The sequence below is a fragment of the Halomicrobium sp. HArcht1-1 genome (assembly GCF_058933285.1).
The window spans coordinates 603,214-710,096 of the sequence record NZ_JBZYDL010000001.1; the positions used below are offsets into that span (position 1 = coordinate 603,214).

General features: G+C 66.4%; 123 protein-coding genes (1 of these 123 running past the window's edge). 68 read left to right on the forward strand and 55 right to left on the reverse strand.

Features of this window, described 5'->3' with window-relative positions; all coding sequences use genetic code 11:
* Positions 1-149: 149 nt before the first annotated feature.
* Genes AC5FRZ_RS03230 through AC5FRZ_RS03240 form a run of 3 tightly spaced genes read right to left on the reverse strand, consistent with a single transcriptional unit; the run spans position 150 to position 1,463 of the window.
* Positions 150-440, reverse strand: coding sequence for a DUF424 domain-containing protein (locus AC5FRZ_RS03230; RefSeq protein ID WP_015762209.1), 291 nt, complete (start codon positions 438-440; stop codon positions 150-152).
* Positions 437-1,213: a tetratricopeptide repeat protein gene (locus AC5FRZ_RS03235; RefSeq protein ID WP_493563845.1), complete on the reverse strand. Its 777-nt coding sequence runs from the start codon at positions 1,211-1,213 to the stop codon at positions 437-439. Before AC5FRZ_RS03235 ends, AC5FRZ_RS03230 begins: the two co-directional genes overlap by 4 nt.
* Positions 1,214-1,250: 37 nt before the next feature.
* Positions 1,251-1,463: a hypothetical protein gene (locus AC5FRZ_RS03240; protein WP_170093397.1), complete on the reverse strand. Its 213-nt coding sequence runs from the start codon at positions 1,461-1,463 to the stop codon at positions 1,251-1,253.
* A gap of 70 nt (positions 1,464-1,533) precedes the next feature.
* Here AC5FRZ_RS03240 and thpR point away from each other — a divergent pair, with 70 nt between their 5' ends.
* A complete protein-coding gene (thpR, locus tag AC5FRZ_RS03245) occupies positions 1,534-2,094 on the forward strand; it encodes an RNA 2',3'-cyclic phosphodiesterase (RefSeq protein WP_170093398.1) in 561 nt (186 codons plus the stop codon).
* 8 nt (positions 2,095-2,102) lie between these two features.
* Here the strand turns inward: thpR and AC5FRZ_RS03250 are convergent, their stop codons facing one another.
* Positions 2,103-2,369, reverse strand: coding sequence for a DUF7999 family protein (locus tag AC5FRZ_RS03250; RefSeq protein ID WP_493563846.1), 267 nt, complete (start codon positions 2,367-2,369; stop codon positions 2,103-2,105).
* Between the two features lie 201 nt (positions 2,370-2,570).
* On the opposite strand from AC5FRZ_RS03250, the gene AC5FRZ_RS03255 reads away from it, so the two are divergent.
* Positions 2,571-3,374 (forward strand): ZIP family metal transporter, encoded by an 804-nt coding sequence (locus AC5FRZ_RS03255; RefSeq protein ID WP_170093400.1) that lies wholly within the window; start codon positions 2,571-2,573, stop codon positions 3,372-3,374.
* A 68-nt stretch (positions 3,375-3,442) separates the two neighbouring features.
* On the opposite strand, the gene AC5FRZ_RS03260 is transcribed toward AC5FRZ_RS03255, so the two are convergent.
* Entirely contained in the window at positions 3,443-3,952 is a 510-nt protein-coding gene (locus tag AC5FRZ_RS03260) for a hypothetical protein (protein ID WP_206039132.1), read from the reverse strand.
* Positions 3,953-4,105: 153 nt separating this feature from the next.
* On the opposite strand from AC5FRZ_RS03260, the gene AC5FRZ_RS03265 reads away from it, so the two are divergent.
* The 6 genes from AC5FRZ_RS03265 (at position 4,106) to ftsY (ending at position 7,123) form a co-directional block, all read left to right on the forward strand.
* Positions 4,106-4,258, forward strand: coding sequence for a 50S ribosomal protein L39e (locus AC5FRZ_RS03265; protein WP_015762202.1), 153 nt, complete (start codon positions 4,106-4,108; stop codon positions 4,256-4,258).
* Entirely contained in the window at positions 4,258-4,536 is a 279-nt protein-coding gene (locus AC5FRZ_RS03270) for a 50S ribosomal protein L31e (RefSeq protein ID WP_153552375.1), read from the forward strand. The genes AC5FRZ_RS03265 and AC5FRZ_RS03270 overlap by 1 nt, the downstream gene beginning before the upstream one ends.
* Before the next feature lie 3 nt (positions 4,537-4,539).
* A complete protein-coding gene (locus AC5FRZ_RS03275; protein ID WP_372479679.1) occupies positions 4,540-5,205 on the forward strand; it encodes a translation initiation factor IF-6 in 666 nt (221 codons plus the stop codon).
* A gap of 175 nt (positions 5,206-5,380) precedes the next feature.
* Complete coding sequence (gene rpl18a / locus AC5FRZ_RS03280) at positions 5,381-5,554, forward strand: 50S ribosomal protein L18Ae (protein WP_170093402.1); 174 nt, start codon at positions 5,381-5,383, stop codon at positions 5,552-5,554.
* Positions 5,551-6,012 carry a prefoldin subunit alpha gene (gene pfdA, locus AC5FRZ_RS03285; RefSeq protein WP_170093403.1) on the forward strand — a complete coding sequence of 154 codons (462 nt, stop codon included), beginning with the start codon at positions 5,551-5,553 and terminating at the stop codon, positions 6,010-6,012. Before rpl18a ends, pfdA begins: the two co-directional genes overlap by 4 nt.
* Before the next feature lie 7 nt (positions 6,013-6,019).
* On the forward strand, positions 6,020-7,123 hold the full coding sequence (gene ftsY / locus AC5FRZ_RS03290; RefSeq protein ID WP_493563847.1) for a signal recognition particle-docking protein FtsY: 1,104 nt from the start codon (positions 6,020-6,022) through the stop codon (positions 7,121-7,123).
* Between the two features lie 46 nt (positions 7,124-7,169).
* Here the strand turns inward: ftsY and AC5FRZ_RS03295 are convergent, their stop codons facing one another.
* The 7 genes from AC5FRZ_RS03295 to AC5FRZ_RS03325 all read right to left on the reverse strand — a co-directional run bounded on the left by AC5FRZ_RS03295 (position 7,170) and on the right by AC5FRZ_RS03325 (position 12,614).
* Complete coding sequence (locus tag AC5FRZ_RS03295) at positions 7,170-7,820, reverse strand: bifunctional 4-hydroxy-2-oxoglutarate aldolase/2-dehydro-3-deoxy-phosphogluconate aldolase (RefSeq protein ID WP_170093405.1); 651 nt, start codon at positions 7,818-7,820, stop codon at positions 7,170-7,172.
* A 52-nt stretch (positions 7,821-7,872) separates the two neighbouring features.
* Positions 7,873-8,310, reverse strand: coding sequence for a RidA family protein (locus AC5FRZ_RS03300; RefSeq protein ID WP_493563848.1), 438 nt, complete (start codon positions 8,308-8,310; stop codon positions 7,873-7,875).
* 141 nt (positions 8,311-8,451) lie between these two features.
* On the reverse strand, positions 8,452-10,506 hold the full coding sequence (locus AC5FRZ_RS03305) for a prolyl oligopeptidase family serine peptidase (RefSeq protein ID WP_493563849.1): 2,055 nt from the start codon (positions 10,504-10,506) through the stop codon (positions 8,452-8,454).
* A 96-nt stretch (positions 10,507-10,602) separates the two neighbouring features.
* A complete protein-coding gene (locus AC5FRZ_RS03310; RefSeq protein ID WP_493563850.1) occupies positions 10,603-10,974 on the reverse strand; it encodes a cupin domain-containing protein in 372 nt (123 codons plus the stop codon).
* A gap of 3 nt (positions 10,975-10,977) precedes the next feature.
* Complete coding sequence (locus AC5FRZ_RS03315) at positions 10,978-11,406, reverse strand: type II toxin-antitoxin system VapC family toxin (RefSeq protein WP_493563851.1); 429 nt, start codon at positions 11,404-11,406, stop codon at positions 10,978-10,980.
* A complete protein-coding gene (locus AC5FRZ_RS03320; protein ID WP_153552382.1) occupies positions 11,406-11,654 on the reverse strand; it encodes an AbrB/MazE/SpoVT family DNA-binding domain-containing protein in 249 nt (82 codons plus the stop codon). The genes AC5FRZ_RS03315 and AC5FRZ_RS03320 overlap by 1 nt, the downstream gene beginning before the upstream one ends.
* Before the next feature lie 81 nt (positions 11,655-11,735).
* Complete coding sequence (locus tag AC5FRZ_RS03325; protein ID WP_372479676.1) at positions 11,736-12,614, reverse strand: hypothetical protein; 879 nt, start codon at positions 12,612-12,614, stop codon at positions 11,736-11,738.
* Between the two features lie 100 nt (positions 12,615-12,714).
* Between AC5FRZ_RS03325 and AC5FRZ_RS03330 the strand changes: the two genes are divergently transcribed.
* The gene (locus tag AC5FRZ_RS03330; protein WP_493563852.1) at positions 12,715-14,121 is read left to right on the forward strand and encodes a signal recognition particle protein Srp54; all 1,407 of its coding nucleotides are present in this window, start codon (positions 12,715-12,717) and stop codon (positions 14,119-14,121) included.
* 458 nt (positions 14,122-14,579) lie between these two features.
* Positions 14,580-15,089, forward strand: a complete 510-nt coding sequence (locus AC5FRZ_RS03335; RefSeq protein ID WP_170093409.1) for a halocin C8-like domain-containing protein — start codon at positions 14,580-14,582, stop codon at positions 15,087-15,089.
* A gap of 665 nt (positions 15,090-15,754) precedes the next feature.
* On the opposite strand, the gene AC5FRZ_RS03340 is transcribed toward AC5FRZ_RS03335, so the two are convergent.
* The 5 genes from AC5FRZ_RS03340 to AC5FRZ_RS03360 all read right to left on the reverse strand — a co-directional run bounded on the left by AC5FRZ_RS03340 (position 15,755) and on the right by AC5FRZ_RS03360 (position 19,492).
* Positions 15,755-16,339, reverse strand: coding sequence for a methyltransferase family protein (locus AC5FRZ_RS03340; RefSeq protein ID WP_493563853.1), 585 nt, complete (start codon positions 16,337-16,339; stop codon positions 15,755-15,757).
* 330 nt (positions 16,340-16,669) lie between these two features.
* Complete coding sequence (locus AC5FRZ_RS03345) at positions 16,670-16,891, reverse strand: DUF8119 family protein (protein ID WP_153552387.1); 222 nt, start codon at positions 16,889-16,891, stop codon at positions 16,670-16,672.
* On the reverse strand, positions 16,891-17,361 hold the full coding sequence (locus AC5FRZ_RS03350; RefSeq protein ID WP_170093411.1) for a universal stress protein: 471 nt from the start codon (positions 17,359-17,361) through the stop codon (positions 16,891-16,893). Before AC5FRZ_RS03350 ends, AC5FRZ_RS03345 begins: the two co-directional genes overlap by 1 nt.
* The gene (locus AC5FRZ_RS03355; protein ID WP_170093412.1) at positions 17,361-19,049 is read right to left on the reverse strand and encodes a sodium:solute symporter family transporter; all 1,689 of its coding nucleotides are present in this window, start codon (positions 19,047-19,049) and stop codon (positions 17,361-17,363) included. Before AC5FRZ_RS03355 ends, AC5FRZ_RS03350 begins: the two co-directional genes overlap by 1 nt.
* On the reverse strand, positions 19,046-19,492 hold the full coding sequence (locus tag AC5FRZ_RS03360; RefSeq protein ID WP_170095335.1) for a DUF4212 domain-containing protein: 447 nt from the start codon (positions 19,490-19,492) through the stop codon (positions 19,046-19,048). The genes AC5FRZ_RS03355 and AC5FRZ_RS03360 overlap by 4 nt, the downstream gene beginning before the upstream one ends.
* A gap of 203 nt (positions 19,493-19,695) precedes the next feature.
* On the opposite strand from AC5FRZ_RS03360, the gene AC5FRZ_RS03365 reads away from it, so the two are divergent.
* The 3 genes from AC5FRZ_RS03365 to AC5FRZ_RS03375 are packed head-to-tail and all read left to right on the forward strand — an operon-like array spanning position 19,696 to position 21,940.
* Positions 19,696-20,274, forward strand: coding sequence for a magnesium transporter (locus AC5FRZ_RS03365; protein ID WP_170093413.1), 579 nt, complete (start codon positions 19,696-19,698; stop codon positions 20,272-20,274).
* A 1-nt stretch (position 20,275) separates the two neighbouring features.
* Complete coding sequence (locus AC5FRZ_RS03370; RefSeq protein ID WP_493563854.1) at positions 20,276-20,842, forward strand: magnesium transporter; 567 nt, start codon at positions 20,276-20,278, stop codon at positions 20,840-20,842.
* Positions 20,843-20,890: 48 nt separating this feature from the next.
* Entirely contained in the window at positions 20,891-21,940 is a 1,050-nt protein-coding gene (locus AC5FRZ_RS03375; RefSeq protein WP_493563855.1) for a nucleoside recognition protein, read from the forward strand.
* Here AC5FRZ_RS03375 and AC5FRZ_RS03380 read toward each other — a convergent pair.
* Positions 21,937-22,350: a hypothetical protein gene (locus AC5FRZ_RS03380; protein WP_493563856.1), complete on the reverse strand. Its 414-nt coding sequence runs from the start codon at positions 22,348-22,350 to the stop codon at positions 21,937-21,939. The genes AC5FRZ_RS03375 and AC5FRZ_RS03380 overlap by 4 nt on opposite strands.
* An 82-nt stretch (positions 22,351-22,432) precedes the next feature.
* Between AC5FRZ_RS03380 and AC5FRZ_RS03385 the strand changes: the two genes are divergently transcribed.
* Together AC5FRZ_RS03385 and AC5FRZ_RS03390 are read left to right on the forward strand one after the other, a co-directional pair.
* Entirely contained in the window at positions 22,433-23,338 is a 906-nt protein-coding gene (locus AC5FRZ_RS03385) for a lamin tail domain-containing protein (RefSeq protein ID WP_493563857.1), read from the forward strand.
* Positions 23,339-23,404: 66 nt separating this feature from the next.
* A complete protein-coding gene (locus AC5FRZ_RS03390; RefSeq protein ID WP_493563858.1) occupies positions 23,405-24,508 on the forward strand; it encodes a molybdopterin-dependent oxidoreductase in 1,104 nt (367 codons plus the stop codon).
* On the opposite strand, the gene AC5FRZ_RS03395 is transcribed toward AC5FRZ_RS03390, so the two are convergent.
* From AC5FRZ_RS03395 to AC5FRZ_RS03405, 3 genes are read right to left on the reverse strand one after another with little or no spacing between them, the layout of a single operon-like run.
* Positions 24,509-25,135 carry an HAD family hydrolase gene (locus AC5FRZ_RS03395; RefSeq protein ID WP_493563859.1) on the reverse strand — a complete coding sequence of 209 codons (627 nt, stop codon included), beginning with the start codon at positions 25,133-25,135 and terminating at the stop codon, positions 24,509-24,511.
* Positions 25,132-25,548 carry an RNA-binding domain-containing protein gene (locus AC5FRZ_RS03400; RefSeq protein ID WP_493563860.1) on the reverse strand — a complete coding sequence of 139 codons (417 nt, stop codon included), beginning with the start codon at positions 25,546-25,548 and terminating at the stop codon, positions 25,132-25,134. The genes AC5FRZ_RS03395 and AC5FRZ_RS03400 overlap by 4 nt, the downstream gene beginning before the upstream one ends.
* Positions 25,545-26,135, reverse strand: a complete 591-nt coding sequence (locus AC5FRZ_RS03405; protein ID WP_170093421.1) for an AAA family ATPase — start codon at positions 26,133-26,135, stop codon at positions 25,545-25,547. The genes AC5FRZ_RS03400 and AC5FRZ_RS03405 overlap by 4 nt, the downstream gene beginning before the upstream one ends.
* A gap of 87 nt (positions 26,136-26,222) precedes the next feature.
* Here AC5FRZ_RS03405 and AC5FRZ_RS03410 point away from each other — a divergent pair, with 87 nt between their 5' ends.
* Positions 26,223-26,600 (forward strand): YccF domain-containing protein, encoded by a 378-nt coding sequence (locus AC5FRZ_RS03410; RefSeq protein WP_493563861.1) that lies wholly within the window; start codon positions 26,223-26,225, stop codon positions 26,598-26,600.
* Here the strand turns inward: AC5FRZ_RS03410 and AC5FRZ_RS03415 are convergent, their stop codons facing one another.
* The 4 genes from AC5FRZ_RS03415 to AC5FRZ_RS03430 all read right to left on the reverse strand — a co-directional run bounded on the left by AC5FRZ_RS03415 (position 26,601) and on the right by AC5FRZ_RS03430 (position 30,666).
* A complete protein-coding gene (locus tag AC5FRZ_RS03415) occupies positions 26,601-27,443 on the reverse strand; it encodes a polyprenyl synthetase family protein (RefSeq protein WP_170093423.1) in 843 nt (280 codons plus the stop codon).
* A 231-nt stretch (positions 27,444-27,674) separates the two neighbouring features.
* Complete coding sequence (locus AC5FRZ_RS03420) at positions 27,675-28,625, reverse strand: electron transfer flavoprotein subunit alpha/FixB family protein (protein ID WP_170093424.1); 951 nt, start codon at positions 28,623-28,625, stop codon at positions 27,675-27,677.
* On the reverse strand, positions 28,622-29,413 hold the full coding sequence (locus AC5FRZ_RS03425; protein WP_372479661.1) for an electron transfer flavoprotein subunit beta/FixA family protein: 792 nt from the start codon (positions 29,411-29,413) through the stop codon (positions 28,622-28,624). Before AC5FRZ_RS03425 ends, AC5FRZ_RS03420 begins: the two co-directional genes overlap by 4 nt.
* Before the next feature lie 116 nt (positions 29,414-29,529).
* Positions 29,530-30,666 carry a helix-turn-helix transcriptional regulator gene (locus AC5FRZ_RS03430; protein WP_493563862.1) on the reverse strand — a complete coding sequence of 379 codons (1,137 nt, stop codon included), beginning with the start codon at positions 30,664-30,666 and terminating at the stop codon, positions 29,530-29,532.
* A gap of 156 nt (positions 30,667-30,822) precedes the next feature.
* Here AC5FRZ_RS03430 and AC5FRZ_RS03435 point away from each other — a divergent pair, with 156 nt between their 5' ends.
* Positions 30,823-32,058, forward strand: coding sequence for a DUF7096 domain-containing protein (locus tag AC5FRZ_RS03435; RefSeq protein ID WP_372479659.1), 1,236 nt, complete (start codon positions 30,823-30,825; stop codon positions 32,056-32,058).
* 31 nt (positions 32,059-32,089) lie between these two features.
* The gene (locus AC5FRZ_RS03440; protein WP_493563863.1) at positions 32,090-32,551 is read left to right on the forward strand and encodes a type IV pilin domain-containing protein; all 462 of its coding nucleotides are present in this window, start codon (positions 32,090-32,092) and stop codon (positions 32,549-32,551) included.
* A 93-nt stretch (positions 32,552-32,644) separates the two neighbouring features.
* Here AC5FRZ_RS03440 and AC5FRZ_RS03445 read toward each other — a convergent pair whose 3' ends face one another.
* A complete protein-coding gene (locus AC5FRZ_RS03445) occupies positions 32,645-33,265 on the reverse strand; it encodes a methyltransferase domain-containing protein (protein ID WP_493563864.1) in 621 nt (206 codons plus the stop codon).
* 177 nt (positions 33,266-33,442) lie between these two features.
* Here AC5FRZ_RS03445 and ahaH point away from each other — a divergent pair, with 177 nt between their 5' ends.
* The 13 genes from ahaH (at position 33,443) to AC5FRZ_RS03510 (ending at position 46,142) form a co-directional block, all read left to right on the forward strand.
* On the forward strand, positions 33,443-33,775 hold the full coding sequence (ahaH, locus tag AC5FRZ_RS03450; protein WP_170093430.1) for an ATP synthase archaeal subunit H: 333 nt from the start codon (positions 33,443-33,445) through the stop codon (positions 33,773-33,775).
* Complete coding sequence (locus AC5FRZ_RS03455; RefSeq protein ID WP_170093431.1) at positions 33,762-36,008, forward strand: V-type ATP synthase subunit I; 2,247 nt, start codon at positions 33,762-33,764, stop codon at positions 36,006-36,008. Before ahaH ends, AC5FRZ_RS03455 begins: the two co-directional genes overlap by 14 nt.
* Positions 36,009-36,491: 483 nt before the next feature.
* On the forward strand, positions 36,492-36,749 hold the full coding sequence (locus tag AC5FRZ_RS03460; RefSeq protein WP_015762244.1) for a hypothetical protein: 258 nt from the start codon (positions 36,492-36,494) through the stop codon (positions 36,747-36,749).
* A gap of 24 nt (positions 36,750-36,773) precedes the next feature.
* Complete coding sequence (locus AC5FRZ_RS03465; protein WP_153552409.1) at positions 36,774-37,358, forward strand: V-type ATP synthase subunit E; 585 nt, start codon at positions 36,774-36,776, stop codon at positions 37,356-37,358.
* The gene (locus AC5FRZ_RS03470) at positions 37,355-38,431 is read left to right on the forward strand and encodes a V-type ATP synthase subunit C (protein ID WP_170093432.1); all 1,077 of its coding nucleotides are present in this window, start codon (positions 37,355-37,357) and stop codon (positions 38,429-38,431) included. The genes AC5FRZ_RS03465 and AC5FRZ_RS03470 overlap by 4 nt, the downstream gene beginning before the upstream one ends.
* A complete protein-coding gene (locus tag AC5FRZ_RS03475) occupies positions 38,428-38,751 on the forward strand; it encodes a V-type ATP synthase subunit F (protein WP_153552411.1) in 324 nt (107 codons plus the stop codon). Before AC5FRZ_RS03470 ends, AC5FRZ_RS03475 begins: the two co-directional genes overlap by 4 nt.
* A 1-nt stretch (position 38,752) precedes the next feature.
* Positions 38,753-40,513: an ATP synthase subunit A gene (locus AC5FRZ_RS03480; protein ID WP_170093433.1), complete on the forward strand. Its 1,761-nt coding sequence runs from the start codon at positions 38,753-38,755 to the stop codon at positions 40,511-40,513.
* 2 nt (positions 40,514-40,515) lie between these two features.
* Positions 40,516-41,931 carry a V-type ATP synthase subunit B gene (locus AC5FRZ_RS03485; protein WP_153552413.1) on the forward strand — a complete coding sequence of 472 codons (1,416 nt, stop codon included), beginning with the start codon at positions 40,516-40,518 and terminating at the stop codon, positions 41,929-41,931.
* Positions 41,932-42,240: 309 nt separating this feature from the next.
* Positions 42,241-42,993, forward strand: coding sequence for a bacteriorhodopsin (locus tag AC5FRZ_RS03490; RefSeq protein ID WP_153552414.1), 753 nt, complete (start codon positions 42,241-42,243; stop codon positions 42,991-42,993).
* Between the two features lie 150 nt (positions 42,994-43,143).
* The gene (locus AC5FRZ_RS03495; RefSeq protein ID WP_493563865.1) at positions 43,144-43,878 is read left to right on the forward strand and encodes a lycopene cyclase domain-containing protein; all 735 of its coding nucleotides are present in this window, start codon (positions 43,144-43,146) and stop codon (positions 43,876-43,878) included.
* The gene (locus tag AC5FRZ_RS03500) at positions 43,863-44,912 is read left to right on the forward strand and encodes a Brp/Blh family beta-carotene 15,15'-dioxygenase (RefSeq protein WP_493563866.1); all 1,050 of its coding nucleotides are present in this window, start codon (positions 43,863-43,865) and stop codon (positions 44,910-44,912) included. Before AC5FRZ_RS03495 ends, AC5FRZ_RS03500 begins: the two co-directional genes overlap by 16 nt.
* A gap of 84 nt (positions 44,913-44,996) precedes the next feature.
* Entirely contained in the window at positions 44,997-45,692 is a 696-nt protein-coding gene (locus tag AC5FRZ_RS03505; RefSeq protein ID WP_170093438.1) for a V-type ATP synthase subunit D, read from the forward strand.
* Between the two features lie 60 nt (positions 45,693-45,752).
* Positions 45,753-46,142 (forward strand): DUF6276 family protein, encoded by a 390-nt coding sequence (locus AC5FRZ_RS03510; protein WP_208628290.1) that lies wholly within the window; start codon positions 45,753-45,755, stop codon positions 46,140-46,142.
* Positions 46,143-46,437: 295 nt separating this feature from the next.
* On the opposite strand, the gene prf1 is transcribed toward AC5FRZ_RS03510, so the two are convergent.
* Positions 46,438-47,691 carry a peptide chain release factor aRF-1 gene (prf1, locus tag AC5FRZ_RS03515; RefSeq protein WP_493563867.1) on the reverse strand — a complete coding sequence of 418 codons (1,254 nt, stop codon included), beginning with the start codon at positions 47,689-47,691 and terminating at the stop codon, positions 46,438-46,440.
* A 112-nt stretch (positions 47,692-47,803) separates the two neighbouring features.
* Between prf1 and AC5FRZ_RS03520 the strand changes: the two genes are divergently transcribed.
* Positions 47,804-48,613: a MinD/ParA family ATP-binding protein gene (locus AC5FRZ_RS03520; protein WP_493563868.1), complete on the forward strand. Its 810-nt coding sequence runs from the start codon at positions 47,804-47,806 to the stop codon at positions 48,611-48,613.
* 18 nt (positions 48,614-48,631) lie between these two features.
* Here the strand turns inward: AC5FRZ_RS03520 and argS are convergent, their stop codons facing one another.
* From argS to pyrH, 4 genes are all read right to left on the reverse strand, one after another.
* Positions 48,632-50,407, reverse strand: a complete 1,776-nt coding sequence (gene argS / locus AC5FRZ_RS03525) for an arginine--tRNA ligase (RefSeq protein WP_493563869.1) — start codon at positions 50,405-50,407, stop codon at positions 48,632-48,634.
* Positions 50,408-50,492: 85 nt separating this feature from the next.
* Positions 50,493-52,256, reverse strand: coding sequence for a site-2 protease family protein (locus AC5FRZ_RS03530; RefSeq protein WP_493563870.1), 1,764 nt, complete (start codon positions 52,254-52,256; stop codon positions 50,493-50,495).
* Between the two features lie 40 nt (positions 52,257-52,296).
* A complete protein-coding gene (gene lysS, locus AC5FRZ_RS03535; RefSeq protein ID WP_493563871.1) occupies positions 52,297-54,099 on the reverse strand; it encodes a lysine--tRNA ligase in 1,803 nt (600 codons plus the stop codon).
* A complete protein-coding gene (pyrH, locus tag AC5FRZ_RS03540) occupies positions 54,096-54,815 on the reverse strand; it encodes a UMP kinase (protein WP_493563872.1) in 720 nt (239 codons plus the stop codon). The genes lysS and pyrH overlap by 4 nt, the downstream gene beginning before the upstream one ends.
* A gap of 401 nt (positions 54,816-55,216) precedes the next feature.
* On the opposite strand from pyrH, the gene AC5FRZ_RS03545 reads away from it, so the two are divergent.
* On the forward strand, positions 55,217-55,462 hold the full coding sequence (locus AC5FRZ_RS03545) for a DUF7123 family protein (protein WP_153552425.1): 246 nt from the start codon (positions 55,217-55,219) through the stop codon (positions 55,460-55,462).
* A 115-nt stretch (positions 55,463-55,577) separates the two neighbouring features.
* Positions 55,578-56,723 carry a site-2 protease family protein gene (locus AC5FRZ_RS03550; RefSeq protein ID WP_493563873.1) on the forward strand — a complete coding sequence of 382 codons (1,146 nt, stop codon included), beginning with the start codon at positions 55,578-55,580 and terminating at the stop codon, positions 56,721-56,723.
* A 95-nt stretch (positions 56,724-56,818) separates the two neighbouring features.
* Here the strand turns inward: AC5FRZ_RS03550 and thiL are convergent, their stop codons facing one another.
* Positions 56,819-57,685: a thiamine-phosphate kinase gene (gene thiL / locus AC5FRZ_RS03555; RefSeq protein ID WP_493563874.1), complete on the reverse strand. Its 867-nt coding sequence runs from the start codon at positions 57,683-57,685 to the stop codon at positions 56,819-56,821.
* A 96-nt stretch (positions 57,686-57,781) separates the two neighbouring features.
* Between thiL and AC5FRZ_RS03560 the strand changes: the two genes are divergently transcribed.
* The 7 genes from AC5FRZ_RS03560 to AC5FRZ_RS03590 all read left to right on the forward strand — a co-directional run bounded on the left by AC5FRZ_RS03560 (position 57,782) and on the right by AC5FRZ_RS03590 (position 62,882).
* Complete coding sequence (locus tag AC5FRZ_RS03560; RefSeq protein WP_493563875.1) at positions 57,782-58,810, forward strand: lysylphosphatidylglycerol synthase transmembrane domain-containing protein; 1,029 nt, start codon at positions 57,782-57,784, stop codon at positions 58,808-58,810.
* A gap of 142 nt (positions 58,811-58,952) precedes the next feature.
* The gene (locus tag AC5FRZ_RS03565; RefSeq protein WP_153552429.1) at positions 58,953-59,414 is read left to right on the forward strand and encodes a 30S ribosomal protein S19e; all 462 of its coding nucleotides are present in this window, start codon (positions 58,953-58,955) and stop codon (positions 59,412-59,414) included.
* A gap of 306 nt (positions 59,415-59,720) precedes the next feature.
* Positions 59,721-60,071 carry a DNA-binding protein gene (locus AC5FRZ_RS03570; RefSeq protein WP_153552430.1) on the forward strand — a complete coding sequence of 117 codons (351 nt, stop codon included), beginning with the start codon at positions 59,721-59,723 and terminating at the stop codon, positions 60,069-60,071.
* Positions 60,072-60,662 (forward strand): DUF7411 family protein, encoded by a 591-nt coding sequence (locus AC5FRZ_RS03575; protein WP_493563876.1) that lies wholly within the window; start codon positions 60,072-60,074, stop codon positions 60,660-60,662.
* 45 nt (positions 60,663-60,707) lie between these two features.
* The gene (hisS, locus tag AC5FRZ_RS03580; RefSeq protein ID WP_170093446.1) at positions 60,708-62,018 is read left to right on the forward strand and encodes a histidine--tRNA ligase; all 1,311 of its coding nucleotides are present in this window, start codon (positions 60,708-60,710) and stop codon (positions 62,016-62,018) included.
* A 39-nt stretch (positions 62,019-62,057) separates the two neighbouring features.
* Positions 62,058-62,459, forward strand: coding sequence for an SHOCT domain-containing protein (locus tag AC5FRZ_RS03585; RefSeq protein ID WP_153552433.1), 402 nt, complete (start codon positions 62,058-62,060; stop codon positions 62,457-62,459).
* Between the two features lie 9 nt (positions 62,460-62,468).
* Entirely contained in the window at positions 62,469-62,882 is a 414-nt protein-coding gene (locus AC5FRZ_RS03590; RefSeq protein ID WP_493563877.1) for a hypothetical protein, read from the forward strand.
* 9 nt (positions 62,883-62,891) lie between these two features.
* Here the strand turns inward: AC5FRZ_RS03590 and AC5FRZ_RS03595 are convergent, their stop codons facing one another.
* Complete coding sequence (locus tag AC5FRZ_RS03595; RefSeq protein WP_170093448.1) at positions 62,892-63,401, reverse strand: GNAT family N-acetyltransferase; 510 nt, start codon at positions 63,399-63,401, stop codon at positions 62,892-62,894.
* Positions 63,402-63,496: 95 nt separating this feature from the next.
* On the opposite strand from AC5FRZ_RS03595, the gene truA reads away from it, so the two are divergent.
* The 3 genes from truA (at position 63,497) to pan2 (ending at position 67,472) form a co-directional block, all read left to right on the forward strand.
* Complete coding sequence (gene truA, locus AC5FRZ_RS03600) at positions 63,497-64,288, forward strand: tRNA pseudouridine(38-40) synthase TruA (RefSeq protein WP_493563878.1); 792 nt, start codon at positions 63,497-63,499, stop codon at positions 64,286-64,288.
* A gap of 75 nt (positions 64,289-64,363) precedes the next feature.
* Positions 64,364-66,154, forward strand: a complete 1,791-nt coding sequence (gene pepF, locus AC5FRZ_RS03605) for an oligoendopeptidase F (RefSeq protein WP_493563879.1) — start codon at positions 64,364-64,366, stop codon at positions 66,152-66,154.
* A gap of 97 nt (positions 66,155-66,251) precedes the next feature.
* Positions 66,252-67,472, forward strand: coding sequence for a proteasome-activating nucleotidase Pan2 (gene pan2 / locus AC5FRZ_RS03610; protein ID WP_208628304.1), 1,221 nt, complete (start codon positions 66,252-66,254; stop codon positions 67,470-67,472).
* Positions 67,473-67,557: 85 nt separating this feature from the next.
* Here the strand turns inward: pan2 and AC5FRZ_RS03615 are convergent, their stop codons facing one another.
* On the reverse strand, positions 67,558-67,995 hold the full coding sequence (locus tag AC5FRZ_RS03615) for a universal stress protein (protein WP_153552439.1): 438 nt from the start codon (positions 67,993-67,995) through the stop codon (positions 67,558-67,560).
* A 143-nt stretch (positions 67,996-68,138) separates the two neighbouring features.
* Here AC5FRZ_RS03615 and AC5FRZ_RS03620 point away from each other — a divergent pair, with 143 nt between their 5' ends.
* Both AC5FRZ_RS03620 and AC5FRZ_RS03625 read left to right on the forward strand, forming a co-directional pair.
* Positions 68,139-68,609, forward strand: a complete 471-nt coding sequence (locus tag AC5FRZ_RS03620; protein WP_153552440.1) for a pyruvoyl-dependent arginine decarboxylase — start codon at positions 68,139-68,141, stop codon at positions 68,607-68,609.
* A gap of 49 nt (positions 68,610-68,658) precedes the next feature.
* The gene (locus AC5FRZ_RS03625) at positions 68,659-69,009 is read left to right on the forward strand and encodes a DUF5811 family protein (RefSeq protein ID WP_015762277.1); all 351 of its coding nucleotides are present in this window, start codon (positions 68,659-68,661) and stop codon (positions 69,007-69,009) included.
* A gap of 8 nt (positions 69,010-69,017) precedes the next feature.
* Here the strand turns inward: AC5FRZ_RS03625 and AC5FRZ_RS03630 are convergent, their stop codons facing one another.
* From AC5FRZ_RS03630 to AC5FRZ_RS03640, 3 genes are all read right to left on the reverse strand, one after another.
* Positions 69,018-69,203 carry a DUF8015 family protein gene (locus tag AC5FRZ_RS03630; RefSeq protein ID WP_493563880.1) on the reverse strand — a complete coding sequence of 62 codons (186 nt, stop codon included), beginning with the start codon at positions 69,201-69,203 and terminating at the stop codon, positions 69,018-69,020.
* A 73-nt stretch (positions 69,204-69,276) separates the two neighbouring features.
* Positions 69,277-71,091: a translation initiation factor IF-2 gene (gene infB / locus AC5FRZ_RS03635; protein ID WP_493563881.1), complete on the reverse strand. Its 1,815-nt coding sequence runs from the start codon at positions 71,089-71,091 to the stop codon at positions 69,277-69,279.
* Positions 71,092-71,182: 91 nt separating this feature from the next.
* Positions 71,183-71,692, reverse strand: coding sequence for a plastocyanin/azurin family copper-binding protein (locus AC5FRZ_RS03640; protein WP_493563882.1), 510 nt, complete (start codon positions 71,690-71,692; stop codon positions 71,183-71,185).
* A 91-nt stretch (positions 71,693-71,783) separates the two neighbouring features.
* Here AC5FRZ_RS03640 and AC5FRZ_RS03645 point away from each other — a divergent pair, with 91 nt between their 5' ends.
* Together AC5FRZ_RS03645 and AC5FRZ_RS03650 are read left to right on the forward strand one after the other, a co-directional pair.
* The gene (locus AC5FRZ_RS03645; RefSeq protein ID WP_153552452.1) at positions 71,784-72,023 is read left to right on the forward strand and encodes a PRC-barrel domain-containing protein; all 240 of its coding nucleotides are present in this window, start codon (positions 71,784-71,786) and stop codon (positions 72,021-72,023) included.
* Positions 72,024-72,482, forward strand: a complete 459-nt coding sequence (locus AC5FRZ_RS03650; protein WP_015762282.1) for an NOB1 family endonuclease — start codon at positions 72,024-72,026, stop codon at positions 72,480-72,482.
* Here the strand turns inward: AC5FRZ_RS03650 and AC5FRZ_RS03655 are convergent.
* From AC5FRZ_RS03655 to AC5FRZ_RS03665, 3 genes are read right to left on the reverse strand one after another with little or no spacing between them, the layout of a single operon-like run.
* Positions 72,479-72,625 (reverse strand): CopG family transcriptional regulator, encoded by a 147-nt coding sequence (locus tag AC5FRZ_RS03655; protein WP_018257138.1) that lies wholly within the window; start codon positions 72,623-72,625, stop codon positions 72,479-72,481. The two genes, AC5FRZ_RS03650 and AC5FRZ_RS03655, sit on opposite strands and share 4 nt — an antisense overlap.
* Before the next feature lie 59 nt (positions 72,626-72,684).
* Positions 72,685-73,440 carry a CPBP family glutamic-type intramembrane protease gene (locus AC5FRZ_RS03660; protein WP_493563883.1) on the reverse strand — a complete coding sequence of 252 codons (756 nt, stop codon included), beginning with the start codon at positions 73,438-73,440 and terminating at the stop codon, positions 72,685-72,687.
* A 34-nt stretch (positions 73,441-73,474) separates the two neighbouring features.
* Positions 73,475-74,788 (reverse strand): phosphoglucose isomerase-related protein, encoded by a 1,314-nt coding sequence (locus tag AC5FRZ_RS03665; RefSeq protein ID WP_493563884.1) that lies wholly within the window; start codon positions 74,786-74,788, stop codon positions 73,475-73,477.
* 117 nt (positions 74,789-74,905) lie between these two features.
* On the opposite strand from AC5FRZ_RS03665, the gene AC5FRZ_RS03670 reads away from it, so the two are divergent.
* The 4 genes from AC5FRZ_RS03670 (at position 74,906) to AC5FRZ_RS03685 (ending at position 78,703) form a co-directional block, all read left to right on the forward strand.
* Positions 74,906-75,517 (forward strand): DUF8056 family protein, encoded by a 612-nt coding sequence (locus tag AC5FRZ_RS03670; RefSeq protein WP_493563885.1) that lies wholly within the window; start codon positions 74,906-74,908, stop codon positions 75,515-75,517.
* 48 nt (positions 75,518-75,565) lie between these two features.
* Positions 75,566-76,021: a DUF5812 family protein gene (locus tag AC5FRZ_RS03675; RefSeq protein WP_170093459.1), complete on the forward strand. Its 456-nt coding sequence runs from the start codon at positions 75,566-75,568 to the stop codon at positions 76,019-76,021.
* A 136-nt stretch (positions 76,022-76,157) separates the two neighbouring features.
* Positions 76,158-77,066: a protein translocase subunit SecF gene (gene secF / locus AC5FRZ_RS03680; RefSeq protein WP_493563886.1), complete on the forward strand. Its 909-nt coding sequence runs from the start codon at positions 76,158-76,160 to the stop codon at positions 77,064-77,066.
* A complete protein-coding gene (locus AC5FRZ_RS03685; RefSeq protein WP_493563887.1) occupies positions 77,063-78,703 on the forward strand; it encodes a preprotein translocase subunit SecD in 1,641 nt (546 codons plus the stop codon). Before secF ends, AC5FRZ_RS03685 begins: the two co-directional genes overlap by 4 nt.
* 66 nt (positions 78,704-78,769) lie before the next feature.
* On the opposite strand, the gene rnhB is transcribed toward AC5FRZ_RS03685, so the two are convergent.
* Entirely contained in the window at positions 78,770-79,402 is a 633-nt protein-coding gene (gene rnhB, locus AC5FRZ_RS03690) for a ribonuclease HII (protein ID WP_493563888.1), read from the reverse strand.
* Positions 79,403-79,502: 100 nt separating this feature from the next.
* Positions 79,503-80,114: a translation initiation factor IF-2 subunit beta gene (locus tag AC5FRZ_RS03695; RefSeq protein WP_493563889.1), complete on the reverse strand. Its 612-nt coding sequence runs from the start codon at positions 80,112-80,114 to the stop codon at positions 79,503-79,505.
* A 239-nt stretch (positions 80,115-80,353) separates the two neighbouring features.
* Here AC5FRZ_RS03695 and AC5FRZ_RS03700 point away from each other — a divergent pair, with 239 nt between their 5' ends.
* Complete coding sequence (locus tag AC5FRZ_RS03700) at positions 80,354-81,277, forward strand: DUF4397 domain-containing protein (protein WP_493563890.1); 924 nt, start codon at positions 80,354-80,356, stop codon at positions 81,275-81,277.
* A 193-nt stretch (positions 81,278-81,470) separates the two neighbouring features.
* Here AC5FRZ_RS03700 and AC5FRZ_RS03705 read toward each other — a convergent pair whose 3' ends face one another.
* The 3 genes from AC5FRZ_RS03705 to AC5FRZ_RS03715 all read right to left on the reverse strand — a co-directional run bounded on the left by AC5FRZ_RS03705 (position 81,471) and on the right by AC5FRZ_RS03715 (position 84,520).
* On the reverse strand, positions 81,471-81,665 hold the full coding sequence (locus tag AC5FRZ_RS03705) for a cold-shock protein (protein WP_015762293.1): 195 nt from the start codon (positions 81,663-81,665) through the stop codon (positions 81,471-81,473).
* Between the two features lie 204 nt (positions 81,666-81,869).
* A complete protein-coding gene (locus tag AC5FRZ_RS03710) occupies positions 81,870-82,940 on the reverse strand; it encodes an SDR family oxidoreductase (RefSeq protein WP_493563891.1) in 1,071 nt (356 codons plus the stop codon).
* Positions 82,940-84,520, reverse strand: coding sequence for a succinic semialdehyde dehydrogenase (locus AC5FRZ_RS03715; RefSeq protein ID WP_493563892.1), 1,581 nt, complete (start codon positions 84,518-84,520; stop codon positions 82,940-82,942). Before AC5FRZ_RS03715 ends, AC5FRZ_RS03710 begins: the two co-directional genes overlap by 1 nt.
* Positions 84,521-84,602: 82 nt before the next feature.
* Between AC5FRZ_RS03715 and AC5FRZ_RS03720 the strand changes: the two genes are divergently transcribed.
* Positions 84,603-85,613 (forward strand): deoxyhypusine synthase, encoded by a 1,011-nt coding sequence (locus tag AC5FRZ_RS03720; protein WP_493563893.1) that lies wholly within the window; start codon positions 84,603-84,605, stop codon positions 85,611-85,613.
* A gap of 212 nt (positions 85,614-85,825) precedes the next feature.
* Positions 85,826-86,464, forward strand: coding sequence for a uridine kinase (gene udk, locus AC5FRZ_RS03725; protein WP_493563894.1), 639 nt, complete (start codon positions 85,826-85,828; stop codon positions 86,462-86,464).
* Between the two features lie 3 nt (positions 86,465-86,467).
* Here udk and AC5FRZ_RS03730 read toward each other — a convergent pair whose 3' ends face one another.
* Complete coding sequence (locus tag AC5FRZ_RS03730; protein WP_493563895.1) at positions 86,468-88,000, reverse strand: hypothetical protein; 1,533 nt, start codon at positions 87,998-88,000, stop codon at positions 86,468-86,470.
* Between the two features lie 185 nt (positions 88,001-88,185).
* On the opposite strand from AC5FRZ_RS03730, the gene AC5FRZ_RS03735 reads away from it, so the two are divergent.
* On the forward strand, positions 88,186-88,683 hold the full coding sequence (locus AC5FRZ_RS03735) for a GNAT family N-acetyltransferase (protein WP_372479626.1): 498 nt from the start codon (positions 88,186-88,188) through the stop codon (positions 88,681-88,683).
* A 103-nt stretch (positions 88,684-88,786) separates the two neighbouring features.
* Complete coding sequence (locus tag AC5FRZ_RS03740; protein WP_493563896.1) at positions 88,787-89,974, forward strand: redox-regulated ATPase YchF; 1,188 nt, start codon at positions 88,787-88,789, stop codon at positions 89,972-89,974.
* Between the two features lie 28 nt (positions 89,975-90,002).
* Here the strand turns inward: AC5FRZ_RS03740 and AC5FRZ_RS03745 are convergent, their stop codons facing one another.
* The 3 genes from AC5FRZ_RS03745 to cysK form a co-directional block, all read right to left on the reverse strand.
* On the reverse strand, positions 90,003-90,251 hold the full coding sequence (locus AC5FRZ_RS03745; RefSeq protein WP_372479624.1) for a HalOD1 output domain-containing protein: 249 nt from the start codon (positions 90,249-90,251) through the stop codon (positions 90,003-90,005).
* Positions 90,252-90,357: 106 nt separating this feature from the next.
* Positions 90,358-91,074: a bacterio-opsin activator domain-containing protein gene (locus tag AC5FRZ_RS03750; RefSeq protein WP_170093473.1), complete on the reverse strand. Its 717-nt coding sequence runs from the start codon at positions 91,072-91,074 to the stop codon at positions 90,358-90,360.
* Between the two features lie 83 nt (positions 91,075-91,157).
* The gene (cysK, locus tag AC5FRZ_RS03755) at positions 91,158-92,090 is read right to left on the reverse strand and encodes a cysteine synthase A (RefSeq protein WP_153552473.1); all 933 of its coding nucleotides are present in this window, start codon (positions 92,088-92,090) and stop codon (positions 91,158-91,160) included.
* Between the two features lie 136 nt (positions 92,091-92,226).
* Here cysK and AC5FRZ_RS03760 point away from each other — a divergent pair, with 136 nt between their 5' ends.
* On the forward strand, positions 92,227-92,355 hold the full coding sequence (locus tag AC5FRZ_RS03760) for a DUF8556 family small protein (protein ID WP_018257158.1): 129 nt from the start codon (positions 92,227-92,229) through the stop codon (positions 92,353-92,355).
* 109 nt (positions 92,356-92,464) lie between these two features.
* Here the strand turns inward: AC5FRZ_RS03760 and AC5FRZ_RS03765 are convergent, their stop codons facing one another.
* Positions 92,465-93,169 (reverse strand): SOS response-associated peptidase, encoded by a 705-nt coding sequence (locus AC5FRZ_RS03765; RefSeq protein ID WP_170093474.1) that lies wholly within the window; start codon positions 93,167-93,169, stop codon positions 92,465-92,467.
* 136 nt (positions 93,170-93,305) lie between these two features.
* A complete protein-coding gene (locus AC5FRZ_RS03770) occupies positions 93,306-93,578 on the reverse strand; it encodes a hypothetical protein (RefSeq protein WP_493563897.1) in 273 nt (90 codons plus the stop codon).
* Between the two features lie 516 nt (positions 93,579-94,094).
* On the opposite strand from AC5FRZ_RS03770, the gene AC5FRZ_RS03775 reads away from it, so the two are divergent.
* On the forward strand, positions 94,095-94,499 hold the full coding sequence (locus AC5FRZ_RS03775) for a hypothetical protein (protein ID WP_493563898.1): 405 nt from the start codon (positions 94,095-94,097) through the stop codon (positions 94,497-94,499).
* 37 nt (positions 94,500-94,536) lie between these two features.
* Positions 94,537-95,763 (forward strand): ornithine cyclodeaminase, nickel-pincer nucleotide-dependent, encoded by a 1,227-nt coding sequence (locus AC5FRZ_RS03780; RefSeq protein ID WP_493563899.1) that lies wholly within the window; start codon positions 94,537-94,539, stop codon positions 95,761-95,763.
* Between the two features lie 144 nt (positions 95,764-95,907).
* On the opposite strand, the gene AC5FRZ_RS03785 is transcribed toward AC5FRZ_RS03780, so the two are convergent.
* Positions 95,908-96,180 (reverse strand): DUF7553 family protein, encoded by a 273-nt coding sequence (locus AC5FRZ_RS03785; RefSeq protein ID WP_170093479.1) that lies wholly within the window; start codon positions 96,178-96,180, stop codon positions 95,908-95,910.
* 94 nt (positions 96,181-96,274) lie between these two features.
* Here AC5FRZ_RS03785 and AC5FRZ_RS03790 point away from each other — a divergent pair, with 94 nt between their 5' ends.
* A complete protein-coding gene (locus tag AC5FRZ_RS03790; RefSeq protein WP_493563900.1) occupies positions 96,275-96,688 on the forward strand; it encodes a VOC family protein in 414 nt (137 codons plus the stop codon).
* On the opposite strand, the gene AC5FRZ_RS03795 is transcribed toward AC5FRZ_RS03790, so the two are convergent.
* Both AC5FRZ_RS03795 and ilvD read right to left on the reverse strand, forming a co-directional pair.
* Positions 96,685-97,347 (reverse strand): hypothetical protein, encoded by a 663-nt coding sequence (locus AC5FRZ_RS03795; protein ID WP_493563901.1) that lies wholly within the window; start codon positions 97,345-97,347, stop codon positions 96,685-96,687. The two genes, AC5FRZ_RS03790 and AC5FRZ_RS03795, sit on opposite strands and share 4 nt — an antisense overlap.
* 336 nt (positions 97,348-97,683) lie before the next feature.
* Positions 97,684-99,417 (reverse strand): dihydroxy-acid dehydratase, encoded by a 1,734-nt coding sequence (gene ilvD / locus AC5FRZ_RS03800; protein ID WP_372479620.1) that lies wholly within the window; start codon positions 99,415-99,417, stop codon positions 97,684-97,686.
* A 107-nt stretch (positions 99,418-99,524) separates the two neighbouring features.
* On the opposite strand from ilvD, the gene AC5FRZ_RS03805 reads away from it, so the two are divergent.
* The 4 genes from AC5FRZ_RS03805 to AC5FRZ_RS03820 all read left to right on the forward strand — a co-directional run bounded on the left by AC5FRZ_RS03805 (position 99,525) and on the right by AC5FRZ_RS03820 (position 103,050).
* The gene (locus AC5FRZ_RS03805) at positions 99,525-100,505 is read left to right on the forward strand and encodes a beta-ribofuranosylaminobenzene 5'-phosphate synthase family protein (RefSeq protein ID WP_170093483.1); all 981 of its coding nucleotides are present in this window, start codon (positions 99,525-99,527) and stop codon (positions 100,503-100,505) included.
* A 69-nt stretch (positions 100,506-100,574) separates the two neighbouring features.
* A complete protein-coding gene (locus AC5FRZ_RS03810; RefSeq protein WP_170093484.1) occupies positions 100,575-101,414 on the forward strand; it encodes an RAD55 family ATPase in 840 nt (279 codons plus the stop codon).
* Positions 101,415-101,503: 89 nt separating this feature from the next.
* Positions 101,504-102,502: a ribbon-helix-helix protein, CopG family gene (locus AC5FRZ_RS03815; protein ID WP_170093485.1), complete on the forward strand. Its 999-nt coding sequence runs from the start codon at positions 101,504-101,506 to the stop codon at positions 102,500-102,502.
* Positions 102,499-103,050 (forward strand): DUF8135 domain-containing protein, encoded by a 552-nt coding sequence (locus tag AC5FRZ_RS03820; protein WP_493563902.1) that lies wholly within the window; start codon positions 102,499-102,501, stop codon positions 103,048-103,050. Before AC5FRZ_RS03815 ends, AC5FRZ_RS03820 begins: the two co-directional genes overlap by 4 nt.
* A 64-nt stretch (positions 103,051-103,114) precedes the next feature.
* On the opposite strand, the gene AC5FRZ_RS03825 is transcribed toward AC5FRZ_RS03820, so the two are convergent.
* Positions 103,115-104,035 carry a thiamine-phosphate synthase family protein gene (locus AC5FRZ_RS03825; RefSeq protein WP_170093487.1) on the reverse strand — a complete coding sequence of 307 codons (921 nt, stop codon included), beginning with the start codon at positions 104,033-104,035 and terminating at the stop codon, positions 103,115-103,117.
* A gap of 101 nt (positions 104,036-104,136) precedes the next feature.
* On the opposite strand from AC5FRZ_RS03825, the gene tenA reads away from it, so the two are divergent.
* The 3 genes in view from tenA to AC5FRZ_RS03840 are tightly spaced (each overlapping or abutting the next) and all read left to right on the forward strand, a layout consistent with a single transcriptional unit that may run on beyond the window.
* Positions 104,137-104,802 carry a thiaminase II gene (gene tenA, locus AC5FRZ_RS03830; RefSeq protein WP_170093488.1) on the forward strand — a complete coding sequence of 222 codons (666 nt, stop codon included), beginning with the start codon at positions 104,137-104,139 and terminating at the stop codon, positions 104,800-104,802.
* Positions 104,799-105,539, forward strand: coding sequence for a TenA family protein (locus AC5FRZ_RS03835; RefSeq protein ID WP_493563903.1), 741 nt, complete (start codon positions 104,799-104,801; stop codon positions 105,537-105,539). Before tenA ends, AC5FRZ_RS03835 begins: the two co-directional genes overlap by 4 nt.
* Positions 105,533-106,883 carry the 5' portion of a sodium:solute symporter family transporter gene (locus AC5FRZ_RS03840; RefSeq protein WP_493563904.1) on the forward strand. Its footprint extends 182 nt past the window's final position, so only the first 1,351 of its 1,533 coding nucleotides appear in the window; the start codon lies at positions 105,533-105,535; the stop codon falls past the right edge of the window. The genes AC5FRZ_RS03835 and AC5FRZ_RS03840 overlap by 7 nt, the downstream gene beginning before the upstream one ends.

Genomic DNA, 106,883 nt, shown 5'->3' on the forward strand with positions numbered 1-106,883 from the left:
TTTCCTTCGGTTCGTCGGCTCGTTGCCAGGTCGCTCCCGCTGGTCGTCACTGTTTCGAGGCGTCCATGACTCCGGACGCGCATGACGCCCAGACGGACGGCCACCAGTACGAGCCGCCGTCGATCACCCACTCGACGATCTCTGTCCCGTCACATCCAGAGCAGTTGTGCGTGGCGCGTCCCGTCGATGTCCAGCACGTTCTCCTCGTCGATGAACCCGTGTTCGACCGCCAGCGTGACGGTCTCGGTGCCAACGAGGTTGGCGACGGTACACTGCGAGAGGCTGTCGAGGACGGTCTGCTCGTCGACTTCCTCGCCGTCGTAGAACCCCTCGTCGACGGTCAGCGAGATCTCGCCGTCGTCGAAGGTCTCGCCGATGATGTCGGGATCGCACACGGAGACCAGCGTCCCTTCGTCGGTCTCGCGTTCGTTGAGGATCATTCGAGCAGTTCTTGTTCGGCCTCTTCGCGCATCTCTTCGGCTTCTTCGACCAGTTTCTCGGCGCGCTCGAACTCTTCCATCTCCTCCAGTGCGCGGGCCTTCTCTTCGAGGATGTCGGGGTTGCGAAAGCCGAGGCGGGTGGCGTTGTCGAAGGCGTCGACGGCGTCCTCGGCCAGCCCACGCTCCAGCAGGAAGAAGCCGCGGTTGTACCAGGCTTCGGCGAAGCGCGGGTCGATCTCGACCGCTCGCTCGGCGTGTTCCAGCGCCTGTTCGGTCCGCCCGGACTCCCACAGCGCGTACGCGAGGTTCGTCTCGGCCGTGGCCGCGTGCTCGTTGCTCGCGCTCGGCGCGTCGTCCCCGGGGGCACCGCCAGCGTCGCTCTCTTCCTCGACGTTGAGGGCTTCCCGGTAGGCACCGATGGCGGCGTCCCACTCTTCCATCTCGGCGTGGGCCGCGCCCTTGTTGGTCCAGGCCTCCTGTTCGATCCGCTCGTCGTCGGCGAAGCGAGCGGCTCGTTCGAAGGTCTCGGCGGCCTGTTCGTGGCGGTTGATGTGGACGTACGAGACGCCCACGTCGAGCAGTTCCTCGGCGTCGACCGCGTCGGTCGGGACGTTCTGCTCGTCGAGGATGTCGGTGACGACTCGGGAGTCGACGGGATCGACCTTGTCCGTGTCGACGGCCAGTTCGGGCGGATCGATGTCGAACCCTTCGTAGGGCTCGTCGAACCCCTGCCCGGAGGAGAACTCGTGGTCGTCGCGCTCTCGATCAGTCATACACCGGGGTTGGCGGTCAGGATGGTTAAGGGCTACGTCACTCGCCGTCCGCGGCGGTCGCGTCGGACTCGACGGCGTCTGGCGGAACGTAGACGGCACTCACAGCGAGGTACAGGAGACCGCCGACGACGAGGAGCGCGGCGATGGGGATGTCTTCCGAACTGACAGCGCCGACCAGGAGTCCCACGGCGACCACGACGACCGCCGTACAGCGACGGACGGTCCGTTGCAGGGCGGCAGCGTCTTCCATATCGGTCCCTGTGCGCCGGGCGAAATAGTGGTTGTGGAAGACTCAAGTCGGCGACGCACGATCGTTCGGTATGAGCAAGCGACTGTTCGTCAGTGTCGGACTGGACGGGCTGTCCGAGGCGGTCGCCACAGTCCAGGAACCCTTCGTCGACGCCAGCGGCCTGAACCACGTCGACCCGGAGCAGGCCCACGTCACCCTGCAGTTCCTCGGCGAGACGGAGTCCCACCGTGTCGACGAACTCGTCGAGGAGCTACACGCCGCCGTCGCCGACAGCGGCGTCGATCCGTTCACCGCCAGCTTCGAGGGGCTCGGCGTCTTCCCGAGTCTGGACTACATCAACGTCGTGTGGCTGGGCGTCGAGGACGGCAGCGAGCAGCTGACCCGCCTCCACGACGCGATCGAGGACCGGACCACCGCGATGGGGTTCGAACCGTCCGACCACGAGTTCACGCCACACGTCACGCTCGCCCGCATGAACCACGCCGGTGACAAGGAACTGGTCCAGGATCTCGTTCGCGAGCGCAATCCGACTGTGGGGACGCGCCACGTCGAGGAGATCAGACTGACAGAGAGCGTCCACACCGACGCGGGGCCGCTGTACTCGACGGTCGCGTCGGTGCCGCTGTCGTGACCGGCCGATCAGGGACCCAGCCCGAGTGGTGCGCCCGGCTTGATCCGGGTTGCGATCCACTCTTCGCCCGCCGAGTCGGCCGGCGCGAGTGCGAGCCGGACCGTGGTGCCGACCGGCCGCGCCGCCAGCTTCTCGCGGACCAGCGCGTCGGCGTAGTCGACCACGTGGTGGGTGGTAGTCGTGCCGGTCTCCCGGACCGTCACCGAGCCGTCGTCGCCGACCGCACTCTCGATAACGAACGTCTTTTCACTATTTACTGACTTCACCGTGGACATGTTTCTGAATTCCACTAATTCCTGTATAAGCGTTCCCCAAAAGGTGGTTAGAACAGTTCGATGTGTTATACCGTTGCCCGCCAGTACAAGGACGATGTGACAATCGAAGGTGTACTAGGACTTCCCCGTCCCCCGATTTAGGGCTCCCAAAAACATCGGATTAGTGATAGTTTTTATCCCGTCGTATCTGCAAGGGTCGATATGGGCCTCGTCGAGAATCTCGTGTTGGTCTTCGTCGCTGGATTGCTCACGGCGCTGGCCACGGGACTCGGTGCGATCCCGTTTTTCGTCGTCGACGACTTCAGCGACCGCTGGAACGTCGCGCTGTGGGGCGTCGCGTCCGGGATCATGGTCTCGGCGTCGCTGTTCGGACTCGTCCGAGAAGGATTAGCCTACGGATCGTCGATCCTGCTGGTGCCCGGACTGCTGGCGGGGGTCGTGCTCGTGGTCGTCGGTCACCGCGTGGTCGACTCTTACGACCACCACCCCGAGGCGTTCGAAGAAGCCGACTTCAAGAAGCTCGTCCTCATCCTCGGGGTGTTGACGATCCACAGCTTCCCGGAGGGCGTCGCCGTCGGCGTGAGCTTCGCCGAACTGGGGCTTGCCGGCGCGGAGACCGTCACCGTCCTCGGCCTCGGACTCCCGGTGCTCGCGGTGTTCATGACCGTCGCTATCTCGATCCACAACGTCCCCGAGGGCGTCGCCATCTCGATCCCGCTGCGGACGCTGGGGGTCAGCGAGTGGAAGATGGTGTGGTGGGCCGTCTTCTCGTCGCTACCCCAGCCCATCGGTGCGGTCATCGCCTTCGCGTTCGTCCGACTGGCACGGGAGTTTCTGCCCTTCGGCTTCGGCTTCGCGGCCGGAGCGATGGTGTATCTCGTCGTCACGGAGTTCGTCCCAGAGGCCCTCGAATACGGGCGTGATCTCCCCGACGGCGGCCGGAGGGAACTCGTCACCGGAGCGGTTGCCGGCGTCCTCTTGATGGTGCCACTGGCGTTCGTCTGAGACGGACTGTTGTCGCTGTTTTGCCGGTCGACCCACGACAGCGGGGGACGCGATTTCGGAGCGGCCGCCTAGATGCGATTCTTGACGACTTCGAGGTCGACGAACGCGCTGAGGGGGTCCCCGTACTCGTCGACGCGGTTCTCCATCCGATAGTTCGAGTGGTCGACGACGAAGTAGTAGGGGCCGGCCACGTCGAGTGACTCCCGTGCGCCGTTCTGGGTCGACGCCTCGTAGGTCGACCCGTCGTCCGACTTCGGGACCGCGGCCTTGCTGAACTCCTCGTGGCCGCTCGGGGTCTCGGTGGGCTCCTCGTCTTTGACGTACGCGTCGTAGTGCTCGTACTGGTCTTCGCCCACGAACAGATACACGTCGAAGCGCCGGTCGTCCGACCGGACCGTATACGAGACGGCACCGCCGGTGTCGGACACGTCCGGTATCTTCTCGACCCAGCCGCTACCGGGCTCGACGCGGACGCTCTTTTGAACGCTCACGATCGCTTCTCCGCCCAGTCCCAGACAACCGGTGGCTCCGAGCGACACTGCGACGCCGGTAGAACGCAGAAAGCTCCGCCTTTTCATTACTGATACTATCACGATCACAACAGCATAATACTGTCTGGCCAGTTTCCATCTCTGATAACTCCCGGCACAGCGTCGTGGTCGTCGACGGTGTTGCCAAGGCTGGCCGAAAAGAACACACATTTAAGCTACGGCGCGGAAGGGACGCACATCATGAGCAACAAATCGAAAGCCCAGAAGAAGCGCCTGGCAAAGCTCGACCGCCAGAACAGCCGCATCCCCGCGTGGGTCATGCTCAAGACCGACCGCGATGTCCAGCGCAACCACAAGCGTCGCAACTGGCGGCGAGGCAACACTGACGAATAATGAGCGCTAACGACTTCGAGGAACGGGTCGTCACCGTTCCGCTCCGCGACGCAGACGCCGAAGCGAACCACAAGAAAGCAGACAAGGCGATGTCCATCGTCCGCGAACACCTCGCGAAGCACTTCGCCGTCGACGAGGACGCCGTCCGCCTGGACCCATCGATCAACGAAGCGATCTGGGAACGCGGTCGTTCGAACCCGCCGAGCAAGCTCCGCGTACGCGCCGCCCGATTCGACGAAGAGGGCGAGAGCGTCGTGGAAGCCGAGACTGCAGAGTAAATCTTGCTCCGCGCGGCCTTCTCGGGTTCGTCGTACGTCGGTGTCTTCGCACGGGCGACGGACGACTGTCTGCTGGTTCGCCCCGACATCGAGCAGTCGCTACAGGACGCACTCGGTGCCGAACTCGACGTGCCGGTCGTCCCGACCAACGTCGGCGGCTCCGGCACCGTCGGCGCACTCGCGACCGGCAACGAGAACGGACTCCTCGTCTCCAGTCGCGTTCGCGACCGCGAGGTCGATCGGATCACCGACGCCGTCGATCTCCCGGTCTACGAACTCCCCGGCCGGATCAACGCCGCCGGGAACGTCGTACTCTGTAACGACACCGGTGCGTACGTCCACGCGAAGCTCTCGGACGACGCCGTCTCGGTCGTCGAGGACGCACTCGACGTGCCGGTCGAGCGCGGGACGCTCGCAGATGTCGAGACCGTCGGGACCGCCGCCGTCGCGACGAACCGCGGCGTCCTCTGTCACCCCAAGTCGACAGACCCGGAGCTCGACGCTCTCGAAGCGCTCCTGGGCGTGCCCGCCGACATCGGGACGATCAACTACGGCGGACCGCTGGTGGGCTCTGGCCTGCTGGCAAACACCAACGGCTACGTCGTCGGCAACGACACGTCCGGTCCAGAGTTGGGTCGGATCGAAGACGCACTTGGCTACATCGACTAGTTTCCCGTCGTCGGCGATTCGTTCCGTGTTCTCTCGGTGGCGCTCTCGCCACACAGTTCTCGTACGTACTACCAGTATCGACGAACGCCGCACGCTGGGCGCGAATCGATCGGCGACGCCCGTTCGCTGTCGCGCAAGGAGAAGATACTTCCCTATCCCCGCCGCATCCAGAGTCATGAGTGAATTCACGGTCACCGGGACGTTCGAATCCCGCGACGGCCCACAAGACTTCGAGAAGACGGTCGAAGCACCGAACGAGAACGTCGCGCGAGACCGAGCGTTCGCCGCCTTCGGCTCGGAGCACGGCCTCAAGCGCACACAGGTCGAGATCAGCGAGGTGGCACAATGATGGGCGGTGGCGGCGGTGGCGGCGGCCAGATGCAGCAGATTCAACAGGAGATCGAGCAGATCGAACAGGAGCAGGAAGCCATCGAAGAGGAGATCGAGTCCCTGCGCAACGAGCAGACCGAGATCGACGAGGCCATCGAGGCCATCGAGACGCTCGACAGCGGCGACACGGTGCAGGTCCCGCTGGGTGGCGACGCCTACCTCCGTGCCGAGATCCAGGACATCGACGAGGTCATCGTCTCGCTCGGTGGCGGCTACGCCGCAGAGCGCGCGGAAGCCGGTGCCATCGACAGCCTCGAGACGAAGAAAGACACTATCGACGACCGCATCGAGGACCTCGAATCCGACATCGCCGAGCTCGAAACCGAGGCCGAGAAGATGCAACAGCAGGCCCAACAGATGCAACAACAGCAGATGCAGCAGATGATGCAACAGCAGGAAGAAGGCGACGACGAGTAAGGGGCCGATGTTCGACGGACTGAAAGACAAGCTCGGTAGCTTCACCTCCGATGTCGAGGAAGACGTCGACGACGAGGCACAGGAGGCCATCGAGGAAGACGCTGCCGAGGCAGACAGCGCGGCTCCCGAGAGCGATGCCGAACAGACGGACGCCGCTCTCTCGGCAGACGCGGACACAGCGGACGCTCAGGCAGCCGACGCGGACGATGCGTCGGACGACGACGGCCGCGGCCTGACCGAGAAAGCCAAGATCTTCGCGTCGGGCAAGTCGATCATCGACGAGGAAGACCTCCAGGGCCACCTCGACGATCTGGAGCTTGCTCTGCTCTCAAGCGACGTGGAGATGGGCGTCGCCGGAGAGATCCTCTCAGGCGTCGAGGCGAACCTCGTCGGCGAGACGCGTCGTCGTCTCTCCAGTACGGGGAATCTCGTCCGCGACGCGCTCCGCGAGTCGCTGTACGACGTGATCAGCGTCGGGCAGTTCGACTTCGAGCAGCGGATTCGCGAGGCCGACAAGCCGGTCGTCATCATCTTCACCGGCGTCAACGGCGTCGGAAAGACGACGACGATCGCCAAGCTCTCGGAGCGACTCGAACGGCAGGGGCTCTCGACCGTGCTCGCGAACGGCGACACCTACCGTGCGGGTGCGAACGAGCAACTTCAGAAGCACGCCGACAACCTCGGCCGGACGCTGATCTCCCACGAGCAGGGGTCCGATCCCGCAGCGGTGATCTACGACGCCGTCGAGTACGCCGAGGCGAACGACACCGACGTGGTGCTTGGCGACACCGCGGGGCGACTCCACACCTCGGACGACCTGATGGCCCAACTGGAGAAGATCGACCGCGTGATCGATCCGGACATGACCGTCTTCGTCGACGAGGCCGTCGCGGGACAGGACGCCGTCAACCGGGCCCGCGAGTTCGACGAGGCCGCCGAGATCGACGGCGCGGTGTTGACGAAAGCAGACGCCGATCCCCAGGGTGGGGCGGCGATCTCGATCGCACACGTCACCGGGAAACCGATCCTCTTCCTGGGCACCGGCCAGGAGTACGACGATCTCGAACGGTTCGATCCGGAGGAAGTCGTCGACCGACTGCTCGACGCCTGAGTACGCGCCTCCGTTTTTCGCGATCTCCGACGCGAACTGTCGCCGATCAGTTCCGGGCGTCCTCGACAGCCTGAACGAACTCCGCGGCCTGTTCGCGGACCCCGTCCATGTCGCCGGCCTCGATGGCATCGTAGTTCACCAGCGCAGAGCCGGCACCGACCGCGACCGCACCGGCGTCGAAGTAGTCGGCGACGTTGTCGGCCGAGACGCCGCCGGTCGGCATGATCGGCACGTCTCCGAGCGGGCCCTGGAGTGCGCCGATGTGGCTCGGGCCGACGGTCTTGGCGGGGAACATCTTCAGGATGTCCGCCCCGGCGGCCATCGCCGCGTCGGCTTCGGTGGGGGTCATGACGCCGGGGATGGCGACGACGCTCTCGCGATTACAGACCTCGATGACCTCCTCGTTGAGGTTCGGGGCCAGCACGAACTCCGCGCCGGCCTCGATGACGTTGCGCGCTGCGGCGGCGTCCATCACGGTGCCCGCACCGATGACCGCATCCGTCCCTTCGAGCGCGCGGTCGACCTTTGCGATCATCTCGCTGCAGCGCTTGGCGTCGGCGGTCAGTTCCAGCGCCGTCACGCCGCCCGCGTGGATCGCTTCGGCCACGTCGACGATGTCGTCTTCGGGGATGTCGCGCATGACTGCGGTGACGCCGCTGTCGACGATGCTGTCCACGACTGCCTGTTTGTTCGTCATGGGCGAGGCTGCGTGGGGCGGTGACTAAAAGGATGTACACTCGGGGCGGCCCTCACTCCGGGAGCACCGTCTCGACGTCCCACGACTCTTCGGGCACGAAGGCAGTCGCCTCGATCTCTACGTCGGCGTCGTCGTGGACGAGCGAGGCCACGCCGACCATCGTCGCCGCCGGGTACTCGGGGGCGTCGAAGTACTCACGTCGGAGGGCGTGGAGTTCCCCTCGGTTCTCGTCGGTGAGCTGTTCGTCTCGCACGTAGAAGCGGAGGCGCGTGACGTCTGCCATCGCTCCGTCCAGGTCCTCACAGACGACCTCCTCGATCACTTCGAACGCCCCGCGCGCCTGTTCGCCGACCGATCCGGTCGGGTGGACGAGACCGGACAGCTCCAGGGTCGTGCCGCCGGGCCGTTCCGTCGCGACGCCGATCGACATCGCGGGATCGGAGCCGTCTGCGAGTTCGCCCAGTTCCGGGCCGAGGTGGATCTTGCGCATACCGAAAAGCGTCGTCTGCAAGGTTCCTAACGGTTCCGTGGCCGTGTGATGGGTTCACGTGGTCGTCGTACCGACCCGCTCTTCGACGGGGGAATCACCGGATCGGTCTTCGGTAGACTCGCCGCCCACACCACGTCACGTTCACCGGTCTCTCTCGTGGTCCACGTGCAGCCGGTCGTACAGGAACCCCCACTTGTCGCACTGCTCGTCGACCACCTGCGAGACGGGCTTCCCGATACCGTGGCCCGTCGCGCCGTACGTTTTCAGGAGAGCGAGGCTCTCCCCGGCCCGGGCCTGCATCCTCGCGGCCATCTTCCGTGCGTGGAAGGGGTCGACCCGGGTGTCTCCCGTGGCCGTGGTGAACAGCGTCTCCGGGTACGCGCGTTCCTCGACGTTGTGGTACGGCGAGTACTCGCGCAGCCACTCGTAGTCGGTCGCCGACTCGGGGTCGCCGTACTCACCCGTCCACGACGCGCCCAGCAGCGATGTGTGAAAGCGGAGCATGTCGAGCAGCGGTACTTCACAGACGGCCGCGGCGAACAACTCCGGTCGCTGGGTGATCGTCGCTCCGACGGTGAGCCCGCCGTTCGAGCCCCCGTGGCAGGCCAACCGGTCGGGGTGGGTCCACCCGCGGTCGACGAGGTGTTCCGCCGCCGCGGCGAAGTCGTCGAACGTCCGCTGTTTCGTCTCGCGTCGGGCCGCGTGGTGCCACTCCTCGCCGAACTCGCCGCCGCCCCGCAGGTTCGCCACCGCCAGCACGCCACCATCTTCCAGGAAGGGAACCGCGTACTGCCGGAACTCCGGCGAGAGACTGATGTCGAAGCCGCCGTACCCGTACAGCACTGCCGGGTTCGATCCGTCGGGCGTGACGTCTTCGCGGTGGACGACGAACGCCGGCACCGACGTGCCGTCGGCCGACTCGAACCACTCCTGTTCGACTGCGAGCGGTGCTTGCACGTCGACGGCCGGTCGATCGATCACCTCGAAGCCGCCGTCGGCGTCGATCCGGCAGCTCGACTGCGGGTGATCGAACGACTGGTAGGTCGCGAAGACGGCGTCACGGTCGACCCGAGGTTCGAGGTGATCGATCGACCCCTTCCCCGGGAGGTCCACGCCTCGGAGGGTGTTTCCGTCGCGATCCATGACCACCAGCTCGGAGACGACGTCCCGTGTCCGGGAGACGAATAGCCGCGTGTCAGTCACTGCGATCGCGTCGACCGTCGCCGACTCGTCTTCGGGGACGATGGTCTCGAGTGCCTCGACACCGGCTTCCCCGGCACCGAGATCGAGCCGTGCGACCCGGTGGTTCGGTGCTTCGTGGGTGGTCCGGAGGTACAGGTCGTCACCGACCAGTTCGGGGTCGAACTGTGCGTCTACGTCCTCGATCAGTGGTTCGAGGGCCACCGTCTCTCCCGCCGCGTGGGCGTCACGCACCCTCTCGTGGTCGAGGGAGTAGAGGTCGCTCCGGTCCCAGGTCCCGAACCGGACGACGACGTGATCGCTCCCCGAATCGGTGACGACGCTCGGCCAGACCTGGTCGGGGAACTCGTCGTGCACGACGAGATCCGTCGCCGGATCGGTCCCGAGAGCGTGGTAGCGCAGTTCCTTGTCGAGCTGGCCGCCGTCGTCCGCGCCGCCGGTGACAGTGTAGTAGAACCCGTCGCCCTTCCAGGCGCCCGCTTCGAGGCTCGACCGTCCCATTCCTTCGAGGACCTCGACGTCTTCGCCGGTCGCGAGGTCGAACACGTGGACGTCGTAGTTCTCCTGGCCGCCCTCGTCGACGCCGTAGGCGACGAGATCGCCGTCCGGACCTGGGGTGTACCAGTTCAGCGACACCGAGCCGTCGTCGCTCCACCCGTCGGGATCGAGCAGCGTCCGGCGCTCGTCGTCCAAAGTCGATCGACAGGTGAGGACCGCGTGGTCCTGCTCGGGCCCGCGAACCCGCTGGAAGAGTCGCTCTCCGGCCGGGACGATCGGTTCGTACTCGACGGTGCTGGCGAGCGTCTCCATCCGCGGGCGGAGCGCCTCGCGGACGGGCATCTTCGCGAGATGTCCGTCGGCGTACTCGTTCTGAGCCGTGACCCACTCCGCGACTGCGTCGTCGTCACCGTCCTCGAGCCAGCGATACGGATCGTCGATCGTGTCGCCGTGCAACGTGTAGGGATCGCTGCTACGGGGCGTCTCCGGCGGGTGCATGGCTCGACTTCCCCGGCCATTAAAAAGTCGTTTGGGGTCACTGCAGCGACCGCCCGTTTTCGTCGAACGCTCCACGGAGGACGCCAGCCCCGACCCTCACTCTTCCGCCTCGTAGGGGATCGCCGGATCGGTCTTGGGCGCGCCCGTCCCCATCACGGTCACGTCGCCGTCGGCCTCGGCGGGGTTGTACGCCCGGTGGGGGCTCTCGGGCTCGGCCACGAACACCTCGCCTTCCGGGACGACGAACTCCTCGTCGGGCGTCTCGACGTGGAGCGTCCCCGAGAGCACGACGAAGGCCTCCTCGCGCTGGCGGTGTGCGTGGTAGACACGGGGTAGTTGCTCGCCGGGGGCCATGGTGTACCGGGCGAGGTGGAGCAGCGACGTGTCCGCCTGGTCGGAGACCGCTCGTCGGTCACAGGGGTAGTCCGGCGTCGCGTCGAGCTCGTCGGGGTCGATCTGGTGGTACATGAGTTAGCTGTGTGGATCGTGTGGTGTGTCGAGACGGGTGAGTTCGTCCACAGCGTCGAAGTCGTCGTCGAAGCTGTAGACGTATTCGATGCCGGTCCGTCGCATGTAGGCCACGAGTATCGCGTCCGTCAGCGAGAGTCCGTCGTACTGTCGGAACAGTGAGCGACCACCGTCGAAGTCGGTCCTGGTCGTCTCGTCGAGTTCGAAGTCTGTGCTCGCCTGGAGCGCGTCGAGCGTTTCGATCGCGGTCTCGTTGCCGACCCGCGTGTGCAGGTAGTTCAGCCTCTCTGTGAGGACGTGCTCCGGGATTCGTCCCGTCGGCAGGGTCCCGGCCTTGATGGCCGCCGTGATCGCGCGACCGTCCTCGTGGTGCCGGTCGTTCGCGATCCGGGCCGCGATGAGGACGTTCGAGTCGACGAGCGCAGTCGCCATCAGTAGTCTCCGGCGACTGCGTCGTGGTCGGCGGCGGCGTCTGTGGGTTCCTCGGCTTCGACGGGATCGAGATCCGAGAACGCCCCGCGACGGCGTTCGACGATCTCGACGCTCAATTCGCCGTCGTCCGTGACGCGCCAGCGGAGTCTGTCGCCAGCCTCCAGTCCGAGTTCGTCCCGGACGCTCGCCGGCACCGTCACGGAGTAACTGTCGTTGACCGTCGTCTCGTCCTCCGTGGTGTTGGACATGCCTATCGATTGACGATGTGCCCGAATAAATTTGCTGGGTAATTACCACAGTCGCCGGTGACACTCGGGTGACGGCACGACTCACTGGCCCGTCAGCCGTCGATACACGTTCGTCCGGACCCGATAGGCCAGAATAGTGGCGAGGAGTAGCGCGCAAACGGTCGACAGACCGGGATAGACGAGCCCGCCGGCCGCTCCGAAGGGGATTCCGACGGCACTGAGGACGAACAGTGCCGGTACTGTTGCCAGAGAGAGCCCGAACACGGACAGGACGAGCAGCGTGACGAACTCTGAGGCCCGGTCCCCGCCGTCGTACCGAGCGTTCAGGCCTGCACAGACTGCCGCGCCGGCCACTGCGAGACCGATCGTCGCCGGCCCAGCGTCAACGCTGACGTTCCGAGCAGGAGAGCGCAGCAGGTACTCCGTGTAGATCGCGAACCCGACGAGCCCGAGACAGAGTCCAACGAGAGCGCCCTGGACAGCACCGAGAAGTACGTTCCGGTACTGTTCGTACCACCCGGGATCGGTTCGATAGCCCAGCACGTCGGCGATCAAAAGGACGAACAGGGAGGTCAGGGACGGCAGCAGAAACCACGGCACGGTGTACAGTCCGTCACCGAGTACACTCTGGTAGAGCAGTGTCGGGACGATCGCGAGCGCCCAACCGGCGAAGAGGGCGCCGGTGAACCGTATCCGCCGCTGGTGGGCGTCGGTGGTCGTTATCCCACGGTCGGTCCGCAGCCACGAGTACCCGGCGACACCGCCGACGAGCAGTGCAGGGAACGTCGCTAACTGAAGGACGAACACCCACTGGGGCGGCAGGAAGGCCTCGGAGGTCGCCCTGTAGTAGTTCCTGACCGCACTCGCGGCACTGTCGACGACGAACGAGCAGCACAGTCCCCACTGGAGAGCCGCGACGAGGCTCTGCCTTCGCTCCGAGGGCGGCGATTCAGTCGGCATATTTCCGCCCCGAATTCGACTGATATAAGTGCTGTGGAACTGCCGAGGGCTCGTCCCAGCAGACAAAGGCTTTAACGACGGGGTCGCGTATCTCCGTCAAATGGTACTCGACGATCTGGGCAGTTCCCTGCGGGGGACGCTCGACGATCTCCGTGGCAAGTCCCGCATCTCCGAGGAGGACATCGAGGGCATCGTCAAGGAGATCCAGCGGTCGCTGCTGCAGGCGGACGTGGACGTGGGGCTGGTCCAGGAGCTATCGGACAACATCGAGTCGCGGGCACTGGACGAGGAACCGCCCGCCGGCACGACCCCGCGAGACTGGGTCTTGCGCATCGTCTACGAGGAACTGGTCGATCTGGTCGGCGAATCCACCGAGATCCCACTGGAGAACCAGACGATCATGCTCGCCGGCCTCTACGGGTCGGGGAAGACCACGACCGCGGCAAAGATGGCGTGGTGGTTCTCGAAGAAAGGGCTCCGGCCGGCGATCATCCAGACCGACACCGACCGGCCCGGCGCGTACGACCAGTCCAAGCAGATGGCCGAGCGCGCGGAGGTGGAGTTCTACGGCGACGAGGACGCCGACGATCCCGTGAAGATCGCCCGCGACGGGCTGGCAGCCACCGAAGACGCCGACGTGCGCATCGTCGACACGGCCGGTCGTGACGGGCTGAACGAGGAACTGATCGAGCAGATCGAACGTATCGGCGCGGCGGTCGAGCCCGACCGGAACCTGCTGGTGATCGACGCCGCGATGGGGCAGTCCGCGAAGGACCAGGCCCAGGAGTTCGAGGACGCCATCGGCATCGACGGCGTCACGATCACGAAACTCGACGGGACGGCGAAAGGTGGGGGCGCACTGGCCGCGGTCGACCAGACCGACTCCACCATCGCCTTCCTCGGGACCGGCGAGACCGTCAAGGACATCGAGCGCTTCGAGCCGTCGGGCTTTATCTCCCGACTGCTCGGCATGGGCGACCTGAAGCAGCTCACCGAGCGCGTCGAGCGCGCGATGGAGGAGACCGGCCAAGAGGAGGGCGAGTGGGAGCCCGAGGACATGATGGAGGGCTCCTTCACGCTGAAGGACATGCGCAAGCAGATGGAGGCGATGAACAACATGGGGCCGCTGGATCAGGTGATGGACATGATCCCCGGGCTGGGCGGCGGGCTCATGGACCAGCTGCCAGACGACGCCATGGACGTGACCCAGGAGCGCATGCGAGACTTCGAGGTCATCATGGACTCGATGACCGAAGCGGAACTGGAGAACCCCCGCGTCGTCGGCCAGTCTCGCACCGAGCGCATCGCCCGCGGGTCGGGCAAGCCCGAGGAGCGCATCCGGGAGTTGCTCCAGCAGCACAAGCAGATGGACCAGATGCTCAACCAGTTCCAGGGCATGGGCGAGGGCGACATGGAACGGATGATGCAGCAGATGCAACAGCAGGGCGGCGGCCCCGGCGGCGGCATGGGCGGGATGGGCGGCGGTGGCGGTCCCTTCGGCGACTGAGTGGCGCCTATTGTGCCCGTCCACTAACCGTGAGTTTAGAACTTCTTTGTGAAATGCCCGATGCCGGGTATAAAAGGCCATTTTACGGCGATTACTGGGCTTTCACTCTGGATCCAGTCTGGGGTTCTTTCATTACCAGGACGGTCCCCGACACTCACCGTCAAATCGATGACCACCATCTCATCGGACGTATGCTTTCGTGACTGACTTCTCGAACATCGTCAGTAATTCTGCCACGTTTGTGAGAAGGAGTCGACCAATTACTTCGATAAGCCAGATACGCAGAGAGTAGAGTGTCGCACCTCTCACAGGGTTCCCAATCTCCAGAATGAACTTCTATCGCAGAGAGGGGGAGACCAGTAATCCACGCATATTACCCTCCAAAAATTTTTAATGCTCTCTACTAATATTATAAACTGAGTATAGAAGAAGATAAAAAACCGTCCAGAAGAGAAGTCATGAGTCAACTCGGTGCTGGCGCCTTGAGCGCAGGATTGGTATCCAGTGCATCTGGCGCCGTAGCTGCCGATAGTAGTCCAATTGTGGAAGAAATAGAGGACAACCATAAACATGGACACATTCGTGCCGCTAAAAATAGATCAGAGTATGTGGAATTGCGCGAAAGATTAGAAAAAGATATTATCGACCTCGCCGGACAAAATAAGATTGAAATCAAAAATGAGGACGCGACAGTATATGAAGTTGTACAGCAACAGGGAGAAATTAGAGTCCAAGATCAAAATAAGTATGTGGGTGATATAAATTGTAGCCAATGCAAGGAAATTGCAGAGATTGCGAGAATGGTAGGATGCTCTGCTACCTCTGGAGCTATCTGTATGATCGTAACAGCAAAGACAATTGTCGGTCCGATTGCCTGCGCCCTGGCCGTTGGTGCAATTTGTTGGATCAATCTCAAATACGGCCCCACAACTCCGGAAGACATCTGTGAAATAGGGGACGCTTGCTAATCTGGGTCAACAGACGAGCACAAACAATTAAACTCATTCACCTGTGTCTTATAGTAGGATATCAAACAGGAAAATGGAATCGACACAATTCTCTCGTACTTTGTCTTGGATTGGGGCGTTAGCCGTTGGATCGCTTGCCGGAGTGGCTGTCTATATATTCCTCATACAGAAGATATCCTTTATTATCGCATATGTTATTGTTTATACTACTGTCGCAAAATTCTTGCTCAGATATCCAGAGCTTGTCTATGGATCGCCTACCTCGAAACGTACTGCAGTATGGTCCGGGCTCTTTATTGCTTTTCTCATCTTCGGGTCGTTGAGCAGTACAGTGGTACTTCTTCAGGAACAAATTGAACTACAGACCTCGATTGCAATCTTCGTGTTTGGTGCAATGGTAGCGGCGTTCGGGTTCGGAATAGAATATAATCGTTCCGCCCGATTAGATTCATAGGACGTATATCTAGTTTTCCGGTCCAGTTGTGCAGTTCGTACACCGTACTATGGAGAGTATTCTGCTCAAGAATCAGCGAAATGAAACTCCATGATATCGGATCTGGGAGAAAGCGGCCCGCTACATCGATTAACACCGAGAGCCTGTGACCGACGAGTACGGATGAGAATCACTAATCACGACCCCGAAACCAACATTCCCTCAATTTCGCTCACCAGACGCCCGGTAGCAGCCGGTACGGCGTCCGGTCGACGTAGTTCTCGTAGCCGTCCAGCTGTTTCTGGAGCGCCCGCTCCTCGACGGTGATCCGGTGGCCGAACCCGACCAGCGCGCCCCCCAGCGCCGCGAGGAGGCTCACCGCGTTGCCGGTGACGAGGCCGATCCCGAGGTAGGTCACGACCGCGCCGGTGTAGGAGGGGTGGCGCACCCACCGGTACGGACCCCACTCGACGACGGTGTGGTCGTCTTTGACGGCGACGCGGTGACTGAACTGCTCGCCAAGCGCCAGCATCGCCACGAGCCGCAGGCCAAAGCCCGCGAGCATGGTGGCGATCCCGAGCCAGAAGGCGAGGACGGGCGCGCCCAGCGAGCCGATGCCGGTGAAGGGGACGGCGACTGCGACGACGGTGCCGACGCTCGTCGCCGTCCAGAGCACGCCGAACGACCCTCGCTCGATGGGGATGTCGGTGTCGGCGTCCCAGAGCCACCGGGCGACGGCCTCCCGCAGTGCCAGCAGGCACGCCGTCCCGAAGAGAACGCGGAGGTACGGCGACTGCACGAACAACGGCCGCGTCATGGGGTGGTGTAGGTCTATTCGGGAAGAAAGCGATTCCGTTTTCGGGCGCAGTATTCAACAACGGGGGCAATATCGGGACAGGACACCGAAAGGGCGAGTGGCGCTTGATCCCTCCCAGACGAAGCAAGCACCTACTGGAGCGCAGCGAGTCTCGGAGCGGTCAAGCGGCGCGAGGGCTTTCAGTGTATTGAGCGAAGCGAGTAAAGCAACGTGTTCGGCGTGTCAACGAGCAAAACGATCGATTGCTCGAAAGGCGAGCGCAGCGAGTCTTGCGGTATCTGCAACCGGTCACTCACTGCTTCCGAATCCGATCCTTGCTTGCCGGCAGTATCAGTCCCCGCCCTCACTCCTGGCCGCCGCGAGCGACCAGAAGAAGCCGTAGTAGGCGAGGACGCCGGCCCCCATCGTGAGGTAGTAGGCCCACTGGGGGCCGGCAAGCAGGTCGAACAGCAGGGTCACGGCCGTGACCCAGATCACCGCGAAGGCCAGGTCGACCAGCATGCCAGAGCGGTGTTCCTGGACGTGTTCGCCGATCGTTTCGAGGACGCCCATCAGGCCTCGTCGCCCTCCCCGTGTGCGTCGACGACCAGCACCGGCAGGCGGGTCCGGCGCAGCACCTTCTCGGCGACGCTGCCCAGGACGACCCGCGAGAGCCCCGACCGGCCGTGCGATCCCATCACGACGAGGTCGATGTCGTTGTCCTCGACGAACTTCCGGATCGCCCGCGCGGGCTGGCCGGCCGTGACGTGTTCCTCGACGGTCAGGCCGTGCTCGGCCGCCCGGTCGACGACGTAGCCGGTGGCGTTCTCGGCCTCGTCGGTGACTTCCGTCATCTCGTCGAGGTCGCCCCGACGGATGCGGTCGATCTGTTCGGTGCCCAGCGAGTAGTTGGTCGCGTCGATGTCGACGACGTAGAGCGCGTGCAGCGTCGCGTCGTACTTCGTGGCGATGTCGATCGCGTGCTCGACCGCGCTCTCGGCCGTGTCGCTACCGTCTGTCGGGACGAGAATGTTGTCGTACATCAGTCATCACCTGGCGTTTCCGCACCGCTGACGACCTCTTCGGCCGTCTGCTGTTGTCCCATCGGTTCCGGGCTGTGACACTGGCGGACCATCCGTTTGGTCTCCAGTGGCGGTTCGTCGGTGACCAGCGAGACGGCGATCGTGACGACGAACACCACCGGCGCGGCGACCAGCGCCGAGCCGATCGCCGGGAGCCACTGTGCGAGGGCCGCCGAGAGCACGCCGTCGGAGCCGGCGGCACCCGCGAGGATGCCGTAGCTCGGGACGACCTCGTTGATCATCGGGACGAGCCAGATGACGAGCCCGGTCGACATCCCGGCCAGCGCGCCCTGTCGGTTCGTGTTCTCCCACCAGAGGCCGAGGAAGAACATCGGGAAGAGCACGGAGCCCGCCAGCGAGAACGCGTAGGTCACCAGCGCGGCGATCGGCGCGGCCGGGTCGAGCGCGGCCAGCGTCGTGATGACGCCCAGCGCGACGATGCTCAGGCGACCGACCAGCACCTGCTGGCGCTGGGTCGCGTCGGGGTTGATCAGGCCCTTGTAGATGTCGTGAGAGATGGCGGAGGAGCCGGCGATAAAGAGGCCGGCGGTCGTCGCGATCGCGGCGGCGATCCCGCCCGAGGCGACGAGGCCGACGAACCACTCGGGCAGTCCCGCGAGCTGGGTCGCCAGCACGACGATCACGTCGCCCGCGGCACTGGACATGCCGGGATCGCCGTAGACGGCACCGATCTCCTTGGCGTAGAGGTCGGTCCCGAAGGCGGCGAAGGCCGGCGCGCTCAGGTACAGCAGGCAGATGAAAAAGAGGCCCCAGACCGTCGACCAGCGGGCCGTCCGCTCGCTCTCGACCGTGTAGAACCGCACCAGCACGTGTGGCAAGCCACAGGTCCCGACCACGAGCGTGAACGCCGTCGCGATCCACGTGTAGTAGCTCTCGGTGGTGAACGGCTCGCTGAACTCGGCGCTGAGCGCGCCGATCAACCGACCGTACTCCAGCTGGGGCAACACCGTCGAGTACCCCTGGGTGTACCCGACCGCGTAGAGGCCGGCCAGGAACGCGACGATGAGGATGACGAACTGGACGGTCATGTTCTTGGTCGCGCCCAGCATGCCCGACAGCGTGAGGTAGCCCACCGTGATCGCCATCATCAACACGACCATCGACTGGTACCCCGAGAGGCCGGGGATGCCGATGTCGCCGAAGATGTACAGGCCGACCAGTCCCATCCCGCGGGCCTGTCCGATGGCGTAGACGAACCCGATCAAAAAGGTCGTCACGGCCGCCATCGCGCGTGCGCCGTCGGAGTTGAAGCGGTCACCGACGAAGTCCGGTGCGGTGTACTTCCCGAACCGGCGCATCTGGGCGGCCATGAAGATCAGGAGGATGAAGTAGCCCGTCGACCAGCCGACGACGAAGGCCAGTCCGTAGAAGCCAAACAGCGCGATCGTCGCGGCCATCCCGAGGTAGGAGGCCGCAGACATCCAGTTCGCGCCGATCGCCATCCCGTTCTCGACGTTGCCGATCGAGCGGCCGGCGACCCACATGCCCTCGGTGTCTGCCACCTTGAACACGTAGCCGACCGCCAGAAAGAGCAAGAGCATGGCCGTGACCATGATCCCGGGGATGAGCTTGAACGAGATTTCGAGTCCCTCCGGGAGCAGGCCCGACTGGAGGAGGAGGCCGCTCATTCGGCGGTCCCTCCGTCGGCCGCGGTCGCGACCTCCGTCTCCGGTTCGGGCTCGGTCTCGTGGCTGATCCCGTACTCCTCGTCGAGCGCGTCACGCTTGCGAGCGTACCAGATCGACAGGAGCAACGCGCCGACTGGCGCGCCGATCCCGACCAGGAAGTAGTGCAGCGGGAACCCGATGACCGGGATGGGTGCCGTCATCACGCCGGGGATGATCGGCGTCAGCGAGACCGGGCCGAACACGATGAGCAGCCACGCGACGAAGCCCGACCAGATGATCCGCAGGTGGTCGCGCATGAACGGCGTCGACGGACTGAAGATGTTGACCTCGGCGTCCAGGTACGCCACGCCGTCCTCGGTCGCGACGCCGCCGTCCGGGCGGGGGTCGGACTCGGTGGTCGACTCGTCGGCTGTGCTGCCGTCGTCAGCATCACCATTTTTCATGATGTACACTGGGTCGGTACTAACGCCTGTTTGAAAACTCTATGGTCGAAATGACAGATAAACGTTATGCGAGTGGCGGTCGATTGCACGCAGACACACCCGCCGGCCGCTTCGCTCTCCGCGGCAAGTGACAACTCACGTTGTCGGCCCGCGACGCGCAGCGATGCACCCCCTTTTTGGACTGTCCGGTCGTTCCGTCGTCAATGACGGTCCGCGAGATCGCCGCGGCGGCCTACCGGGAGACGATCCCGGTGCTGGTGTTGAGTGCGATCGGCGGCCTGTTCGCCGGGCTCGTCCTGGTGGGGATGGAGGCAGAACTCGCGGCCGTCCCCGGTCTCCTGGTCCTGGTGCCGGCACTGCTCGCGACGCGGGGCAACGTCTACGGCTCGCTGGGCGCGCGGCTCGGCTCTGCGCTCCACCAGGGCGTCATCGAACCCACGCTCGGCTTCGGCGACGAGCGGCTCAACGCCGCGATCGCCGCCGCGCTGGCAAACGGCGTTCTCGTCAGCGGCTTCGCGGCCGTGCTGGGCGTCGTCGTGTTGCGTGTCCTGGGCAGCGAGTCGGCCGGCCTCGCGACGCTCGTCGCGATCTCGTTGCTCGCCGGTCTCCTGTCGGGACTGTTGCTGACGGTGGCCGTCGTCACGGTCGTCGTCGTCGGCTACCGTCGCGGACTCAACCCCGACACGCTCGCCGGGCCGGTCGTGACGACGACGGGCGACGTGGTCGGCATCGCGACGATGCTCGTGGCCGCACGGATCGTGCTCGCCCTCGGGGGTGGCTGAGATGGTCGAGGGATCGGCCGAGTGGTCGGTGTCTGGCATCGTGGAGACGATGCTCCCGCTGCTGTGCGTGTTGACCGCGATCGAACTGGTCAGTGGACTCGTCCTGGAGTCCTTCGAGGCGACGCTGCTGGCCGCGCCGTCGCTGCTCTTGCTCGTTCCGGTGACAATCGGGATGGGCGGGAACCTCGGCAGCGTGCTGGCCGCCCGGCTCTCGACGGCGCTTCACCTCGGCCTGCTCTCCTTTTCGCCGACCGACGACCGCCTCGCGGGCAACGCCGTCGCGACGATCGGGCTCTCGCTGACGGTGTTCCCGCTCGTCGGGGCCGGCGCGTGGGGACTGACCGCCCTCGCGGGCGAGACTGGGCTCACACTGGGCACCGTGGTCCTGATCGCGCTCCTGAGCGGCCTCGTGCTGTCGGTGCTCGCCGTCGTCGTCACCGTGGTCACGACCTACGCGGCCTACCGCTACCGCCTGGACCCCGACGACGTGGTCGTGCCGGTCGTCACCAACGTCTGTGACGTGCTGGGCGTGCTGGTGCTGTTCGGGGTCTACCGGGTCGTGGCGTGATCGGCCGGGACCGACGCGCCTTTGCTCGTCAGGTCCTCAGCACCGCCCGTGCAGCCACACGTCGCCCTCCAGTCGGTCGGGCCGGTCGTCGATCTGCTCTGGGGGACGGTACTCCCGCGGGTGGGGACCATCGCCGTCACGCTGGCGCTGGGCGTGTTCCTCGCCGATCTCGCCGTCGCCTTCGGGATCGTCGAGTATATCGCGACGCTCTCGAAGTACCTCACCGAGCCGGCGAACCTCCCCCGCGAGGTCGGCACCGCGATCCTGGCGACGACGGCCTCGCCGACGGCGGGCTACGGGATGCTCGCGGAGTTCCGCGAGTCGGGCGTGCTGGACGACCGCGCGACGCTGGTGGCCGTCACCATCAACACGTTCTTCGGCTTCGCCCAGCACATCTTCACCTTCTACGCGCCCGTCTTGATCCCGATCCTCGGGCTCCGGGTGGGACTGCTGTACGTCGGCGCTCGCGCCGGTATCTCGCTGGCGATTACGCTCGTAGGCATTCTCGCAGGCGCACTCCTCCTCTCGAACCGCAACGTCGACCGCAGCCGGATGCCCGAGGTGGAGGACCCGACCGAGGAGAACGACACCGCCCACGAGAAAGTCCGGGACGCGGCGGCGTCGACCGCCGAGAAGCTCCGGGACATCCTGCCACGTCTGCTGGTCATCTACGCGATCGTCGCCGTCCTCGTCGCCTGGCGCGAGATCCCCGCGCTGGTGACGCTGGTCGGTGCCCTGAGCGAGTCGGGCGCGGCCAGCGTCGTCCCGTCGCTGTCCGAGAGCGTCGGCGCGTTCACCAGCGCCGTCGGCCTGCCAAGCGCCGCCGTCGGCGTCGTCGCGGTCTACACTATCGACACCACCAACGGCTCGATCGTCCTCGCGCCGCTGATCGAGAACGGGACCTTCACCCCTCGTCAGGCCGTCGCGACGATGCTCGTCGGCGGGATCGTCTCCTTCGCCGTCTCGACGTTCAAGCGCTCGATCCCGTTCCAGTACGGCATCTGGGGGGCCGACTTCGGCTCGAAGGTGATCGCGGTCAACACGACGCTGAAGGTCGTGTTCATCACGCTCGCCGTGGTCCTGTTGCTCGTCCCCTAGACGAGCGGTCCCAGTCCGCCCCGGTCGACGAACCGATCGGTCCCGTACCGGACGAGTGCCTCGACGAGTCCGGGGAGGAGTGCGAACCCCAGCAGGAGCGGCCAGACGACGAGGTACGAACTGAGCGGATGCAGGTGCGTGCCGTAGGCCCACTGATACACCGTATCGCCGAGCACCCAGAGGGTCGCGGCGGCCGGCGTGACCAGTGACAGCCGAGCGAGCAGGTACAGCGGGACGGCACCGATCAGGAAGAGGCCAACGAGGGCGTAGCCGACGCCAAAGGCGGTCGCGGCCACGTCGTCGGTCGCCCAGTACACGCCGTTCGCGCGCAGCCACGCGAACACGACGGTCGCGTAGACGATCCCACCGACGGCGGCGATGACGCGAGGGTCGCGGAGCTTGGAGGGCATCGTCCGTCACTGCACCGCCCTCGCACATCAATCTCGTGTCCCGACGCTAGAGCTTTGGGTCTCCCCGGCCACCGGACACACGATGGACCGTCGGTGTTCACTGCTCGTCGCCGTGCTGACTCTGGCCGCCCTCGCCGGCTGTCTCTCGGGCGGGCCACAGACGCCAGCCGCGCCCGGCGACGCCGTCCCGGCAGGGAGTGACACCGTCGACGCCACGGTCACCCGCGTCGTCGACGGCGACACCGTCGAGATCCGGTACGACAACGGGACGTTCGACACCGTCCGGCTGCTCGGGATCGACACTCCCGAGACCCGCGGCGGGACGAACCCCGCGGAGTTCGAGGGCGTCCCCGACACCGCGGCCGGCCGTGCCTGTCTCGAACGGGCCGCCGGCAACGCGACCCGCGCGCTGGAAGCCCTCGTCGGCGGCGAGCCGGTCGTCGTCGCTGTCGACCCGCAGGCCGACCGACGGGACCGCTACGATCGGCTGCTGGCTTACCTCGTCGTCGACGGCGTCGACGCCAACGAACGGCTCGTCGAGGCGGGTCACGCGCGGGTCTACGACAGCGCGTTCTCGCGGTCGGAACGGTTCTACGAGCACGAACGGGCCGCGCGGGACGCCGGCCGCGGCGTCTGGGCCTGTGGGGACCCGGCCACGCCGACCGGCGATGTCGGCCTCCGGATCGTCGCCGACGCGCCGGGCGACGACCGCGAGAACCCCAACGGCGAGTTCGTCGTCGTCTCGAACCACGGCGGCGACCCGCTCGCGATCGGCGACTGGACGCTCACCGACGAGGCCGGCCACAGCTACACTTTCCCGTCGAGCGCGACGGTGCCCGCGAACGGCTCGGTCCGACTCTACTCCGGATCGGGGACCGACACTCCCACCGAGTTCTACCGCGGGAACGGCCCGATCTGGAACAACGACGGCGACACCGCCACCCTGCGCGCCGCGAACGGGACGGTCGTCGCCGCGGCGTCGTACTGACTGCTCGCGAGCGTCGTGGGCCGACGCCCGCGACACCCACAAACCGATCCGGCCCCAAGCTGGGGTATGCGCCGACCCGACTGGCTTCCCGGGCGGCCGCTCCGGTGGCTGGAACCCGGCCCGCGCGTCCTCGACTGGAGCCTCGCCGCCGCGGTCGCGCTCATTCTCGCGACGGGTTTCTACAGCCTCGTCGCGGGCGTCCCCGCACAGGCCTGGGTCTTCGATCTCCACGCGATCGCGGGGATCGGGCTGGTCGTCCTCCTCGTCTTCAAGCTCCGCAGAGTCGCGCCCCGAGTCACGCCCGACCGCCTGACCGGGCCGCGCGTCCTCTCGCTGTCTCTCGCTGTCGTCACCGCGGCGGCGCTCGCAACGGGGCTGTGGTGGGTGCTGGGCGGTTCGGTCTCGATCGGTCCCTGGGGCCTGCTGAACCTCCACATCGGCGTCGGGCTGGTCGTCCCGGTCGTCCTCCTCTTGCACCTTCGCCATCGCTTTCACGACCCACGCGACGTGCCGAGCCGAGACCGCCGCACAGCACTGCAGTACGCCGGGATCGCCGGCATCGCGGCCCTGACCTGGCGGAGTCAGCGAGTGCTCAACGACGTCCTCGACACGGCCGGCGCGGACCGGCGATTCACCGGCTCCCGCGAGGTCGGGACGGACGAGGGCAACGCCTTCCCGCCGACGAGCTGGATGGCCGACGATCCCGATCCGATCGACCACGACGAGTGGGCGCTATCGGTCACCGGCCGAGTCGCCAATCCCGCGACGTTCGGCGTCGACGATCTGGAACTGGACGATCCCGAGGGTGCCGACGAGCAGCGGGCCGTCCTCGACTGCACCAGCGGCTGGTACTCCGAGCACGACTGGCAGGGCGTCGCAGTCGCGGAGCTGCTGGCCGCGGTCGAACCGGACGACGCCGCCCGGTGGGTCCAGTTCCGTTCCGTGACGGGGTATCGCTGGTCGCTGCCCATCTCGGAGGCCGAGGACGCACTGCTGGCGACCCACGTCGACGGCGACCCCCTCACGCACGGCCACGGCGCGCCGATGCGACTGGTCGCGCCGGGACGCCGCGGCCTCCAGTGGGTCAAGTGGGTCGACGAGGTCAGACTCTCTCGCCGCCGCGAGATCGGCGAGTCGGTCGCGATCTTCGTCAGCGGCTTCGAGGAGTGATCACAGCATCGCGGTGAGGATCGCGAACAGGTCCGTCTCGGCGTCCTCGTACTGCACCGGGACGAAACCGGCCTCCCGGGCGGCCACCACGTCCGACTCGTGGCTGTCGCCGACCATCACGTACTCCTCGGCGTCGACACGCTCGCGGACGGCGTCGTAGGGATCGCCGTCGGTCTTGTGCCCGCCCACGTCGTAGGAGATCACCGTCTCGTCGAAGTGCGCGCCAAGGTCGTGGTGGCCGATCTTCGCGCGCTGCCACTCGCCGACGCCGTCGCTACAGACCACGAGCGTCGTCGCCTCGTCCGCGCCCAGTTCCGAGAGACAGTCTCGCGCGGCCGACGACACGCTGGTCGCCGCGAACTCCTCGGCTCGCAGCGCCGCCACGAGCGCGTCCACGTCGGCGTCGATCTCGGCTTCCGCCAGCGCGGCCCGCATCCCCGCGTGGTACGGCTCCGGCGTACACCCCTCGAACGCGTCGAAGAAACCGCTCTCGTAGGCCGCGACCATCTCCTCGGTCGCGGTCCCGAGCTCGCGCTCGAAGGCGGTCGTCAGTATCTCGTCGAACGAGCGATCGTACTGGACCAGCGTCCCGTCGAGGTCGAAACAGATCGCCGTCGTGGTACTCATTCGGTGTCGATGGGTGCGCCGTCCTCGGTCGGCGGTGCAATGGCGTCGATGAAGGCCTCGGCCGACGGCTCGGTCACGCGCACTCGGACGTGGATGTCCCCGAGCTCTGCGGGACCGCCGACCGAGAAGTTGATCCGCCCCTCGAAGGCCGCCTGCTTGTTCAACTCGAAGGTGAACGTTTCGTCGTCGAGCGTGTCGAGGAAGACGCCCCGCGCCGTGTCGAGGATCTCCTCGCGGTGGAGCAGCTCCGAGACGTGGCTCATGTCGTGACACGTCGCGACGATCTGGTCGCCCTCGTAGCTGGGATCGGCCGCCGGGAAGATGTTGGTGACGGCGTCGGCGACTCGATCCGTCACCTCGGTGTCGTGGACCGGCGCAGTCACCCGCACGTCGACGCTGTAGACCGTGCTCATGCGTCTCCCTCCGCGGTGTCGTACTGGCTCCGGTAGGCGTCGACGCCGTCGGCCAGCAGCGTCCGCACTTTCGACTGGAACGCCTCCAGACTGTCGGTGTTGTCGATGTGTACGTCGGCCCGCTCCATCGCTGCGTCCATGCCAAAGCCTCGCTCGCGTTCGTCGCGCTCTTCGAGGGATTCCCCGCCGTCGTCGCGGTCGCCGTCCCGGCCCCGTTCTGCCAGCCGCGCTTTCCGGACCTCGAACGGTGCCTCGATGCTGACCAGCGAGAACGACGCGCCGAACGCCGCCTCGAAGGCGTCGACCTCCACGTCCGACCGGACGCCGTCGACCAGCACCGCGTCGTTCGACGCGAGCTCGTCTTCGATCAGCGGGAGCGACCGCTCGGCGATGGCCGCCGGCCCGTTCTCTTCGCGCAGCGCCGTCGCCACGCGGCCGTGCTCGGTCGCCGGATCCAGGCCGCGGTCCCGACACTCCGCCCGGATCACGTCTCCCATCGTCACGACCGGCACGTCCAGCTCGCGGGCGACGTTGGCGGCCTCGCCCTTGCCGCTGCCCGGTAGCCCGACCGTCGCGAGTACTCTCATGGTGCTGGGATAGTCCCAGCCGTCGCTTAAGCACTGTGCTCCACCCGCGACAGCAAGCATATACCCACTGATCGTCTACCCCTCGACATGACCCAGCGCTCCTTCGCCGTCCGTGCCCTCTGGTTCGTCCTCGTGGGCTGGTGGCTCACGCCGATCGTCGTCAACGTCGCGTGGCTGTTGAACGTTACCGTGATCCTGCTCCCGTTCGGGATCAAGCTCATCAACCTCGTCCCGACGGCGCTGACGCTGGCCGAACCTCGGTCGCTAGAAGACGGTGCCGGCGCGTCACAGCACCCGCTCGTGGTGCGGGCGATCTACTTCGTGCTCGTGGGCTGGTGGCTCTCGTGGCTGTGGGCCAACGTCGCCGCCGCGCTGTCGATGACGATCGTCGGCATCCCGGTCGCGATCTGGCTGTTCAACCGGCTGCCCTACGTCACCTCGCTGTATCGGTTCCACGGGCGGTAGCTACCGCTCGCGGACGACCACGAACTCCGCCAGATCCTGCAGGTACTCCGTCGCTTGGCTGTCGTCGGTGTCGACGGTCGCGAGCGCTTCGAGCGCGGCGTCGGACTCCGCACGAGCCCGTTCGTTGGCCTCCGCTGGCGTGAGGTCGGTCACCTCGACGAAGGAGGGGCGGTCCATCGCTGCGTCCTGACCGGCGGGCTTGCCCAGCTTCTCCGCGTCGGCCGTCGCGTCGAGCACGTCGTCGCGCATCTGGAAGGCGACGCCGACCCGCTCGGCGTACTGGCCGAAAGCCTCGACCGTGTAGGCGTCGGCGTCGGCCGCGATCGCGCCCAGTTCTGCCGCCGCCCGGAACAGCGCGCCGGTCTTCCGGCGGGCCAGCTCGATGTACTCGGTCTCGTTGGTCGGTTGGCTGACGAGCTCGGTCGCCTCGCCCTCGCCGAGTTCGACCATCGACTCGGTCACGGCCTGCATGGCTCGCTCGTCGCTGGAAAAGAGCGCGAACGCTTCGCCCAGCAGCCCGTCGGAGGCGATGATGGCCGGCCCGTGGCCGAAGGCCGCCCACGCCGAGGGCGTCCCGCGACGCACGTCGGACTCGTCGATGATGTCGTCGATCACCAGCGAGGCGTTGTGGACCAGTTCGATCCCGACCGCGAACTCCACCGCGTCGGCGGGCTCTCCGCCCAGCGCCTCACAGACCAGCACCGTCACTGTCGGCCGAACGCGCTTCCCGCCGGCCAGGGCCACGTGGCGGACTTCGTCGGCGAGTTCGTCGGGTTCGACCCCGTCGAGGACGGCCTCCAGCCGTTCCTCGACGCGGTCCCGACGCCGCTGTAAGTACTCCATCATCGGTCCTTAGGACTACCCCAAAAAGTACCTACTCATCCGTCTGCTTCTGGTCGCCGCCCCCGTGCCGGTCTCGGCCGGCCCCGACACCGGAGCCCTCTTGTACCGGTAGCGAAGACGTACACACGACGGCACGGTCGGCCAGCGATCTTTCGGCCCGCGTGGTTTCCACGCGTGGTTCTCGCTGGCTTTCCTACCCCGTCTCTCGAACACCGACGAGCGACGGCGTTCTCACTCGAACTGCTCGATCAGTGCCGGCACCACGTCGAAGAGGTCGTCGACGATCCCGTAGTCGGCGATGTCGAAGATCGGCGCGTTGGGGTCGTCGTTGATCGCGACGATCGTGTCTGCGCCTTTCATCCCGGCGACGTGCTGTACCGCGCCGGAGATGCCGATGGCGATGTACACGTCCGGCGTGACGACCTTGCCCGACTGGCCGACCTGCCTGTTTTTGGGTAGCCAGCCGTTGTCGACGATCGGCCGGGACGCCGACAGCGTCGCGTCGAGCGTGTCGGCCAGATCGCGGATCAGATCGAGGTTCTCCTCTTCCTCGATGCCGCGACCGATCGAGACGAGTACGTCGGCTTCCGAGATGTCGACGTCGCCGCCGCCGACCTCCTGGAAGCCGGTGACCGTCGAGCGGATCGCCGACTCGTCGATCGTCGCCTCGAAGGGTTCGACCGTGGCGTCGCCGCTGCCCTCCGCTGCGGGCCACTCGGCGGGTCTGATCGTGACCGCGGTGCTGTCGGCGTGGCTGTCGATCGTGGTCTCGACCTTCGAGCCGTACAGTTCTCGGGTGGCAGTCAGGCCGTCGTCGTAGGCGAGATCGACGGCGTCGGTGATCAGCGGCAGGCCCAGCCGGTTCGCGACGGCCGGCGCGTAGTCGAGCCCGTTGACGCTCTGGGGCATGAGCAGTACCGTGGGATCGATCTCGTCGGCCAGTTGCGTGACTGCCTGCGTGTACACGTCGTGGTTGAACTCCTCGCCGTGGGCGACCGTGTGGATCACGTCGACGCCCTCGCGGTCGAGCCGATCGGCGTACTCCTCGACCGAGCCGCTGACGACGGCCACGTGGAGGTCGCCGTCGGTCGCGTCGGCCAGCTCGCGGCCGGCGGTCACGAGTTCGTGGCTCACGGCTCGCAACTCGCCGCGGCGGTGTTCGGCGACGGCCAGGACCGTCATTGGCCCACCCCCCGTTCGGCGAGCAGGCCAGCCAGCTCGCCGGCCGTTTCCTCGGGCGTGCCTTCGTACAGCGTCGCGTCACCCTCGGATTCTGGCTCGTACAGCGCGGTCTGTTCGATCGGGCTGTCCAGCGCCGTCGCGTCGAGCCCGATGTCGTCGAGGGTCTTCTCGGCCAGCTCCTTGCTCTGGGCCTGTCGAATCCCGCGGAGGCTGGCGTATCGGGGGTCGTTGATCCCGGTCTGAATCGTCAACACGGCGGGCAGCTCCACGTCGGTCAGCTCCTCGACGCCGCCTTCGAGTTCGCGGTGGACGTGTGCGACGCCCGCTTCGGCGTCGAGGTCGAGCGCGTTGACGACGGCCGCCCACTCGGTCCCCAGCTGGTCGGCAAGCGTCACGCCGGTCGCGCCGAGGCTGTCGTCGGCCGACTGGACGCCCGTGAGTATCAGGTCGGGATCTTCCTGCTCGGCGACGGCCGCGAGCAGGCGCGCTTTCGTCGCGGGATCGAGCATCGCGTCGTCGTCGAGCGCGTCGTCCCAGACACGGATCGCGCGATCGGCACCCTTCGCCAGCGCCTGTCGGATCGTCTCCTCGCTGTCACTGGGGCCGATCGTCACCGTCACGACCTCGACGTCGTCGAGCGATTCGGAGAGCTGGACGGCTTCCTCGACGGCGTACTCGTCCCACTCGTTGAGGTCGGCCGTGACGTACCGATCGTCGATGCCGAGTCCGTCGATCTCGAACTCGTCGTCGACTGCGGTCACCTCCTTTACCGTGACAAGGACTTTCATACCACGCAGTGGGGCCGGCCACCGAATAAACGTTTCCGAACCACGGACCACGCGACGAGAGTTTTTCGGCTCCCGACGCTCCCCGCCGTATCCGCGATCCGGGGTTCACGACGGTCTCAGTTCTCGATGTCCGTGACGTCCTCGTCCGGGAACGAGATCAGGTTCTCGCGTCCGATTCTGAGCTTGTCGATCTGGCCGTCCTCTTCCATCGAGGAGAGCAGCTGCGAGACTTTCGCGTTCGACCAGCCGGTCTCTTTGACGATGTTCGCCTGCTTCATTCGTCCACCGTTGCGCTCTAACAGGAGTTCGACGCGTTCCTCGTCGCTGAGCAGCTCCTCGTCGATCTCTTGGTCGGGCGCGTCGTCGTTCTCCGTCGGGGCCGCTGTCGACGCACTCGCGGGTGGTTCGTCCCCGTCGTCGTCGGATTCTGCGAGGGGACCACCGTCGAAGGCGTCGCGGTCGATCACGCTGTCGTCCCGAAGCAACAGCACGTAGACCCCGGAGACGGCGACCACGGCACCCATCAGGGCGAGGCCACCCCAGAGCAGCGACAATCCGCCGTCGGGATCCTCACCGGGACCCGCTCCGGGGGAGGGCGATCCCGACGGCCCCTCTGCTCCGGGATTGTAGGCGAGTTCGAGTTCGGACTCCGTGAACGTCGTCGGCCCCTCCCAGACGATCTGTCCGTTGCGTACCTTTTTGGGGACTGTCCGAATCACGGCATCCGGCGGCAACTTGAGGATCAGCGTCTGATCCGCTTCCAGACCGGTCAGCCAGGGATCCGTGGTGTTGTACACGTCGTCGACGTACTGGGTCTCCCCTTCCGAGCGCGCGAAGTTGGTCCAGGTAAAGGACAGCGTCAGCGTCCCGTTGGTGAGGTTGCTGCTTCGTCGTACGTCGCGCAGTTCCATCGGACGGCCGGTCGCCTCGCTCGCGGCCGTGTTCGCCCGCCGGAACGCCGACAGCCCGAGCGTGTCCGCTTCGCCCTCGGTGAACCGCTCTGCCGTCGTGTTGAAACTGTCTCGCTCCTGCTCGCTCGCGACGTCGAAGCCGCTGGCCGTGATAGAAAACGTGGCGTTACCGTCAGACCGAAGCTGTATCAGGATCGTCGTGTGGCTGGCGGTCGACGACGCTGTCTGCGGGGGGGTTTGCTGGGCGTCGACACCGCCGACCACGCCACTGGTGGCCGCAACTGGTGCCGAGAGCACCACCAGCAGGAGGGCGAAGTGGGCGGCTCGTAACCGGTGTGACATCTTCACCCCGTGACTGTGCTGCCCGGGAGGAAAACGCTTTCCATCACGGGATAAAACGTCAGCGCCGTCGTTGAAACGTCTCGCGGACTCTCGTCGGAGAACGACGGTCCCACGGAAGAGAGGGATTTTTGTGGGACGGGGGAGAAGGGCGTAACAATGCGTCCCGCCACCGTCTCGATCCTCGCCCTCCTCTTCGTCGTGCTGTCGCTGCCCGCCGTGGCTGCGGGTCCCGTCCCTGCTGGACAGGGGACAGCGGCGCAGTTCGACGATCCGTCGCCGGTGATCGTCCCGATCCAAGAGTTCGCGAACTACCTGACGATTCCGCCTGGCAACGTGACGATCTCCGATCACGGAGCCGTCAACGTCAACATCGGGACGGCAGTCGCGACCGACGCCGCGTCCCTTCGCGGACAGCATCGGACGACCGCCTTCGAAAACGAGTTCTACGACACCTCCTCGACCAGCGAGCGGTCCGAGATCATCCGCTCGGAAGTGAGCTGGGCAGAGACCAGGTCCGACGAGTTGCGCGTCCGACGTGCCGGTGCCATCGAGGCGTACGCGTCCGGGACGATCTCTACCACGAAGTTCGTTCGGACGATGGCCCTGATCGACACCGAGGCGAGGCAGATCTCGGCGACGATCGGTCGGGTCAAAGACGTCGCCAGACGGTCGAGCTATTCGCTCCCGCGACAACTCGACACGCGTATCGAGAACCTCAGAGGCGAAGTCGAGGTGCTCCGCGGGCCGGTCGCCCAGCGTGCCAGCGAGGCCGTCACCGGTGACCGGAGGATCGAATCGATCTACGTCGAGAGCTCGGACTCGGGGTACACGCTCGCGATGGTCGACGGCGACTCGTACTACCGCGAGACGTATCTCGCCGACGAGCGCCGGCCCGACGCCACCGATCAGTTCCGGGAGAGCGATCTCTATCTGGTCAACGCGGCCAACCGTCGCGGCATCGAGCTGTACCCCTGGGTGACCAACGACACCTCGCCGTCCGGCCAGGCACTCGGTGAGACCGGCATCTACCGGTTCCGTGCCGAGTACACCAGCGGCGACCTCACGGCGTATCTCGACGGTGGGACCACCAACGTCTTCCGCGAACGCCAGCGCCAGTCGCTGGCGGCGATTCCAGTCACCGACACGGTGACCGAACAGGACGACTCGCTCCGGCTCCAGATCAACCGGACGTACGAAACCGGGCCGATGCACGTCCGGCTGGTCGACAGTGTGACCGGCGAGCCGGTGTCGGGTACCGTTCGGATCGACGGCGAGTACGTCGGGACGACCGGTGAGGACGGGACGCTCTGGACCGTCGAACCACGGCCCGGCGTTCCGCTGACGGTCAGCACCGACGACGGCACCGTCCTCGACGCCCGGCTGCCACCCTGACGTTCAAACCGGAACGGGCCACACCGGCCGTATGGACCGGGCCACCTCGCCGGTCGTCGGTGTCGCGCTACTGCTCGCGCTGACGGTACTGGCCGCGACCGCGGTCGGCACCGCTGCCGTCGCTCTCGATGCCCCGACACCGGCACCGACGGCGTCGTTCTCGTTGACGGCCGACGCCGCAACCGACACGCTGGTCCTGACACACCGGGGCGGCGACACCGTCTCCGTCGAGCGACTCCGACTGGTCGTCACCGTCGGCGGGGACGAACTCGACGCCCAGCCGCCGGTGCCGTTCTTCGCCGCCGAGGGGTTTCGAGGCGGCCCCACCGGCCCGTTCAACAGCGCCGACGACGGTACCTGGAGAGCTGGCGAACGCGGATCGTTTCGAATCGCGTCGACGAACGCACCGCTACCGGAAGCTGGGGATACTGTCGTGGTCCGGCTCCTCACCGGTGACACGACCGTCGGGATCGTCCGCACGACGGCGAGTTGACGGCCTGTGCAAGCGTCGTCACACCGACGCGGCGAGTCCTCACGACGGTCCCCGACCGTCTCGTACGGCTTTTCTCGATCGTTACCGGCTGTCTCACTCGGGGACGCGTGCGATCGTGGTGATGGCCTTCGGACTCCCCGGCCTGTTCTGCTGGATGAAGTGCTCGAAGTCTGTGAAACCGGCGTCTTCGAACATCCGGTCGGCCTCGTCCTCGTCGTAGAACAGCATGATCGCGTCCGCGAGCTTCTGGAAGACGCTCTGGCTCGGGTAGTCGGGGCCGACGATCAGCACCTGTCCACCGGGCTTGGTGATGCGTCGACACTCTTCGAGCGCGTCGACGGGGTTGGGCCAGTACTCGATCGATCCCGACGACCAGACCACGTCGAAGGTGTCGTCTTGGAAGGGGAGCCGTTCCGCGTCGCCGCGGTGGAACGCGACCGGACCACGCTTGCCGAACTTCGCGTACGCCTTCTCCAGTTGGTGGGCGCTCTGGTCGAGTCCGTAGACGTGTTCGGTCGCTTTGAGTAGTCCCTCCGTGGCGAAGCCGGTGCCACACCCCACGTCGAGGACGTGATCGTCCGGTTCGATGTCGAGCTTCGCGATCGCCTCGTCGCGCATCTCCTCGTTCCAGATGAATGGGTTGACACGGTCGTACACCTTCGAGAGGTACTTGTAGAACGTCCGCGCACGCGACTTGTTTTCGAGGACTCCCATTGCTCAGGGTTTGGGCTTGGCAAGCATAATTGCCCCGGATCGTCGTCGCGGTGACAGTCCATTGGGCCGGTGACGTTCGACACCCGTCGTTTTTTCACGGCGCGTCGCTCCCCACAGAACCGGGCCAACTTCGCAACTACCAAATAGCCGCTACAGCAACGTCAGGGTGATTAGAGAATGCCACGGCCAGAAGTTCTCGACCGTATCAAAGCGGCCGAACAGGACGCCGACGACATTGTCGACGAGGCCGAACAGGACCGTGAGCAACGACTCGAAGACGCTCGCGAGGAAGCCGAGCAGATCCGCGAGACGGCCCGGGAGGAGGCCCAATCGGAAGCCCAGGAGCGTCTCGAGGAGGCTCGTGCCGAAATCGAGGCCGACCGCAAGGAACTGCTCGAAGAGGGCGAGCAGGCCCGAGACGATCTCGAATCGCGCGCCCAAGAGCGCACCGAGGACGTGATCGAACACGTCACAGAACTGTTCGAGGAGGCGGTACATGCTCAGACCTGAGCGAATGAGCCGCGTCTCGGTGACCGGCTCGAAACGCGTCATGGACGACGTCATCGAGACCGTCCACGACCTGGGACTGTTGCACGTCACCGAGTACGACGGTTCGTGGGACTACTTCGAACCCGGTGACCCGGCCGAGGGGGCCGAAAACGCCTCGGAGAAGCTCGTCACGGTTCGATCGCTCAAGTCGATCCTCGACGTCGACGAGGCCGACGCCGGCCCGACGCGGCTGGTGACAGACGAGGCACTCGACGAGGAACTCGAAGAGATCCGTCAGACGGTCAACGAACTCGACGACCGACGCGACGAACTCACTGACGAACTCCGAACGATCGAAGACGAGATCCAGACGATCGACCCGTTCGTCACGCTGGGGATCGATCTGGACCTCCTCCAGGGGTACGAGAACCTGTCCGTGGTCGTCGGCGAAGGCGACATCGAGACCGTCCGGGACGCACTCGCACACAGCGACGTCGACCTCTACCAGTTCTTCCAGGAAGACGACGTCATCGCGGTGGCCGCACGCACGGACGAGGACACACTGCAGGATGCCCTCGTCAGCGCGACGTTCACCGAGCTGACCGTCCCCGACAGCGAGGCGGACCCCGAGTCCTACCGCGAGGAACTCCAGCACCGCAAACAGCAACTCGAATCGAAGCTCACGACCGTCGAGGACGAACTCGAAGACCTGCGCCTCGACGTCGCCGGCTTCCTGCTCGCGGCCGAGGAGAAGCTAGCGATCGACGTCCAAAAGAGCGAGGCACCGCTGACGTTCGCGACGACGGAACACGCCTTCGTCGCCGAGGGGTGGATCCCCTCGGATCGGTACGCGGACCTCGCGGAAGCACTGACCGACGCCGTCGGCGAGGCGATCGAGGTAGACGAACTCGAACGCGCAGACTACAGCGACGAGGGTCATCCGGAGTCCACCGAGACGGTCGAGACCGACGACTCCGGCGGCTCGGGCGGTGCGTCGACCGGCGAGACCGTCGAAGCGTCGGCCAGCGACGAGACCGAGAGTCAGGAGGTCGCCGCCGACGGTGGGCTCGTGACGATGGGCGACAGCCGCCCGCCGGTCATCCAGGACAATCCCGGCGTCGTCAAGCCCTTCGAGGCGCTGGTCGAGATCATCAACCGACCTCAGTACGACGAACTCGATCCGACGGTCGTCTTCTTCCTCACGTTCCCGGCGTTCTTCGGGTTCATGATCGGTGACCTCGGCTACGGGGTCCTCTACATGGGACTTGGCTACTGGCTGTTGAAGTCCTTCGACAACGACGTGGTCAAGAGCCTGGGCGGTGTCGGCCTGCTGTCTGGCCTGTTTACCGCCATCTTCGGCGTGTTGTACGGTGAACTGTTCGGTCTCCACCAGCTCGGAGATATCCTCTGGAACGGTCATCCGCCGATCCACAAGGGGCTCCAGCCACACTACCTGGCGTACGGACAGGCCTGGCTCCTCGTCAGCGTCATCGCTGGCGTGCTCCACCTCGTCGTGGGCCGGATCTTCGACTTCTACAACAACCTCGATCACGGCCTCGGTGAGGCGATCATGGAGAGTGGCTCGTGGATCCTCTTCACCGTCGGCCTCTGGCTGTGGGTGTTCACCCGGACCGCCATGGGACCGAAGCCCGCGTTCATGTTCGAGGTGTTCGGGAGCGGTGACGGCGCGGCGCTGCCGATCGGCTTCACCGGTTTCCCCGTTCTGGAGCTGTTCCGGTTCACGGTCCCCGGTGTCGGCTTCACGATGGTCGTCGGCGTCGCGCTGGCGATGACGATCGTCGGACTCGTCATGGTCATCGCCGCCGAAGGCGGGATCGGTCTCATCGAGTCGATCACCCAGGGCTTCGGGCACGTCGTCTCTTACACCCGGATCGCTGCGGTGCTGCTGGCCAAGGCCGGGATGGCACTGGCCGTCAACCTGCTCGTGTTCGGCGCGACCCTGCACGGTGGTGAGTTCCACCTGATCTGGTTCATGTCCGAGGAGCCGGTCGCCGACGACGTCGTCTTCCAGGGACTGCTGAACCTCGACGGGTCGATGGCGATCGTCGGCCTCCTGTTCGGGATCGTCCTCCTGGTACTCGGGCACCTGCTGGTGCTCGTGCTCGGGATCACCTCTGCCGGCCTCCAGGCCGTCCGTCTCGAATACGTCGAGTTCTTCGGCAAGTTCTTCGAGGGCGGCGGCAAGGCCTACGAGCCGTTCGGGTACGATCGCGAGTTCACGACCGAGGACTGACATCCTCCCGGCCGTTTTTCGGGACGTAATCGATTTTCGAGGTCTGAACCGAACGATGTCCCGTGTCGAGCGAACGCGATAGCGACCGGTACGGTGTCGTCGTCTGACACGCTATGCCGGCGACAGTCGGGGTGCGCGCCGTCGGACCCCGGCGGCGTTCCGAGAATGTCTGTTGGCCAACGAGTCTCCCACGGCGATTACAAAACAGGCAAATATCCGCACGTTCTGTAGATGATCGTTTGTTTAAGATCCGATCTGCGGTTCGAACAGTCACTTCTCGCCACAGCGCCGCGTCGCGGGTCGTCCGTCCCAACTAATTTCACCCGGTCCGTGGCCGAGTACTTGCTAGGCGTTCACGTCCCAAGGACCCAGCCGAGACGGCCCAAACCAGCCGAGCAGGGCCGTGACCATCTGTTTTGGGAAGCTTTATGACTCCGGTATGGTCATATGCGCTTGTCCGGAACCAACTACAGGATTCCAACAATGTCATCCGCACTACTCCAAGCGTTTGTCGGTAGTACCGCTGCTGCACCTGCAATCCCACCGCTGGCCGCCGCCGCGCTGGCCGTCGGACTCGCCGCAATCGGTGCAGGCTACGCGGAACGTGGAATCGGTGCCGCCGCAGTCGGTGCGATCGCGGAGGACGACTCCATGTTCGGTCGTGGCCTGATTCTGACAGTGCTCCCGGAGACCATCGTCATTCTGGCACTGGTCGTCGTGTTCCTCACGCTGGGACAGTAGACTCCACCCCTTTCAAACCCATTTATGAGTCTTGAAACAGTCGCAGAGGACATCCGAGACGAGGCCCGCGCGCGTGCAGAGGAGATTCGTAGCGACGCCGACGAGCGCGCCGAAGAGATCATCGAGGCGGCCGAGGCCGACGCCGACGAGATCCGCGACGAGCGACAGGCCGAGGTCGAACGCGAAATCGAGCAGGAGCGAGAGCAGAAACTCTCCAGTGCGAAACTGGAGGCAAAGCAGGAGCGACTCGAGGCTCGCCGCGACGTACTCCAATCGGTCCGCGACAGCGTCGAAGCGGAGATCGCCTCCCTCGAGGGCGATCGCCGAGAAGAGCTGACGCGGACGCTGCTGGACGCTGCCACGGCGGAGTTCGACGACGACGCCAGTGTGCAAGTGTACGGGCGAGCCGACGACGCCGACCTGCTGGAGTCGATCCTCGCCGACTACGACGGCTACGAGCTGGCCGGCGAGTACGACTGCCTGGGCGGGGTCGTCGTCGAGAGCGAGAGCTCGCGTATCAGCGTGAACAACACGTTCGACTCCGTTCTCGACGACGTCTGGGAGAACAATCTGCGAGACATCAGTTCACGGCTCTTCGAGGAGCAATGACCGTACGCTTCGAAGAACAGAACTGGGAAAGCGCAAACTACGAGTACGTCATCACGCGTGTCCGCTCTCGTCGAGCGAAGCTGTTCGACGACGACGACTACCGGAAGCTCGTCCGCATGGGCCCATCCGAGATCTCCCGGTTCATGGAGGAGACGGAGTACGAGACCGAGATGAACGCCCTGGGAGCGCGATACAGCGGCGTCGACCTCGTCGAGTACGCGCTGAACCGGAACCTCGCCAAGCACTTCGAGGATCTGCTGCGCTGGTCGGACGGACGACTGTACGACTACGTCGCCCGCTACCTCCGGAAATTCGACGTGTGGAACGTCAAGACGATCGTCCGGGGGCTGTACTCCGAAGCCGACGCCAGCGAGGTCGAGGACGATTTGATTCGTGCCGGCGAACTGTCCGAACAGCTGCTCGACCAGCTGGTCGCCGCCGGTTCGATCGAGGAGGTCGTCGAACTCCTCGACGGCACGATCTTCGGCGACGACCTCGCCGAGGCGTACCAGGACTACGAGGACAGCGGCGTGCTCGTCCCGCTCGAGAACGCGCTCGACCGGGCGTTCTACGACGTGTTGCTCTCTGGGCTGCCCACGCAGCCGGAAGTCGACTCGCCGACTGGCCTGTACGTCTCCTTTCTCACGGCCGAGATCGACTTCCGGAACCTCCGGAACGCCCTTCGACTCGCTCGCAGCGGGGCGGAGATCGATCCGGCCGAGTACCACATCGAGGGCGGTCGCCTGTTCGACGCCGACGAGATCGGTGCACTCGCCACGAGCACCGACCAGCTCGTCCAGCGAGTTCGTGAGAGCACGTACGGCGACGACCTCGACGCGGCACTCGACACGCTCGAAGCGGCCGACAGCCTCATCGAGTTCGAGCACGCCCTCGACGCGGCACTGCTCGAGTACTCCGACCAGCTGTCGAACCGCTACCCGCTGTCGGTCTGTCCGGTCCTGTCCTATATCCTCGCCAAGGAGCGCGAGGTCGACAACATCCGAGCGATCGCTCGGGGCCGCGAGGCCGGACTCGACAGCGACGAGATCGAACAGGAGCTGGTGATACTATGAGTCAGGAGATCGGTGTCATCGGCAGTCCCGACTTCACGACGGGGTTCCGGCTGGCCGGCGTACGGAAGTTCGCCGACGTGCCGGACGCGGACAAAGACGAGGAACTCGACGCTGCCGTCGAGGAGATGCTCGACGACGAGGAGATCGGGATCATCGTGATGCACGACGACGACCTTGCACACCTCTCGCGCGGGGTGCGCAAGGACGCCGAGACGAGCGTCGAACCAGTGATGGTGACACTCGGCGGCGGCACCGGCAGTGGTGGCCTGCGCGACCAGATCAAACGCGCGATCGGAATCGACCTGATGGAGGAAGACTAATATGAGTCAAGCGACAGAATCCGACGTCCGTGAAGACGGCGTCATCGACAGCGTCTCGGGGCCAGTCGTCACGGCGACCGGCCTCGACGCCCGGATGAACGACGTGGTGTACGTCGGTTCGGAAGGGCTGATGGGCGAAGTGATCGAGATCGAAGGCGACATCACCACGATCCAGGTGTACGAGGAGACCTCCGACGTCTCTCCGGGCGAACCGGTCGAAGGGACCGGTTCCCCGCTGTCCGTCGACCTGGGTCCGGGGATGCTGGACGCGATCTACGACGGCGTCCAGCGCCCGCTGGACGTTCTCGAAGAGAAGATGGGGTCGCCCTACCTCGACCGCGGCGTCGACGCTCCCGGTATCGACTTAGAGAAGACCTGGGAGTTCGAGCCCGAAGTCGAGGCTGGAGACGAAGTTTCCAGCGGCGACATCGTCGGGACCGTCCCCGAGACGCCCAGTATCGACCACAAAGTGATGGTGCCGCCCGACTCCGACGGCGGCGAAGTCGTCGCCGCCGAGTCGGGTAACTTCACCGTCGAGGAGCCGGTCGTCGAACTCGACACCGGCGAAGAGATCCAGATGCGCCAGGAGTGGCCGGTGCGCCAGCAGCGCCCCTCCGAGGAGAAGCAGACGCCGACCACGCCACTGATCTCCGGCCAGCGAGTGCTCGACGGTCTGTTCCCCATCGCGAAGGGTGGGACGGCCGCGATTCCCGGCCCGTTCGGCTCGGGAAAGACGGTCACCCAGCACCAGCTCGCCAAGTGGGCCGACGCGGACATCGTCGTCTACGTCGGCTGTGGCGAGCGTGGCAACGAGATGACCGAAGTGATCGAGGACTTCCCCGAACTGGAGGACCCGACCACCGGCAACGCGCTGATGGACCGGACCTGCCTCATCGCGAACACCTCGAACATGCCGGTCGCAGCCCGCGAATCCTGTGTCTACACGGGAATCACGATCGCGGAGTACTTCCGTGACATGGGCTACGACGTGGCACTGATGGCCGACTCCACCTCTCGGTGGGCCGAGGCCATGCGGGAGATTTCCTCCCGACTCGAAGAGATGCCCGGCGAAGAGGGGTACCCGGCGTACCTCGCCGCGCGCCTCTCGGAGTTCTACGAGCGGGCCGGCTACTTCGAGAACATCAACGGCTCCGAAGGGTCGGTCTCCGTCATCGGGGCGGTCTCGCCGCCGGGCGGGGACTTCTCCGAGCCGGTCACCCAGAACACGCTGCGTATCGTCAAGACGTTCTGGGCGCTGGACGCAGACCTGGCGGAACGTCGCCACTTCCCGTCGATCAACTGGAACGAGTCGTACTCCCTGTATCGCGACCAGCTCGACCCGTGGTTCGTCGAGAACGTCCGCGACGACTGGCCGGAGAAGCGCCAGTGGGGTATCGACACCCTCGACGAGGAAGCGGAACTCCAGGAGATCGTCCAGCTCGTCGGGAAGGACGCGCTGCCGGAAGACCAGCAGCTCACGCTGGAAGTCGCACGCTACCTGCGTGAGGCGTGGCTCCAGCAGAACGCGTTCCACCCGACGGACACCTACTGTGAGCCCGAGAAGACCTACCGTATCCTCGACGCCATCAAGACCTACAACGACGAGGCGTTCGACGCGCTCGACGCCGGGGTCCCGGTCGAGGAGCTGACGGATCTCGATGCCGTCCCGCGGCTCAATCGGATCGGTGTCCAGGAGGACTACAACGAGTACATCGACGAACTCGAAGCGGACATCGAGAGCGAAATTCAGGAGCTGTACTAACGATGAAGAAAGAATACGAGACAATCACGGAGATCAGCGGCCCGCTGGTGTTCGCGGAAGTCGACGAGCCAGTCGGTTACGACGAAATCGTCGAGATCGACACCGGCGACGGCGACGTTCGCCGCGGCCAGGTGCTGGAATCGACGAGCGACTACGTCGCGATCCAGGTCTTCGAGGGAACGACGGGGATCGACCGCAATTCCTCCGTGCGCTTCCTCGGCGAGACGATGAAGATGAAGCTCACCGAGGACCTGCTGGGGCGTGTCCTCAGTGGTTCCGGTGACCCGATCGACGGTGGCCCCGAGATCGAACCGGACGAGCGACGTGACATCGTCGGCAAGGCGATCAACCCCTACTCTCGGGAGTACCCCGAGGAGTTCATCCAGACTGGCGTCTCCGGTATCGACGGGATGAACACGCTCGTTCGCGGTCAGAAACTGCCGATCTTCTCGGCGTCGGGGCTGCCCCACAACGACCTGGCACTCCAGATCGCCCGTCAGGCGAGCGTCCCGGAAGAAGAGGAAGGCGACGACGACGAGGGCTCGGAGTTCGCAGTGATCTTCGGCGCGATGGGGATCACCCAGGAAGAGGCAAACGAGTTCATGGACGACTTCGAGCGCACCGGCGCACTCGAACGCTCCGTCGTCTTCATGAACCTCGCAGACGACCCCGCCGTCGAGCGGACGCTCACCCCGCGGCTCGCACTGACGACCGCGGAGTACCTCGCCTTCGACAAGGGGTATCACGTGCTCGTGATCCTCACGGACATGACCAACTACTGTGAGGCACTGCGCGAGATCGGTGCCGCACGAGAAGAGGTCCCGGGTCGCCGTGGCTACCCCGGATACATGTACACCGACCTGGCACAGCTCTACGAGCGCGCCGGTCGGATCGAGGGTCGCGAGGGCTCTGTTACCCAGATTCCGATCCTCACGATGCCGGGCGACGACGACACGCACCCGATCCCGGACCTGACCGGCTACATTACCGAGGGTCAGATCTACATCGATCGGGACCTCAACAGCCAGGGGATCGAACCGCCGATCAACGTCCTGCCGAGCCTCTCGCGGCTGATGGACGACGGGATCGGCGAGGGACTGACCCGCGCCGACCACGCCGACGTGAAAGACCAGATCTTCGCCGCCTACGCGGAAGGTGAGGACCTGCGCGACCTCGTCAACATCGTCGGCCGCGAGGCGCTTTCGGACCTGGACAACAAGTACCTCGACTTCGCCGACCGGTTCGAGACGGAGTTCGTCGACCAGGGAATCGACACCGATCGTTCCATCGACGAGACGCTCGAACTCGGCTGGGACCTCCTCTCGATGCTCCCCAAGGACGCACTCAACCGTATCGACGAGGACCTGATCGAGGAACACTACCGCGAAGACGAGACCCAGGAAGTCACCGCGGACTGACGCCTCGTTCCCGTCCATTTTTCGCCAGTCGTGATCGGATCGCCAGCGGCCGCACTTTCTCGACGCGACCGCCTCGATGCGAGCCGATCGGGTGTCGAGCAGTCGTCTTCGGCCGGGCCGACGAGTCCCATCGCCGTCTGGTGGTTTTTCTTTCGGCAGGTTTTGCCGAACTGACGAAGCCGCTCTATCTCGTGTCTGTGTCTGGCTCGCGTCTCCTCGTCGGGGTTCGGCACGTGTACCAATCCCTGTTGGCATGGGCTGTTTAAGTGCCGGGCCGTTATTACAACATGAACCATGTTACAGTCTGGCATGAGTACGTACGTACCGGGCGGCGAAAGCATATTCCTGTGGGTCGGGACGGCAGGAATGTTCCTGGGGATGTTGTACTTCATCGCCAGGGGCTGGAGCGTCTCCGACCAGCGTCGCCAGAAGTTCTACATCGCGACGATCATGATCGCCGCGATCGCCTTCGTGAACTACCTCTCGATGGCACTTGGCTTCGGTGTCACGACCATCGAACTCGGAGGCGAGGAACGGGCGATCTACTGGGCGAGATACACCGACTGGCTGTTCACGACGCCGTTGCTGCTGTACGACCTCGCCTTGCTCGCGGGGGCCGACCGGAACACGATCTACTCGCTGGTCGGTCTGGACGTGCTGATGATCGGCACCGGTGCGCTCGCGACGCTGTCGGCGGGCTCGGGCGTCCTCTCGGCGGGTGCCGAACGCCTCGTCTGGTGGGGTATCAGCACCGGCTTCCTGCTGGTCTTGCTGTACTTCCTGTTCAGCAACCTCACCGACCGGGCGAGCGAACTCTCGGGTGACTTGCAGTCGAAGTTCTCGACGCTGCGTAACCTGGTGTTGGTCCTGTGGCTCGTGTACCCCGTCCTGTGGTTGGTCGGGACCGAGGGCCTCGGACTCGTCGGTCTCCCGATCGAGACGGCCGCGTTCATGGTGCTCGACCTGACCGCCAAGATCGGCTTCGGGATCATCCTGCTCCAGAGTCACGCGGTCCTCGACGAGGGACAGACCGCGTCGGAAGGCGCAGCCGTAGCCGACTGATCGCGGCTCCCCTCTCACCACTCCAGTCGAAACACTCAGGACGACCTGTCCGGTAGTGTAACCGACTCGGGCCGTCGTCGTCACGACGGTCCGTCCGACGCACCGTCCGTACAGCGCCGTCTCAGTACACCCGCGTTTCAGTACTTCACAATGGCCGCTTTCACATACGTCCAATTTCACGCGCTGTTCGTCCTCCCGGCGCTCGCGGTGCTCGTGGGGGTAGCGGGAATGCGCTCGCGCACGACCCGAAGCGAGGTCCGGCCCCTCGCCGTCGCCATCATCGTCGCAGTGGCGATGCTGTACACCGTGCCCTGGGACAACTACCTCATCCTGCGGGGCGTCTGGTCGTACGGCACCGACAGCGTCGCGGCCGTCATCTGGCACGCGCCCATCGAGGAGTACCTGTTTATCCTCTTGCAGCCGCTGGTCGCCGCGCTGTGGCTGCACGTGATCTCGCCGGGGATGCCGGCCAACGACGAGACGACGGTCTCCGTCCGTGATCGGGTGGTCGGGGCCGCGGGGGGAGCGCTCGTCGGTCTCGTCGGCGTGGCTCTCCTCACGACCGACGCGACCTTCTACCTCGGTGCGATCGTCGCCTGGAGCGGCCCGGTGCTTGCGCTCCAGTGGGCCGTCGGGTGGCCGTACCTCCTCGCTCGGGGACAGACGCTCGTGGTGGCCGTCTTCGCGCCGACGGCGTACCTCTGGATCGCGGATCGCGTCGCCCTGGAGTCGGGCATCTGGATCCTCTCGGAGCAGTACACGACGGGGCTGGCCGTCCTCGGACTGCCACTCGAAGAAGCCGCGTTCTTCCTCGTGACAAACGTCTTCGTCGTACAGGGTCTGCTGTTGTACCCGTGGGTGATCGACCGATGGCGGTCGAAGTAACCGCCGATCGAGGCCGGCGGCTGCGGTCGGGCCGTCGCCGCCTCGCTCGCTTGATCTTTCTGCCAGCCTGGCTGCTGCTCGGTGCTGTCACGGTCGCACACACGCTGGGCGTGTCGACCGCCGTTCCGGTTCGCTACGGCGTTTTGCTGGTGACGCTGCTCTGTTTCGGGCTGCCACACGGCGCTGCCGACCATCACTCGGTCGCGCGAACGCTGGGCGTCGATCTCACCCCCCGGTTCCTCGCGGCGTTCTGTGCGGGGTATCTCGGACTCGCAGTACTGTACACTGCCGTCTGGTTTCTCGCCCCGGCCCTCGCGTTCGTCGCTTTCGTCGCCCTGACGTGGTTTCACTGGGGACAGGGCGACGTGTATCCGTTGGCGACGCTCGCCGACGGCCGTCACCTGGACAATCGGGTCGTCGCGGCGCTGACGGTGATCGTCCGCGGCGGCCTCCCGATGTTGGTCCCGCTGGTCTTCTTTCCGGATCGATACGCCGCCGTCGCCCGGACGGTCGTCTCGCTGTTCGATCCCGGTCGGGTCGCGTCGCTCGCGCCGTTGTTCACCCAGGAGGTGCGTCTCGCTGCCGGACTCGGATTCGCCGCCGTCACGGTGGTGACGCTGGCCGCCGGGCTCGTCGTGGCCGGCCCGAGACGCGCCTGGCTCCTCGACGCCGCCGAGACGGTGCTCTTGTGGGGTTTTTTCGCCGTCGTCCCGCCGGTCCTCGCCATCGGGATCTACTTCGCGCTGTGGCACTCGGTGCGTCACATCGCACGACTGACTGAACTCGACGGGGTCGCCCTGGCGGCACTGGACCGTGGTGCCGTCGCGCGTGCGGTCGGTCGCTTCACGCGGGACGCGCTTCCGGCGACGATCGGTGCAGTCGTCCTGTTTGGCGGCCTCGCACTGGCCGTTCCGACGACCGTGGCCGGCGTCTCCGAGATCGGCGGGCTCTATCTCGTCTTGCTCGCGGTGCTGACCCTACCCCACGTCGTCGTCGTCACCTGGCTCGACGTGCGACAGGGAATTTGGGGGTAACGACCGCGTCAGGACGGTGATCGGCCTCGTCCCGGCCGTGGGAACTGTAAAAGGTTATCCGACTGGGCCCGTAACGCCCCGGTAATGGCCAAGGACGTCAAACCCACCCGGAAAGAGCTGATGCGAATCGAGGATCGCATCGACCTCTCGGAACGGGGCCACGACACGCTGGAGAAGAAACGCGACGGCCTCATCATGGAGTTCATGGATATCCTCGATCAGGCACAGGACGTTCGATCCGACCTCGACGACTCCTACGATCGCGCCCAGCACGCGATCAACATGGCCCGGGCGATGGACGGCGACGTGGCCGTCCGCGGTGCCGCGGCCGCACTCAAGGAGCATCCGGAGCTGACGACCCAGTCCAAGAACATCATGGGCGTCGTCGTCCCCCAGATCGAGTCCAGCAAGGTCCGCAAGTCCCTCGACGAGCGTGGATACGGCGTCATGGGCACGTCGGCCCGGATCGACGAGGCCGCCGACGCCTACGAGGAGCTCATCGAGAACATCATCCTCGCGGCCGAGGTCGAGACCGCGATGAAGAAGATGCTCGAAGAGATCGAGACCACCAAGCGCCGCGTCAACGCTCTGGAGTTCAAGCTGCTGCCCGATCTGTACGACAACAAGGAGTACATCGAGCAGAAGCTCGAAGAACAGGAGCGCGAAGAGATCTTCCGCATGAAGAAGATCAAGAACAAGAAAGAAGAAGAGGAAGCCGCCGCTCGCGAGGAAGAGAACGCGGAAGCCGAAGAGGCCGCCGCCGTCGCCGCCGACGACTGACTGGCGTCGACGCCGCTTTTCGCCGCCGAGCTTTTGCCCGTGCCACGCCCACGTCAGTGCATGGACTGTCCCGAGTGTGGCCACGAGACCGTCGTCTTCGCCGTCGATCCCGAGCTCCGGGAGTATCTCCCCGGCGAAGAACCGGGCGCGTCGCTGTGTCCGCGGTGCCTGTCCGTCCGTCCCGCCGTGGACCCGCCCGCCAGCGAACCGGACTTCTCGCCCCTGGGCGACGCGTTCCCCGACGGCGGGGCCGCCGTCCCGATGGCGCTGTTGCTCGGCCTGCTCTCCTCGCTGGCACTGTATCGCGACGAGATCGCCGCGCTACTGGAGCGTGTCGAGCGTGCCGGTACCGATCCACTGCTGGTGATCGATCGACTCGACGCCGATCCCGCGATCGAAAGCGAGGTCGACCTCGGCCGTCGTCGCCACCAGCTCGAACAACTGCTGTGACGATCTCGTGGTGGTCTCCGGGAGAACCAAACTAGTAAGGTACCAGTTCTTTATATGTGTGGGCTATACAACCATGTGCGGCATCAGGACGTGGACGTTCCAGTCCACGACGCCACAGCGGTGTTGTGCCCACTCACCATCCCCACCCCACCACAACATCATCCTTCCCATGCCACCTTGGACGTGCCGCACCCGGTCGCCCTGTCCCGGGCGACCGTGCCTCTGACTTTCGGACGGTTCACACGAAGCGCTAGCCATCGCTTCCCGTCCGTCTTCGTGCCGAAAAACGTGTCCGTTAGACGCCAGTCGAGTAGCGCAGGAGTCCGGCGACGCCGCCGAAGGCCGACAGGAGCTGTTCGCCCTTCTCGAAGTCCGTCGAGATGAACAGCGTCTCGCTCCCGCGTTGCTGGGCGATCTCCATGAGGTGGTCGATCGCGTCCTCGCGGTCGGCCTCCTCGGCGGGGACGGTCTCGCCACACCGCGAGCAGTCGTGGTCGTCGATCGACGCCGACCGATCGACCATCTCGTACTCGTCGTGGCCGTTCTCACAGGTGTAGATGAGCACGTCCTTCCGGAGATCTTCGGAGATGAGCAGGCGGTCGACCGACCCCATGATGAGGTTCTCGCGGGTCGGGCCGAAGCCGTAGGTCGCCAGATCGCCGTCGTGGAGTTCCTTGAAGAACTCCTCCATGGCCTCCTTGTCCTGGAGGATCTCGTGCTCGGCGAGGATCTCGCTTGCGGCGTCGACGAGATCGTACAGTCCGGACTCGTCGGTGTAGGCCACGTCGAACTTCCCGAGGACGTTGTCACCGAGTTCGTGGTGGAGGTAGTCGCCGTCGAGGAACTCGTCTTTCGTCGGCGACGGCCCCCCCACGAGGATGCCGTCCATCTCGTGGCGACGCGAGACGAACAGGTCGTTGGCCATCTCGGCGACCTCCTGATAGAAGTTGTCGATGGCCTCCAGGCGCAGCCGTGCGAACCGCTGTGCGGACTGACCACCTTTCCGCTGCTTGCCCGGGACCAGCGACGAGGCGGACTTGACGGGTTCGACGCGCTTGCCCTTGAGCCAGCCGACGTTCGCCTCGCGGCGGTCGAGGACGATCAGGCCGAACAGTCCCTTGTCGGCCAACATCTCCGCCAGTGGCTCGGTGAGGAAATCCGAGTCACAGTGGTAGCGAAACGACTGGATGGGGTCGGGCGGACTCTCTAAGACCTCCGTGACCATCTCGGTGCGTCCGCCACTGGAGTCGACCGCTCCGGAGAACAGGACCATCCCGTTCTCGGGTGGCGTGTTCCCGTAGTAGCGGAGCCGGTCTTTGATGCTGGTCAGGGCGTCCTGGACGTTGGTCCGGGTCTGCTTCGACTTGATGTTGGACGCTTCGGAGTGTTCCTGTGTGACGTGGGCGACGACGTCGCTGATCTGCTTGTCCTCTGGCACGTAGATCGTCACCAGTTGCGTCCCGGATCCGTCGTACCCCTTGAGCTTCTCGATGACCTTCTTGAACTCGTATTTTTGTTTGTCGGATTGCTCCTGCTCGGACTCGCTCATTGGGTCAACGTTGGCTGAGCGCGGGTAAGTAACTGTTGACAGCGGGAGCCGTCGGATCACGTGTGACGGGCGGCTTTATATGATAGCCAACCTTGAGCTAAGGTATCTAACTATGGCGGGCTACGTGTGTACCATCGCGGGTGGCAAAGGCGGGGTCGGCAAGACCACGACGGCGGTCAACGTCGGAGCCGCCCTCCAGGAGGCAGGCCACGACGTCGTCGTGGTCGACGCGGATCTCGGCATGGCGAATCTCGGATCGATGCTCGGCATCGAGCATCGCGCTTCTCTCCACGAAATCCTCGCCGGGGACGCGGCGGTCAGTGACGCCCTGACCGACGCACCGGGGGGACTGACGATCATCCCCGGCGAGCAGTCCCTGGAGGCGTTCGCGGACGCCGATCCGGCGAAGCTGCGCAAGGTGATCAAGACGCTGCGTAACGCCTACGACGTGGTCCTGATCGACACCGGTGCGGGCCTCAGCCACGAGGTCGCCGTTCCGCTCGGTCTGGCCGACGGCATCCTGCTCGTGACGACACCGGACGACGTGGCCGTCGGTGACACGGTCAAGACTGCCCAGCTCGCCGACCGCATCGACGGGGACGTGGTCGGCGTGGTCGTCAACCGCGTCACCAGACACACGGACATCGCCGAGATCTCCGAACGGCTCGGCTTCGAGTTGCTTGCGGTCATCCCCGACGATCAGGAGGCCACCGCCGTCGAGCCCCTCGTGCTCAACGCGCCAGACAGTCGCGCGGCGAGCGCGTTCGATCAACTGTCCGAGTCGATGGCAGCGATGTTCTTCCGGGGCGAGCGGGCGGCCGACCTCGAAACCGTTCTCGAAGAGACGTGGTTCGTCGACGAGAGCGACGACGACGAGGAAGAGGAAGAAGAGTCCGGCGGCGTCTTCGGTCTGTTCAGCTGATCTTTCGGCCGAGCGCGCTCACATCGACCGGGGAGCCGCGATACCGATGGCGTCTAGCGCGTTCGCGATAGCGTGTCTGGCCGCATCGACGAGCGCGAGGCGCGCCTGCCTGGTGTCTGACTCGGCGTCCAGCACCGGACACTCTCGGTAGAAGGTGTTGAACTGCTCGGCGAGCGTGCGAGTGTAGGTCGCGACGACGTGGGGGCGGTGTTCGTCGGCGGCCTGCTCGATCACGGCGGGGAACCGCGCGATCTCTCGCAGCAGATCCCGTTCGGCCTCGGTCGCCAGCGGGGCCGCGTCGAGATCCGCCGCCGTCGATTCGGGCGCTCGCTCTTTGCCCTCTGCCACAGCGTGTCCGGCCTCGCTGAGGATGCCACAGCACCGCGCGTGGACGTACTGGACGTACGGTGCCGACTGCGCCTCGAAGTCGAGCGCGCGGTCCCACTCGAAGGTGATCCCCTTCGTCGGCTGTTTGGAGACGATGTCGTACCGGACCGCGCCGATGCCGACCTGGTGGGCGATCCGTTCGATGTCCGTCTCGTCGAGGTCGTCGTCGCGGTTGCGGGTGTCGATTCGGCTCTCGACTTCCTCGCGCGCACGGTCGATCGCTTCGTCCAGCAGGTCGTCGAGGTCGATCCCGGTTCCCTCGCGGGTGCTCATGCCGCCCTCGGGGAGGTTCACCCACGAGTAGAACACCTGGCTGAGCTGGTCGGTGTCGTGGCCGAGCAGGTCCAGCGTGGTGTCGAGCTGGTCGGCCTGGAGCTTGTGGTCTTCCCCCAGCACCGTCACGGCCCGGTCGTAGGTGTCGAACTTCCACTCGTGGTGGGCCAGGTCCCGCGTGGTGTACAGCGAGGTGCCGTCCGAGCGCAGGAAGACGAGGTTCTTCTCGAAGCCGGGCAGGTCGAGCTGCCAGGCGTCCTCCTCGTACACCGCCTGATCGAGGGCTTTGAGCCGGTCGACGAGGTCCTCGGTCGCGTCGTTGCGCATGAACCGCGTCTCTTTGACGAACTCGTCGAACTCGGCCGGGAGCCGGCCGAGCGTCTCGCTCATCCCGTCCAGCACGGTGTCGACGACTTCGCCGACCCGTTCGTAGGCGTCTTCGTCGCCCGCCTCCAGGCCCTGCAAGATCGACTGGATCTCGCTTTCGGCGTCTTCGACGCGGTCGGCGTCGGCGTCTTCGAGGAAGCTGTTGCCCTTGCGGTAGTACCGGACCATCTCGTACTCCGGCGAGTCCCGTTCGGGCTCCGGGAGGTCGTCCTCGTCGAAGGTCTCGTAGGCCCAGGTGAACACCGCCATCTGGCGGCCGGCGTCGTTGACGTAGTAGTGGCGATCCACGTCGTAGCCGGCGTAGTCGAGCACGCGAGACAGCGCGTCGCCGATGATCGGATTGCGAGCCCGGCCCACGTGGACCGGCCCTGTCGGGTTCGCGGACGTGTGTTCGACGACGACGCTCGTCTCGCGATCCGGGAGCCGCCCGTAGTCGTCGGCCTGTGCGGCCGCCAGCGTCTCGCTGAAGTAGGCGTCGCTGGGCAGGAAGTTGACGTACGGGCCTCGCTGTTCGACGCTGTCGACGTAGGTCAGGTCGCCGGGGTCGATCGCGTCGGCGATGTCGGCGGCGACTGCCGGCGGTGGCGCACCGACCTCGCCCGCGAGCCGAAACGCCGCGCTGGACGCGAGCACGGCCGCCACGTCTTCGGGCGGTTCCTCGATACCGAGGTCCTCACTGGGGAGATCGAGCGCCTCCAGCGCGGCTTCGAGCGCCGTCTCGACCTCCGAGCGGGTCTGGCGGAACATACCGGGCCTTTCCCAGCAGTCCGTTTAGCATTGACGAAGTGTCCCGATCGCCGGGCCGAGCGAACCCGACGTGCCGACGGGCGGCCTACCCGAGCAGCTGCGGGACCGCGATGATGAAGACGAAACTCCCGATCATCGTCAGCGAGACGCCGTAGGTGATCGCTTTCACGAGCCCTTCCCGACGCTCGATCGGGAGGCGAGCGGCGATCGACTCCGAACACACGCGCAGGATGTGGCCGCCGTCGAGGGGGTAGGTCGGCACGAGGTTGAACTGGCCGACGACGAGGTTGAGCCAGCCGGTCCAGAACAGGAGATTCGCGAGGACGAAGGCCCCGTCGGTCCCCAGTGCGCTCAGCGGCCCCGAGACCGTGTAGAAGTTCGCGGCGATCCCGGTGAAGCCAGGGAAGTTGTAGCTGAGTCCCTCGACGATCGACGCGAAGGGCAGCGCCAGCGCCAGGCCGATCCGCTGGAGGAACGGGGTCGACTCGAAGGGCTGCTGGCCGGGCACGTCGCCGCCGAGCATCGCGAGGAACCGCTCGGCCGGGTACGTCTCGATGCCGAAGTCACCCACGGAGAGCCCGCTGGTCCCGCGTGCGACGTAGTCGACGCCGATCCCCGGATCGCTCTGGCTCGCTTCCGCGAGCGTGATCTCGTAGGTCTCGCGCTGGCCGTCGACGTAGCCCGCGAGTCGGATCGTCTCGCCGGGTTCGCGCTGGCCGATCGCGCTCACGAGGTCGGCCGCCGTCGCGGTCCGCTGGCCGTCGACGGCCGTCACGACGAACGCTGCGCCTGCGGGTGCGCCCTCCGCTTCGAGCGGACCGTCTTCGGCGACGACGGTGTAGCCGCCGATCGCCGTCTCGACGGTCTCGCCGCTGTCAAGCGTGAGCCGTGCGACGCTTCTGTCCTGGACGGCCTCGTTGAACGCGGTCGTCGTGTTCACCGCGGTCCCGTTGACCGCGACGATCGTCCGGTTGGTCTTGACCGGTGCGCCGGACACCGCTCCGACGACGACCACCGCGCGGTCGACGGTCGTGACCGTCCCGTTCTGGAGAGTGACATCGACCGTGCCACCGGCTTCGTCGAGGCGCTGTTGCATCTCCGTGGCGTTTGCGACCGACTGGCCGTCGATACCGGTGATGACCGACCCGCTCTCGATGCCGGCCTGGTCTGCGGGCCCGCCGGGGAGCGTGCCGCCGACGTGAACGCCCTGAACGACGCCGAAGCCGGCGATCACTGGCCCGAACAGCAGCGCCAGACAGAGCAGACTCACCGCGAAGTTGTTCGTCACGCCCGCGACGTACATCCGGATCTGCTTGCCCCGGTCCGAGAGGCTGACGCCCTCTTCGTTCGGTTCGACGAACGCGCCCAGCGGCACGATCGTGAGGAGGGCCAGCCCCATCGACTCGATCTCGATGTCGCCGACCCGACACAGCAGCGCGTGTCCGCCCTCGTGGACGACCAGCGCCACCACGAGACCGGCGACGATCTCGCCGGCCACCGACAGCGGGAGGAAGTCGTTGACGCCGGGGATCACGAGGACGTTTCGCGGCTCGGTGACTGCACTCGGAGCCGGATCCCGCACTGCGAGGACGGCCGCCAACACGACGTAGAAGAACGAACCGACCATGACGACCAGTCCGACGCCGACGCCGACGTTGCCCCACGCTCGCCACGCCCGTTTGGGCGTCGCGAGCCAGTCGACGAACCGCCGACCACGCTTCGTGTGGAGGGTCGTGATCGGGCCCGACAGATGGACGTACTCCGGGAGCACACCCCAGGTTCGCAGGAGCATCCCGAGAATGGAGTAAGCGACCACTCCGACGAGGACCCACGTGAACGTACTGACCATTCGATCGGATACAGGAACCACCCGGCAAAGAGGGTTTGGTCTACCGATTCCGGCGGAACCGTTCGACGACGAACTCCCGATCGAGCTTCGCGACGAAGGGGCCGAGCTGTGGCCCCTCTGATTCGTCGAACAGGAGCCGGTAGCCGGCGCTGAAGAGGTCACCGATCGGCACGTCGTGGCGCTTTGCGGTCTCGTAGATCTCGCCCTGGATCGTCTCGCCGTCGTGGCCCTCGGCGACGAAGTCGGCCAGCTCGTCCAGTGCGGTCTCGGTGGCTGCGTCGAAGTCGGTCTCGGGCAGCTCGGCGCGCTTGAGCTCGTAGTTGAACTCGTTGTCCGTCCGGCGGGCCCACTCGCTGGCCAGGTCGACCCGCTCCATCGCGGTCTCGACGGCCCACTCGGGGGTGTCGTCGGCGAGATGTCCCTCCTTGCGAGCCACGTCCGTCCGCAACTCGGGATCGTCGAACATCCCGAGCACCGCGGCGAAGGTGTAGGGGATGCGGACGCGGTCGGCGTACTCCTCGGCGAGCAGGTCCGCGACGGTCTCGCGGGCCGTCCGGTCGTTGGCGACCGACCGCCACGCACCCTCGCCGAACGCCTCGTCGAAGCGGTCGGCGACGGTCGGCCTGATCGAGGGCGGGTAGGCTCGCTCGCCGAGTGCCTCCTCTCGGTCGGTCCCGTCTTCCTCGCCGAAGTAGAGGCGCTCGGTCCGGTCGAAGTCGTCGACCAGCTGGTCGAGGCGCTCGATGCTGAAGTCCCGTGCCTTGCTGGGATCTTTCGAGAAGAAGTACCGGACGACCGCCGGCTCCAGCAGCTCCAGTACGTCGTGGACCATCACGACGTGGCCCTCAGAAGAGGAGAACGGCTCGCCGTCGAGCGTGAACCACTCGTAGACCATCGGCACCGGCGGCGCGATCTCGAAGACGTTCTCCGCGATGTCGACGCCGGAAGGCCAGGACCCCTCGGCGTGGTCCTTCCCGAACGGCTCGAAGTCGACGCCGAGCACGTCCCAGCCCGCCGGCCACTCGAAGCGCCAGGGCAGCTTGCCGTCCCGCAGCGTCGCGCTTCCTTCGTGGCCACACCCCTCGATGACGCGGTCGCCGGCCTCCATGTCAGTACAGCGGTACTCGACGGTGCCGGCGTCCGTATCCACGGCCGTGACGGTCTCGGTGACCTTCCCACACTCTCCGCAGATCGGGTTGAACGGGACGTAGTCCGCGTCGACCTTGTCCTGGTACTCGCCCAGTACGTCCCGTGCCCGCTCTTGATTGTCGAGGACGTGGCGGGTCAGTTCCTCGAAGGAGCCGTCTTCGTAGAGGTCCGTCGTCGAGACGATCTCGATGTCGACGCCGAGCAGCTCCGCACAGTCGGCGATCAGGTTCGAGAAGTGCTCGCCGTAGGAGTCACAGCAGCCGAAGGGGTCCGGTACGTCCGTGTAGGGACGCCCGAGATTCTGGCCGAGCGCATCGGCGTTGACTTCCCCCAGATCGACGATGTTGCCGTCGAGATCGGCGAGCTTGCGGGGGAGCTTCCGGAGCGGGTCCCGGTCGTCGGTGGTAAACACCTGCTGGACCTCGTACCCGCGCTCTCGCAGGGATTCGGCGACGAAGTAGCCCCGCATGATCTCGTTGACGTTGCCCAGGTGGGGGACGCCCGAGGGCGAGATCGCGCCCTTGATGACGACTGGCTCGGTGGGCTCTCTGGCCTCGATCTCGTCGGCGACCGCGTCCGCCCAGAACACCGCCCGGTCGTCGGGACCCTGTTCGCCGTCGTGATCGCCCAGCGCGTACGGGTCTCGCGTTGCCGTCTGCCGTGTGCTGTCGTCCCCTGGATCGCTCTCGCTCATGCTCGATCCCACGCCGTCGGAGCGGCACCGAGATTCTCGGGGACCACGTCGGTGCCGTCGTGTTCGCCCGTTTCGACGGCGCGTCGAACCGCCGTCGGGTCGGTGCCGTCGAGGACGATCGACCGGAGCCCGGCCCGCTCGATGATCTTCGCCGCCAGCAGGTCGACCGGCGCGTTGCTCCCGGCGTTCATCTCGATGCCGGCGATCAGATCGACGAGTTCGCCGGCAGCGATCTCCTCGTAGCGCTCGGCGTCGTCGTCCTCGTTGGGGTCGGCGCTGAACACGCCCGGAACGCTGGTCGCGTACACGAGCAGGTCCGCGCCGACGTGTTCCGCGAGTGCGGCGCTGACGGCGTCGGTGGTCTGGCCGGCGACGGTCCCGCCCATGACGGGAACGTCGCCTCGTCTGAGGGCAGCCCGTCCCTCGTCGTAGCTCTCGACCGGTGCCGGCGCGGCTCCATCGCCCAGCGCGGCGATGAGGAGCCGGCTGTTGAGCCGCGTGACGGCGATCCCGAGCTGGTCGAGTTCGATCTCGTTGGCCCCGAGTTCCCGCGCCGTCGTGATGTACTCCCGCGCCGTGGGGCCGCCACCGACGACGATTCCGATCTCGTGTCCCGCTTCGTCGAGTGTCTCGATGACGCGAGCGTACTCGCTGATCCGGTCCGGTTCCAGATTGGGGGCGAGGACGCTCCCGCCGACGGAGACGACTACTTTCATTGTGCCTGCGTAACCCCGATGCAGGCTTAAGGGTTGTCAAGACGCCTGACACCGTCGGCTGTCCCTCTGTGAACGACCTCGCCACTCCAGCGGGGCGAATCTCTACACGAAGTGACAGCCAGCAGTCTGACGCCCGTCACACGGTCGCCAGAAGATGCGGCAAGAAACTCTTATTTTTGAGCGGGAATGACTCTCTGAACGCACATCTTTTCGTTTTCTTCCCCAGGAAAGAAACTCAGGCCAAAACGCCCTCAAAACCGTTTGTAAAATGTCTCGAAGGATATGAGGCGCTCGTAAAAGGTCTGTTTTTCGGCGCTTCACGCTGAAAGTGGTCGAATCGTCCCGAAGCTTCCCGCCTTTATATACTCCTACGGGGGGTACAAGCGAGTGAGGTTCCAAAGATGAGCACAACTGTGCAGCCCTCCACGGACGAGCTGAGCAAGGAAGAGCGTCTGGCTGCCTTCCTCAAAGAGAAGGCCAACAACGGTGAACTGTACTTCAAGAGCAAGTTCATCGCAGACGAAGTCGGTCTCTCGCCCAAAGAGATCGGCGCGCTCATGGTCAAGCTGAAGGAGTCGGCGTCCGAGATCGAGGTCGAGAAGTGGTCGTACACGAGCGCGACGACGTGGCGCGTCGAGCCCGCCTAGTCGGTCTCTCGGTTCCCGCAGCTCGCAGGACGCTCCGAGCGCGTTCTTCTACTCGTTCCCGACGGCGTGGTCCCCGTCCGGGGTTTTATGCTCGCTCGACGGCTAGTAGCGCGTGATGGATCGGACCGACTCGCCGACGACCGCACCGTCGGTCGAGGACCTCGCGTCCGTCTTTCAGGTCTACCAGGTCCGCCGCGACGGGGAGCGGCTCCTCTACGTCGGACGGCCCCGCGTCCAGCCAGACGCCGTCGAGCGACGGCTCTGGGACCGGTTTCGAGAGTCTGGCTACGAGATCTCGCTGGAGCGGGAGTACGACACCGACGCCGACACGCCGATGCCGACCCACGGCTGGGTCCTCGTGGCTCGTCCCCACTCCGTCGGGATCGACGGGATCCCCTGGACGAACATCCTCCTGGCGCTGCTGACCATCGGGTCGACGCTGCTGGTCGGTGCCGTCCAGTGGTACCACGTCGATCTCGGCGCGAACCCGCTCGGGATCTTCCGGGCCTGGCCGTTCGTGGCGGCCGTCCTCGGCGTCCTCGCGGTCCACGAGCTGGGACACTACGTCGCGAGCCGGTACCACGGCGTCGACGCGAGCCTCCCCTACTTCATCCCGTTCCCGACGCTGATCGGGACGATGGGCGCGGTCATCCGTATGAAAGGGCGGATCCCCGACCGCAAGGCGCTGTTCGACATCGGAGCGTCCGGACCGCTGGCCGGCCTCGTCGCGACGGTCGTCGTCTCGGCGATCGGGCTCCAGCTCGACCCCGTCGTCACGCAGGAGGCGATCGCCGCCGGCTCCGACGCGCCGGTGGTCCGCTTTCACAACCCGCTCCTGCTGGAGCTGATCGCCGCCGCTACCGGCACACTGGAGACGCTTCGCTCCGGGACGATCCACCCGGTCGTCTTCGGCGGGTGGGTCGGGATGTTCATCACGTTCCTGAACCTCCTCCCGGTGGGCCAGCTCGACGGCGGCCACATCGTCCGGGCGCTGTACGGCGAGCGCCAGGAGACGATCGCCGCTGCCGTTCCCGCGGCGCTGTTCGGGCTGGCCGGCTACCTCTACTTCCTGCAGGACGTGACCAACGCCGTCGGCATCTGGGTCATGTGGGGGCTGCTGGCGACGGGACTGGCCTACGCCGGCCCGGCGACCCCGATCCGGGACTCGCCGCTCGACTCCAAGCGGACGCTGCTTGGTGTCTTTACGTTCGTCCTGGGGATCCTCTGTTTCACCCCGGTGCCGTTCGAGCTGGTGACGTGACCGCTCGGAACGGTCGTGTTTAGTGAAGCGAATGTAGTCGTTGCTACCCAAAATCTGTTCACGAAACACTGCCCTCGGAACGACGGTAAACCGTATCAGTGGCTGTAGCCCCGGTCGGGGAGTGGCTCGCCGTCGAGCGTCACTCCGGCCTCGGTGACGGTGCCGATCGGCGTGAGCGGACAGGGCGTCGCGGCCCGAGCCCGTTCGACCTCGTCTTCGGGCACCGTGCAAACGAGTTCGAAGTCCTCGCCGAAGAACGCCCCCAGTTCGAGGCGTTCGTCGCGTCCGTCGGCCACGTCGTCGACGCTGTCGTCGATCGGCAACGGGGTCTCGACGGCCATCCCGCAGTCCGACGCCGCGGCGAGCTGGTGGAGCGAGCGGGCCAGCCCGTCACTGGAGTCCATCATGGCCGTCGCGATATCGGACAGCGCCGTCCCGGCCGCGACACGTGGCTCGAAGCGAAACAGCTCGTTGGCCCGCTCGTCGTCGCCACGCTCGAACAGCCGGAGTCCCGCGCCGCTCCGACCGAGCGTGCCGGTGACACAGACCACGTCGCCGACGCTCGCCCCGGAGCGCAACACCGGATCGTCCGTCCGGCCGAGCCCGGTCGTCGCGACCGTGAACTCGTCGTGGCCGTCGAGGTCGCCGCCGACGTACTCGGCTCCGACCGCCTCACACACCTCGCTGGCACCCTCGACGAACGCCGTCAGCGCGTCGGCCTCGAACGTCGGCGCGCCGTACACCGCCACGGCCGCGGTCGCGTCGGCACCCATCGCCGCCACGTCCGACAGCGAGGCCCCGACTGCGCGCCAGCCGGCGGTGTAACGGGTCGTCCCGTCGGGGAAGTCCGTCGTCTCGTGGAGCATGTCGGTCGTCAGCACCTGCCCGTCGACGACGGCACAGTCGTCGCCCGCCCCCGGCAGTTGTGTGCCGATCATCGCGAGTGCCGCGCGTTCGTCCATGGCTGTGTCTGGCCGGCCAGCCACAAAAACCGTCGCAGTCCCGCTTTTGGCCACCGGTATCGGTGATTTGAAACGCGAGCCGCTTCTCGCCTCGGTATGGCCGATCGCCTCCCGACGATCGTCGGGTTCGCCGGCACGCTCGTCGTCCTCGGGGCGCTCGTCTGGTTCGTCGGCGCTGGCGACATCCTCGCCGCGCTCTCGCGGGCCGACCGGTCGGTGCTGGCCGGTATGGTCGCCGTCGCCGTCCTCTGGCTCTGTCTCTGGGGGATGGCGCTCAAGACCGTCCTCGACTCGCTGGGCGCGCCGGTGGCGTCTCACACCGCGATTCTCGTCTTCTCGGCGGCGGTGTTCTCGAACAACATCACGCCCTTCGGGCAGGCCGGCGGCGAGCCGGTCAGTGCGCTTCTCATCTCCGAGGCCGCCGACACCGAGTACGAGACCGGGCTCGCCGCCATCGCCAGCGTCGACACGCTCCACTTCGTGCCCTCGATCGGCTTCGCCGTCGGCGCGTTCACCTTCGTCGCCGCCGGTGCGGTGCAACTCGGGCGCAATCTGTTGTTCGCCGCTGGCGCGATCGCGGCGCTCGCCGTCGGACTGCCGACCGCTGCCTATCTGGGGTGGCGCTACCGGTACGAACTCGAAGCGGCCGTCGTCCGGTTTCTCACCCCCGTCGCCCGCACGGTCGGCCGCGTCGTCCCCCGCTGGACGCCCCCTTCGCCGGGTGGACTCGAACACCGGATCGAGCGCTTCTTCAGCTCGATCGACCGCGTCGCCGGAGATCGACGGTCGCTCGTCGTCGCAACGAGCTTTTCGGCGATGGGGTGGCTCGCGCTCGGCGTCACACTGTGGCTCTCGATGTACGCGCTCGGCGAACCGGTCGAGTTCTCTTCGGTGATGCTGGCGATTCCGGTCGCGATGGTCGCCGGCATCGCCCCGCTGCCGGGCGGGTCCGGTGCCATCGAGTCGGTGCTTGCGACACTGCTGGTCGCGACGACCGGCGTTCCCTCTGCGGTCGCGCTGTCCGGTGCGCTCCTCTACCGGGGCGCGACCTACTGGCTCCCGATTCTGATCGGCGGCGGCGTCGCCAGTTTCCTCGGTGCCGACCGGGCCAGAGGCGGCGAGTAACGAACGCCAGCGTCGCCCTGGGCGATGGCCACCCACACCACCCCCGGAGACCGTCGCCACACGCCGTGTGACGACCTCTCGCACGGCCCAGGCCCGGTAGTAAACGATGGCCTTAAATGACGCCGACGGGAACCAGAGTGCAATGACGACGCTCTACGACGTGCCCGCGGACGAGCTCATCGAGGCCGCCGCGGTCGAGCTCGCCGAGGAGGACGCCATCGACGCGCCCGACTGGGCCGAGTTCACCAAGACCGGTATCGATCGCGAACTCCCACCGGAACAGGACGACTTCTGGCAGCGCCGCGCCGCGAGCGTCCTCCGGAAGGTCGCCACCGACGGCCCCGTCGGCGTCGGGACGCTCCGGACCGCCTACGGTACCTCGAAGAAGGGAACCAACCGCTACGAGGTCCGTCCCCACCAGAAGACCGACGCCTCTGGCAACATCATCCGGACGATCCTCCAGCAGCTCGAAGAAGTCGGCTACGTCGAAGCCGCCGGTGGCGAGGGTCGCCGCGTCTCGGCCGACGGCCGCGCGTTCCTCGACGAACTCGCCGGTGAGGTCCTCGAAGACCTCGACCGTCCCGAGCTCGAACGCTACGCTTAACGACCGTTTTCCGCTTCGGGTTCGAGTCGCGCCTTCGGCGCGTTCGAACCACTCGCGCAAAAACGTCCTCAGAAGTCGAAGACTTCTGATGGGCTGCGATAGAGCTCCGCTCTATCGAACGTCGGTGAAAAAGGCCGGAATCGCCAGCGGCGATTCCGGTGTCGTGCGTGTGCTTGCGAACGCACTGTCGTCAGAGCTTGCTCTGACGGTGGATAACTACGGGTGAGGCAGTCGCGCCAGCGACCTGCCGAGGGCTTAGGTGGAAAGAAATTTTGGCGCGAAGCCAGTAGTGGTGGTAGAGACAGCATGAGCGGTGAACCAGACGAGGAACGACTCGAAGAACTGCGCGAAAAGAAGATGGAACAGCTGAAAGAACAGCAGGGCGGTGAGGCCGACGCCGAGGCCCGCGAGGAGGCCAAACAGCAGCGAGAGGCCCAGAAGAAGGCAGTCCTGCGACAGAACCTCACCGACGAGGCTCGCAAGCGGCTCAACACGCTGAAGATGTCCAAGCCACAGCGCGGCGAGCAGATCGAGCAACAGGTCGTCTCGCTGGCCCAGAGCGGCCGCATTCAGGGCAAGATCGACGACGAGAAGATGAAGCAGCTGCTCAAAGAGCTGACCCCCGACTCCAAGAGCTTCGACATCGAGCGCAGGTAGATGCGCTGTGGGGTCCTGTACAGCGGCGGGAAGGACTCGACGCTCGCAGCACTCGTTCTGGAACCGTTCTACGAGCCCACGCTCGTCACGGCGACGTTCGGGATCGCCGACGTGGTCGCCCCCGGCCGGCGTGCGGCCGCTGGTGTCGACCTCCCCTTCGAGACGATCGAACTCGATCCAGCCGTCGCGGCGCGGGCGGCCGAGCGGATGGTCGAGGACGGCTACCCTCGAAACGGGATCCAGCAGGTCCACGAACACGCCGTCGAGACGATCGCAGACAACGATTTTTCGGCCGTCGCAGACGGGACGCGCCGGGACGACCGCGTGCCGACGGTCGACCGCTCGCTGGCCCAGAGCGTCGAGGACCGCTTCGGTGTGGACTACCTCGCGCCGCTTGCCGGGTTCGGCCGCGCAGCGATCGACGACCTCGCCGACCGGCGACTGCGGGTCGAGACCGGACCGAGCGAGACGATCGCCAAGGCCGACTACGAGACCGAATTGCGGGCGCTGCTTCGCGACGAGTACGGGCCGGAGACGGTCGCCGACGTGTTCCCCGAGCACACGCAGTCTCGCGTCGTCGGCCGGCGGTAGCCGGGGAAGGACAGTTTCAAGCGGGCGCTGGCTGTAGCCGGTGACATGTACGACTCGCTGAAGGGGTTTCGAGACGTCTACCCCGCCGAGATGGCCGCCTACCGCCAGGTCATCGACGAGATCGAGACGACGGCCCGCCAGTACGGCTTCCGTGAGATCACGACGCCGGCCCTGGAGGCCACCGAGATGTACGTCGACAAGAGCGGCGAGGAGATCGTCGAGGAACTGTACCACTTCGAGGACAAGGGCGGGCGCGACGTTGCGCTGACGCCGGAGCTGACGCCGACGGTGGCCCGGATGGTCGTCGCCAAGCAACAGGAGCTGTCCAAGCCGATCAAGTGGGTGTCGACGCGGCCGTTCTGGCGCTACGAGCAGGTCCAGCAGGGCCGATTCCGCGAGTTCCACCAGACGAACATCGACATCTTCGGGTCGAGCGAGCCGACGGCCGACGCCGAGATCCTGGCGGTCGCGGCCGACATGCTGACTCGACTGGGCCTCGGCGGCGACGACTTCGACTTCCGGGTCTCGCACCGCGACATCCTCACGGGACTGCTCGAATCCTTCGAGGCCGACGTGGACACCCAGGACGCGATTCGCGTCGTCGACAAGCGGGCGAAGATCGACCGCGACGAGTACGTCCAGGGGCTCACCGACGCGGGGCTCTCCCCCGCCCAGGCCGAGCAGTTCGACGAGTGGCTCCAGGCCGGCGACGACGATCTGGCTGCGCTCGCGGAGATGAGCGGCTCCGAGCAGGTCGCAGACGCCGTCGAGAACCTCGAAGCCGTCCTCGCGGCCGCGGAGGACTTCGGCGTCCGAGAGTACTGTACGATCTCGCTGACCACCGCCCGCGGGTTCGACTACTACACCGGCGTCGTCTTCGAGTGTTTCGACTCGACCGGCGAGGTCTCTCGGGCGGTCTTCGGCGGCGGTCGGTACGACGACCTGATCGAGGGCTTCGGCGGCGAGCCGACGCCAGCGGTGGGCTTCGCGCCGGGCGTGCTGAACTCGACGCTCCCGCTCTTGCTCCAGCGGGCGGGCGTCTGGCCCGAGGAGGCGGTGTCGACGGACTACTACGTCCTGCAGGTCGGTGACACTCGCCCCGTCGCGGCCCGTATCGCGCGGGAACTCCGGGCGGCCGGTCACGTCGTCGAGGCCGACGTGTCGGACCGCAGCTTCGGGGCCCAGATGGGCTATGCGGACTCGATCAACGCCGAGACGGTCGTCATCGTCGGCGAGAACGACCTCGAAAACGACGAGGTGACGGTCAAGGACATGGCCAGCGGCGAGCAGACGACCGCGCCGGTCGACGGGTTCCCCGGCGACCACGAGCGCCCGACCTACGACGACTTCGCGTAATCGCGGATACTTTTGTGTGCGGTGTTCGTACGCCGATCCATGAGCGCCCTGTTCCCCATGGAGAAGTGGCGATTCGCCGGTGTCGTCGCCATCCTGACGTTTGGCCTGACCTCGCTGGTCGCCGTCCTCGGAGCCCCCGGATCGATGATCGCCGCGTTGTCTATTCTCGGGTTCTTCCTCCTGCTCCCGCTGATCGCTCTCCTCGGATCGGATTTCCCGCTGGTCGCGGCCGAGGATGCTGAAGACGGACGCGAGGTCGAGGCTTCGCTCGACGACACTGATCCCGTCGAAGTCCTCCGCGAGCGGTACGCACGCGGGGAACTCTCCGAGGAGGAGTTCGAGTCACGCCTCGACAGGCTGCTGGCGACCGAAGACGTCACGACCGAGCGGTCGGTCGAAGGTGTCACCGACCGCGAACGGCTGCTCGAAGAGGAGTCCTGAGTCCGGGCTATGTTCGATCCCTTTCCGATGCGGCTCACTCGTCTGCTCCCGTATCTGATGCTCTCGACGTTCGTCGTCGGCATTATCGGTGCCGTGATCACGGGAATACCGCAAGTGATGGGAGCGATATTTGTCCTGGGGTTCTTGATTGTGTCCCCAGTTGTCGCCGTGCTCGGTGATTCGCTCTCGTTCGTCGCCGACCGGCGCGAGGAGAGCCTTTGGCGGTCGATGGGCGAGGAGTTCTCGAAGGGCAAGAACCTCGTCGACGACGCCGATCTCGATTCCTACGCGAGACTCCGGGAACAGTACGTCAGCGGCGAAATCTCGGAGGGAGAGTTCGAGGAGCGCCTGGAGGAACTGCTGGAAGCGGAGTCCGACAGCCGGTGGGCAGACGAGCGCACGCGCGTGCCCGAAGTCGAGTGACCTCGCGACTTACAGGTCCAGTTCCATCTCGTGTTCGTTGCGCTCCCGGCGTGTCGTCTCGAATCCGACCGACCGGTAGAGGTTCATCGCGACGTGGTTGTCCCGCTGGACGGAGAGCCAGACGTGGTCCAGTCCCGCGCGCTGGCCCGCGCCCAGCAGCGCCCTGATCAGGCGGGAACCGATCCCGGCGTAGTGGTAGTCCGGGTGGACGAAGATCACGAGTTCCGCGGTCTCGTCGTAGGGAAAGAGCGCGGCGTGACCGACCGCGTCCTCGCCGTGCCAGGCGACGAGGTTGATGCCGTCGTCGAGCATGGTGTCGACCCACTCCGCCACGTCGCGTCGCTCGCGCGGCGGGATCCCCTGCGCGCGGTCGGCGTCGGTGTAGGCCGCGTACATCTCGACGACGGCCTCGCTGTCGGCGTCGTCGGCGACGCCGATCTCGATCGCGCGATCGCGACCGTCTGTGAACGAACGGGGCGGACGTGAGAACCGGTGGGCGGCCGTCGCCTCGTCTGTCATTGTTCGGTATTGTGGTGCCGACTACCTAAATCCGCGTCGGCTTGTCGTCGCGTGGGAACGGCGGTGGATAAGTAGCCACGGCGTCCAGACGGCGTATGCGCGCCTATCGGATCGCCTACGACGGCCAGCCCTACCACGGGTTCCAGCGCCAGCCCGACGTCGAGACGGTCGAGGGGGAGCTACTGGCCGCACTCGACCGACTCGGAGTCACTGACGGGGGCGTTCCGGCGGGCTACGCCGCGGCCGGACGGACGGACGCTGGCGTCTCGGCGCTGGCCCAGACGGTCGCCTTCGAGGCCCCGGAGTGGCTCTCCCCGGCGGCGTTCAACAGCGAACTCCCGGCCGCGGTTCGTGCGTGGGCGAGCGCCGACGTGCCCGAGGACTTTCACGCGACCCACGACGCCCGAGAGCGCGAGTACGTCTATCACCTGTACGCGCCCGAGCGCCACGACGACCGGGCTCGGCGGGCCGCGGACGCCCTCGCCGGTGAGCACGACTTCCACAATCTCACGCCGGACGACCGTGGGACGGTCAGAGCGCTCTCGATCGATCTCACCCGGGAGGCGGCGTTTCTCGTCTGTCGGCTCCGTGCCGGTGGGTTCTGCCGCCAGCTCGTCCGTCGGGTCGTCGGTCTCGTCGACGAGATCCGCCGGGGCGAGGCTCCGGTGTCGAAGGTCGACCGCGTGCTCGGCTCGGAGCCGATCGACGGGGGCGCGGGTGTCGGACCCGCGCCGCCGACGCCGCTGGTCCTCACCGGAGTCGACTACGACCTCGCGTTTTCCGTCGACGACGCTGCTCGCGAGAGTGTCCGGTCGATCTTTGCCGACCGCGTCGCCGAACGCCGCGCCGGTGCCCGCGTCGCCGAGGAGATCCGCGACGGCGTGTGACGGATTGCTGTCGCCCGTGACCCTCCACGATCTTGCCCGGCAAGACTTACGGCATCGAGACGCTAACCCGGTCACATGAGTTCGGTGCCCGACAGATCGGAGATCGAGACGCAGTACAAGTGGGACCTCGAGTCGCTGTACGCGACCGACGAGGACTGGGAGGCCGCCTACGAGCGAGCCGAAGCACTCGTCGCGGATCTCGCGGCCTACGAGGGGCGCGCGACCGACGACGCCGAGACGCTCCGCGCGACCCTAGAGACCTACGAGGACCTGATGCGTACCGTCGCCAACGTCTCCTCGTACGCGCGGATGCGAAAAGACGAGGACACCACCCGAGACCAGTACCAGGCGTTGACCGCGCGGGCACAGTCGCTGTCCTCGGACGCCTCCAGCGCGGCGAGTTTCCTCGAACCGGCCCTCCAGGAGCTGGAGTGGGACGACATCGAAGCGATGATCGACGCGGAGCCGGCCCTCGCGGAGTACGAACACTACTTCGACGACGTGCTCCGGATGAAAGACCACACCCGCTCCCCGGAGGTCGAGAACCTGCTGGCGGAACTGAGCGAGGTCACGGGCGCGTCGGGCGAAGTGTACAACATGCTGGCCAACGCGGACATGACGTTCCCGTCCGTCGAGGACAGCGAGGGCGACGACCAGCCGGTGACGCTCAACAACTTCACGACCCTCCAGAAGCGACCGGACCGCGACTTCCGCCAGCGGGTGTACGAGAGCTTCTACGACGAGTGGGAGACCGTGCGCAACGCCGTCGGATCGGCCTACAAGAACAGCGTCAAGACCGACGTGAAGATGGCCCAGGCCCGCAACTACGACACCGCTCGCGAGGCCGCACTGGACGGCCCGAACGTCCCCGTCTCGGTCTACGACACGCTGGTCGACACCGTTCGAGACAACCTCGACGCGCTCCACCGCCACGCCGACCTCAAACGGGATGCGATCGGTGCGGACGAACTGGAGATGTGGGACCTCTACGTCCCGCTCGTCCAGGAGGAGTCTCCGGAGATCGAGTACGAACAGGCCTGTGAGTACGTCGTCGACGCCGTCGCGCCGCTGGGCGACGACTACCAGTCTCGCGTCTCGGAGGGGCTGGACTCGCGGTGGGTCGACGTCTACGAGACCGCCAACAAGCAGTCGGGGGCGTACTCCGGCGGGACCTACGACTCCCAGCCGTTCATCCTGATGAACTACCAGGACGACGTGGAGTCGATGTACACGCTGGCCCACGAACTGGGCCACTCGCTGCATTCGGAGTACACCAGCGAGTCCCAGCCCTACGTCTACTCGGGCTACGAGATCTTCGTCGCCGAGGTGGCCTCGACGGTCAACGAGACGCTGCTCACCCACCACCTGCTGGACGTGGTCGACGACGAGCGACTCCGCCGACACGTCCTCAACGAGTACCTCGAACGGTTCCGATCGACGCTGTTCCGCCAGACGATGTTCGCGGAGTTCGAGCACCGCGCCCACGAGATGAGCGAGGCCGGCGAACCGCTGACGCCCGACCGCCTGGACGAGCTCTATCACGACCTCAAGAGCGACTACTACGCACCCGCCAACGTCGACGACCGGATCGCTCGCGAGTGGATGCGCATCCCGCACTTCTACCGCTCGTTCTACGTCTACCAGTACGCGACGGGCATCTCGGCGGCCGTCGCCCTCGTCGACGAGATCCTCTCGGAGGGCGAACCCGCTGCCCAGCGGTACATCGAGTTCCTCCGGAAGGGCTCCCGGGAGTACCCGCTGGAACTGCTCCAGGGTGCCGGCGTCGACATGTCGACCTCGGCTCCGGTCGAGGCAGCCATCGACACCTACGGCGAGTACCTGGACGAGTTCGACCAGCTGAGCTGAAGCCGGCGGGCTGCCGTCCGGCGACGCGTGTCGGCTCGGCTATGCGTACCTGACCCAAAGGCCCTTAATAGTCCAGTTCCCTACGTTCGATAACCAGATGTCGCGCAGTCCTTCGCTTCCCGATCGGCCCCGGCTGGATCTCGATCCCGACATGACCCCCGAGGAGCGCCTCGAAGCGCTGCGGGATCACTTCGAACAGATCGTGGAAGTCAACGACGAACTGGAATCGCAACTCGACGCGGCCAAAGACCGTCGGCGCTCGCTGACGGAGGACGTCGACCGCATCGAACGGGAAAACGAGATGCTGAAGACCTCGTCGCTGTACATCGCGACGGCAGAGGAGGTCACCGACGACGGCGTGATCGTCAAGCAACACGGCAACAACCAGGAGGTGCTGACCGAGGTCTCGCCGTCGATGCGGGAACGGCTCGAAGCCGGCGATCGGGTCGCGATCAACGACTCGTTCAGCGTCAAGGAGATCCTCGAAGGCGAGAAAGACGCTCGCGCACAGGCGATGGAGGTCGACGGCTCCCCCGACGTGACCTACGGCGACATCGGCGGGCTCGAAGCGCAGATCCGCGAAGTTCGGGAGGCCGTCGAGGAGCCGCTGGTCAACGCCGAGCAGTTCCGCGAGGTCGGCATCGAACCGCCGTCGGGCGTCCTCCTGCACGGTCCGCCCGGCACCGGGAAGACGATGCTGGCCAAAGCCGTCGCCAACGAGACCGACGCCACGTTCATCAAGATGGCCGGCTCCGAGCTGGTCCGGAAGTTCATCGGCGAGGGCGCGCGACTCGTCCGTGACCTGTTCGAGCTGGCGGCCGACCGCGAACCAGCCGTCATCTTCATCGACGAGATCGACGCCATCGCGGCCAAGCGAACCGAATCGAAGACCTCCGGCGACGCCGAGGTCCAGCGGACGATGATGCAGCTGCTCAGCGAGATGGACGGCTTCGACGAACGCGGCGAGATCCGGATCATCGCCGCCACCAACCGCTTCGACATGCTCGACCGCGCGATCCTCCGGCCCGGCCGCTTCGACCGCCTCATCGAGGTCCCCAACCCGGACTTCGACGGACGGACGCGCATTCTGGAGATCCACACCGAGGAGATGGAGCTGGCCGACACGGTCGAGCTGTCGTCGATCGCCGGCAAGACCGACGGCCTCTCGGGTGCCGAGCTGGCGTCGCTGGCCACCGAGGCCGGCATGTTCGCGATCCGCGACCAGCGGACGACCGTCACCGAGGCGGACTTCGACGACGCTCTCGAGAAGATCGAGGACGGCACCGAGGGCGGCAGCGTTCCCGTCGCCTTCGCCTGAGGCTGCGGTCGCCGTCGGACGATCGCACGGGGTGGCGACGCGCTTTCGATCGAACAGCCGACAGTCCGACTCAGTGTTCAGAGCCCTACTCGGAGGCGTCGGAGACGTCGACGGTCAGCACCGGCGCGGGAGACTGCGTGACGACCTTCTGGGACGTACTGCCGAGCATGTTCTGCTCGTATTCGCCTGCCTGTGACCCCATCGTCACCAGATCGATCCCGGCCTCTTCGACGTACGAGACGATGTGGTCGGCCGGCCGTCCGCGGCGGATCGTCTTCGTCACCGAGAGCCCCTCCTGTTCGAGGGCCGCCGCCACGTCCGAGGTGGCGGCTCGCCCCTCGGCTTTCAGCTCTTCTAGCACTTCGTCTTGCATGTCGTCGTCCATCGACAGGAACGCCCGGTCGTCGACGACGTAGAGCGCGTGGACGGTGACGTTTCGTCCGTCGGCGATATCGATCGTGTGCTCGAGGACCTGCTCGATAGAGTCGCTGCCGTCTGTCGGAACGAGAATGTCGCTGTACATCGTCTGTCTCTATCCGGTTGTGACAGACATCGTTTTTGATTCCGTCGGGCGGACGGTCACACTCGCGCTGGCGTGTCGCTGGGGTCACACCGTCGGCTCCGTGAAGCGAAACCCCTTACAGCGAGCGTCGTCCAACGGCGAGTATGAGCGTTATCCGGATCGTCTGGGGGACTGCCGGCGGCCCCACAGAGCTGTCGTCGTTCGACGCCGCGCTGGCCGACGCGGGCATCCACAACTACAACCTCGTGACGCTGTCGTCGGTCATCCCGGCCGATCCGGAGATCGAAGTCGTCGGCACCGCCCCGGACCTGGGGCCGGTCGGCGCGGAACTCCACACCGTCGAGTCGTCTGCGACGGCCGCGCCCGGCGAACGCGTGGCGGCGGGGATCGGCTGGTCGCGAAGCGAGTCCGGCCGCGGCATCTTCTACGAGGTCTCCGGCGAGGACCCCGACGACGTGCGGGCAGAGATCGAGGCGGGACTGGCCGCCGGCCGTCAGCTCCGAGATTGGACGTTCGTCGACACGGAGACGGTCGTGCGGTCGGTCGAGGCCGACGAGGAGTACGCAAGCGCCGTCGTCTGTGCCGCCTACGGCAGAAGCCGGCCAGCGCTGTAACCATCGCCGCCCTTTTAAACTCTGTTCGCATAGATGCACCGGAAACCGAATGTACGGGAACACACAGTTTGGGGCAGACGTAGAGGAGGTGGACCTGACGCCGGAGCAGCGTCAGTCGCTCCGTCGCGATCTGACCCACGTGGCGGCCGGACTCCGTGAGGTCCTCCCCGGCGAGTTCGTGGTCGGCTCCGAGATCACGAGCGGTTCGAGCGGACCGCGTGCGACGATCGCCGTCCAGCCACCGCTTGGCTCGGTCGTCAGCGCAGGCTACTCGCCGACCGAGGACAAAGTCGAGATCACCGACGACGAGCGCGACGACCTCGTCCACGGACTGGCCGCGTCGGCGGCGCTGCAGGTCAAGCAGGCAATGACCGACGACGCCGCGCCGACGGCACAGTAGACGCTCTGCTACTCGCTTGCCGGCGGATCGTAAAACAGCGCGTAGCCCAGCGTCCCGCCGGCCGGCACACTCCCGGCACCCATCGCGATGCCGAACTGTACCGAGAAGACGACGCCGACCAGCGACGCCACCAGCAGGGGCAGCGCCATCGCGACCAGCACCAGGTCCGCGGTCGCCAGTTCGCCCGAGAGCATCCTACCCGTACCGGCGGCCGCCGTCTAATTAAATATTATTACTCGGCCGCCGGCGTCACGGTGCCGTCGTCCGCTACTTCCCCCAGAAGGGGTCGCGGTTGCGCTGCTTTTCGAGGTACTGATTGAGCGCCTCGCGTTCGTCGCCCGTGATGTCCTCTTTGAGTTCCTGTTCGAGGATCTTGGCGTGTTTCTCGGGCAGTTCGGTCCACAGCTCGTCGCCCTCCTCGATCTGGCGGCCGACGGTCGGTCCGTCGATGGAGACGGCGACGCGGTCGCCACGGTTCGCCTCGTCGACGTCCTCGCCCTCGTCCTGGATGGACTTGAGGTGGCCGACGCGTTCGGGCTCGTCGCCGTCGAACAGCGCGACGTTGCTGTTTCGCTTGATCCGTCCGGCGAGGATCTCGACGCCGACGACGGCGGGGTCAGACTGGCGGAAGGTGTGATCCTGGAGGATCTGGAAGCGGGCGGGGCGGGTGATGTTGTCGAGGATCTGGTCTTGCTGGGCGGTCTCGATGGCCTCGACGTGGTCCTCGTAGCTCTCGATCAGCTGATAGATCACGTCGTCGGCGAAGATTTCCACGTCCTCCTGGTCGGCCAGCCGTTCGGCGTCGTCGAGCGTGTCGACCCCGAAGGCCAGGACGGCCCGGTTGATCGGCTCGCCCGCGGTCTCGGCGACCCGAACGTCCCGCGGAGCCACGTCGCCGACCTCGGCGCGCATCACGGGAATCTCGTGTTCTTCGAGCGTCCCGGAGAGCGCTTCCAGCGAGCCGAGCGTGTCGGCTTTGATGACGACGCCCTCCTCGGCTGTCGAGACCTCGAAGCCGGCCAGTTCCTCCTCGACTTCGAGGATGACCTCGTCGACGTCGCGGTCGCGGACGACCCGGACCGGTGCTCCGGCCATCGCGTCGTCGAGATCCGGCGCGGCGATTTTCACCCCGTCTGCCGCGGCGACCGACTCGACGCGCTCGAACTGCTTCTCGGTACGGATCTCTGCCAGCGGTTGGGGCTTCAGCAACGCTCGGACCTCCGTGACGATCGGGCCGTCGAGGCCGCCGACGACGATCTCGTCGTCCTCGCTGATGGTCCCGTCGTAGACGACGGCGTCGACGGTCGTCCCGAACCCGCGGGCGTCGGTCACTTCGAGGACGGTCCCGACGCCGGGCCCGCCCACGTCGATGGACATCTCCTCTTTGAGGTATCGCTGAGACAGTCCCATCATCACCGTCAGCAGGTCGGGCAGTCCCTCGCCGGTCTCGGCCGAGACGGGGACGACGCCGATGTTGTTCTGGAAGTCCTGGACGCGCCAGTACATGTCGGCCGAGAAGCCGTTGTCCGAGAGCTGGCCGATGATCTCGTACAGTTTCTCGTCGAGGTCGCCCTGGACGCGGTCGGACTGTTTCTCCTTGCTCACCCGGACCGGTTCGCCCTCGTTGGGGTTCCAGCCGGGGACGGTGTCGATCTTGTTTGCGGCGACGATAAAGGGCGTCTGGGTCCGCTTGAGGATGTCGATGGCCTCCATCGTCTGGGGCTGGAAGCCGTCGTTGACGTCGACGACGAGGATCGCGATGTCGGCCAGCGCGCCGCCGCGCGATCGCAGCGTCGAGAACGAGTGGTGGCCCGGCGTGTCGATAAACAGCAAGCCGGGGAGGTCGAAGTCGGTCGGGTCGACGAGGTCGCCGGCCATCGACGAGATCACGTCCAGCGGCACGGCCGTCGAGCCGATGTGCTGGGTGATCGCGCCGGACTCGCCCGCGGTCACCGCCGAGCCACGGATCTTGTCCAGGAGGCTCGTCTTGCCGTGGTCGACGTGGCCGAGCACCGCCACGATCGGGGTTCGAAGGCCACCAGCGTCGGCGTCGTCGTCAGCGTGAGAATCGGGTTCGGACATGAGAGATCACCGTCCAGAAGTTATTCGTTCGGAGTCGGTCGCACCTGATAAGTGCATCGTAATCTCGGCGTCTGTAGCGTCGCTGGCACGATCAGACGACTTCGAAGGACGCGGTCATCCCGGACCCTCGGTGGGGCACACAGTAGTACTCGTAGGTGCCCGTCGTTTCGAAGGTGTAGACGTGCGTGTAGCCACTGCCGTAGGTGTCGGTCCCCGGCGTCCCGGACCAGTCGCTCTCCTCGGGTGTCGTGTCGGGGGCGACGTTGTGACCGCCCGCTTGCCACACCCAGCGGACGGTCTCGCCGGCACTGATCTCGAACGACTCCGGCGAGAACCGGAGCCGTCCCTCCGGTGCCACCGTGACCGTCTGGGCGACCGTCGGTGTCGCGGTGGGCGTGTCGGTGGGTGTCGGCGTCGGCGTGTCGGTCGCGGTCGGGGTATCGGTTGGCGTGTCGGTCGCGGTCGGTGTCGGGGTGTCAGTCGCGGTGAGCGTCGTCTCGGTCGCCGACGGCGTGTCGGTCGTCCCGCCGTCGCCGGCACAGCCGGTGAGGCCGACGACGGGCGCGGTCACGAGCGCGGCGAGGTAGTCGCGGCGGTCCATACCACTCCGTCGGACGGCAGACACTAATACCGTATGCCAGCACGTCTGACGGCCCGTGGCGTTTATGGTACAGGAATCGGAAGGGGCCAGTATGGCAGAAATACTCGCCGAGAATCTCTCGGGGAAAGACGTCATGGGGACGGACGGAACCGAGATCGGTAGTCTGTACAACATCACGATGGATCTGGATACGGGGGCACTGAAGCACCTCCTCATCGACGCCGACGGCGCGCTCGGACAGACGGAGTTCGAGCGCGACGAGACCGGGCGCTTGCTCGTCCCGGTCGAGCGAGTCCAGGCAGTCAAAGACCACATGATCGTCAAGCGTTAGATGTACATTCTGGACTCCTCGGCGTTTATCAACGAGTATCACACCGACGAGCCGATCGCTTCGATTCCGCTCGTCCGCGAGGAACTCGAAGACGAGAGCGCCTACCGCTTCGACGCGCTGGAAGGGTCGGGCATGCACATGCACATCCCCGAACCGGAGACCGTCGAACGGGTCGAGCGGGCCGCCGACGAGACCGGCGACCTCGCGGAACTCTCCCAGACCGACGTTCGCCTGATCGCCGCCGCGTTCGAACTCGACGGGCGGCTGGTCACCGACGACTACGCGATGCAGAACGTCTCGGAGAAGCTCTCGGTCGCCGTCGAAGTGATCGCACAGGACGGCATCGACGAGCAGCGTGACTGGCGCTTCCAGTGTCAGGGGTGTGGCCGCGAGTTCGACGAGAACCACGACCGCTGTCCGATCTGTGGCAGCGATCTCTCGCGGAAGAATCCGGCCTAAACTGTCGACTCCTCGGCGGCTTCGAGTCCGAGGTCGAGCAACTGTTCGAGGACCTCCTCTTCGGTGATCCCGTACCGGTGGGCCAGCCGACTGACTGCCCTGGCCTGGTCGTCGTCGCACACGACCGTGTACCGGGTTGGCATACCACTCGATAGGAGAGATTGCGGCATAAAGCCCCGTCAGACGGCCGTCACACCCGTCTCTATCCAAGTAGCGAGAGCCCGTAGACGGCCTGGAGCCACTGGCCGAGGTAGATCGAGACGTTCCAGGCCGCGTGGATCCCGACCGGAACGAGGATACTCTCGGTGTGTTCGTAGACGGCCCCCAGGACCAGTCCGAGGACCGTCGCCACGGCGAGGTAGGTCACCGTGCCCGCTCCGGACAGCGCCCCCGAGTGAGAGAGCCCGAACAGCAGGCTCGCGATCACGACCGCCGGCACCGAGCCGTACGCCTGACGGAACTTTCCCTGGACGAGCCCGCGAAAGAGCAGTTCCTCGCCCGGTGCGACCAGCAACACCGTGATCGGGAGCAAGGCCAGAAAGAGCAGCGGGTGCTCGCGGCCCGTGAGGATCGCCTGGTTCTGTGCCGTCTCGACGCCCAGCAGTCCGATGATCTGCTCTAGGGCCGTCGACGCGGCCAGCAAGACGAGAAAGCCCAGGACGATCCAGCCCAGGTCCCGGAGCGTCGGGGTGTGAACTCGGACGAGTCCGTCCGTCTCGCGGCTCTGGTGGTACCCGAACACGGTCACCAGGAAGCCCGCCGGCAAGAGCGCGTACTGCACCGAGTAGTAGACGACCGGCGTTGTCGACTCGGTGACGCCGAGCGCGTCGGCGACGCTGACGCCCAGCGACGCGAGGACGAGCCCCACCAGATAGGCGAACGCGATCACGGCCAGCGACGTGACGGCGGCCTCCAGTCGTACCGAGCGATCGGCGGTGTGGTACAGATCCGACCCCATCTACTCGGCCGTTCGGGGCTCGGCCGTAAATACGCTACCGTCCGTCCTCGCCGTCGACGATCAGTTCGTGCTTGTCCTCGATGGCGGCGGTCTTCTCGGTCTCGTCGCCTTCGAGGACGTCTCTGGCGGCCTGCTTGCCCCACTCGACGGCGGGCTGGGTGAACGTCTCGACGCCGGCCAGTTCGCCCACGAGGATACAGGCGGCCTCCATCGCGTAGAGGAGTTCGCCCAGTCCCCGCGAATCGAGGCGGTCGAGTTCGACGCGGACGTTGGGCTGGCCGGCTTCGGCGAGACTGGCCTCGGTCGCGCGCAGTTCCGTGTCCAGCAGTTCTCCGAGGTCGGTCCCTTCGAGGTGGGCGAGCGCGTCGGCCGCCGCGGCCGGCACGTCAAGCGACGGCCGCTCGCGGGGGCGGAGCAGCGTCACGAGCTTGTCCCGGCGGCCCGCCCGGTACAGCTGCAGCTGGGAGTGTTGATCGGTCGCGCCCAGTGCGCGGGCCGGCGTCTGGCCCCGGCCGTCCTTGCCGAGACTCTCGGCCCACAGCTGGGCGAACCACTCGGCGAACGGCTCCAGTCGCTCGGCGTAGGGGACGACGGCGTTGATCGTCGCGCCGCGCTCTTCGAGGCCGTACGCGACCGCACCGTAGGCGTAGGCGGGACAGTCGAACAGCGACGAGTCGAGCGTCTCGGCGGCGGCCGCCGCCCCGTCGAGCAGGCCCTCGATGTCACAGCCCAGGATCGCGGCCGGCACCAGCCCGACCGACGACAGCGCCGCGAAGCGGCCCGGCACGCCGTCGGGCACCGCCAGCGTCGGGAGGTCGTGCTCGTCGGCCAGCGCCGCCAGCGGCCCCTCGTCGCCGGTCGTGACGACCGTCCGCTCGGTCCAGTCGACCCCGGCCTCGATCATCGCCTCGCGGACGACGAGGAAGTTCGACAGCGTCTCGGCCGTGGTGCCGGACTTCGAGACGACGTTGATCGCCGTCTCGGAAAGCGACAGATCCGAGAGGACGCGGGTGACGTGGTCCGGATCGACGTTGTCGAGCACGACGTGGCTCGTCCCGCCGTCAGCTGCCAGTGCGCTCGTGATCGTCCGCGCACCGAGCGCGCTGCCACCGATACCGACCGTCACGACCGTCTCTGCGTCCGAAACCGGCGCGACGGCGTCGCGGATCGCTTCGGCGTCGGTCGTCGCCGGCAGGTTCAGGGCGGCGTAGCCGAACTCGTCGTCGGCCCGTCCGCGCTCGATTCGGTCGTGAGCCCGTGCGACGCGGTCGTCGAGTGTCGCCAGTTCGTCCCGAGAGAGGCCGGGTTCGGCGACCGCTGCCAGTGCGTTTCCGATGTCGACGTTCATACGCTCGCCTCGCCCGGACCGGGTAAAAAGTCCGTTCTCTTGGCTTCGCACTCTCGGTGGGCGGTGCCGTCCCCTCGAAACACGGCGTTTAACCACGGGCGAACCGTACGCTCGGCCATGGCCGAAGACGCCGCCGAACCGGGAGCCAGCGGGGCGACCGGCGACGCCGTCGGGACCGGTGTACCGTCCGAGGACGGCGACGACAGCGCAGCCACCGAGGAGGCGGACGACAGCTACGACGGCCTCTTTGGGGCCTTTCCCTACGCCTTCCGGTCCAGTGATTCCGTGCTGTTTCGCACCTACGTCGTCGTCGGCGGACTGGCCGCACTGGCGACTGGGCTGTTGTTTACGCTCGCGCTCGTCGTCCTGATCGCCGAGACGATCGGCGGGGGCGGCGGTCAGTTCAGCTTCGTCCGGGCGTTTTTCGTCTTCGTGGGGATGCTCGTGGTCGCGCCGCTGATCGCGCCGGTGCTGTTCGTCGCCCGCCGGCTCAGACGGGGCCGTGCCGACCGACGGTTCGCGGCCGTCCTGGCGGGGCTGGGCTACGGCTTTCTCGGGTCGCTGTATCTCGGGGCGCTGATCTCCGCCCCGGCGGCACAGCAGACGCTCCCGTCGAACCCACTCCTCTCGTCGGTCGTCGCGACACTGTACGCCCTGCCGCGACCCGCCGGTATCGCCCCGCCGCTGCTCGTCGGGGTGGCGATGCTGGTGGTCGCGCGCCGCTGGTGACCGGCCGGAACCGTGACGGGCAAAAGCACTCGACCGCTACGGAGAGGCATGAAATCGAGCACGTTCCTCGTGACCGCTGCCGACGACGAGACGGCGACGCTGCGCGACGTGGTCGACCAGCAGGTCGTCACGCTCTCGGAGAACCCCGGCCTCGCCGCCGACGAGGTGATCGAGGCCACCGTCGAACCGGAGCCACCGCTCGAAGTCGCCTACCAGATCGTCGACATCGAGCGCCAGTGGGAGATCCCGGTCGAGCGGAGTCCGGAATCGCCGACGACCCTCGCCCGCGACATCGCCGCCGAGCAGGCCGACGGCGAGATCACCAAACGCGAACGTGCCGGCGAGGGCGAGGTCCACGTCCTGACGGTTCCCGACGCCGAGGCAGCCGCCGACGACGTGCTCGACGACGAGGCGACCAGGGAACGGGCCGCCCGACTCGGCGTCGATCGGGTCAGCGTACGCGTCGGCGACGGCGTCGTCTCGGTCCGGTACCTGCCGAACTGATCGGAGCCGTCGATCGCTCCGGCCGAGACACTTGACGGCGGGGACTGCACTGACTCTCGGCCGCGGCGACGCTGTCGTCGTGTCCGTGTGTCGCGAGATAAGAAGGCTTATTCGGGGGGCTCGCACACCCACGCCCATGAACGCGTTCGAGGTACCGGAGGTCGACTACGACCAGTACACGAACCGCCAGCTGGCGGCCGTGCCGCTGGCGGTACTCGCCCTCGCGATACTGATTTTGGTCGGGTGGTCCCTGTTCGTGTCCGGATCAGTCGCGTCGCCCGGTGCGCCCGTCTCGCCGGGGATCGACTTCACAGGTGGTTCCGAGCTGACAGTCGTCACGTCGATGTCCAAGGCAGAGATCGACGACCAGTTCGACACCGAACCGATCTCGGTCCAGCAGGCCGCCGAGAACGCGGAGGCCGAGACCGTCGGACCGAACGAGAATCAGTACATCGTCCGGTTCCAGTCGTTCGACACGCAGTCGCTGCGGGATCAGGCCCAGAGTGCCGACATGCAGCTCCTGTCGAGTTCCTCGACCTCTGCGACCTTCGGCGGTGACAACCAGACGACGGCGGTCGTCGGCGTGTTGATCGCTTTCGCCGGGATGAGTGCGATCGTCTTCGCGCTCTTTCGCTCGTTCGTCCCGAGTATCGCGGTCGTCGTCTCGGCGTTCTCCGACATCGTGATCCCGCTGGCGGCGATGAACGTCTTCGGGATCGAGCTGTCGCTGGGGACCGTCGCCGCGCTCCTCATGCTGATCGGTTACAGCGTCGACTCGGACATCCTGCTGAACAACCACATCCTGCGTCGCTCGGGGTCGTTCTACGAGAGCGTCCACCGCGCGATGGAGACCGGTGTGACGATGACGATCACGTCGCTGTCGGCGATGGCAGTGATGGCAGTGGTCGCCTCCTTCTTCAACATCAAGCTGATGGCCTCGATCGGGACTGTGCTGGTGATCGGGCTGGCGGCCGACCTGATGAACACCTACATGTTGAACCTCTCCTTGCTTCGCTGGTACAAGTTCGAGGGAGTGAACCGATGAGCGGGCTCCGCGACAACTGGCGGATCATCCTGCTTGTCGTGCTCGCCCTCGGGAGTACCGTGACGCTACTGGTGCCCGGCGCGACGGTCGCCACCGGCGACAACGCGACGGCCCAGCCCGACGGCGCGAACGCCTCCGCCGAGGGGATCACGAACCTCCAGTACGGGATTCAACTCGACGGCGGTTCGCGAATCCGGGCACCGATCGTCGGGACGACCGCCGAGAACGTCGGCATCCAGCCCGTCGGCGCGGGTGACGAGACCAACGAGACGATCGCCATCGAGGACGAACTCGTCTCGCAACTCGGCGTCGATCCCGTCGACGTGAACGCGCGAGCGCCCAACGAGCCAAACGCCGACGGCACCGTCGAGGTGTACTCCGAGAACGTCACGCAGGCCGAACTCGCCGCCGCCCTGCAAGAACAGGGCTACGACGTGTCCGAGAGCGACGTTCGCGACGGCGTGACCCGAGCGACCCGCGACGAGATGGTCGAGGTCATCGACGAGAAGCTCTCCCAGTCCGCGCTCAGCGGCGGGAGCGTCCAGTCGGCCCAGTCGGCGACCGGACAGAACTTCGTCGTCATCGAGGCACCGGGCCGTGACATCAACGAGCTCCGCTCGATCGTCGCCAGCCGCGGGATCGTCCGCGTGTACGGTGGCTACGCCGCCGACAACGGAACGTTCGTCCGCCAGCAGATCGTCAGCCGAGAGGACATCGACGGCATCGGAAACGCCCGCAAGGTCGACGGAGGACAGGGGTACCAGGTCAGCGTCACGATTCGGGACGACGCGGTCGACCAGTTCCTCGAAGGGGTTCGGGCGACCGGACTCGACGAGCCAAACACCGCACGCGGGGCGATCAGATGCGGGTACAACGCCGAGAACCCGAACCAGAGCTCGGGCAAGTGTCTGATCGCGTCGCTGAACAACGAGGTCGTCACCGCCAAGGGCATCTCGCCGGGGCTGGTCGGGCTCTTTGCCGACGGGAGCTTTGCGAACGATCCGACCTTCGTCATCGAGACCAACACCCGCGAGGAAGCGCGCAACATCGAGCTCAGCCTGAAGGCGGGCCAGCCACTGCCCGCGCCGCTTGACTTCCAGAACGCACAGACCACCTCGCTGGAGCCGGCACTGGCAGACCAGTTCAAGACGAACTCGCTGATCACGGGTATCATCGCCGTCCTCGCGGTGTCGATCGCCGTCTACCTGCGCTACGGCGATCCCCGCGTGGCGGTCCCGATGATCGTCACCGCACTCTCCGAGGTGTTACTCCTGCTCGGGTTCGTTTCGGTCATCCAGTTCCCGCTGGACCTGTCACACATCGCCGGGTTCATCGCGGTGATCGGGACGGGGGTGGACGACCTGATCATCATCGCCGACGAGATCCTCCAGCGCGAGGGCGTCGCGACGGGACGGGTGTTCCAGAACCGCTTCCGCAAGGCGTTCTGGGTGATCGGAGCCGCCGCCGCGACGACGATCATCGCCATGAGCCCGCTGACGGTGCTGGGCCTCGGTGACCTCACCGGGTTCGCCATCATCACCATCGTCGGCGTCCTCATCGGCGTCCTGATCACGCGGCCGGCCTACGGTGACATCCTCCGCCGGCTGGTGCTGGACGAGGAAGAGCGAAGCGAGTAACACGACCACGCTTTTCGGCTCGAACTTCTCGCTGCAAGGCCGCGCGAATCGTCGATGGCTGCGCCTTCAGAACGACGCCAGCGACGACTGTTCCGCGGCGGCCAGCACGTCGTCGCAGGTCGACCACGAGGTCCGCGCGCAGTCGGGCAGGTCGCCGTGCTCGTCGACGTAGCGCTCCAGAAACTCGCGTGTCGTCGGATCGCTCGGGTAGCCGCTCCCGACGGCTCCGAACTCGTCGGCCAGCGCCGCGACGTGGGCCTCGCGGGCGGACTTGGCGACGATACTGGCCGCCCCGACGAGCGGGTCGGTCTCGTCGGCCCCGTGTGCGGCCCCCAGGTCGATTTCGGCGTCGACCCGGTCGGCCACCCGCCGGCCGAACCGCTCGGCGTCCGTGTCTCCGGCGTCGACTAGCCCCGAGAGATCGTCGCTCGCGACCGCCGAGAGCGCCTCAGCGTGGGCGGCGACGGTCAGCGTGTTCATATCCGTCTCGGGATCGTCGATCCGGGCCGGTGGGATCTCGGCGACCCCGACCGTCGCGACCGACTGGATCGCTTCGGCCAGTCGCTCCCGTCGCCCGTCGGGAATCCCCTTCGAGTCGCCGACGCCGTCGGGGAGGTCGCCGGGGTCACAGCGGACTGCCGCGGCGAACATCGATCCCAGCACCGGTCCCTTTCCGGCCTCGTCGACGCCGAATCGCATCGCTGTGGGGAACGGCGTGGGCGGGCAAAATCGTTGCGGTGGGTCGGCTGTACTCGCGGTGTGTGTCGTATGGTCGGCTGTGAGTGAAACTGTCGCAGTCCTACGCGAGTCGCGAGAAGGCCAGCGTCCCGCTGATGTTCTCGATGTAGATCTCCACTTCGTCGCCTTCCTGTGCACCGGGGACGAAGATCGTGTACTTGCCCTTCTCGGCGACGCCGTCGCCCTCGCGGCCGGTGCCGGTGATCTTGACCTCGTAGGTCTCGCCCTCTTCGAGGGTCGGCCGGTCGGTCTGGGTGTTCTTGGTCGACTCCTTGGTGACCGGGCGGAAGGCACCGCAGGCCTCACAGCGGAGCATGTCGACGCCGTCCTCGGTGGTGAGTCGGGTGTCGGGCAGGCCACACTCCGAGCAGGTGACGTACTCGGCGATGTAAGCGTCGATAGCGGCCTCGAAGTCGCTGACGGCGAAGTCACCGTTGTAGCGGGCTTCGTTGCCGTCGAACTGGCCGTTGGTCCCGAACTCGCGCTGGATCGTCCGGTGGACGTGCTTTGCCTCTCGCGAGAGCGCGGCCGCGATGGCCTGGAGATTTGTCAGTCGTGTGAACGCGCCGTCTGTCTGTCCTTCGGGGTCCGGAACCGACAGGCGTTCACCCGCGTCCCGCGGCTGGTCGGGGAGCGCGTCGAACGCCCGGTCGAGAGCTGCATCGTAGTTCATACCTAGGTCTCGCGACTGGGACGTATATGGGTTCCGTCGTCGCCCCGAGCGGCCGTCGTCGGGCGGATAACCCCTGCTTTCAGCGGCCGGCGGCTGGACGACGTGCCGGGATACGGTCGCGTTATCCTCGGATGCCAGTGGACAACGTGGGATTACTGCTCGCCGGGGCCGACGGCGGGCGACGGCCCCACCGGATGGCGATTTATAACAAAACGGTGCTGGCTCGACGACGCGAGTGTATGTCACGAAACGCACGGACGATCGGTGCGCTGATCGCGTCGCTACTGGTGGCCGGCAGTCTCCTGACGGCCGGCGGTGTCGTCGCGACACAGCTGGCCGACGACGCCGCCGAGCCAGCGACACAGGACACGTCGTATCTCCGCGTCGCCCACGCTGCTCCCGACGCACCGGCCGTCGACGTCGCTGTCGACGACGAGACCGTCGTCCAGAATCTCTCCTTCGGCGAGGTCGGTGACTACCTGACGCTGTCGGCGGGAACGTACAACGTCACGATCGCTACCAACGACACGGGAACCGTCGTCTTCGACGACACGGTGGCGCTCGACCCCCGGTCGGTCACGACCGTCGCCGCGGCCGGCGAGGTGAGCGACGACGCGAGCGTTCCCTTCTCGCCGATCCGCTACGACGACAACGCCTACGAGCCGGCAGCCGGTGAGTCGGCGGTCAGCGTCCTCCACCTCTCGCCCGACGCGCCGGCCGTCGACGTGACCGTCGGCACGGGCAACGAGACGACGGTTCTCGCGGAGAACGTCTCCTACGGCGAGGCGTCGGACTACGTCACCGTCCCGGCCGGGAACTACACCGTCGACGTTCGCGAGGCGACCGCGGACAACGACGGACCGATCGTGGCGACGACCGAGATCGCACTGAACAACGGCAGCGCCCACTCCGCGCTGGCGATCGGGACCGTCGACGGTGAGAGCGAACCGTTCCAGGTGGTCCGCACGGAGGACGCGACCGTCGACGTGGATCTGCCGGACACCGAGACGCCGACGGCGACGATCACGCCGCCGCCGGTCGACAACGCGACCGAGACGCCCGGCGATACCGCGACTGAGACTGAATCGGGAGAGACCACGATGACGGAAGCGCCGTCGCCGACCGAGACTGCCGAGCCCGTCGAGACCGAAGCAGGTGCTTGAGACGGACAGTTGTCTATTTCGGCGACGACAGTGGCGTCGCTCTGGTCGGTGAGATCGGTGAAAACGTTGTCCGTCGCGCCGCGATGGCGGTCTGGAAGAGAAGCGCCGTCGCCGGCCGGCGGGAGACCCGCGACCGGTCTGGCCTCACACGCCGCGAAGCGGCGTGGTCAGCACCGACGGCAGCTCCGAAACGTTAGTTGCGGACGACGTTCGTCGCGCGGGGGCCTTTGTCGGCCTGTTCGATGTCGAAATCGACGTCTGTGCCTTCTTCGAGGTCCGGGCCGCCCACGTCTTCCATGTGGAAGAAAACGTCGTCGTCCGCATCCTCTGTCTCGATGAAACCGTAACCGCCTGTGTCGTTGAAGAAATCGACAGTACCGTTTGCCATTGCAATTAACGAAATGCCAGTCACGGGGATAAAGGCTTGCATTTCGTTTTCTTTGTCTCGGTTCTGCTGGACGTTTGCTTTCCATACGTCGCCTTTCGCGCACATCGGCGACGGGTCGTCCACGATCGCGCCCAGTTTCTGTGGGTTCCACTCGCTTGTGGGCGAAAGCCGACGAAACAGCAGTTCTCGGACGACGACAGTCGTTCACACCATCGCACTGTCGTCGATCCCCGGGTGTTCGCGGGCGTAGGCGACCAGCCTGTCGGCGTAGCTCTCGAACAGCGGGCAGGCCACGCCCGTCCCCGACAGCGCTCGACGGGCGTTCGTGTCGGTGTAGGTCGTCGGGTGCGTGAGATACGGCATCGCTGCCGGTTCGAGGCCGTATCGCTCGGCGACGGCCGGGAGTCGCTCCAGCAACGCCGTCGAGAGTCCCGCGGTCCCGCGCAGCGGGACGACGATCTGTCTGGTCGCTCGCCCGAACGCGCGCAGGATGCCGGCGACCGTCGGCGGGTAAGGGTTGCACAGCTGGTACACCTCGCCGACGGTGTCAGCCCGCGCGGACAGTGCAGCGATGGCGTCGACGACGAAGTCCCGCGGCACGACGTTCATGGTCGTCGGTGCCGCGGGTGCGGGCGCGACGGCGAGAAGTGGCTGGCGACGGAGCACCGCGAGGAGGTAGTAGGGGCCGTCGTACTTCTGGGTCGCGCCGGTCTGGCTGTCGCCGACGGCGATCGCGGGGCGGTAGATCGTCGCCGGGAGGCCCGCGGCCATGCGCTCCTGGACGGCGACCTCGGCGGCGAACTTCGTCGCCTCGTAGTGGTTGTTGAACGACTGGCCCACGTCGAGGTCCGCGTGGGTGAACGTGCCGTCGTGGCGGCCGCTGACGTAGCAGGTGCTGACGTAGTGCAAGCGGTCGACGCCGGCCCGTTCGGCGAAGTCGAGCACGTGCTCGGTCCCGTCGACGTTGACCCGCTCGGCCAGCGCCCGTTCGACGCCGAGGTCGTACACCGCGGCCAGGTGATACACCGTCCGCGTCGCCGCTCGCAGCGACGCGGGGTCGTCGAGCCCGAGGTCGGGTTCGGTGATGTCGCCCTCGACGAGTCGGACTCGTCCGGCCTCGACTCCGGCGGCCTCGGTCAGCGATCGCCGCCGTCGCAGGGCTTCCTCCCGGTAGGCCGGCTGGACCAGACAGGTGATCTGTTCGTCGCCACGCTGTAGCAGCCGCTCGACCAGCGCCGACCCCAGGAAGCCGGGGAAGCCGGTGAGAAACTGCACTACGGTCCTCCCGGCCGGTGGCGACGCCACCAGCGCAGGACCTCGACGCCGGCCTGCGCCGCCCGCCCGATCCAGCGTTTGGGGACGCCGTCGACGGGAGCCAGCGGCGGCCCGCGCTGGGTCGTGACCGTCTGTGTCTCTGTGTACTTCTCGATCCCCTGGCGGCCGTGCCGGCGACCGATCCCGGAGTCGCCGACGCCGCCCATCGGCGCGTCCGTCGAGGCCCACATTCCGAGGTAGCCGTCGTTGATCGAGACCGAGCCGGCCTCGATCTGGCGGGCGACTCCTCGCCCGCGCTCGGTGTCGGCTGTCCAGACGCTGGCGTGGAGTCCGTAGTCGGTGTCGTTGGCGCGCGCGATCGCCTCCTCGCTGCCGGCGACCGGCGTCACCGACAGTACCGGCCCGAAGGTCTCCTCACGGGCGGCGTCGGCGTCTGCGGGCAGCCCCGTCAGCACCGTCGGCTCGTAACACAGCGGCCCCACGTCCTCGCGGCGCTGGCCGCCCGTCTCGACGGTCGCACCGCGCTCGCGGGCGTCGGCCACGTGGGCCTGGACGGTCTCCAGCTGGTGCTGTGCGATCAGTGACCCCACGTCCGGCTCGAAGTCGAAGCTCGCACCAACGTCGAGCCGTTCGGTCGCTCGGACCAGCGCGTCGCGGAAGTCGTCGTAGATCCGCTGATCGACGAAGACGCGCTCGAAGGAGATACACAGCTGGCCGGCGTTTGCGAAGGCTCCGCGCGCGATCCCACGCGCGGCGTCCGCGATGTCGGCGTCCTCTAACACGACCGCCGGGTTCTTGCCGCCCAGCTCCAGGGACGCGTCGACGAGCTGTTGGCCGGCCAGCCCGGCGACGATCCGCCCGGTCGCCGTCGAGCCGGTGAACGTGAGGTGGTCGATCCCCTCGATGAGCGGCTCGCCCAGCGTCTCGCCGCGCCCGGTCACGACCTGGACGAGATCGGTCGGGACGCCGGCCCGATCCAGCAGTTCGACGGCCCGCAGCGCGGTAAACGGCGTCGCCTCGGCGGGCTTCAGCACGACGCCGTTGCCCGCGAGCAACGCTGGGAGCATGTCCGAGATGGCGAGTGTCAGGGGGTAGTTCCAGGGCTCGATCAGCCCCACCACGCCGACCGGATCGTGATACTCCGTCGCCGTCGTCACCAGCGGGAGTCCGCCCGTTCGCTCGTCTGCGGCCAGATAGCCCGGCCCCTTTCGCGCGTAGTAGTCGGCGTTGAGGACCACGTCGAGCAGTTCTTCGAGGGCGTCGAAGCGGGCTTTCCCGGTCTCCAGTTGGACGGTGTCGAGCAGGCCGGCCCGGTCGTCGAGCATCTCGTCGGCGACGGACTGGAGGATCGCCGCCCGCTGTTCGACCGGCCGCTCGACCCACGCCGCTCCCGCCGCTCGGGCGCGCTCGATGGCAGTCTGCACGTCCTCGGCCGTACACAGCGGCACCGCCCCAACCCGCTCGCCGGTGTAGGGCGCAGTCACTTCGAGTTCGTCCCGTTCGCCCGTGCTTGTCACGCGGTTTCTGAGCCGTTCGCGCGTCCGTTCGGGCAACCGTCTCTCGGCGTCGACCGTGTCCATATGCCCCCGCTACGGGTCCTGGCCCCATGGGCTTTCGGCGCGAACCGGGGCGTTGAAAGCGCGGGGCCGTCGAGTACCGACAATGAGCGACGACGAGCGCGAGACCTTCAGTCACGATCCGATCGACCACACCGAGGTCCGGGGCGGCATGACTGTCGGCGAACTGGTCGAACAGTACGGCGCGGCGGGGATCGGCGCGGCGGACCTCCACGAGGCCGTCGACATCTTCGCCGCGATGTGTGACGACGACGTGACGACGTTCGTCGGCCTCGCGGGCGCGATGGTCCCCACGGGGATGCGCCGGATCGTCGCCGACCTGATCCGGGACGGCCACGTCGACGCGCTGGTGACCACCGGCGCGAACCTCACCCACGACACGATCGAGGCTATCGGCGGCAAACACCATCATGGGCAGGTCCACGCCGAGGACAAGACCGAGCGCGAGCACGACGAGACGCTGCGCGATGAAGGCGTCGACCGCATCTACAACGTCTACCTCCCGCAGGAACACTTCGCGCTGTTCGAGTCCCACCTCCGCGACGAGGTCTTCCCGGTCCTCGCCGAGGAGTGTGACGACGGCGGCGTCTCCATCCAGCGCCTCACCGAGGAGCTGGGACGGGCCAACGCCGCGGTCAACGAATCCGAGGGCATCGACGAGGGGGCCGGTATCGCCGCCGCCGCCTACGAGCACGACGTGCCGATCCACTGTCCGGCCGTTCAGGACTCCGTGCTGGGGCTCCAGTCGTGGATGTACTCACAGACCTCGCCGTTCACCCTGGACGCGCTTGGCGACATGACCGCGATCACCGACCTGGCCTACGAGGCTGACGAGGCCGGCGCGCTGGTCGTCGGCGGCGGCGTCCCGAAGAACTACGTCCTCCAGACGATGCTGGTCTCGCCCGACGCCTACGACTACGCGGTCCAGCTGACGATGGACCAGCCAAACACCGGCGGCCTCTCCGGCGCGACGCTGGACGAAGCCCGCTCCTGGGGGAAACTGGAGAAGGCCGCCCGCAACGCCTCGGTGTACGCCGACGCGACGATCACGCTGCCGCTGCTGGTCGCCGGAGCACGCGAGCGGATCGACCAGTAGGACCTCGACCTGGAAGGGCTCGTTGTCGCTTTCAGTCCCGTCTGGGTCGCCTGATGCCCATCACAAGCGACTGACCCGTTTCATACTGCCGGCTGTACATCTGTGAACGATTTCGCCACCCCGGAATGGCGAAGCTCGTCACGAAGTTACAGCCGGCAGTATCAGTCGAGATAGGAAATCTTTCGTACCGATACGACAGAGATGCCGTCTGGATGGCTGATGCATTCGTGCTCGGTATCGCCGGGGGGTCCGGCGCGGGCAAGTCGACGATCGCGAGGGATCTCTCGCAGGCGGTCGATCCGGAGATAACGATCATCTCGCTGGACGACTACTACGAGGACCTCTCCGAGCTCTCGCTCGCGGAACGCGAGGACCGCAACTTCGACCACCCGGACGCCATCGACTGGGACCGCCTCGTCGCGGACGTCGAGGCCCTCGCGCGCGGCGAGACGGTGACGGTGCCCCAGTACGATTTCGAGAGACACGCTCGCGCGCCGACCGCCAGGACGGTCGATCCGGGGCCGATCGTCGTGCTGGAGGGGATCTTCGCGCTGTACCACGACCGGATCGTCGCACAGCTCGATCTCGCGCTCTACGTCCAGACCGACGCCGACGTTCGCGTGCTCCGTCGCCTCCAGCGGGACGTGACCGAGCGCGGCCGCACCGTCGACGGCGTCGTCGAGCAGTACCTGTCGACGGTCAAGCCGATGCACGAGCAGTTCGTCGAGCCGACCAAGGAGAACGCGGACCTCATCGTCCCCGAAGGAACGAACCCGGCGGTCATCGACGTTCTCCGCGAGAAAGTCGTCAGTGAGATGGCCGCCCACAGAGAGGCCGCGACCGAGCTCTGACCGTTACTCGTCTGTCGCTGCGGACGCTTCGTCTGTCTCTCCGGTCGCCGTCGTCTCCTCGGCCTCGGCCGGCTCCGAGCTCTCGGACTCCGTCTGGGCCATCGCCTCGGCGTCGGCGGCCGCGGCCGCCTCGGCCGCCGTGCGCTCCTCGCCTCCGCCGATCACGTCGTACCTGAACAGGAGCCACACCGCCACCACGACGCCACCGGCGAGTGCGAACGCCAGTGAGACGGTGCCGACGCGACCGAACAGTTGGCCGACGATCCCCAGGAACAGCTCGATCATCGGCGCTGCCGACGCGTCGCCGCCCGCGATCTGCTGTGTGACGCTCCGTTCGACGAACGACTGCAGCGGCCCCAGCGCGAGGTAGATCGGGAGCCCGGCGATCACGAGCGAGAAACCGAGCGAACCCGCGACGGTCTGGACCGAGCGGGTCGCGTAGTACAGCAGGCCCACGAGTGCCAGCCCGACCAGCGGGAGGACGAACACCAGCCGATCCAGCCAGGTGACCGCGGTCCGGGCGTCTTCGAGGCTCTGTCGCGTCGCGGGGTCCATGTCCTCGGTCAGATCCAGCGTGTCGGGCAGTTGCTCGTCGAGCTGGGCTTCCGTCTGGTCACCGACGGCGGCCGCCGCCGCGGCCTTGTGGTCGTCGATCTCGGACTGGAACGTCTGGTAGCTCATGTCCGTCGTCAGCGCCTCGGCGAACGTCGCCCGCATGTCGGTCGTCACCGCGTCGATCCCGTCGCTGTCGGCGTCGCTCGGTGCGACCGATTCGTTGATCGCGGTGAGCTGCGTGTCGACCTCTTGGTCGATCTCGTCGCCGCGCTCGTTCTCGACGCGCTCTCGCAGCGCCGCTCTGATCTCCGTCTCGTTGTCAGCGACGAGTTGCTCTTTCTCTTCTTCGGTGTACTCTCGCGGGTCGTAGTTGGGGATCACCAGCGCCAGCTTCTCGTCGTTGCTGGTGTTTTGCCAGGCCCGCTCGACGGCCTCGTCGAGGACCCGCTGGCGGACGTCGTCGCGGAAGTCGGCCTTCGCGGCCGCGTATCCGCTCTCGTTTGCGGTCATCTGCTCGACGGTCGACTCGTCGACGGGGCCGTCAAGCTCCGTCTCGGACTGTGCGAGCAGTTCCGGGACGGTCGCGTTGCGCACCTGTTCCTCGACCGCCGTCGACAGTTCGCTCTTGAGCGGTGCCGTGTCGACGGTGAGGTTCAGCGTCTCGCTGTTGCCGTGGAGATACGCGTACGTCGCCGCGACGTTGCGCTCGGTCTGGTTGGCCAGATACGACCGATCGATGCTCTCACGAAGCAGCGCCTCGGTGTCGACTCCCTCGGCGACGCCGGCAGAGACCTGACTGCTCGCCGTCGCTATCGTCGCGTTCTCGACGAGCTGATAGCCGCCTTCCTCCTCGATAGCCGTCTGGGTGAACCCCGGATCGAGGACGGTCAGGTGGGCCGCCGCCAGCAGATTGCCCGTGACGAGTGTCGAGGCCAGCAACAGCGTCACGACGACGACGGTGAACTTGCGAACGAGACTCATCGGGACCGCCTCCCTGTGCGTGCCTGCATCGCCGGGAACGTGTGCTGTCGACTGTGAACCATACGTCGGATACCCCCAATCTGTGAGCCCTCGACTTAGCCCTACCGGCGGGAGTATCACCTTTGACACTGACCGGTGGCGACGGCAGGGGTAACGCTATGGGGATCTCGTTCGTACCGTCACTCATGCCACCAAATGTCACGGTCCGGCCGGCGACAGAAGACGACGTGGCAGCGATTCGGCGGGTCGCACACGCCGCCTGGCACGCGACCTACCGGGACGTGTTCGACGAGGCGCGCATCGACGAGATGGTCGACGAGGGGTACGCACGGGACGTGCTCACGGAGCTGATCGCCCTCGACGAGGTCGGGCTGTTCGTGGCGACGGTCGAGGACGCGGTCGTCGGCTACGCCAGCTGTGGCATGACCGAGGCGATCGGTGTCGGCGACCTCGACATCTACGTCCACCCGGATTACTGGGGAGACGGCGTCGGAACGGCGCTTCTCGAACGGGGCCGCCAGCACCTCGCCGACATCGAGACGACGACGATCCGCGACGAGGTGCTGGTGGCCAACGAGGTCGGCAACGCCTTCTACGAGAAGCACTTCGACCGCGTGGGTCAGCGGACCGTCGAGTTCGACGGCATCGAGCGGACGGTCAACGTCTACGAGGCGAGGGTGTAGCTCACCGAGCGACGGGACGCCAGTGCGCGCTCGCGTGTGCGACTCACCCCCACTCCCGTTCGCTTTGACAGCGTTTAAACGGCCGATTGGCGTGACTGTGTGCATGAGCTTCGACGTCGGACTCGTCGGCAAACCCTCTGTCGGCAAGTCCACCTTCTTCAACGCGGCGACGATGAACGACGTGCCCGAAGGGGCCTATCCCTTCACGACGATCGACCCCAGCGTCGGCGAGGCCTACGTTCGCGTCGAGTGTGCTGCCCCCGAGTTCGACCACACCTGCACGCCGAACCTCGGCTACTGCGAGGACGGCACCCGGTTCGTCCCCGTGCGTCTCGTCGACGTAGCCGGCCTCGTCCCCGGTGCCCACGAGGGGCGGGGACTGGGCAACCAGTTCCTCTCGGACCTCAACGAGGCCGACGTGTTGATCCACGTCGTCGACTTCTCGGGCAAGACCGACATCGAGGGCGAACCCACCGAGGACCACGATCCTCGCGAGGACATCGACTTCCTCGAAGACGAACTGGACATGTGGTACCTCGACGTACTGGAGAAGGGCATCGAGCGCTACCGCTCGGGGTACCACGGCGAGGAGGCGGCCATCGAGGAGGACCTGGCGACCCAGATGGACGCGTTCCGGACCAACAAAGACGAGATCAAGCAGGTGATCCTCTCGCTGGATCTCGAACTGGACCCCGACACCTGGGACGACGCGGACCGCGAGGCGCTGGCCCGCGAGATCCGCAAGCGCACCAAGCCGATGGTGATCGCGGCCAACAAGATGGACACGCCCGCGGCCCAGGCGAACTTCGAGGAAATCACGGCAGATCCCGACTACGACCACCTGACGATCGTCCCGACCAGCGCCCACGCCGAGAAGGCGCTCAAGAACGGCGACGAACAGGGCGTCCTCGACTACCTGCCCGGCGACAGCGAGTTCGAGATCGTCGAGGACGTGCCCGCGGAGAAAGCGACCGCACTGGAGCAGATCAGCGAGTTCGTCGGCGAGTACGGGGGCACGGGCGTCCAGCAGGCCATCGAGACGGCGCTGTTCGACGAACTGGGTTCGATCGCGATCTTCCCCGGCGCGCGCAAGCCACAGGAAGACGGCACCTTCCTGCAAGATTGCTTCGTGCTGGAAGACGGCGCGACCGCCGAGGACTTCGCGTACTTCCTGCACACCGACATCGGCGACGGCTTCCTGCACGCCCACGACGTTCGCAGCGGCCGCCAGATCGGTGCGGACACGCTACTCGATCACCGGGACGTGGTCGAAATCACGACGACGAACTAGGTCGTCGCGCGGACGGCGAGAATGAGTGTTAGAGCTCTTCGATCGTGACGGTTTCGTCCTCGACGGTGACGGTGTATCCCTCGTAGTCGAACGAGACCCGTACCGTGGTTTCGGTGTGTGTCACCATCGCATCGAGTGCCTCTGGATCCACGACGTGATACAGTGGCGTCAGGTCCGTCGCGGCGACCCCTTCCCGGTCTGCGACGGCACGAACGATGTCTTCGGTCGTGGCTGGTGGTTCACGTGCTGTACTGTGGTTCGGAACCTCTGATGTCATACTGAGCATAGCTGATCGGTGTCGTGCCCTTCCCATCGGCACGGGTAGTGCTGCCATTTTGGTGGATGGGATTGCTCGGAGTGAAACTATTGCCTATGCTGAATGGCTAGTGGCTCGCGGGCACACTGTCGTGTTCGTCGTCTGGCACCTCGAACACCTCCAGCAACAGCACTTCCAGCCCGCGATAGAGGTGCTGGCTGAAGGTCGGCTGTGAGATGCCCAGCGCGGCCGCACAGTCGCTCGCGGAGCTTCGGCGCGGCCAGGCCAGATAGCCACTCTGGACGGCCGCACGGACGGCGTCTCGCTGTTTCGTGGTCAGCGACGAGAGGTACCGTTCCGCTCCGACCGCTCCCGTCACGGCGACGAGGTCGGCGTCGTCACGGTGCCACTTTGACAGCAGCGTCGCCCCCGCGTGGTGTCGGACGACCGCGTCCACGACGGTGCTCGGGTCGGCGTCGTGGGGCACCTCGACGACGATCATCCCCGTCCCGGCGTCGGCGACAGTTCGCTTGACGACGGCGTGGACCGTCGCCAGCGTGCAGTGGATGCAGTCTTGGCTGTCGGCGACGATCTCCAGTAGACAGGTGTCGCCGTCCGATCGGACGATCCGGGTCGATCTGACGCCCGGAAACGACTGCGCGAAGCGTTTCGTCTCCGACGGCGTCGCTGCGACGGTGTAGTATCGTAACACGTCGCCGTCGTCCCGGTGTATCACGTCCTCGTTGACGACGCGACAGTCGAGTTCGTCCGACATCGCGACGAGGAAGTGCTCCGGATCGCGCAGCTCGAACTTCAACTCGACCGTGGCCCGCTCCGTGTCCATATCTCAGCATCCACGGTCGGCTACTAATTCATAATTGCAGTACCTAGGCATTAACGGGAGTAAGGAGGGATTAACGGGGCGGTTTACTCGAATAGGTCGGTCGACAGATACCGCTCGCCGGTGTCTGGGAGGACGACGACGACGGTCTCGTCGGGGTGCTCGCGTGCGTACTCGACGGCGACGCCGAGGGCCGCACCGGCGGAGATGCCGACGAGGACGCCCTCCTCGTGGCCGAGTCGCCGGCTCCACTCGCGGGCGTCGTCCGACGTGATCGTCCGGACCTCGTCGAGCAGGTCCCGTCGCAACACGTCGGGGACGAAGCCGGGGCCGATCCCCTGAATGTCGTGGCTGTCCGGGTCGTCGGCCGAGAGGAGCCGCGAGGCGTCGGGTTCGACGGCCACCGAGGTCACGGCGGTCTTGCCCCGATCCTCTTTGAGATGTTCGGAGACGCCGGTGATCGTGCCGCCGGTGCCGACCCCGGCGACGACGGCGTCGACGCCGCCGTCAGTGGCGTCCCAGATCTCGGGACCGGTCGTCTCGCGGTGTGCGCTGGGGTTGGCCTCGTTCTCGAACTGGCGGGCTCGGACGGCGTCGTCGGCCTCGGCCAGCTCGTCGGCACGTTCGATCGCGCCGCCCATGCCGTCCTCGGCAGGGGTCAATTCGAGGTCGGCACCGAGGGCTCGCAACAGCCGACGACGCTCCTCGCTCATCGACGCCGGCATCGTCAGCACGCAGTCGTAGCCGTTGGCCGCACAGACCGCTGCCAGCCCGATCCCGGTGTTCCCGCTGGTCGCCTCGACGACGGTACCGTCCGCCGACAGCGCACCGCACTCGCGTGCGGCCTCGACCATCGCCAGCGCGATGCGGTCTTTGACCGAGTAGGGGTTCGACGATTCGAGCTTGCCGTACAGGTTCGACGCAAACGAGTCGAGCCACAACAGCGGCGTCTCACCGACGAGATCGGTGACGCGCTCTGCCGCGGCTACTCGTTCGACGGTGTCTCCAGCAGCGGTCATGCACCCGTAGTTGGACGGCGGCGACGCTGAGTGGTCTCCCTCCGTACTGAGGTGGTTGAAGTCACGCTTCGTGTGTCGGTTAACTCGGTTCCGAGTCCAGGCACATTTATGTCCAATGAACAATTATGAAGAACTGATGCCACAGATCACGGTCTCAGACCAGCTGTACCGCAAGCTCGAAGAAGCCACGGAGGACCGGGACACAGAGGACGCGATGTGGGAGATGGTGTACCGCTTCGATCGCGGAAACAACCCCTCCGAGTGAGACTGTCGGCAGTCACTGTCTCGAGTTCGCCACGACTCCAGAGCACGAGACGCTTCGGGACGCACAGCCGACACACGAGACGACTGGTCGTCTCTGCCCTCGATTGACCCTACACGCCGGGTGCGTCGAGGACCGCGGGTGAGTCGTTGCTGGGATCGTTGACCGCCGTCGAGACCGGACGAGCCGCGAGTTCGCCGTCGTAGGGCTCCAGCAGGGCGCGGCGCTCGTCGTCGTCGCCGTGGAGCCAGATCTTCTCTTCGCCCGGATCGAGGATCACGGACATCCGGTGGTGTAGCTCGCGGACGAACTCGTTTGGCTCGGTCGTCAAGATTGTGAACGTCTCGACGGCCGTCGTCTCGCCGTGCGCGCCGTCCGTCTGGGTCCCGAACTCACCGAGTCCGGCCTGTCGCTGTGGCGGCCGCCACCGTTCCCACAGCCCCGCCATCGCGAAGGGGCGCTGGTCGTCTCTGGTGACCCGATACGGCTGCTTCTCGGCTCCCTCCTCTCGCCACTCGTAGAAGCCGTCCGCGGGCACCAGACACCGGCGTCGCTCGTAAGCCTCGGCGAAGCTTCGCTTCTCGGTGACCGTCTCGGCGCGGGCGTTGATGAACTCGAACTCGCTTCGGTCGTCGGCCCACGACGGGATCAGCCCCCACTCCATCCGCTGGATCGTCTCGGGCTCGTCGGCGGTGATCACCGGGAGGGACTGACGGGGCGCGGCGTTGTACCGCGGCTCGTACGCTTCGGCGAAGGTCGCGCCGAAGCGCGCTTCGATGTCCTCGCGTGGCGCGAACAGACTGTAGCGACCGCACATACCGAGACGTGGGATCGCCAGCGTCTAATACTGTCGGCTGCCCTCCACACGTCACCACACCGGGATCGCGAATCGCTGCACGACGCTCTGGCCGACCGTATCGCCCACACCGAGCCGGTCGCGCGTCGCCGACCGATCACTCGGTGTCCAGCGCCGCGGCGATCGCCTCCAGCTCTGCCTTCCGGAAGGCCCGGTCGGTTCGCTCTACGGTCTCCGTCTCGCCGATCTCGCGGCGAATGCCGCCGCGCATCTCTCCTTTCGGTGGGAGCCGGTCCGTGTCGATCTCGTAGCCCACTGCCTCACAGATCGCGGCCAGGGCCTCCTTCGTGAAGGCCGTGGATTCGACGCGCTCGTAGCGGTCGACGGCGACCCGAATCTCGTTGCGTAGCTCGTCGACGGTCGGTGCCATAGCTCCCACCGGGTGTGGCTCCGGCCTATCCGTTTCGGTTCGCACGCGACCGGTCGCGATCTGTGACGAGACGGTCGGGGGTAGCACCCGGTAAGGTAGTGTTCAGATAAGAGACCAGGAGTGGTCGCAACAAGCCACCGAAAGCCCTCGCGTCGTTGCGGTCCCGCGACTCGCTGCGCGCGCTTCGCGTGCTTGCGTCGTCGGGGTTCCCGCAAAGGCCGGCCGGTTGTACCGGCCGGCTATAACGTGACGGCGGAGCCGTCACGCAGCGCTCGCCCTTTCATCCACCAGGGTATAGACGGCTGAACAGCCGACTCCTGGCGGATGAAAGGGCGAGGCGCGGTAGGCGGATCTGCGGGGGCACTATTCGACCGCAGAGAGAATATCCGCCGCAGATCCGCCTAGCGTGCCGAGGGCTTTCGGTGTCTGTAAGTCTGAGACTGAGGTTGCTTATTTGAACACTGCGCCCGGTAACGGGCGCGATTTTAAGCCCGATCGGGCCGTACGTGGCGGTAGATGACGAGCGAGCCCTCGTTTACGATTCCGGCGCGGCCGCGGCGGCGCTACCCATCCAGCGGCGGGGTCGAGTACGAGGGCCAGACGATGTTTCGGCTCGAACCGGCGACCGAGCTGTCACAGACGGCACTCGGCCGGCTGGTCGAGCGTGTCCTCACGGACGGCCCCTACCGTTCGGGGGCGTTCGTCGAACTCCCGATGCCGCTGTGGCTGGTCCGGGACGAAGGCAGCGCCGACGTGTTCCGCGTCTCGATCCGGGACGGCTGTGTCCGTCTCCACGTCCTGCCAGCGACGGGATCGGAGGGGCTGCGACGCTTCTACGACCGACTCGTCGCGGCCGGCGACTGCGCGTGGGCCGTCGACTGTCGGTCCGACATCGCCGGTTCCGGTCACGAGGGCGGGTAACACAACTGTCTTTGCGACCAGGGCCGTCGGTCCGTGCATGACTGTCTCTCGCGAGGTGGAACTGGAGGGCCACATCATCGACTCCGGGATGATGCAGACGTGCTTTGGCATCATCATGGATCTGGGCGGCTCGTTCACCGTCGAGACGTTCGACATCGGCCGGCACAAGACCGACGAGTCCTACGCTCGCCTGCTGGTCGAGGCCGACGACGAGGCGACGCTGCAGTCGATCGTCCACGAACTCCACCAGAACGGCGCGAACCCGGCAGATCCGAAAGACGTGACGCTGGAGCCCGCGCCCGCCGACCAGGTGGTGCCCCACGGTTTCTACTCGACGACGAACCACCCGACGTTCGTCCGCTACGACGACGAGTGGCTCACCGTCGAGAACGTCGAGATGGACTGTGCCGTCGTCGTCGACACCGACGAGCCACGGGCCTACACGAAGGTGCTCAACGCCGTCGAGGCCGGCGACCAGATCGTCACCGGTGAGACCGGAATCAGGATCGCCCCACCGGAGCGTCCGCGAGGCCAGCAAGGAGCCTTCGGGTTCATGCAGGGCGGCGTCTCCTCCGAACGGCCCTCCGAGTCGACGATCCGCCAGATCGCAGAGGCCATCGAGGAGACCCGAGCGAACGGCGGGAAGGTCCTCGCCGTCTGTGGCCCGGCGTTGATCCACTCGGGCGCACGCGAGGACCTCGCCCGCCTCGTCCGCGAGGGGTACGTCGACATGCTCTCTGCGGGCAACGGCTTCGCCGTCCACGACATCGAGCGCGACCTCTATGGCACCTCGCTCGGACTGGACACCGAGAGCCTCGATCACGCCCGCAAGGGCCACAAACACCACATCTACACCATCTCGGAGATCATCCGCGAAGGCGGCATCGAGGCCGCTGTCGAGTCTGGAACGATCGACTCCGGCGTGATGTACGAGTGTGTCACCAACGACCGACCCTTCGTGCTGGCCGGCTCGATCCGCGACGACGGCCCGCTGCCGGACACGATCACCGACGCCGTCGAGGCCCAGAACGCCATCCGCGAGCAGGCCCACGAGGCCGACATGGTGCTGATGCTCTCGACGCTGCTACACTCCGTCGCCGTCGGGAACTGCCTGCCCTCGACGACGCGTGTCGTCTGTGTCGACATCAACCCCGCGACCGTCACGCAACTCCTGGACCGCGGGTCGGCGCAGGCGGTCGGGATGGTCACCGACATCGGCACCTTCGTGCCGCTCCTGGCCGAGCAGCTGGTCGACGCAGAGTAGGGCCGGCGTGAACGGGGTGAGCGAGGTGTGGGTCGGCTTTTCGGCCACCGAGAAACTGGCTCGCAGTGTATTTTCGACGAGAAGCTGTGGACTGTCACGACCGTCGCCACTGCAGAGACAGTCCTGACACAGCGAAGCCGCCGATCAGACGCCCTCGACGCCCGAGCGGTACTCCTTGACGTGTTCGTGGGCCTCGACGATCGCGTCCGTCGCGTCCCCGTCGGTGCTGTCTTCGAGGTCGTGCAGCGCGTTCTGGATGCGGGCCAGTCGGCCGTGGTCCGGCCCTTCGTCGGCCGTCGAGAGCCGGTCGAGCTGGTCGGCCAGCTCCGACAGGCGTTGGCCGTCGTCGTCACTGTCTGCGGACTGTGCTGCCGAGGCGAGGAGATCGCTCGCCGTCGCGAGTGCATCGCGCGTCATATTTGACGGTACAGAGATGTCCCAAATAACCCTTCGGGTATCGTCGCCGACCGACTCCGAAGCGGTTTTTCGCGGCGGTCCCACAGGGTCGGCTATGCCAGCGACCCACCACGTCGGTATCACCGTCGCCGATCTGGACCGCGCCGTCGAGTTCTACAGCGACACCTTCGACTTCGAGGTGCTGACCCGCTTTTCGGTCTCGGGCGCGGCGTTCGAGACGGGCGTCGGCGTCCCCGACGCGGCCGCGCAGTTCGCCCACCTCGACGCCGGTGACTGCCGGCTGGAACTGGTCACCTACGAGCCCACGGGCGAGGACGCGGCCGCCGAGGCAGTCAACGACACCGGCGCGAAACACGTCGGGTTCGAGGTCGACGACATCGAAGCGTTCTACGCCGACCTCGACGACGGCGTCGAGACGGTCAGCGAGCCCCAGACCACGGCGAGTGGGACGACCATCCTCTTCGTCGAGGACCCCGAGGGGAACCTGATCGAACTACTCGAACCCTAGTCGCTCGTCCACTCCGCGATGTGGTCGGCCACGTAGTCCTGGCTCCCCAGTCCGACGCCGATACCGACCGCCAGCGCGATGCCGAGGCCGAGACCGACCGCGACCGCCTGGGCCATCGTGTTGAGGATGACGGTGTTGTAGCCGATGGCGTCCAGCCCCAGCGTCACCGAGACGAAGTAGACGACGCCACGAGCCACCAGCGCGACCAGCGGCGTGACCGAGCGGCCGGCGAGCACGTCGTTGTCCTTGAGCGCGCGCGAGACGTAGCCGGCGACGACGAAGCCTGCCAGCAGGATCAGGACGCTGCCCAGGAGCGACGCCAGATACCGGGCACCGATCTGTGCCCAGCTCGAGATCTGGCCGGCGTTGACGAGACTCAGCGAGATCACGAGTGCGATCAGCGTGAGCAGGTACGTCGTCAGGCCAGCCAGCGTGTCAGCGATGGCCTCGTCCTCGCCGAAGAACGCACCCAGCGGCGTCTCCAGAACAGCCTCGTCGAGGTCGACGCGCGCCGCGACGGCTGCGATCCTGTCGCCGACTTTCGGCCCGACGGTCGCGTAGGCGACGATCGGCAGCACGATCGCCACGATCCAATCGACCACTCCGGGGGCAGTGTCGATTATCCGCCCGACCTGAAGGAGTTGCAGCGGCGTGCTCATACGCGACTCCCCCGTCTGTCGACCACCGTTTCACGTCCGTGCGCCTCTATCGCTGTCCGGTCGATACACATGTCCACCTGGGTGAATTTCTGGCGATTATTTAAGCTTTTAGATAAACTATCGTCGGCGGGAAGAGTAATTTACCGCTACAGCGGATCGCGTGGCAATCTCGCAGAACGTGGACCTCGGCATATACTTGTTGTGTAGCAATCACTTGTGCGCACGAATCGATCTCGGCCGCATCGACGGGACCACTTATACTACCGGCTGTCACTGTTTCGAGATATTCGCGACCCCGTGGTCGCGACATTCTTCACAGACTTACAACCGTCCGTATCAGTCCCACTTCGCGCCGGGATTCGTCACCGCACCGTTAGCCGCAGACCCGAAGTCAGAGTGGTACTTCGCCAGCACGCCGCTGTCGTAGTTGGGTTCGGGGTCGTGGTCTTCGAGGCGGGCCTCGATCTCCTCGTCGGTCAGGTCGACCGAGAGTTCGGTGTTGTCGATGTCGATGGTGACGGTGTCGCCGTCCTCCAGTGCGGCGATGGGGCCGCCGACGAACGCCTCGGGAGCGACGTGGCCGATCGAGAAGCCACGGGTCGCACCCGAGAAGCGGCCGTCGGTAAAGAGCGCCACGTCCTCGGCGTGGCCCTGGCCGGCGACGGCGCTCGTGACGCCAAGCATCTCGCGCATGCCGGGGCCGCCCTGTGGCCCCTCGTTGCGGATGCAGATCACGTCGCCAGACTCGACGTGGCCCTCCTGGACGTACTTCATCGCCCCCTCTTCGGCCTCGAAGACCCGGACCGGGCCCTCGTGGGTGAGGTGGTCCTCGCCGGTGATCTTGATGACAGCGCCGTCGGGCGCGAGATTGCCAGAGAGGATCCGGATCGCACCGCGCTCGTGGATCGGATCGTCGACGGTTTCGAGGAAGTCGACGTCGAGGTCCGCGATCGCGGGCGGGTCGATCTGCGCCAGTTCCTCGCCGATCGTGTTGCCGGTGACGGTCTGTGCGTCGCCGTGGAGCAGGCCGGCGTCGAGCAGTTCGCCGAGGACCACGGGGACGCCTCCGACCTCGTGGAGGTCGTTCATCACGCGCTCGCCGCCGGGCTGGAGGTCGGCGATCTTGGGCGTGCGGGCGCTGATCTCGTTGAACGTCTCGATGTCCAGCTCGATGCCCGCTTCGGCCGCGAGCGCGAGCACGTGGAGCACGGCGTTGGTCGAGCCGCCGACGGCGACCTGCAGGGCGATCGCGTTCTCGAAGGACTCGCGGGTGAGGAACTCGGAGGGACGGCGACGCTCCTGGACGGCCTCGACGGCGAGTTCGCCGGCCCGACGGGCCTCCTCGTAGCGGGACTCGTGTTCGGCCGGCGGCGAGGCCGAGCCAAGCGGCGCGAACCCGAGCGTCTCGGAGATCGACGCCATCGTGTTGGCGGTGAACATCCCGCCACAGGAGCCAGCGCCGGGGCAGGCCTGCCGTTCCATCTCGTCGAGTTCGTCCTCGCTCATGTCGCCGTCGGCGACGGCACCGACGCCCTCGAAGACGTTCTGGATGGTGATCTCGCGGCCGTCGTGTTCACCGGGCATGATCGAGCCGCCGTAGAGGAAGACGCTGGGCAGGTCCGTCCGGATCGAGGCCATCATCATGCCGGGCATGTTCTTGTCACAGCCCCCGATGGTGACCAGACCGTCCATGCGCTCGCCGAAGGAGACGAGTTCGACGGAGTCAGCGATTACTTCCCGGGAGATCAGCGACGCCTTCATCCCCTCGGTCCCCATCGAGATGGCGTCGGAAATCGTGATCGTGCCGAACTCGATGGGCATCCCCTCGGTCTCGTCGATGCCCTCGTAGGCGGCCTCGGCGACGTCGTCCAGGTGGACGTTACAGGGCGTGATGTCGGCCGCCGGGTTGGCGACGCCGATCATCGGCGAGGACAGGTCTTCGTCGTCGTACCCCATCGCGCGGAACATCGCGCGGTGCGGGGCTCGATCGGTCCCCTCCGTGACCTCCGAACTCCGGAGGTCCGGATCCTTCCCCTCGTCTGCGTCGGGCTCTCGCTCCTGCTTGCTCATGCTCCCGAGTCGTCGTCGGGGGACCTTAAGCGCACGGACTACTGTGTTCGTTCTTCTCACGCGCTCCGGAGCCCCACCTTCATTTCGCGGGAGCCGAAAGGGGCGGTATGGTCACGGTGACGACGGCGGCGCGACTCCACTTCGGCTTCCAGAACCTCGCGCTGGCCAACGAACGGTTGTACGGCGGGGTGGGGGTCGCCCTCGACGCACCCCAACTCGTCCTCGACGCCCAGCCCGCCGACGAGATCGACTGCGACGACGGCGAGGCCGAATCGTACGTCCGGCGAGCGGTCGCGACGCTTGGCGTCGAAGGGGCTCGCGTCTCGGTCCGCGAGCGGTTGCCACGCCACGTCGGCTTCGGCAGCGGGACACAGCTCGCGCTGGCGGCAGCCGTCGCCGTCGCGCGGGCCCACGAGATGGAGGTTGACCCCCGCGAGCTCGCCCCCGACCTCGGCCGCGGGGGGCGCAGCGGCGTCGGCGTCGCGGCCTTCGAGGACGGCGGATTCGTCGTCGACGGTGGCCACCCGACGGAGCGCTTTACCTCCGAGCCGCCCGCCAACGGCGACTGGACGGTCCCGCCGGTGATCGCACGCCACGAGCTCCCCGACGACTGGCGGTTCGTACTGGTCGTGCCCGACGCGGAGCCGGGAGCCAGCGGGGCCGAGGAGGACCGCCACATGCGCCAGGCCGTCGAGCGGGCCGATCCCGGTATCGCCGACGACGTGGCCGCGACGCTGACCCGGACGCTCCTGCCGGCCGCCGCGGAGGGTGACCACCGGCGGTTCGGGACCGCCGCAGCCCGAGTCGGACGGCTCAACGGAGCCTGGTACGCCGACGAACAGGGCGGGGTCTACCGCCCGCCGGCCGGCCGGATCGTCGAGCGACTGGCCCAGCAGCCGACCATCGCCGGTGCCGGCCAGTCCTCGTGGGGACCGGCGGTGTGGGGGCTGACGACGCGTGGCGACGTGGAGGCAGCCAGGACGGGCGTCGAGATGGCCCTGAGCGACCTCTCGGTCGACGCCGACGTACTGGTCGCCAGCCCACGCAACGAGGGCGCGACGGTCGAGGACGGGCCGACGCTGGGCTGACGCCCTCGGATAATCGTTCGCGATAACTGCGGCCGAAGCGTTAAGCGACGCCACGGGTCACTGGGCGGTATGGACCGCATCCCGTTCGGCGTTCGCCAGCTCGACACCACCATCAAGGGGGGTGCTCCGAGGGGCAGCGTCGTCCTGGTCTCGGGCGAGTCCGGTGCCGGATCGCGGGAGTTCATGTACACGAGCGCGCTCATCAACGGGCTCGCGGCCGGCGACAGCGACGAGCTGTACGACCTCTACTACGGGTCGCCCACGGCCGACGCCGTCGATCCCGACGGCGTCCACTACATCTCGTTTACCGCTTCGAAGGAGGATCTGGTCGACGAGATGCGCCTGGCGATGGACGACGAGATCGTCGAGAACGGCGCAGATGCCATCCAGTTTCACGAGCTGACAGAGCGGTACTTCCACGTCAGTCCGGTGCCCCGCGACTGGTACGCCGACGCCACCGAGAGCATCACCGATCTGCGCAAGCGTCACGAGCGCCAGGGGCTGCTAGAGGCACTGGGAAGCAAGCTCAGCGAGATCGCGCCGAACAACCTCGTCGTCATCGACTCGCTGTCCGATCTCGTCGGGGCGATCGGCGACGACATGGAGTGGTCGGACATCAGCTACCTCGTCCAGGGGCTCACCAAGGCCGCGAACCACTGGAACGGACTCATTCTGGTCCACCTGAACCACGAGACAGTGTCCTCGACGCGGTACGCCCAGCTGACCGACGCGACGACCGGTGCGATGCGCTTCGAGTGGGAGTCCGGCGGCTCGACGCGGGCACGGACGCTCGTCGTCTCGCAGTTCCGGGGCGTCCTCTCGCAGATCGAAGACGAGAACATCGTCCGTTTCGAGACCGAGATCGGCGACAGCGGCTTCGACATCAGTGACGTGCGCAAGATCCGGTAGCGACGGCGGCCAGCGGGTGTCGTATCCGCCTATCAGCGCCTGAAATCGGCGGCAAACGCTTAACTGTCTGGTTCCGAAACCGGTCCACAATGGCGAGTGAGTCGCGTGAAGAGCAGTCTGTCTCGGTCGATCTCTCCGACGAGCTCGACGAGTGGCTCGACCAGCAAGCCGAGCGCACCGACACGGAGCGGTCGGCGATCGTCAGACAGCTCCTGGAGACCTATCACGCGACAGAGACGCTCGACGAGACGGCCATCGAGGATATCCAGGCCACCGTCGAGGAGACCGTCACCGCCGAGGCGACGAAGGCGACGCGGGCGATGGTCGCCGACCGACTGGAGTCCGAGCTTCCGGCCCAGATCGAGGCGGAACTCGACGAGCGCGTCGAGCGAGCGGTCGAGTCGACCCTCGACGATCGACTGGCAGCGGCCGTCGAGCGGGCGATCGGGGACGAACTGCCCACCATCGCCGACGCCGTCGAGAGCCGACTCGACGAACAGCGCTCGACGACGATCGACGAGGTCGGGGCACAGGTCCAGCAACTCGACGCGGAGTTTCAGGAGAAGCTCGACGACGTCCGCCAGCGGGTCGTCCAGGTGAAAAAAGAGGCCGACGCCAAGGCACCGGCCGAGCACACCCACGAGGCCTTCGAGCGGTTCGACGAACTCGACGGCGAGATCGAGACGGTGGAGACCGATCTGGGGGCCGTTCGGGACGACCTCGAAGACCTCGACGGACGCGTCGACGAGACCGACGAACGCCTCGACGACGTGGTCGAACGCCTCGACGACGCCGAAGACAAGCTCAAGCGGGTGGCGTGGGTCGTCAGCGACCTTCGCGACGAGACACAGGGGAAAGACAGCCACGAGCGGGCCGTCGCCCGGATCAAACGCGCCGCCGCACAGGAGGGGCTCACGACGGCCCGCTGTGAGAACTGCAGCGAGTCGGTCGAGATCGCACTGCTGACCGACCCGGAGTGTCCCCACTGTCACGCTGCGGTCTCGGACGTGCGCCCCGAGGGCGGGATCTTCAGGACGAAAGCGCGGCTCGTGACGGCGTCGGAGCTGGAGGCCGGTGACGAGACGTGAGCGACGACGATCCCTTCGAACGGCTCGACGATATCGAGCGGGAGGGCGATCCCTTCGAGCGGTTGGACAACGAAGCCACGGCCGGCGACTCCGACGACTCCGGGGACGAGCCCGGCGATTCCGCTGGCGCGCGCGAGAGCAGTGACGAATCCACGCCGGCAGACGATCCCTTCGCCGCGTTCGACCGCGACGACGCGGCGACGGCCGACCGGGAGGACCCGGCGGTCGATCCGTTCGCGGACGTGCCCGACCGCGACGGCGACCCCTTCGGCGACGGCGAGAGCGCCTTCGAGCAGGTCGACGTGGGCGAGATCGACGCCGACGCCGTCTGGGAGTCGATCGACGAGGATGGAGCGCCCGAGGTGCCCGAAGCGAGCCGATACGCCGAGGTGTCGAAACACGCCTACTGCGAGCAGTGTCCGTTCTTCTCCGAACCACCGGAGGCCCACTGTACCCACGAGACCGCCGAGATCATCGAGTACCTCGACATGGACCGGGTCCGGCTACTCGACTGTCCGGTCGTCGCCGAGCGCGAAGACCTGGAGTGACGCTGGACCCCCGCAGCGATCGCCGGTGTCGGTGGTGGTCCACAGACGGGCGGCCACGGCCTATCTACGCGGCGTCGGTGACCAGCTCGACGGCCAGCTGTGCCGCCGACTCGGCGGTCTCGCCGAGCACGTACGTGATCGGCTCGATCCCGAACGCTCCCTCGTGGTAGACGACCCGTGGCACGTCGCCCTGTCGCTCGAACTGTTCGCGGAGCCGCTCGGCGCGGTCGTCGTAGTCGGCGTCGAACTGTAACGGCTCGATGCCGCGTTCGCGAGCGGCCGAAAGCAGCGCGTCGTCGGTCGCGAGGTTGAGTGCCCCTCCGATCGACGGATCGACGGCCCGAGCCGCGAGGATCACCGTCGAGACGTTGCTTGAGGCACCGAACTCCGGTTCGGAGGGGACCTCGACCCGGCCCCGCATCGCGTGGATGCGGCCCGGAATCGCCGCCACGTCGGTCAGGTCAGTCGCCTCGGGGAGTGCCGTCCCGACGTTCGTGCCGACGTTGGGGATCGCCGCCGCCATCCCGTCGGCCGTCGACAGGAGCCGGGCGGCTCGCCGGACGGTCGCCAGCGTCTCGCGTTCGGTCGCCAGTGCGGGATCGTCGCCGCGGACACAGAGGTCACAGCCAAGTCCCTGCAGGGCCGGCATCGCGTCCTCGTGGAGCGTACAGATCGGGCCGCGATCCTCGAACGCGGCGATCAGGTCCAGCAACTCGGCCAGTGCGTCGTAGCCGTCCATCGATCCACTCGCCAGCCCGGCGGCGATCTCCTCGACGGTCGCCTGTGTCCGGGGATCGCCCGCGACTGGTCCCGTTCGGTCGAGGTCGCCGTCTAGATACGTACTCACCGCGGCCTGGGTCACGCCGAGGTGGTCGGCGACGGCCTGCTGTGTCAATCCCTCGTCGGCGAGTTCGCGTGCGAGCATCGTACGGACCTGCGGGAGGACCTCCTCGACGACGATCTCGCTCGGCAAGACCAGCGACATACCCGGGGTTCGATCCACCCCGACAAAAGTCGTGTGGGGTCGCCCGGAATAACTGGCTAATATCGGTAGATTATAAGACCGCGAACCGAGGAGACATACGCATGACTGGGACCGACGAACTGGCGACGATCGGCGAGCCGATCTGGGAGGCGATCCTCGACCACCCGATGGTGCGACGACTCGGTGCGGGCACGCTCGACGAGGAGCCGTTTCGCTACTGGGTCCGGCAGGACTATCGCTACCTGATCGACTACGCGCGGGTGTTCGCCCACGGGGCGGCGACGGCACCGACCCTCGACCGGATGGGCACCTTCGCGGAACTGCTCGACGAGACGATCAACACCGAGATGGATCTCCACCGGGCGTACGCCGCCGAGTTCGGCATCAGCGAGGCGGAACTCGAAGCGACCGAACCGTCGCCGACGACCCGGGCCTACACCGACTTTCTCGTTCGGACGGCCGCGACGGGCACCTTCGGGGACCTCGTCGCCGCACTGCTACCCTGTATGTGGGGGTTCAACGTCACCGGCAAACGACTGGCCCAGCGGGGGCGGCCCGACGACGAGCGCTACGCCGAGTGGATCGACACCTACGCGGGCGAGGAGTTCACCGAACTGACAGAGTGGTGCAAAGAGTGCATGGACGACGTGTGGGCACGGGCCGGCGAGCGCGAGCGCGACCGCTACCGCGACCTGTTCCGAACGTCGGCCCGGTTCGAGTACCGCTTCTGGGACGCCGCCTGGCGACAGGAGGAGTGGGACGTATGAGCGACACCGTCCCCGGGGACTTCGCCGCCTACGCCGACGAGCAGGACACGGCTCGCTTCACCGACTGGTGCCGCCAGCGAGCCGAGCCCGACTGGACCGCCGCCGTCGAGCACCCCTTCACGGTGGGGTTCCGCGACGGGACCATCGAGGACGCGGCCGTCCGGCGCTATCTCGTCCAGGACTACGCCTTCCTCGATTCGCTGGTGGGGGCGATCGGGCACGCGCTGGGCGACGCGCCGTCGATGGCGGCCAAGCGTCGACTCGCCGACTTCCTCGGGACGCTGACCGACGAGGAGAACGACTACTTCGAGCGCTCGTTCGACGCACTCGACGTGTCCGAAGGCGAGCGCACCGATCCCGACCTGACCCCGACTACGCGGGCCTTCCAGGACCTGCTGGGCCGGGCGGCCCGCGAGGGCGGCTACGCGGAGACGCTGGCCGTCCTCGTCCCCGCAGAGTGGATCTATCGCGAGTGGGCCGGCCGCGAGAACGCCGCTCCGGACCGGTTCTACCTCGCCGAGTGGATCGCTCTCCACGACAATCCCGCGTTCGACGAGACCGTCGCGTGGCTGCGGCGCGAACTGGATCGAGCGGGAGCGGCGGCCCCACCGGCCCGCCAGGGGCGACTCGCCCGGCTGTTCGAGCGGACCGTCGAACTGGAGGTGGCCTTCTTCGACGCGGCGATGGCCGACGAGCGACCGGCAGCGGTGACGGACGGCGGTGATCGGCAGTGGTGACGACGACGCTCGCGCTCGGGCTGACCGTCGCGACGCTGGTCTGCTTTACCGCCGTCGGCCTGTGGTTCTCCCGCGGATCGGTCGGGAGCGTCGAGGACTTGCTGACCGCCCGCGGCTCGGCCGGCCGCGGCCGCATGACTGCGACGCTGGTCGCCTCCGTGATGGGCGTCTGGATCCTGCTGTCGGCACCGGAAGCGGGCGCGAGCTTCGGGATCGCCGCCGTCGTCGGCTACGCCATCGGCGAGGCCGTCCCGATGCTGGCCTACGCGAAGATCGGGCCGCGGCTCCGAGCGCTCGTCCCTAACGGCCACTCGCTGACCGAGTACGCCCACGCCCGTTACGGCTCGGCGATGTACGCGTTCGTTCTGCTGGTGAGCGGACTCTACATGTTCGTGTTCGTGGCAGCCGAACTCACGGGCATCGCCAGCGCACTCTCGCTGGTGGCCGGCGTCCCGCAGTGGCAGACCGCAGTGCTGGTCGGCGGGTTCGTCCTGCTGTACACGAGCTACGGCGGACTCCGGGCCTCGATCCTGACCGACACCGTGCAGGCCCTGCTGGTGCTCCCGCTGCTGGTGCTCGCGCTGGGCGGTGCGGTGTGGGCGCTGGGCGGAGCGGGGACGATCCACGCCAACGTCGTCGCGACGAACCCGTCGCTGCTCGATCCGGGCTACGTCCCCGGCCTCACCTTCGGACTCGCGCTGTCGTTCGCTATCTTCGGGGCGGAACTCATCAATCAGACCTGGTGGCAGCGGATCTACGCGGCCGAAGACGACGCCACCGTCGGTCACAGCTTCAAGATCGCCAGTCTCACAAACGGTGCGATCATCTTCCTCGCGGCCCTGTTCGGTCTGGTCGCGGCCGGCAACGCCGACGTGGTGACGGACGTGACCAGCTCCGGGTACAACGCCGACGTGGCCTTCTTCGTCCTCTTGGAGTCGGCCTTCCCCGAGTGGCTCGTGCTCGCGGTCGTCCTGCTCGCGCTGTTGCTCGTGATGAGTTCGGTCGACTCGCTGTTCAACGCGCTGGCGAGCGTGGTCACCGCGGACCTGCCTCGCCTGCTCGACGATCCGGACGACCGGACGCTGCGGCTGGGTGCCCGCCTGCTCACCGTCGGCGTGGCCGTCGGAGCCGTCTACGTCAGCCTGCGAGCCCGGAGCGTCCTCCGACTCTTCTTCCTCGCCGACCTGCTGGGTGCCGCCGTCGCGGTGCCGCTGGTCTATGGTCTGTTCTCCGAGCGACTTACGGGGCTCGGCGCGCTGGCCAGTAGCCTCGGCGGTCTCGCGGTCGGGCTGACCTTCTTCCCCGACTTCAGCGGACTCGTCCGTTCGATCCCGGTCGTGGGCG

Coding starts and splice junctions, on each gene's coding strand:
- AC5FRZ_RS03230 (WP_015762209.1), bottom strand. CDS start 440: ATGATCCTCAACGAACGCGAGACCGACGAAGGGACGCTGGTCTCCGTG.
- AC5FRZ_RS03235 (WP_493563845.1), bottom strand. CDS start 1,213: ATGACTGATCGAGAGCGCGACGACCACGAGTTCTCCTCCGGGCAGGGG.
- AC5FRZ_RS03240 (WP_170093397.1), bottom strand. CDS start 1,463: ATGGAAGACGCTGCCGCCCTGCAACGGACCGTCCGTCGCTGTACGGCG.
- thpR (WP_170093398.1), top strand. CDS start 1,534: ATGAGCAAGCGACTGTTCGTCAGTGTCGGACTGGACGGGCTGTCCGAG.
- AC5FRZ_RS03250 (WP_493563846.1), bottom strand. CDS start 2,369: ATGTCCACGGTGAAGTCAGTAAATAGTGAAAAGACGTTCGTTATCGAG.
- AC5FRZ_RS03255 (WP_170093400.1), top strand. CDS start 2,571: ATGGGCCTCGTCGAGAATCTCGTGTTGGTCTTCGTCGCTGGATTGCTC.
- AC5FRZ_RS03260 (WP_206039132.1), bottom strand. CDS start 3,952: ATGAAAAGGCGGAGCTTTCTGCGTTCTACCGGCGTCGCAGTGTCGCTC.
- AC5FRZ_RS03265 (WP_015762202.1), top strand. CDS start 4,106: ATGAGCAACAAATCGAAAGCCCAGAAGAAGCGCCTGGCAAAGCTCGAC.
- AC5FRZ_RS03270 (WP_153552375.1), top strand. CDS start 4,258: ATGAGCGCTAACGACTTCGAGGAACGGGTCGTCACCGTTCCGCTCCGC.
- rpl18a (WP_170093402.1), top strand. CDS start 5,381: ATGAGTGAATTCACGGTCACCGGGACGTTCGAATCCCGCGACGGCCCA.
- pfdA (WP_170093403.1), top strand. CDS start 5,551: ATGATGGGCGGTGGCGGCGGTGGCGGCGGCCAGATGCAGCAGATTCAA.
- ftsY (WP_493563847.1), top strand. CDS start 6,020: ATGTTCGACGGACTGAAAGACAAGCTCGGTAGCTTCACCTCCGATGTC.
- AC5FRZ_RS03295 (WP_170093405.1), bottom strand. CDS start 7,820: ATGACGAACAAACAGGCAGTCGTGGACAGCATCGTCGACAGCGGCGTC.
- AC5FRZ_RS03300 (WP_493563848.1), bottom strand. CDS start 8,310: ATGCGCAAGATCCACCTCGGCCCGGAACTGGGCGAACTCGCAGACGGC.
- AC5FRZ_RS03305 (WP_493563849.1), bottom strand. CDS start 10,506: ATGCACCCGCCGGAGACGCCCCGTAGCAGCGATCCCTACACGTTGCAC.
- AC5FRZ_RS03310 (WP_493563850.1), bottom strand. CDS start 10,974: ATGTACCACCAGATCGACCCCGACGAGCTCGACGCGACGCCGGACTAC.
- AC5FRZ_RS03315 (WP_493563851.1), bottom strand. CDS start 11,406: ATGGCGACTGCGCTCGTCGACTCGAACGTCCTCATCGCGGCCCGGATC.
- AC5FRZ_RS03320 (WP_153552382.1), bottom strand. CDS start 11,654: ATGTCCAACACCACGGAGGACGAGACGACGGTCAACGACAGTTACTCC.
- AC5FRZ_RS03325 (WP_372479676.1), bottom strand. CDS start 12,614: ATGCCGACTGAATCGCCGCCCTCGGAGCGAAGGCAGAGCCTCGTCGCG.
- AC5FRZ_RS03330 (WP_493563852.1), top strand. CDS start 12,715: ATGGTACTCGACGATCTGGGCAGTTCCCTGCGGGGGACGCTCGACGAT.
- AC5FRZ_RS03335 (WP_170093409.1), top strand. CDS start 14,580: ATGAGTCAACTCGGTGCTGGCGCCTTGAGCGCAGGATTGGTATCCAGT.
- AC5FRZ_RS03340 (WP_493563853.1), bottom strand. CDS start 16,339: ATGACGCGGCCGTTGTTCGTGCAGTCGCCGTACCTCCGCGTTCTCTTC.
- AC5FRZ_RS03345 (WP_153552387.1), bottom strand. CDS start 16,891: ATGGGCGTCCTCGAAACGATCGGCGAACACGTCCAGGAACACCGCTCT.
- AC5FRZ_RS03350 (WP_170093411.1), bottom strand. CDS start 17,361: ATGTACGACAACATTCTCGTCCCGACAGACGGTAGCGACACGGCCGAG.
- AC5FRZ_RS03355 (WP_170093412.1), bottom strand. CDS start 19,049: ATGAGCGGCCTCCTCCTCCAGTCGGGCCTGCTCCCGGAGGGACTCGAA.
- AC5FRZ_RS03360 (WP_170095335.1), bottom strand. CDS start 19,492: ATGAAAAATGGTGATGCTGACGACGGCAGCACAGCCGACGAGTCGACC.
- AC5FRZ_RS03365 (WP_170093413.1), top strand. CDS start 19,696: ATGACGGTCCGCGAGATCGCCGCGGCGGCCTACCGGGAGACGATCCCG.
- AC5FRZ_RS03370 (WP_493563854.1), top strand. CDS start 20,276: ATGGTCGAGGGATCGGCCGAGTGGTCGGTGTCTGGCATCGTGGAGACG.
- AC5FRZ_RS03380 (WP_493563856.1), bottom strand. CDS start 22,350: ATGCCCTCCAAGCTCCGCGACCCTCGCGTCATCGCCGCCGTCGGTGGG.
- AC5FRZ_RS03385 (WP_493563857.1), top strand. CDS start 22,433: ATGGACCGTCGGTGTTCACTGCTCGTCGCCGTGCTGACTCTGGCCGCC.
- AC5FRZ_RS03390 (WP_493563858.1), top strand. CDS start 23,405: ATGCGCCGACCCGACTGGCTTCCCGGGCGGCCGCTCCGGTGGCTGGAA.
- AC5FRZ_RS03395 (WP_493563859.1), bottom strand. CDS start 25,135: ATGAGTACCACGACGGCGATCTGTTTCGACCTCGACGGGACGCTGGTC.
- AC5FRZ_RS03400 (WP_493563860.1), bottom strand. CDS start 25,548: ATGAGCACGGTCTACAGCGTCGACGTGCGGGTGACTGCGCCGGTCCAC.
- AC5FRZ_RS03405 (WP_170093421.1), bottom strand. CDS start 26,135: ATGAGAGTACTCGCGACGGTCGGGCTACCGGGCAGCGGCAAGGGCGAG.
- AC5FRZ_RS03410 (WP_493563861.1), top strand. CDS start 26,223: ATGACCCAGCGCTCCTTCGCCGTCCGTGCCCTCTGGTTCGTCCTCGTG.
- AC5FRZ_RS03415 (WP_170093423.1), bottom strand. CDS start 27,443: ATGGAGTACTTACAGCGGCGTCGGGACCGCGTCGAGGAACGGCTGGAG.
- AC5FRZ_RS03420 (WP_170093424.1), bottom strand. CDS start 28,625: ATGACGGTCCTGGCCGTCGCCGAACACCGCCGCGGCGAGTTGCGAGCC.
- AC5FRZ_RS03425 (WP_372479661.1), bottom strand. CDS start 29,413: ATGAAAGTCCTTGTCACGGTAAAGGAGGTGACCGCAGTCGACGACGAG.
- AC5FRZ_RS03430 (WP_493563862.1), bottom strand. CDS start 30,666: ATGTCACACCGGTTACGAGCCGCCCACTTCGCCCTCCTGCTGGTGGTG.
- AC5FRZ_RS03435 (WP_372479659.1), top strand. CDS start 30,823: ATGCGTCCCGCCACCGTCTCGATCCTCGCCCTCCTCTTCGTCGTGCTG.
- AC5FRZ_RS03440 (WP_493563863.1), top strand. CDS start 32,090: ATGGACCGGGCCACCTCGCCGGTCGTCGGTGTCGCGCTACTGCTCGCG.
- AC5FRZ_RS03445 (WP_493563864.1), bottom strand. CDS start 33,265: ATGGGAGTCCTCGAAAACAAGTCGCGTGCGCGGACGTTCTACAAGTAC.
- ahaH (WP_170093430.1), top strand. CDS start 33,443: ATGCCACGGCCAGAAGTTCTCGACCGTATCAAAGCGGCCGAACAGGAC.
- AC5FRZ_RS03455 (WP_170093431.1), top strand. CDS start 33,762: ATGCTCAGACCTGAGCGAATGAGCCGCGTCTCGGTGACCGGCTCGAAA.
- AC5FRZ_RS03460 (WP_015762244.1), top strand. CDS start 36,492: ATGTCATCCGCACTACTCCAAGCGTTTGTCGGTAGTACCGCTGCTGCA.
- AC5FRZ_RS03465 (WP_153552409.1), top strand. CDS start 36,774: ATGAGTCTTGAAACAGTCGCAGAGGACATCCGAGACGAGGCCCGCGCG.
- AC5FRZ_RS03470 (WP_170093432.1), top strand. CDS start 37,355: ATGACCGTACGCTTCGAAGAACAGAACTGGGAAAGCGCAAACTACGAG.
- AC5FRZ_RS03475 (WP_153552411.1), top strand. CDS start 38,428: ATGAGTCAGGAGATCGGTGTCATCGGCAGTCCCGACTTCACGACGGGG.
- AC5FRZ_RS03480 (WP_170093433.1), top strand. CDS start 38,753: ATGAGTCAAGCGACAGAATCCGACGTCCGTGAAGACGGCGTCATCGAC.
- AC5FRZ_RS03485 (WP_153552413.1), top strand. CDS start 40,516: ATGAAGAAAGAATACGAGACAATCACGGAGATCAGCGGCCCGCTGGTG.
- AC5FRZ_RS03490 (WP_153552414.1), top strand. CDS start 42,241: ATGAGTACGTACGTACCGGGCGGCGAAAGCATATTCCTGTGGGTCGGG.
- AC5FRZ_RS03495 (WP_493563865.1), top strand. CDS start 43,144: ATGGCCGCTTTCACATACGTCCAATTTCACGCGCTGTTCGTCCTCCCG.
- AC5FRZ_RS03500 (WP_493563866.1), top strand. CDS start 43,863: ATGGCGGTCGAAGTAACCGCCGATCGAGGCCGGCGGCTGCGGTCGGGC.
- AC5FRZ_RS03505 (WP_170093438.1), top strand. CDS start 44,997: ATGGCCAAGGACGTCAAACCCACCCGGAAAGAGCTGATGCGAATCGAG.
- AC5FRZ_RS03510 (WP_208628290.1), top strand. CDS start 45,753: ATGGACTGTCCCGAGTGTGGCCACGAGACCGTCGTCTTCGCCGTCGAT.
- prf1 (WP_493563867.1), bottom strand. CDS start 47,691: ATGAGCGAGTCCGAGCAGGAGCAATCCGACAAACAAAAATACGAGTTC.
- AC5FRZ_RS03520 (WP_493563868.1), top strand. CDS start 47,804: ATGGCGGGCTACGTGTGTACCATCGCGGGTGGCAAAGGCGGGGTCGGC.
- argS (WP_493563869.1), bottom strand. CDS start 50,407: ATGTTCCGCCAGACCCGCTCGGAGGTCGAGACGGCGCTCGAAGCCGCG.
- AC5FRZ_RS03530 (WP_493563870.1), bottom strand. CDS start 52,256: ATGGTCAGTACGTTCACGTGGGTCCTCGTCGGAGTGGTCGCTTACTCC.
- lysS (WP_493563871.1), bottom strand. CDS start 54,099: ATGAGCGAGAGCGATCCAGGGGACGACAGCACACGGCAGACGGCAACG.
- pyrH (WP_493563872.1), bottom strand. CDS start 54,815: ATGAAAGTAGTCGTCTCCGTCGGCGGGAGCGTCCTCGCCCCCAATCTG.
- AC5FRZ_RS03545 (WP_153552425.1), top strand. CDS start 55,217: ATGAGCACAACTGTGCAGCCCTCCACGGACGAGCTGAGCAAGGAAGAG.
- AC5FRZ_RS03550 (WP_493563873.1), top strand. CDS start 55,578: ATGGATCGGACCGACTCGCCGACGACCGCACCGTCGGTCGAGGACCTC.
- thiL (WP_493563874.1), bottom strand. CDS start 57,685: ATGGACGAACGCGCGGCACTCGCGATGATCGGCACACAACTGCCGGGG.
- AC5FRZ_RS03560 (WP_493563875.1), top strand. CDS start 57,782: ATGGCCGATCGCCTCCCGACGATCGTCGGGTTCGCCGGCACGCTCGTC.
- AC5FRZ_RS03565 (WP_153552429.1), top strand. CDS start 58,953: ATGACGACGCTCTACGACGTGCCCGCGGACGAGCTCATCGAGGCCGCC.
- AC5FRZ_RS03570 (WP_153552430.1), top strand. CDS start 59,721: ATGAGCGGTGAACCAGACGAGGAACGACTCGAAGAACTGCGCGAAAAG.
- AC5FRZ_RS03575 (WP_493563876.1), top strand. CDS start 60,072: ATGCGCTGTGGGGTCCTGTACAGCGGCGGGAAGGACTCGACGCTCGCA.
- hisS (WP_170093446.1), top strand. CDS start 60,708: ATGTACGACTCGCTGAAGGGGTTTCGAGACGTCTACCCCGCCGAGATG.
- AC5FRZ_RS03585 (WP_153552433.1), top strand. CDS start 62,058: ATGAGCGCCCTGTTCCCCATGGAGAAGTGGCGATTCGCCGGTGTCGTC.
- AC5FRZ_RS03590 (WP_493563877.1), top strand. CDS start 62,469: ATGTTCGATCCCTTTCCGATGCGGCTCACTCGTCTGCTCCCGTATCTG.
- AC5FRZ_RS03595 (WP_170093448.1), bottom strand. CDS start 63,401: ATGACAGACGAGGCGACGGCCGCCCACCGGTTCTCACGTCCGCCCCGT.
- truA (WP_493563878.1), top strand. CDS start 63,497: ATGCGCGCCTATCGGATCGCCTACGACGGCCAGCCCTACCACGGGTTC.
- pepF (WP_493563879.1), top strand. CDS start 64,364: ATGAGTTCGGTGCCCGACAGATCGGAGATCGAGACGCAGTACAAGTGG.
- pan2 (WP_208628304.1), top strand. CDS start 66,252: ATGTCGCGCAGTCCTTCGCTTCCCGATCGGCCCCGGCTGGATCTCGAT.
- AC5FRZ_RS03615 (WP_153552439.1), bottom strand. CDS start 67,995: ATGTACAGCGACATTCTCGTTCCGACAGACGGCAGCGACTCTATCGAG.
- AC5FRZ_RS03620 (WP_153552440.1), top strand. CDS start 68,139: ATGAGCGTTATCCGGATCGTCTGGGGGACTGCCGGCGGCCCCACAGAG.
- AC5FRZ_RS03625 (WP_015762277.1), top strand. CDS start 68,659: ATGTACGGGAACACACAGTTTGGGGCAGACGTAGAGGAGGTGGACCTG.
- AC5FRZ_RS03630 (WP_493563880.1), bottom strand. CDS start 69,203: ATGCTCTCGGGCGAACTGGCGACCGCGGACCTGGTGCTGGTCGCGATG.
- infB (WP_493563881.1), bottom strand. CDS start 71,091: ATGTCCGAACCCGATTCTCACGCTGACGACGACGCCGACGCTGGTGGC.
- AC5FRZ_RS03640 (WP_493563882.1), bottom strand. CDS start 71,692: ATGGACCGCCGCGACTACCTCGCCGCGCTCGTGACCGCGCCCGTCGTC.
- AC5FRZ_RS03645 (WP_153552452.1), top strand. CDS start 71,784: ATGGCAGAAATACTCGCCGAGAATCTCTCGGGGAAAGACGTCATGGGG.
- AC5FRZ_RS03650 (WP_015762282.1), top strand. CDS start 72,024: ATGTACATTCTGGACTCCTCGGCGTTTATCAACGAGTATCACACCGAC.
- AC5FRZ_RS03655 (WP_018257138.1), bottom strand. CDS start 72,625: ATGCCAACCCGGTACACGGTCGTGTGCGACGACGACCAGGCCAGGGCA.
- AC5FRZ_RS03660 (WP_493563883.1), bottom strand. CDS start 73,440: ATGGGGTCGGATCTGTACCACACCGCCGATCGCTCGGTACGACTGGAG.
- AC5FRZ_RS03665 (WP_493563884.1), bottom strand. CDS start 74,788: ATGAACGTCGACATCGGAAACGCACTGGCAGCGGTCGCCGAACCCGGC.
- AC5FRZ_RS03670 (WP_493563885.1), top strand. CDS start 74,906: ATGGCCGAAGACGCCGCCGAACCGGGAGCCAGCGGGGCGACCGGCGAC.
- AC5FRZ_RS03675 (WP_170093459.1), top strand. CDS start 75,566: ATGAAATCGAGCACGTTCCTCGTGACCGCTGCCGACGACGAGACGGCG.
- secF (WP_493563886.1), top strand. CDS start 76,158: ATGAACGCGTTCGAGGTACCGGAGGTCGACTACGACCAGTACACGAAC.
- AC5FRZ_RS03685 (WP_493563887.1), top strand. CDS start 77,063: ATGAGCGGGCTCCGCGACAACTGGCGGATCATCCTGCTTGTCGTGCTC.
- rnhB (WP_493563888.1), bottom strand. CDS start 79,402: ATGCGATTCGGCGTCGACGAGGCCGGAAAGGGACCGGTGCTGGGATCG.
- AC5FRZ_RS03695 (WP_493563889.1), bottom strand. CDS start 80,114: ATGAACTACGATGCAGCTCTCGACCGGGCGTTCGACGCGCTCCCCGAC.
- AC5FRZ_RS03700 (WP_493563890.1), top strand. CDS start 80,354: ATGTCACGAAACGCACGGACGATCGGTGCGCTGATCGCGTCGCTACTG.
- AC5FRZ_RS03705 (WP_015762293.1), bottom strand. CDS start 81,665: ATGGCAAACGGTACTGTCGATTTCTTCAACGACACAGGCGGTTACGGT.
- AC5FRZ_RS03715 (WP_493563892.1), bottom strand. CDS start 84,520: ATGGACACGGTCGACGCCGAGAGACGGTTGCCCGAACGGACGCGCGAA.
- AC5FRZ_RS03720 (WP_493563893.1), top strand. CDS start 84,603: ATGAGCGACGACGAGCGCGAGACCTTCAGTCACGATCCGATCGACCAC.
- udk (WP_493563894.1), top strand. CDS start 85,826: ATGGCTGATGCATTCGTGCTCGGTATCGCCGGGGGGTCCGGCGCGGGC.
- AC5FRZ_RS03730 (WP_493563895.1), bottom strand. CDS start 88,000: ATGAGTCTCGTTCGCAAGTTCACCGTCGTCGTCGTGACGCTGTTGCTG.
- AC5FRZ_RS03735 (WP_372479626.1), top strand. CDS start 88,186: ATGCCACCAAATGTCACGGTCCGGCCGGCGACAGAAGACGACGTGGCA.
- AC5FRZ_RS03740 (WP_493563896.1), top strand. CDS start 88,787: ATGAGCTTCGACGTCGGACTCGTCGGCAAACCCTCTGTCGGCAAGTCC.
- AC5FRZ_RS03745 (WP_372479624.1), bottom strand. CDS start 90,251: ATGACATCAGAGGTTCCGAACCACAGTACAGCACGTGAACCACCAGCC.
- AC5FRZ_RS03750 (WP_170093473.1), bottom strand. CDS start 91,074: ATGGACACGGAGCGGGCCACGGTCGAGTTGAAGTTCGAGCTGCGCGAT.
- cysK (WP_153552473.1), bottom strand. CDS start 92,090: ATGACCGCTGCTGGAGACACCGTCGAACGAGTAGCCGCGGCAGAGCGC.
- AC5FRZ_RS03760 (WP_018257158.1), top strand. CDS start 92,227: ATGCCACAGATCACGGTCTCAGACCAGCTGTACCGCAAGCTCGAAGAA.
- AC5FRZ_RS03765 (WP_170093474.1), bottom strand. CDS start 93,169: ATGTGCGGTCGCTACAGTCTGTTCGCGCCACGCGAGGACATCGAAGCG.
- AC5FRZ_RS03770 (WP_493563897.1), bottom strand. CDS start 93,578: ATGGCACCGACCGTCGACGAGCTACGCAACGAGATTCGGGTCGCCGTC.
- AC5FRZ_RS03775 (WP_493563898.1), top strand. CDS start 94,095: ATGACGAGCGAGCCCTCGTTTACGATTCCGGCGCGGCCGCGGCGGCGC.
- AC5FRZ_RS03780 (WP_493563899.1), top strand. CDS start 94,537: ATGACTGTCTCTCGCGAGGTGGAACTGGAGGGCCACATCATCGACTCC.
- AC5FRZ_RS03785 (WP_170093479.1), bottom strand. CDS start 96,180: ATGACGCGCGATGCACTCGCGACGGCGAGCGATCTCCTCGCCTCGGCA.
- AC5FRZ_RS03790 (WP_493563900.1), top strand. CDS start 96,275: ATGCCAGCGACCCACCACGTCGGTATCACCGTCGCCGATCTGGACCGC.
- AC5FRZ_RS03795 (WP_493563901.1), bottom strand. CDS start 97,347: ATGAGCACGCCGCTGCAACTCCTTCAGGTCGGGCGGATAATCGACACT.
- ilvD (WP_372479620.1), bottom strand. CDS start 99,417: ATGAGCAAGCAGGAGCGAGAGCCCGACGCAGACGAGGGGAAGGATCCG.
- AC5FRZ_RS03805 (WP_170093483.1), top strand. CDS start 99,525: ATGGTCACGGTGACGACGGCGGCGCGACTCCACTTCGGCTTCCAGAAC.
- AC5FRZ_RS03810 (WP_170093484.1), top strand. CDS start 100,575: ATGGACCGCATCCCGTTCGGCGTTCGCCAGCTCGACACCACCATCAAG.
- AC5FRZ_RS03815 (WP_170093485.1), top strand. CDS start 101,504: ATGGCGAGTGAGTCGCGTGAAGAGCAGTCTGTCTCGGTCGATCTCTCC.
- AC5FRZ_RS03825 (WP_170093487.1), bottom strand. CDS start 104,035: ATGTCGCTGGTCTTGCCGAGCGAGATCGTCGTCGAGGAGGTCCTCCCG.
- tenA (WP_170093488.1), top strand. CDS start 104,137: ATGACTGGGACCGACGAACTGGCGACGATCGGCGAGCCGATCTGGGAG.
- AC5FRZ_RS03835 (WP_493563903.1), top strand. CDS start 104,799: ATGAGCGACACCGTCCCCGGGGACTTCGCCGCCTACGCCGACGAGCAG.